This window comes from Rhodonellum psychrophilum GCM71 = DSM 17998 (assembly GCF_000381545.1).
GTDB classification, from domain to species: domain Bacteria; phylum Bacteroidota; class Bacteroidia; order Cytophagales; family Cyclobacteriaceae; genus Rhodonellum; species Rhodonellum psychrophilum.
This window is the reverse complement of record NZ_KB906674.1, coordinates 378171-493513: the sequence shown is the minus strand read 5'-3', so window position 1 is coordinate 493513 and position 115343 is coordinate 378171. Positions and strand designations below refer to the sequence as shown.

Sequence of the window (115343 nt, the reverse complement as noted above, 5' to 3'; positions counted from 1 at the left end):
CACCCAAATCATACCGCTTGTCTGAAAAGAAAAGTCCGTGGATTACCTCTCTTGCAGTTGCTTCATCGGGAGCTTCCGTATTTCTAAGTTGCCTATAGATAACTTCAACCGCTTCTTTTTCAGAGTTGGAATTGTCCTTTTGCAACGTATTGTAAATGATGGAAAAATCTGCAACGTTTACATCTTCTCTATGGAGAATGATGGATTTCGCACCAGATTCCAAGATCATTTCGATATCTTCGTCTGAAAGTATGGAATCTCTTTCCAGCAATACTTCGTTTCTATCGATAGAAACTACTTCACCAGTATCCTCATCTACAAAATCCTCTACCCATGTTCTCAAAACACGCGCGGCGAGTTTTCTTCCGGTGACTTTTTTAAGATTGGCTTTAGTTGAGGAAATTTCCTCTGAAAGACCGAATAAATCAAGGATGTCCTTATCAGAACCATAACCAATTGCCCTCAACAAAGTAGTTACAGGGAATTTTTTCTTACGGTCAATGTAAGCATACATCACATTGTTGATGTCGGTAGCAAATTCTATCCAACTTCCCTTGAACGGGATAATTCTGGCTGAATATAGTTTAGTTCCGTTGGTATGTTTACTTTGGGCAAAGAACACACCTGGAGACCTGTGAAGTTGGGAAACGATGACTCGTTCAGCCCCATTGATCACAAATGATCCTTTTTCGGTCATGTAAGGTAGATTTCCAAGAAATACCTCTTGCTCAATAGTTTCAAAATCCTCGTTGTCTTCGTCAGAACAAAGTAAACGTAGTTTGGCTTTCAGGGGTACAGAATAGGTTAATCCCCTATCGATACATTCCCCGACGCTGTACTTTGGAGGATCCACATTATAATCAATAAATTCAAGTGTGAAATTTTCCCTGGAATCGCTTATTGGGAAATTCTCGGAAAACACCTTGAAAAGACCATCCTGTCTTCTTTTTTCTGCGGGAGTATCCAATTGAAAGAAATCCTTGAAAGATTGTAATTGGATATTTAGGAAATCAGGATAGTCTTTGACTACCTTAATGGATGAGAAACTTTTCCTTTCGGTTTGATTCTGGATAGCCAAGTCAGTATAAGTTTATAGTGATAATGAATAACGTAATAGGGATATTTATGCTTGGAATAATGCTATTTTCAGCATGGTCACAAACAGGAAAAGACCTGACTCTTCAGTCAGGTCATTTCTGATAACCTTTACCTATGAGGTAAGGTTATTCAAATTATTTAACTTCTACTTCAGCACCAGCCTCAATAAGAGCAGCTTTCAAAGCTTCAGCTTCGTCTTTGGTTACACCTTCTTTAACAGCTTTTGGAGCTGAGTCAACAAGCTCTTTTGCTTCTTTCAAACCAAGACCGGTTAATTCTTTTACAAGTTTAACTACAGCTAGTTTAGAACCACCAGCAGCTTTAAGAATAACATCAAAAGAAGTTTTTTCTTCTTCAGCAGCACCTTCTCCTGCTCCACCACCAGCTACAACTGTAGCTGCAGCTGCTGCAGGTTCGATACCATATTCATCCTTAAGGATTGCGGCTAATTCACTTACTTCTTTAACAGTTAGGTTAACTAACTGTTCAGCGAACGCTTTAAGATCTGCCATTGTATTATTTTTTAAATTGTTGATTTTTAACTGATTGATTGTATAATATTATTGTTCTCTTTCGGAAAGGGTTTTAACAAGCCCAGCCAATGTATTCTGACCACTCTTAAGAGCAGAGATAACATTTTTGGCAGGAGATTGAAGAAGACCGATAACGTCTCCGATCAATTCATTCTTAGTTTTAAGGTTGGAAAGCAATTCTAATTGCTCTTCACCAATATATAAACTTGAATCTATCGAAGCACCTTTGAATAAAGGTCTTGTTTCTTTCTTACCTTGTTTCTTTCTAAAATCAAGAAGGACTTTAGCAGGAAGGTTACCCAACTCTTTCGAGAACATAACTCCTGAGAATCCTTTCAAGGTTTTTTCTGCAAATTCAGTATAATCTGTCTCAAGATTTTCTAATGCTTTCTTGATCAGTGTATTTTTGTAAACCTTATATTCTACACCTTTGTCAAAGCAGGACCTTCTGAAAGCGTTTACTTGCGCTACAGAAAAACCCGATGCATTCGTGATATAGAAATATGGATTTTCTTTGAATTTCTCAGTAAGACCTTCGATTATTTTACTTTTTTCCTCTCTAGTCATGATTAAATTCCTTGAATACTTCCTTTATCTACTATTATTCCAGGAGACATTGTGCTTGACAAATGTATACTTCTGAAATATGTACCTTTAGAAGAAGATGGTTTTAACTTAGAGATCGTTTGGATAAGTTCTTTAACATTCTCTTGGATTTTCTCCGGGTCGAATGAAACTTTCCCTACACTTGCGTGAATGATCCCGAATTTATCTACTTTAAAGTCGATTTTACCCGCTTTCACCTCTTTTACTGCTTTTGCAACATCCAAAGTTACTGTTCCAGATTTCGGGTTCGGCATCAAGCCTCTTGGACCCAAAACCCTACCTAGTCTACCGACTTTAGCCATTACGTTAGGCATGGTGATAATCACATCGATATCAGTCCATCCACTTTCGATTTTTGCTATATAGTCGTCTAATCCAACATAGTCCGCACCTGCTTCTTTTGCTTCTTCTACTTTATCGGGCGTGCAGAGTACAAGTACTCTAACATCTTTACCTGTGCCATGCGGCAAGGCAACAACACCTCTTACCATTTGGTCAGCTTTCCTAGGATCAACACCCAATCGGACATCGATATCCACGGAGGCATCAAATTTGGTTAGAGATATTTCTTTCACGATAGAAGAAGCTTCCTCCAAGGAGTACTGTTGGCTTGCGTCGTACTTAGAAAGAGCTTCTTTTTGCTTTTTTGTTAACTTAGCCATAGTTTTTTAATTATCCCTCCCAGGGGGCTTTTCCAGATACTGTGATTCCCATGCTTCTTGCTGTTCCAGCTATCATTTTCATAGCTGACTCAACCTTAAAGGCATTTAGATCAGGCATTTTCACTTCAGCAATTTCTTTAACCTGATCCCATGTGACAGAGCCTACTTTTTTCCTATTCGGTTCAGCAGATCCATTTTTTACCTTTGCAGCCTCAATCAGCATATTTGCAGCTGGTGGAGTTTTTACCACAAAGTCAAAAGACTTGTCTGAATAAATAGTAATCAAAACGGGCACAACCTGTCCCATTTTCTCTTGGGTTCTAGCATTGAATTGCTTACAGAACTCCATGATGTTCAAACCCTTGGAACCAAGGGCAGGACCAACTGGAGGCGATGGATTTGCCTGGCCACCTTTCACCTGTAATTTCACATAACCAGTGATTTCCTTAGCCATTTCCTAGTCTTGTTTTTCTACTTGTATAAAGTTTAATTCTACAGGTGTGTTTCGACCGAAGATCTTGACCATAACATTCAATTTCTTCTTGTCTTCGAACACCTCTTCTATTGTTCCCGCGAAACCACTAAAAGGACCATCCATTACTTTAACGGTTTCTCCTATTATAAATGGCGTATCAAGCTTCTCTGTAAACTCGTCAATCTCCTCAACACGACCTAAAATCCTATTGATTTCCGACTGACGTAATGGTTCAGGGGTTTTGGAAGCCCCCCCTTTGTTTGACCCTAAGAAACCGATAACACCCGGGATACTTGTAATCACATGATTGGCCTCACCATGGCTCAAATCCGCATTGACCAATACATAGCCAGGGAAAAAATTTCTTTCCCTCACTCTTTTCTTGCCATTACGCATTTCGTAAACTTTTTCGGAAGGTATCAGCACCTCAGGAATATAATCCTCAAGCTTTTGACGAAGAATTTCATTGTCTAAATAAGTTTTAGCTTTCTTTTCTTGTCCTGCTACCACCCTAAGTACGTACCACTTATGTTCAGTCATCAGTAATTGTAATTCAATTAAAATAAATCATAAAACCACGTCATCAAATTTTCAAACCCCAAATCGATAAGCCCTATAACCAGGGCAAAGACCAATGAAGCGACGATGACCAAAACAGCACTGTTTTGTAAAAATGAATAAGGAGGCCATGTGACCTTATTTTTCATTTCATCAATTGACTCAACGACAAAGTTTTTGATATTCATGGTTATTCTGTTTTGAAGCACGGGCAGAGAGATTCGAACTCCCATCAACGGTTTTGGAGACCGCTATTCTACCATTGAACTATGCCCGTAAAATTTTCACATCCAAAAGGAATGCAAAATTAGACATAAAAGGATAAAGAAACAAATGCGATCCCAAAATAAATTGAGATCGCATTTTTATTTTATAGAGAAATGTGAAGAATTAATCCAAGATCTCAGTCACCTGACCAGCACCTACAGTTCTACCTCCTTCACGGATTGCAAATCTAAGGCCTTTTTCAAGTGCAATTGGACTCAACAACTTCACTTCAATAGTAACGTTATCACCAGGCATAACCATTTCTACATTTTCAGGTAGCATGATTTCTCCTGTTACATCCGTAGTTCTCAAATAGAACTGTGGACGGTATTTGTTGAAAAATGGAGTATGTCTTCCACCTTCTTCTTTGGAAAGAACGTAAACTTCAGCTTTGAAATGCGCATGTGGCTTTACAGAACCTGGCTTACAGATAATCATTCCTCTTTTGATCTGGGATTTTTCAATACCTCTCAACAATAGACCAACGTTATCTCCAGCTTCTCCTCTGTTAAGGATCTTACGGAACATTTCAACACCTGTTACAGTGGATTTCAAACCTTCAGCACCCATACCAATGATGTCTACAGGCTCTCCAGAGTTGATTACACCTCTTTCGATTCTTCCGGTAGCTACAGTACCACGACCAGTGATAGAGAACACATCTTCAACAGGCATCAAGAAATCTTTATCGATCAACCTTTCTGGGATTGGAATAAAGTTATCTACAGCGTTCATCAATTCCATTACAGTATCTTCCCATTTGGCTTCTCCGTTAAGAGCACCAAGTGCAGAACCTGCAATTACTGGGATATTATCCCCATCAAAATCATAGAATGAAAGAAGCTCTCTGATCTCCATCTCAACAAGTTCGAGAAGTTCAGGATCATCTACCATATCCACTTTGTTCATAAATACCACAAGAGAAGGTACACCTACCTGACGGGCAAGAAGGATATGCTCTCTAGTTTGTGGCATTGGACCGTCAGTCGCGGCCACTACCAAGATAGCGCCATCCATTTGAGCAGCACCAGTTACCATGTTCTTCACATAATCCGCGTGACCAGGACAATCTACGTGAGCGTAGTGTCTGTTTTCAGTCGAATATTCAACGTGAGATGTGTTGATAGTGATACCTCTTTCTTTTTCTTCCGGAGCGTTGTCGATAGAAGAGAAATCTCTTAATTCAGAAAGACCCTTTTTGGCCAATACTGTTGTAATGGCAGCAGTCAAAGTTGTCTTACCATGATCTACGTGACCAATCGTGCCGATATTTACGTGCGGTTTGGAACGGTCAAAGGTTGCTTTTGCCATGCGTGAAAATCCTCTGTTTTAGTTAAAGATATGAATTAGTTAAATTATTCAATGTTTCTGAGCCAACGAGGGGATTTGAACCCCTGACCCCTTCCTTACCAAGGAAGTACTCTACCACTGAGCTACGCCGGCTGGTAACATTACTCAATGCTAGAAAAAGCATTGAGCGGGAGACGAGGCTCGAACCCGCGACCTGCAGCTTGGAAGGCTGCCGCTCTACCAACTGAGCTACTCCCGCTTTTAATACTCTGTGCAAAACTAGTCAAAATTTCCCACATTATGCAATAGTGGGGGAAACAGGATTCGAACCTGTGAAGACATAAGTCAACGGATTTACAGTCCGTCCCAGTTGGCCGCTTTGGTATTCCCCCAACTGATTGTCGTTAATCCCTGTTTAAAAAAGCAACTAAGCCTTTTTAACTGTCTTAACGGATGGCAAAATTATACCCTTTTCTCAAACATTCAAAGAATTGGTATAAAATTTATCAGTATTTTTCATTGAGACCAATTAATCAGATAGAAATCAAGGATTTAATTTTTCATCCAGATAGGGTGTAAGGTAAAATTCCATGTATCTCTTGGCCAATTCATCCTTTTCGTTCTGAAACAATTCCATTGTTTTCGCCAAAACTCCAGGCTCATCAATAAATCCGAACAACGACTGAAAAGCGGCAACCCTCACATAGTTTTCTTTCTCCTTCGATCCAATTGCATAAAGTTTTTCAATCGCATCAGCCGTTCCTTCTGAAGGCATGCTGGAAAAGTAATCCCCAAAATAGCCCAAGAAGTAATAAAGGGACTGCCCCGATAGATTCAAAAGCTTTTCATGGAACCAATCCCCTTTTAGGTCGACGCTGTCTTCTATGTAGTATTCTGCAAGTGCCACGAGCATCCTCACGTTTTTTTCCTGCTCAAATCTTTCTGAAATCTCTCTTCGATTGAGATTGTTTTCATTCTCCAAATAGGCCGACAAGGCCGCTCCTGCCACATAATACGATGGTGCCTGCATCCACCTGAGAAAAGACGGAGAATACTTATCGGGATCCAAAGCAGCCAATACCTCAATTGCGGCAGATTTTACCGTGTTTTTCGGGTCATTTTCCGCCATTTCCAATAATCTCGCCTCCAATCCGATTATTTCCATTTGCCATTCTGGATGCTTGGCAATTTGCATCAATGCCATTTCCCGGATGGACCAAAAAGGATCTTGAAGCGCCGCTCCAAATGTTTTCGCCAAATCCTCAGCTTCTGCATAATTGCTCCCCAAACTATCCAGCGCTTCATATCTGGCAATTCCCAATTCAGAAATACCAAACTGGGTGATGAAATGCGCTTTACCCCTTGCACTTTTCTTCTCCGAGAGCAATTCCTTTGCTTCATCAAAAAACAATGTTTTGACAGGTGTTTGATTTTCAATCGCGAACTGTTGTTTCTTTTTGTCCAGCACAAATTCTTTCTCCTGCCTTTCTCCCTCTTGATACCAGCTTACTTTAAATGGTATTTTGTAGAGTGGCGTTTTTTTGAGGTCCTGCGTTTGGGTGATAGTCAGGAGCAAATTTTCTGGTTGGGAATAATCAACCACATATTCCAAGATGGGATGGCCTGCATTTAGAAACCATTGGTTAAAAAACCAATTCAAATCCTGACCGGTCACTTTTTCAAATGCCAATCTTAGATCATGCACCTCCACGGTGGAAAATGCATGTTGAACCAGATAATGATTCAGCGATTTGAAAAATGCTTCGTCCCCCAAGTGTCTTCTCAGCATATGTAGGATCCTGCCGCCTTTTGCATAAGAGTGGCTGTCAAACATTTCTTCGGAATCTTCGTGGTAAAACCTAATCAAATCCACTTGTTTTTCTGTAGACTCATCCAGGTATACCTCCATCTCGGAGACATGGTGCAAGTCTGCATCATCCCTCCCTTCCTTGTATTCATACCACAGGTACTCTGAATAATTGGCAAAGGCCTCATTTAAGGCCAAATTTGCCCAAGACTCTGTAGTTACATAATTCCCAAACCATTGATGGAAGAGTTCATGAGCGATTATTCCGTCCCATTCGCTATCAATCGCTTCTCTTGCGTCCAAATTCAAGGCTTCCATGAAGACTGATAGCGTGGTGTTCTCCATAGCACCTGAGACAAAATCCCTGACCACCACCTGATCATATTTTTGCCACGGGTATTTCACACCAAGTATTTCAGAAAAAAAAGCGATCATTTCTGGCGTATTTTGAAATACTTTTTTTGCTCCTTCTTCAAATTCCTTTTCAACGTAATAATTCACTTGGGTATCCTCCCATTTGTCGACAATTTCAGCAAATTCGCCAATAACGACGGCTGCCAGATAAGGTGAATGTGGCAAATCCATGACCCAATGATCCGTTCGGGTTCCGTCCCCGTTTTGAATTTTTGATTTCAAAACCCCATTGCTGATCGTTCGGTATTTTTGGTCCACCGTCAATCGGATTTCTTGGGTAGCCTTTTCATTGGGTGTGTCCAGGGTTGGGAACCATTTTGAGTTGTGTTCGGTCTCCCCTTGCGTCCAAATCTGTACGGGTTTGTTTTCATTCCCCGATGCATTGATAAAATACAAACCTTTGGTATCCGTGATGGCTGCGCTTCCTCCACCAGGACTTTCATTCGGTTTGGCCGTGTATTTGATTTTGACAGTCAAAGTATCCGTAGCTTCATAAACCTTGGGCAAAAAAGCAACTATTTTTTGGGTCTCATAACGATAATTCAAAGGTGTTTCCCCTTTATCTTCAAGTAAAGAAAATTCATGGATATCAAAATCCTGGGCATCCAAAACCAATTCGTATTGAGAGAAAAAATGGGGTTTCAAGGTAAGGACTGCCTCCCCTTTTACCCATTCGTTTTTATAATCGAAAGAAAGGTCCAAAGCGGTATGCAAAAGATCAAAATCTCTGGTCCTGGAACCTTTGTAATCTGAAATGCGTGATTCCAAATTCCGTGCGAAAATTTCATAGTCTTCAGCAGCCTTGAATTCCCTTTGGATTGTTTCCAAAGAATCAACTGCGTCGTTATCCACCATTTTTTTACTTCCCTGGCAAGAGAGTACCATGGAAAGTAAAAGTAAAATCCCCAACTTTGGATATTCAATTCTCATAAAAGGCATTTTAAAGATTAATTGTATATTTAGCGCAAAATAAAGGAAATGTATTCAGTTACCATCGACAAAGCAGCATTAACGGTAGAAAAATCCCCAGAAGGGTATATCGTCAATTCAGAGATCCTAAAATGGGATTTTGCGCAAATCAGCGAAAACCATTTTCATGTCCTTCATGAGGGCAAATCATTCAATTTGGAGCTGATCAGCCTGAATGCGGAAACCAAAACCGTCCGAATCAAACTCAACAACAAGGTCACTGAAGTCATATTAAAGGACAAATTTGATCAGTTATTGGAGAAACTTGGAATGAATGGCTCCCAAAACCTGCAAATCAAAGACCTCAAAGCCCCAATGCCTGGTTTGATTTTTGATATTAAGGTCAAAGTCGGAGACGAAGTCAAAAAAAATGATCCTATTTTGATCCTTGAAGCGATGAAAATGGAAAACATCCTGAAATCTCCAAGAGATGGCACCATTAAGGTTTTGAAAATCAAAAAAGGGGACAGTGTGGAAAAAAATCAGGTGTTAATTCAATTTTAACCTTTTAGCTTTAGAATTCTAAGCTGAACAAATTATATTTGTCGGATTTTAAAGTTGGATCAAACTCATTCAAACTGCATCGTTTTTCAAATTTTACATAAATCATGAAGTACAAAAGGATATTGCTAAAGTTAAGTGGCGAAGCTTTGATGGGGGACCAGAATTATGGTATTGACCCAAAAAAGCTCAATCAATATGCCCAGGAAATCAAGAAGGTGAAAGACCTGGGAACTGAAATCGCCATCGTAATCGGAGGAGGCAATATCTACCGAGGGGTACAAGCCGAGACAGGCGGAATTGACCGCGTCCAAGGAGATTATATGGGTATGTTGGCGACATTGATCAATGCAATGGCGCTTCAAAGTGCCTTGGAACAAAATAAGATGTACACCAGACTCATGTCCGGTTTTAAAGTCGAAAATGTTTGCGAGCCTTTTATTCGAAGAAGGGCCATCAGGCACTTGGAAAAGGGTAGAATCGTTATTTTTGGCGCAGGTATTGGCAATCCGTATTTCACCACAGATTCCACGGCAAGCTTGAGGGCAATCGAAATCGAAGCAGAAGTGGTCTTGAAGGGGACGCGTGTGGATGGTGTATACACTGCAGATCCTGAGAAGGACAAAAATGCGACAAGATATACCACACTATCTTTTCAGGAAGCCTACGAAAAAAATCTCAGCATCATGGACATGACTGCTTTTACCCTTTGCCAAGAAAACAACCTTCCAATTATCGTTTTTGACATGAATAAATCCGGAAATTTGGAGAAATTGGTAATGGGAGAGGAAATAGGGACATTAATCACTTCAAAATAAGCCAGAATCAACATGGAAGAAATTCAATTGCAACTGGAGGAAACGAAAGAACTCATGCAAAAGGCCGTGGATCATACCGCTGCCGAACTACTTAAAATCCGAGCAGGCAAGGCAATGCCAAATCTCTTGGACGGAATTATGGTTTCCTATTATGGAACACCGACCCCCTTACAGCAAGTGGCATCTGTCACTACACCTGATGCGCGTACACTTTCCATTAAGCCTTGGGAAAGAACCCTGATCAGTGAGATTGAAAGATCAATCGTGAATTCCGATTTGGGTCTTGCTCCTCAAAACAATGGAGAACTCATCATCTTGACAATCCCTCCCCTGACTGAAGAAAGAAGAAAAAACCTCGCAAAACAAGCAAAGCAAGAATGTGAATCCGGCAAAATCAGCTTACGCACCGTCAGGAAAGACACCAACGATTCTTTGAAAAAACTTCAAAAAGAGGGTGCCTCAGAGGATGAAGTGAAAAAAGCGGAGGATTCCGTTCAAAAATTAACCGAACAATATTCTTCCAAACTCGACGAATTGTTGGTGAAAAAGGAAGTTGAGATCATGAAGGTCTGATGAAATCAAAATAGAAGAATTGTAATCGCCCGGCTTGAATTGGCCGGGCTTTTTTGTGCGCAGAAGTATATGTTTTTTGGAAATTTCATTGGCTGCACTAAAAATTCTCCATGAGCTTCATTTGCTAATGACCGGGTGATTTTCCGCCGGCTTTTGCTTCCTTCGGCAAAAGCCCAAAATGCTTTTTGTAGGCAGCACTAAAATGTGTAGCATGGTTGTATCCTAATTTATCGGCAATATCAGAAATTTTGAGTGTTGGATCCTGCAGTAAATAATTTGCCATTTCCATTTTATAATCCAATAAAAAGCCGAAAACGGTTCTTCCATAAACGAGCTTGAAATTCCTTTTCAGATGGTATTCATTGGTCCCAACCTGATGCGAAAGTTCTTTTAACGTAATACCGTCTTTCAGACTGTTGAGTAGTATTTCTTTTGCAGCTTCCATTTTTTCAACCTGATCTGAATCCAATGTGTCATGGGAATGGCCCTGATCGTGATGGGCCAACTGATTCCAATGATAGATTAGGAATTCCCGAACTTTGGCCTCCACAAAGAAGAATTTCAAAGACCCTGAAAGTTTCTCCTCGAGCAACTGTCGAAGTAAAAATTTGATTTTATTATCCAGATGCAAATGTTTATTGGACAGCACTGCCGATTCGTTTTTATGGACCGATTCCAAAAACAATGTCCAAAGGGGAGAGTCAAAAGGTTGGAAGGTTTCCAAATAGCCTTTTTTTAAATAGAGGACAAGCCCCTCAAAACCTTCGGCAGAAAAGGATTGAACCGATAATTCTTTTTGTGCAAAATGGATGACATTATAAAGCCCTTCCCGAATATCCAGTGCCGTTTTTTCTACCTCTCCACAGCGGTAACAAAAACCTCCCATTAAGCAGAAAATAACTTGGATGTAATCCATCGGTAAATTGATGGTAACGCTGCTTGGGACACCTTTCTCCAACTTTACATGACGAAAATAAATGTCCTCAGAAAAATATTCGTAGCCCGCACCTAGACTAAAATCAAGAATTTTTTCCGAAAAGGAATTTTTATGGGCATGTGCATCGAAAGCAACTATCTCTCGATTAACGGGCTGGTTTTGAAGCTCTTCCTCAATCAAAGACTTAAATACCTCGGAAGACAATATTCCTTTATCCGTCATTTTTTATTCCTTTTATAGTCATTCCCAAAATAGAATGGCTTCTATATTTGCACAAAGTTAATCTTTTTTAGATTAAGTCTAAATAATATTAAGCTTTCGAGTTTCTGATCCAATTGTCTTGATAAAACAAACTAACAAATGAAAATAAAACACCTATTGGCCCTGTTACTGCTGGGCTTGTCAGTCAAACTTTACGCACAAAAAACCCACATTAATGGGTTGATCAAAGAAAACACTACCGGACTGCCCTTGCCTGGAGCGACTGTTCAAGTAAAAGGCACTCCCATCACATCGGTTTCTGACAAGAATGGGCTTTTTAGAATGTATGCTGAGCCAGGCCAGACCTTGGAAATCAAGTTCCTAGGATTTGTTACCCAAGATATTATTGCGCCAGGGGATGAAGCTTTGTTTGAAATTTACATGAAAGAAGACACCAGAATCCTTTCCGAGATAGTCGTAACAGGGGCGCTGGGCATCCAAAGGGCCGCAAAAGAAATAGGTGGCGGAACCCAAGTGGTTTCGAATGAATACTTGAATCAAGGCAAAACCATCAATCCCTTAACTGGATTGGCCAGTAAAGTAGCGGGGCTTAGGATCAACATGTACGACAGCAAGGTGGATCCCCAAATCCAAATTGTGATCAGAGGTACCCGCTCATTGAATCGGTCCGAAAATGCGCCCATTTATGTAGTAGATGGTGTTCCGGTACCTGATATTAGCCGTCTCAATCCCAATGATATTGAAAGCATAACGGTACTCAAAGGCGCCAATGCCGCTGCACTTTATGGTTCCGAGGGAGTGAATGGCGCACTGATGATCACCACGAAGACTGGATCCAGAGGAACCGAACGTATCCAGTTTAGCAACACCACGACTTTTTCAAAAGCTTTTCTTTTGCCGAAGGCACAAAAAGAATTTGGTCAGGGTCAGAATGGCATCTATGATCCTATTCAAAGTGAATCTTGGGGACCTCGGTTCGATGGAAGTTTGAGGGATTTTGGAAGACTACTTCCAGATGGAACCCAACCACAGCTTTTGTACGCTGCTCCAAGCGAGGACAATCGATTGGGAATCTTCCAAACTGGTGTCAATATCCAAAATGACCTTTCCTTTTCAGGAGGAGATGAAAGCTCGACTTATTTCGTCTCCATACAGGATGTCTCCATCAAAGGGATTCTCCCCGGAGACGAAAGTCAGAGAACAGGCGCCCGATTCAATGGATCGAAAAAATTCGGGAAGTTGAAAACCTCCTACAATATCAACTATATCCGATTCAAAAAAGATATGGCACCTGATGGCCCATGGTTGGCCGCCTATACTTCCCCCGCAAATATTGATTATTCAAGTTTAAAAGATTGGCTAGACCCAAACAGCATCGCCAATCCCAACCTGTACTTTACAGACCAGGTCAAAAACCCCTTTTTCCTATTGGACAACAACAGGCAATCCAACAAACAACAAACCCTTAATGGCAAAATAGAGCTGGAATACGAAATTACGCCATGGTTTAGCGCCCTGTATCGACTGGGGATGTACAGCAGCTTTGATGAAAGCCAAAACAGAAGCGGGAAATTTGAGGCGGCAGGCCGACGCAATGTGGTCGGAAGCGTTACGGATATCAATGATAATTTCCAGAGACTCAACGGGGATTTTATCCTGAACTTCAACAAACAAATTGGCCGTTTTTCAACCTCCTTGATTTTGGGGCAAAATTTCAGATCAGACAATCGAAAAACAGTAACCGTCGGTGCTTCAAACTTGTTGCTTCCTGACCTTTTCAATCCCGCAAGTCGAATTGGTGAATTGTCCTCAGGTTCTGGATCTTCCCTCACTGAATACAGATCCCTTGCGGTTTATGGAGAATTCACCACTGGGTACAATGATTACCTTTTCCTGACCTTGACGGGCCGAAAAGACTGGGTTTCTGTTTTGGCCCCTTCCAATAGATCCTATTTTTATCCAGGAGTCAGCACTTCCTTTGTTTTCAACGATGCCATTCCCGCCCTTAAAGACAGCCGCGTGCTGACTTTCGGTAAGATTTTCGCCTCCTGGAACAAAACAGGAAATGTCACCCTCCAACCCTACAGTTTAAACAATGCCTATAGTCAATCAAACGGATTTCCTTTCGGAAATACGGTGGGCTTCTCCCCCGGCAGCGCTTATCCCAATCCTTCCATTCAACCCGAATTCGTGACTTCATTTGAGATTGGGACCCAATTGAGTCTATTTGACAACAGGCTGCATTTTGAAGGGAGTTATGTCTATTCAGATTCTGAAGGACAGATTTTCAATGCCACCACTTCCCGCGCGACGGGGTACAGCACGGCGATTGTGAACGCTGGAAGATTGACCAATAACATCATTGAATTGAGCATCAATGCAGATGTCCTCCACACAAAGGACCAGAAATTAAACCTGGGCTTGAATTATTCCCATATCAAAAACCAAGTCAAGGAACTTTATGAAGGCACATCCTATAATATCTTCAGACAATCCTACGCAAATGTTGGGCAAGCTTATCCGAGCCTAATGGTCAGCGATTACAAAAGAGATCCCGAGGGAAGAATTGTGATCAACCCATCAACCGGCTATCCTGTTCTTGCTGATGCAGAAACCCATTTGGGAAGTATGGTTCCCCCGTTCCAATTGGGTTTTAGCTCCTTCTACCAATACAAATCCGTCAGCATAGGTGCCCAATTTGACAGTCGCTGGGGTGGATGGCTTTATTCAGAAATCATCCCAAGACAATACACTGCCGGTACACATCCAAATACGGTAGCTTATGACCGCCAACCCTTCATTTATCCAAATTCCTCCATAGAATTGGAAGATGGACGTTTCGTGGAAAACAGAGATGTTTTTTCACCTGGTGACAAAGCCTTTTGGGATTTTGAAGGAAAAGTCCAATCCAATACCGCAGTCCAATCCGATTTCTTCAAACTCAGGGAGCTCAACCTTACTTTCAATCTTCCCCCTTCCCTGCTCTCTGGCCAAAAAATCATCAAAACAGCAAGCCTTTCCTTGATCGGGACCAACCTATTTATCATCAGGCATAAGGACAATGATCATGGAGACCCCGAATACCTTTACAATTCCACCGATGGATATGTAAGTTTCAGACAGGTTCCGCCTTATCGAACTTATGGATTCAATATCAATGTCGGCTTTTAAGTGGCCTCCATGCAACTGGTTTCTTCCTCAAATTTCACTACTACTCTTATGAAAAGCTTCAATAAATTATTCTTTTCCCCAATAATCCTGATCGCCTTACTCAGCTTTGGATGCAATGGATTTCTGGATGTAAATGACAACCCCAATGCACCTGTTTCGGAAAATCTAAAATTAAGTGCAACTTTCCCCGCAGCTTTGGTGGCATCGGTAAACCAAGAAACAGGACAACTCAATCAACTCGGCGCACTTTGGGGCGGATACTGGGGCACTACGAGTGAGGGAATCAACCTGTTCTTCAATCAAAAGACCTACAATGGTCCAGGCCTGCGTGATGTCCGGGATGGATTTCCTGTCTGGGAAACAACTTATACCACCTTGCTTTATTACCGATTGATCAGAAATCAAGCAGCCCAAGAAGGCGCTTTGTTTTACGAAGGTGCTGCCAAAATCATGCAAGGCTTTCATTTTTTACGCTTGGTGGATTTTTATGACAACATCCCTTTTGATGAGGCCTTGCAGGGGACAACACATGCCACACCTGCATATGAATCCGGTGAAATGGTGTATAAAAAAGCAGTTGATCTGATCTCGGAAGGAATCGAAGACATGAAAAATGCCCCCGCAGGAACTCTTGCCGGGCAAGATGATGTACTCTTTGCCGGAAATGTAACGTTGTGGGCCAAATTTGGAAACACTGTCAAACTAAGGGCGCTGGTACGGCAAAGTGAAGTCAGTCCTTTGGCCTATATCCAGGAAGAAATCAAAAAGATCAATATTGAAGGAAGCGGCTTTTTGATGCTGGGCCAAAGTGCCATGGTACAACCTGGCTACTTGAATTCTGCCGGAAAACTCAATCCTTTTTGGGAGAATTATTATCGAAATGTCCAAAATGCGGTCACAGGAAATTACCAGGATATTCGTCCAACCCAATTCCTCCTGGAGCAATACCAACTGCGCAATGACCCCAGATTGAATCAATTGTACGTACCTGTAAAAGGCGAATTCCGAGGAGTCCTTTTTGGTGATCCCGAAGTGAACCATTCCCTATATGGAAGAAATGTAACCTCACCAATGAAAGGGCCGGCTGAAAATAACGGCCAGGCTGGAGCACTCCTAAAAAGCTCAACCCAAGCTTCTGTTTTACTCAGTTCCTTTGAAAGCCTTTTTCTTCAAGCAGAGGCTGCCCAAAGGGGATGGATTTCTGACGCCCCAAAATCACTTTATGAAGCAGCCATTCAGGAGTCTTTTTCCTATATGAATGTCGAAAAATTCTTGTTCACCGCTTACAATTCACAAGAAAGTGTCGCCTATGATGGTTCGTTGGCCAAGATAATTACCCAAAAATGGCTTTCCCTGAACAGCATCAGCAGCATCGAGGCATGGAATGATTATCGAAGACTGGGACTTCCCAACTTTCCCAATTCTTTACAATCCCCAAATCCAACAGCCCATCCACTCCGCCTGATGTATCCAGAAACCGAACGGATGACTAATCTGGATGAGGTCCTCAAACAAGGCAATGATAACATCACCGAATCCCGCATTTGGTGGGCAAAATAAACTCAAGACATAAATCAAAACATTAAGCTGTGATAATGAAAAATAGAAAAACGGGAATCTGGCCAAAAATTCGAAGAGTGATCAATGAAATCCATTTATGGCTGGGTATAGCCAGTGGCCTGATTATTTTTGTGGTCTGTTTAAGCGGGACCATTTACACTTTTAGTGATGAAATCCAGCGATTTTTGGAACCGAGCCGATATAAGGTCAATGGGCCCATCGGTGATTCGAAACTGCCAATTGCACAATTGATCCTGCAACTGGAAAAAGATAATGATGGAAAAGTCACCACCATCAACATCCCAGCAAAACCCGATGAAACCTACCAATTCACCCTTCTGAAAAAGGACGAAAAGGGAAGAGGGACCGGATTTTCCCTTGACCCTTACTCGGGACAAGTCACGGCTTCAGGCGAAGCTGTGGGATCGGTTTTTTTCATGAAGATGTTTCGGCTCCATCGCTGGTTGCTGTTGGATACATCCATCGGAAGGCCCATTGTGGGATGGGCAACCGTGATTTTCACGCTTCTGATCCTGACTGGCATGTGCATCTGGATCCCCCAGAAAGTCCGATATTGGAAACAGGGATTAAAAATCAAATTCGATTCCAATTGGAAAAGAATCAACCATGATCTTCACAATACTTTGGGTTTTTATGCCGCATTCCTGATGTTGGTCATGTCACTCACAGGGCTATACTGGTCTTTTGATTGGTACAAAAGTGGCTTATACTCCATATTTCAAGTGGAGCAACCAAAAGGCAGAGGAGGAAGGCCGCCAATGGCTGAGGCAAAAAAAGGAGAAAAGGTTGAAAAAGAGACAAGCCCCATCGATATTGCCCTGCTTCCATGGGAACAGTACTTGGAAAAAGCCAATGAAAGACTTTCCTACCCGGGCAATTTCAGGATTTCAATCCCAGAGGCATCGGATAAATCAATAAATCTTTCCAAAACCAGAACAGGTTTTTTTGCGTCTGCTGCCGGAGACAAAATCATTTTGGACAAAGCTTCTGCCGAAATCCTGGAAGTGGACATCTTTCGGGACAAACCGCTTAACGAAAGAGTAATGGGATCCATCAAAGCATTACATGTTGGAAACGTTTTTGGCACTTTTTCCAAAATTCTCTACTTCATTTCCTGTCTAATCGCCACATCCTTGCCTGTTTCCGGAACAATTATCTGGATCAATAAATTGAGGAAAAAATCCAAACGCAAAGGAGCGGTTTTGGCTTAATTATCAGGACGATATAAATGCTAGACCCGAAATAAGCATAAGGCTTCGACTGGGGGAAATTCCCGGGGAAAATCAAATGTCCAATTTTCTAGAGAATTCCAAATAAAAACTTGCAGTGGGCCAAGGAAAAAGTTGACAAAAAAACTTGGGCTTGGAAATGTGAGCTTACCAATTCAAAAAAGCTTGAAATAAAGATTAAACAGCCATGGGCTGTAAAATCTTTCCAATTGTTAAACCTTACTGGGACCAATATAGAGGGATTTGGTCCAATCTCCAAATTTCCAAAACGCACGCATTTCTTATGTGCGTTTTGGAAATTTACGGAATCCGAAAATACTTAGTTATCAAACCCTATGTTGATAAAACTCGCGACTCCAAACCTAACCCCTCCCCTGGAATAATTCCCGTTTTCAAACCCGGCACCGATCTCCACCCTGAAAATCCTGAAAAGGTTATCCAAGGAATATCCCAGCTCCACATAATGGGGAGAATTTTGGGTTTTGAGGTAATTGAGGAAGAGGTTTTCCCGGACTCCCGAAAAGCGCAACATGGGCAATTGGGTCAATAAGAACTTCCTAAACTGGTAATGGACAATGCTACTGATGTATTGGGATTGGGTGCTGTATTGGTAATAATCCAGAAACCGGTAATTGGATGCCACGCCCATATTCGCGAAAATGGTTCTGTTTCCGCCAAAATGCTTGTAATCCGCAAAATACACCTGATCATTGTTGATAAAAGTTCCAGCATTGATATTGAAATCCAATTTGCCGCTCACTCCAAAATTGAAAACGTACTCAATCCCGGCTTCTACCAGATCGAATTTCGCAGCCGAAGCGCCGGCATCAAAAATGCCATTGATCCCCTTTTTGTAAGAAAGATTGATTAGGGGAGCAGAGCTGAAGATTGGACTTTTCCTTCCATTTCGAATGCTATATTTCAACCCAGGCCTCCATTCCACCGAGGTTTGCCAAACCATTGCTTTATGATCCTGAAATGCAGTCGGACCAGCCTCCACGTTTTCCGGCACGTTAGCGGTGTAGTCTCTTTCTGGTTTTTTATAAAAGCTGAAATTCGAGTTGTTTTCCAGTTCTCTCCTATTGGCCAAGGTAAAATTCGACCTGTAGGTGAAGGCATCACTTATCCTTTGGGCATAATAAAGTTTGAGGAAATCCTGCTCATAAAGTTTCATGTAATTTTGCCTGAACCAAACAGAATAGATCGCATTGACCTGCTCGCTGATGGGATTGTCTCCATTGAATTGATAAATGTAGGATCCTCCCGTAAGCCCAATCGTCTGACTCGATTGGCCTTTGGTGATCGATCTCCTGACGTCCAATGTACCATAGGTTTGTTTGCTTGCAAAACCATAGCGGACTTCTGGCCTGAAATTCCAAGAGCGCACATGGTTAGTGACACTGTCCGCCATCTTGGTGCTTTTTTCTATTCGATAATAGCCAGAAAGCCCAATTTTATACCCCTCCACGGTATTGAAGGACATTTTCGCGATATTGGGATGGAATCCTGCGGATTTCCCTTTCCCGAAATAATAGGTCCCTCCGGTCAATATTTCCAAGAATTTTAAATTGCGTTTGGCTTTTTGCACGGTGCTGTCTTGATCACTCACTTTGGCTGCTTCCACTACCGCTAGACTATCATCGCGCTGATAGCCCTTAATTTCCGCTTCGGTCAGTTTGATCGGACGGATACTGTCCCAATAGCTCAGGTCTCTTTTTTTCGCCAGGGAATCAATTTTATAGCTTCTCTCTGAGACCACCTCTATTTCTTCCCTTTCCTTTAAGGCCTCTTTTTCATATTCGTTGACCAGTTTCCTAAAATCCTTTCTGGTCATTTTATCGGCTTGGCCCATTTGTTCAAGCGCTGAAATGCTTTTGTTAAAAGCATTTGCATCCTTGGGCACCTCATCCACTTTTTCATCGATGATTTTGGTTTCAACCAATAAATCAGGATTTAGGGTGATTTTATAATCCCTAGTGGAAGCCAAGTATTTATACTCCCCCGCAAACCCAAAAAACTTACCTCCGAAGGTATAGGTGTGCGTTGTCGGCATCCAAACATTTTCCGCCACCGGTGCATAAAGTTGCTTTACCCCAATATCAAAACCCAATAAAGAAGTGGTGAAATCAAGGCTATGGATCGCCCATATGTCCTCGATAATGTAAATATGACCGTCAAAAACCCGCTCTCCTTTTGATCGTGGACTGACTCTGATCTTGCTCACCATCACGCCATCCTCAAAGAAAGATCCTTCATATTTGAATTTATAATAGGCAAATGCCGATGGGGATAAAGGAGAGATGGCATCGTTGATTTTATCATTGTAAAAGCTTGTCGCCAAAAAAGGTGCGGGAGAGGTTTGGTTGTTGTCCCCATTGGTCCGAATACTGATTACCTCCTCCTCAACCTTGTTGGGTTGGGAAAACTTTATTTTGGATACCGATTCGGTGGTGTAGGCTTCATTAAGTTTGACCCCTTCCTTTTTCAATTCCTTTTTCACAAAGAAGGGAGCATTCGTCAACTGTCCCGTTCCTTTCAGGTAAACCATCATGCTGTACTCCTGTACTTGTAACCTATGGAATTTGGCTTTCGAAATTGCCTTTCTCATGATGGTCAAGGCTGGATCTTCCTGCCCGCTTTTCACAATCACCTCCTGAAGCGCATAAACCTGTTGTGCCAACACAAAATCCAGCTCGACCCAATTTGTCCCTACCTCCACTGTCTTGAGTACCGATGTATATCCCATATGCTGAACCAAAACATCATAAAATCCTGCCTTGAGACCAAATTCATATTCCCCATTTTGGTTTGTGGGAACACCATCGGCAAGATTCCGAATGTAAACTGAGGCAAAAGCCATGGATTCGCCTGAGTCAGAAGTGACTTTCCCTCTGATTCCCTGGGCATTCCCCTCAAAAAAAAGAAATTGAAGGAATCCAAAAATCAAGACGACAAATAAGGTTTTCTGATATTTCTGCATAAAGTTGATGAGAAGGACTTCGTAAAAATAGTGTCGTTTATTTGAAACGCCCAAGTCTAAAATGAGGTTTGACAATATTTAACGAATATGTTCTCTGGGAACAAAACTCATTTTTAGTCAAACACATTGGGAGTACAAAAACAGTGACCCATTTTACATTGCTCTATTCCTCACCTAAAAAATGTGATTTGATCGTGAAATTTTGCCTTGTAAAATTTTCATCGCCAATAATTCTGATCGTTTTTTGCGAAAAGACAGAATTTCACAAAAACACCAAAAATGAGTTAGGTGATTGAAATTTAACATTTTGGGCTTAAATCATCAGTTTTAAAAAAAAGCCAGAATATTTTGACATTTTTAATAAAATCGGAAAAATTTAACATTTCGCAAATTTCAAACGTTTTCGGTTGCTGTTTATATAACATACCCTCACGTTTGTTAAGCATTAACGAAAAATACCTTTAATCCATTAACAGGACTTTAGTCAAATGGCAAGTGTGTCAAATGTTAAAAATTGTAAAATTAAAATTAAACAATCATTTTTGATTAGGCTTTAAATCTTAAAACCAAATCGTTTTTTACAAAACAACAAACCCTATGAGAAATTATTTACTAAAAATGAAAGCATTTATGCTGATGACATTGCTCGTTGTAGCAACGATTCTATCGGCAAATGCACAAAGCAGGGAGGTAACAGGAACCATCCTGGATGCTACCTTGAAAGATCCTTTACCAGGTGTGACCATTCTCGTCAAAGGAACGACGAAAGGCACCACCACCGACTTGGATGGCAAATTCAGAATCAGTCTTCAACAAGGAGAAGATGTTTTGGTATTTTCCTTTATAGGGTTTACCTCCCAGGAAGTTGTGGTTGGCAATCAAAGTGTGATCAATATAGAATTGGCTGAAGACATCCGAAGCCTACAGGAAGCTGTGGTCATTGGTTATGGTACCCAAGATAAAAAAGAGATTACCAGTTCTGTTGCCAGCGTAGGCGTAGAACAATTCAACAGAGGTAACTTCACCAATCCACAAAGCTTATTACAAGGTAAAGTTGCGGGTTTGAATATCTCCACTCCGGGTGGTTCGCCAAATGCACAACCAACCGTTCGATTGAGAGGTATCTCTTCCTTCGGAGCCAACTCATCTCCTCTAGTCGTATTGGATGGTGTGATCGGTGCTTCAATCGATGCTGTTGATCCCAATGACATCGAATCAATTGATGTGTTGAAAGATGCATCAGCTGCTGCGATCTATGGTACAAGAGGTGCTTCTGGTGTGATTTTGATCACGACCAAGAAGGGCAGCTCCAGAAAAGGTTTTGCAAATGTAACGATCAATACTTTTGGTTCTGCTGAGCAAGCCACTGGTCTTATTCCTGTTTTGAGTCCTGATGAATTCAGAGCAAATAGAGCTCCTACGGCTGATTTTGGCCAAAACACAAATTGGAGAGATGAGATCCTTAGAACTGCGATGAACGGTACTACCAACGCATCCATTTCTGGAGGTCATCAAAACACAAACTACTTTGCATCAGTTAACTACAGAAACAATCAAGGTGTAGTGAAAAATTCAGGTAGGGAGACATTGAATACGAGATTAAACTTATCGCACGGTGCGTTGAATAACAGGTTGAGAATGAACTTCAATTTGTCTTTCACCAATACCGAGGCGACTGATATCCCTGGAGAGGCTTTGCTTTACGCAACTATCCTCAATCCAACCATGCCGATTTATGAAGGAACGGGTGAAAACAGACAGTTTTTCCAACCTTCTGGATTTGACAACAACAATCCTGTTGGATTGATCAACACAAGAACAAATCAGACCAAGGTCAGAAATGGACTTTATTCCTACAGAGTGGAGTATGACATCATCGATAATTTGGTCATTTCTGCTCAGTTTTCCCAAGATGTATTGAATACCTTAAACGGACAATACAACTCAAGAAGCGATAGAGCTCCAGGTGGTGGCGCTGCCAACAATGGCGTTGCACAGCAAAACACCTATGACAGGACCAATACCATCGCCTCAGCAAACTTGAGATACGAAACGGAAATTGGAAGTGGATTAAGCATGACAGTATTGGGTGGTGTCGAAACGCAATTGTTTGAGGACAGAGCTTTCGGCGCACAGGCAAGACAATTCTTGTACGACCAAAGCTGGAATAACTTGGGAGCTGCTGGTATTCGATTTGGTGAAAACACCAATCTTTATAGCAATGCAAGCAAATCTACTTTGAACTCCGTGTTTGGTAGAGCCAATTTCAACTTTAGAAACATGTATTTCTTTTCTGCAACACTTAGAGCAGAAACTTATTCAGGCTTTGGTGCTCAAAATCAAACAGGTTATTTCCCTGCTTTCTCTACAGGTGCTGACCTTACCCAGATTTTTGACATGGGTCCTTTTAGCCAATTTAAGCTTAGAGGATCATTTGGAATAGTAGGTCAATTGCCTCCATCTCCAACTTTGGCAATTGGCGTTTATGGAAACGGCAACAGAATCCAATTGGATCCACTTAACCTTAACTCTGCATGGGTAGCCCCAGTACAGTTGAACAACGCAAACCAATTCTTGAAATGGGAAACCACAAGGGAATTTACAGTCGGTGTAGACTATGCGTTATTTGATGGAAAGATCACGGGTAGTATGGACTATTACCGAAGAAACATCAAAGATTTGTTGTTTGATGTAGGGGTAAATATTGGCCAGCCAAACCCATTCAATCCAAGAGCAGATCAGCCTGGACAATTCTTCCCTTACACGGCAGGTTCCATTTGGGCAAATATCGCAGGATTAAACAGTTCAGGTTTTGAGTTTTTAATGACTGCAAACAACATCAACATCGGTGGTGGTGTGACTTGGACTCCTACTGCTATATTCACGATTTACAAAAGAGCAAGAATTGAGAATATTGGTGCAGGTGGATTGACATTGCCTGAAATCAGAAGAGGTGTACCTGGTTCTCCTGGTGTAAACAATGCTCAAGTGATCAGAAACCTTGAGGGTGAAAGAGTCGGCGACATTTATGGACCAAGACTACTTAACATTTCCGAAAACGGAACTACTGTATTGTCTACAGAAAACCCAGACGATTTCGAAGTTCTTGGCAATGCCTTGCCAACTGGTGATTTTGGTTTGACCAACCAATTCAATTTCAAAAACTGGGATTTGAATTTCTTGTTGAGAGGCTCATGGGGACACCAAATGCTGAACTCTTACAGATTGTTCTACGAAGGTGATGGAAATGCCACTTGGAATTCTGTTATCACAAAAAACACACCTACTAGCCCAAGAATATCCAACGCGCCTAGCCAAATCTCTGATTTCTATATTGAAAGAGGTGATTTTATCAGGATGGACAATCTTCAATTGGGTTACAATATTCCTACTACCTCAGATGCGATTTCAAATTTGAGATTGTACGCAGGTGTTCAGAATCTATTTACACTTTCCAACTTCACAGGAGTAGATCCTGAAGTAAGATGGGGAGATCCAACGGACAATGGTTTAGACCAATTGGCGCCAGGTATCGAAAGAAGAGATACTTATTTCATCCCAAGAATCTGGACTCTTGGATTAACCATAACCTTTAAATAACATAAACTCAAAATAAATATGTTACGATCAATTAAAACAATATGTGTAGGCGCACTCGCGACAATGACCATGATGTCATGCGAGTTGGAGCAGGAAGTATTGACTGGGGTCACACAAGAAAGATTGACCAATGAAGCCCCACCAGAACTTGCTGAGGTTTTAAAGCAATCTGCTTATACCAGGCTTATGGGAAATGGTAGCTGGGGAGGACATGGTGGGTTCTATAGTTATCAAGAAATCACTTCTGATGAAGCAGCCATTCCTGTAAAGGGTGGTGACTGGGCTGATGGTGGTACTTGGGTGAGAGCCCACAGACATACTTGGCAGGTAGGTGATGGAGAGATCAACGGTGTTTGGGACACCCCTTTTAGGGTGATTGCAGAAGCCAACGCATTGCTCCAGCAATATCCGGATTTGGAAGACCTGGGCAGAGAAATGAGAGTTTTAAGAGCCTTCTCTTACTTGATTTTATTGGATAACTTCGGTGGTGGAGTTCCGTTGATCATAGAAACGACCACGGATGCAAACCCTCCAAGTTCTTCAAGACAAGAGTTGTTTGATTTTATTCAATCTGAGGTATTGGAAAATGGACCACTTTTGACAAAGGAAAACACCAAAACCAATTTCAATTTCTGGACAGCTCACATGATCCTTGCAAAATTGTACCTGAATGCTGAAGTCTACATTGGTCAACCCAAATGGGCAGAAGCTGAAACCATGATTGATGTCATCATGACGGGGCCTTACAGTATAGCGTCAAACTACTTTTCAAATTTCGCTTCAGTTAACGCTGGATCTGTTGAAAACATGTTTACCCTTCCCTATGATGCCAACAACGCAGGTGGTTTTAATATCCATCAAATGTCATTGCATTACGAGTCCCAAAAGACTTTTGATCTCGTCGATCAGCCTTGGAATGGCTATGTTGCATTGGAAGAATTCTACAACAGCTATGATGAAGCCGATCTCAGGAAAAATAATTTCAGAGCGGGTTTACAGTATGCAAGTGATGGTGTAACTATTTTGGAAGATGCCGCAGGTTTTGATGGTGATCCAGATGGAGTACAAGTTAATTTCACTCCACGCATCAATCAATTGGAACCAAATGCATTCAGACAAGCAGGTGTAAGAACCAATAAATTTGAAATCGCTACCGGTGCTCAACCAGATTTGAACAATGATTTCCCTGTATTTAGATATGGTGATGTGATTTTAATGAAAGCCGAAGTAAGATTGAGACGGAGTGATCCTTCTGGTGCACTTCCTTTTGTGAATCAAATAAGAGACAGAGCGGGAGCAGACCTTTTCACTTCTATCACTTTGGATCAATTACTTGCAGAAAGAGGACGTGAAATGTATGCTGAGGGATGGAGAAGATCGGACCTTATCAGATTCGGAAGATTTGGAGCCCCTTGGTGGGAAAAACCAACTTCCACTGCCAATAGAAACGTATTCCCGGTACCTTTGAACAAGATACAGTCCAATACGAAATTGACACAAAACCCAGGATATTAATACTGGATTACTGATTGAGATTCATGAAAGAAGTGCACGAAGGTGCACTTCTTTCTTATTTAATGGATATCTTAGAAATAGAAATTGACGTCAACCCCAAATTAATTCTCTATTCATGTCAGCCCCGACACGCATCGTCACACTTCTTTTTTCCGCTACAATCTTGCTGATTTCCTGCTCAAAAAAAGCGGAAAAGGAAACGGTGCTTTTTGAATTGATGGACAAAGATTGGACAGGCATTGAATTTAAAAATGACCTGAAATACACCGAGAATTTCAACCCCTACCTTTTCCGTAACTTTTACAATGGTGCCGGAGTGGCCATTGGAGACATCAACAACGATGGATTGGTGGATATTTTTTTTGCAGGTAACCAAGCCGAAAACAAACTCTATCTGAACAAGGGTGATTTTCAATTTGAAGACATTACCGAAAAGGCCGGTTTGGCTATATCCGGGATTTGGTCCACGGGTGTAAGCATGGCCGATATCAATGGTGACGGGTTATTGGACATTTATATTTGTAAATCCGGGCCCTTAGGAGGTGAACAACGACACAATTCACTTTTTATCAATAACGGAGACTTGACTTTTACCGAAAAAGCAAAGGAATACGGACTTGCCGACGAAGGGCTTTCTCAGCATGCTGTATTCTTTGACTATGACAAAGATGGTGACCTGGACATGTACCTACTCAACAATTCGGCCCGCTCGGTTGGAATCAATGATTTGAGAACAGGACAAAGGGACCTTCGCGATCCATTTGGAGGAAACAAACTTTATCGAAATGACCAAGGAAAATTCACGGACGTAAGTGCCGAGGCAGGCATTTATGGCAGCACCATTGGATATGGATTGGGCGTCACAGTAGCCGACCTGAACAAGGATGGTTGGCCGGACCTCTATGTTTCAAATGATTTTTTTGAAAAAGACTATGTCTACCTCAACAATGGTGACGGCACTTTTACAGAAGCGTTGGAGGAAATGCTCACCGAAATCAGCATGGGTTCCATGGGTGCAGACATTGCGGACTTGGACAACAATGGTTGGCCAGATATTTTCGTGACCGAGATGCTCCCGGCTACCATGGAAAGATTCAAGACCAAAACACCATTTGAGGACTGGGACAAATACCAAAACAACGTGAAATCGGGATACTTCCATCAATTTACCAGGAATACCCTCCAACGCAACCTAGGCCTAAAACCAAATTCCGATCAGGTTCATTTTATCGATGTGGCCCGTCAATCCGGTGTACATGCGACGGATTGGAGCTGGGGAGCCTTGATTTTTGATGTGGACAACGATGGATTGAAGGATATTTTTGTAGCCAATGGTATCGTCAAAGACTTGACAGATTTCGATTTTGTGGATTATTACATGAATAACCAAAGCCTGATCGACCAATTCAAAAAGGACAGCGTTTTGCTTACGAAAATGATCGATGAATTCCCTTCCATTCCCCAACAGAATTTTTTGTTCAAAAACCTGGGGGATTTCAAATTCAACAATATTGCTGCCCACTCCGGAATGGAGCAACTCACCTTTTCCACAGGTGCGGCCTATGCGGATTTGGACAATGATGGAGACCTGGACTTGGTCGTCAACAATCTCAACGGAGAAGCCTCCATTTTCAAAAACAACAGCAGGGAAATCAATGCCAACCATTTCCTCCAGCTGGATCTTCAGGGGCAATTTGGCGCTCAAGTATCTGTCTTTGCCAGTGGTCAATTGTTCTATGCTGAAAACAATCCTGTCAAGGGCTACATGTCTTCAGTGGATCACCGCCTACATTTTGGCTTGGGAAAAATTACAAAAATCGATTCCCTTAAAATCCTTTGGCCAAACGGAAAAACCACGCTAAAAACTCAAGTGGTTATGGATACACTTCTGGTTTTGGGGCCTGAATCCGCATCAATTGAACAAAAACCCAATTTATCTTTCAAGAACACGCTGATCAAACCATTCGCCAAGCAAATTCCCTGGAAACACGAGGAAAGTGATTTCATAGACTTTGACCGGGACAGGCTGCGGTTTCACATGATTTCAAACGAGGGACCCAAAATTGCCGTAGGCGACCTCAACGGGGATTCACTGGACGACCTCTTCCTTCCAGGAGCAAAAGGGCAAGCCTCATCGATTTGGATTCAAAAAGCAGGTGGCTCCTTCTATTCGGCCCAAGAATTTACCGAAGATCAATTGGCGGAGGATGTTGACGCTGTGCTTTTTGATGCCAACGGAAATGGGCATTTGGATCTTTACGTGGCAAGTGGCAGTATTGAATTCGGTAACAACAACCCGAATTATCAGGACCGACTATATCTCAATGATGGCAAGGGGCGATTTACCAAAACCAAAGAAAACCTTCCCTTGCGCTTTGAACCCACCGCGTTTGTGAAGGTGTTTGACCACAATGGAGACGGAAAACCGGATCTTTTGATAGGCACAAGATCCATTCCTTTTGCCTATGGAATCCCCACGGATGTTCTGATCTTGGAGAACCAAGGCAATGGGGCATTCAAAAACATATCCGCAGAGCTTGCCCCTGAATTCAAGGGGATTGGGATGAGCAGAGATGCCAGTATTGTGGATATTGATGGAGATGGACAGGAAGAAATCATTGTCGTAGGCGAATGGATGTCCATCAAGGTCTTCAAAAAAACCGAAGGAAAATATCGCAATGTCTCCCAGGCATTTGGCTTTGACCAAACCAATGGATTTTGGAATACGATTCAGATCTTGGACATCAACCAAGATGGATTACCGGATATCCTTGCCGGAAACATGGGATTGAACACCCGACTGCTCGCCAGCCCGGAAAAACCCCTTCAGTTGCACCTCAATGATTTTGACCAAAACGGCAGTATCGAACAGATTCTTACCCAATATGAAGGTGACTTCTCCTATCCTTTGGTTTTGAAACGCAGTCTAATCAAGCAATTGCCTTATTTGAGGAAGCAATTATTGACCTATGATGCTTATAAGAATAAACGGATGGAGGATTTATTCCCAGTAGATGTTTTGTCCAAAACCATGGTTTTGGACGTCCATACCTTGGAAACAAGCCTATTTATCAATCAAGGAAATGGTACATTTGTAAAGTCAAAACTACCCTCACCCATCCAAAGCAGCCCCGTGTCCGCAATCCATTCCTTTAGAGACGAATCAGGCAAAACACACCTCTTGATTGGGGGGAATCAAAGCCGGATCAAGCCTGAGTTGGGCATCAATATGGGAAGTTTCGGTTGGCACCTAACGGGGACAAATGAAAAAAACCTTATCATTATCCCTGCAAATCAATCCGGGTTCTTCGTCCATGGAGAGATCCGAGATATCAAAAGCATAAAAACCATCAATGGAAATCGTATCCTCGTCAGTAGAAATAATGATTTGCCATTGGTTTTGGAAATGGTAAAGCGCCCGACAATCGGCCCGAATTGAAAACCTCAAAAGGATGGGGTTTAACAGAATGAATTTCAAATTTTGAATTGAACAAAAAATGATCAGAATATTTATTGCCCTTTTTGCATTCAGTTTGGTCTATTCTTGCCAGACCAAGTCAGAATATGATTCAATCAAGGAAAGGGAACTTTCTTCGGGGAAAGTGGTAGAAGAATTATTCCTCGACCTGAAATTCGGCATGAATAAGAAAGATTTTTACACGACTTGCTGGGAGTGGAACAAGAAGGGTGTGTTGGTCAACGGTGCTCATGAACTGCAAGTCCGATATTCCCCTGAAATGCCATCCGGAAAAGAGACGGAGATGTATTTCTATCCCCAATTTGAAAATGGTATGCTCTATTTTATGCCGATTGAATTCCGCTATCTTGGTTGGACCCCCACCTCTCCAGAAACTACAAATGAAAAGTTGCTTGAAGATGTGGTTTCGTTTTTGGAAGGTTGGTATGGAAAAGGTTTTTTTGAAGTCAAGGACAAAAGTGGCAAAGTCAGTGTTTGGGTTAAGATAGATGGAAACCGTTTGATCCGCACCTTTATAAAAGAAAGGACACTGGTCAGGGTCGAAATGCTTGACCTCAGAGTTAAAGGAATTTCAGAAATAAAATAAGATGAAGATGAAAATCAATTCAAGCTTTCTTTCTTATTTGTTTGCAATAGGCCTCATTTCTGGCTGTAAGCAGGTTGATACACACAAAAAAGATACTGTATTTGAAAAAATAGACGCTGCTATCTCAGGTATTGACTTCCGGAATGATCTTCCCTTCGACGAGGAGTTCAATATTTTCACCTATAGAAATTTCTACAATGGGGGTGGCGTGGCCCTTGGCGATGTCAATAACGATGGGCTTTTGGATATTTACCTCACCTCCAATCTTGGCACAAACAAACTCTACCTCAACGAAGGCGAATTCAAATTCCGTGATGTCACCGAGGAAGCCGGAGTCGCAGGGACCCGTGCATGGAGTACCGGCGTTGCCATGGCCGACATCAATGGTGATGGTTTGCTTGATATTTATGTCTGCAATTCGGGAGATATCAGCGGGGACAACAAACAGAATGAACTCTTCATCAACAACGGTGACGGGACTTTTTCGGAGATGGCCGAAGCTTATGGCCTGGCTGACCAAGGATATTCCACCCACGCTGTTTTTTTTGATTTTGACAATGATGGCGACTTGGATGTCTATCTCTTGAACAACAGCTACCAATCTATCGGTAGTTTCAACAAGATGCAGAATGAACGCCCAAAAAGGGATCCCGTCGGAGGTGACAAGCTTTTCCGGAATGACGGAGAAAAGTTTACGGATGTCAGTGAGGAAGCGGGTATCTATGGCAGCCTAATTGGATTTGGACTTGGCATTACCATCGGCGATGTCAACCAAGATGGATGGATGGATATTTTTATTTCCAATGACTTCTTCGAAAGAGATTACCTCTACATCAACAATCAGGACGGGACATTCTCCGAAAAACTTGAATCCCACATGCGGTCCACCAGTGCAGCCTCCATGGGAGCGGATATTGCAGACATCAACAACAACGGATTGCTGGATATTTTTGTAACCGAAATGCTTCCAGAGCCGCAGGAAAGACTAAAACAGATCACCACTTTTGAAAGCTGGGACAAATTCCAATTCAACGTGGAACACGGGTACCATTACCAATATACCCGCAACATGCTTCATGTAAACAATGGAGATGGGACATTCAGCGATATGGGTAGAATGGCTGGCCTTGAAGCAACCGACTGGAGCTGGGGAGCCTTGATCTTTGATATGGACAATGATGGACTCAAGGATCTTTTTGTGGCCAATGGGATTTATCAGGACATCACCGACTTGGATTATCTCAATTTTATCGGTAATGATGAAACCAAAAAGAAAATCATCACACAATCGGGAGTGAACTACAAAGCTTTGGTAGACCCCATCCCCATCAATCCCATTTCCAATTATGCCTATAAGAACCGTGGTGATTTGAATTTCACCAATGTGGTTCATGAATGGGGTTTGGGAGATCCCATCCATTCCAATGGTTCGGCTTATGGCGATTTGAACAATGACGGCACTTTGGATTTGGTGATCAACAATGTGAACAATGAGGTCTTGATTTACAAAAACAAGAGCAAGCAATTCTTCCCGGAAAACCACAGCCTTCAAATCCAACTTATCGGGAAAAACCGAAATACCGCTGCCGTGGGAACCCAAATCCGGCTGAAGGTAGGTGACCAAATATTCTATCAAGAACAAATGCCAAATAGGGGTTTCCAATCCTCAGTAGATCCCAAACTTACCTTTGGTCTGGGCACGGTGGATCAACTTGACGAGGTTCAGGTAAGGTGGCCGGATGGGAAAGTTACCATACTCAAAGAAATATTGGCAGACCAGCTCCTGACATTAAAGTGGGAAGAAGCAGTCGATCCGCCCCTGGGTTATCAATTCTTTCCTGCTTTACCCGAACCGATTTTCACAAAAACCGATGCAAAATCAATTCTGGACTTCACCCATCAGGAAAACCAATTCGTGGATTTTGATCGGGACCGTTTGACCTACCACATGCTTTCCACAGAAGGGCCAAAAGCAGCCTTTGGGGACATCAATGGAGATGGTTTGGAAGACATTTATCTCGGAGCTGCCAAAGGCTTTGCTGGACAGCTCTTTGTGCAAAGAAAGAATGGAACCTTTCAAAAATCCATTCAGGAAGTTTTTGAAACCGATCGGTTTTCTGAGGACACCGATGCAGTTTTCTTTGATGCCAATGGTGATGGTCATCTTGACCTTTTTGTCACCTCCGGTGGAAATGAATCCGGTTTTGGGGCGATTGACCTTGCAGATAGGCTTTATCTGAATGATGGGAAAGGAAAATTCACCAAGGCACAAGACAGCGGGATAGCGGGATTAAAAATCAGCTCTTCCGTGGTCAAGGTGTTTGACATGAATGGAGATGGCCACCTGGATATTTTCGTCGGGGGAAGGTTGATTCCCTTTGTCTATGGTGTTCCCGCCAGCAGTTACCTCCTGATCAATGACGGAAAGGGAAACTTTATAAACGAAACAGCTTCTTTGGCACCAGGCCTACATGAAATTGGCATGGTCACCGATGCCGCTCTCATTGACTATGATGGCGACGGCAAGGAAGACCTTATTTTGGTCGGGGAATGGATGGCCCCTACTCTTTTCAGGAATACCGGGAAATCCTTGGAAAAAATAGAGATGCCCGAATGGGAAAATCACAAAGGCTGGTACCAAAGCATTGCCGTCGGTGACTTCAACAAGGATGGGAAACCTGATTTGGTGCTTGGCAATCACGGGCTGAATACCCGGTTCAAGGCGAGTCTGGAAAATCCCATCCGATTATTCATCAACGATATTGACCAAAATGGAAGTGTAGAACATCTTTTTACACAAAAACACGGTGACAAGCATGTCCTTTTCACGCTCAAGCATGAACTTGAAAGGCAAATTCCTTCGATTAAAAAAAGGTTTTTAAAATACAGTGCTTACAACAACCAGGCTCTTGAGGAAATATTCTCCTCCGATGAGCTCGAGAAGGCAATAGTCCAAGAGGCCAATTTCTTCTCCTCTGCCAGCATGATGAACCTTGGTGCTGGAAAATTTGAGATCAAGCCACTGCCCAGAATGGCCCAAAGGTCATGGATCTACGGCATATTGGTGACAGATATCAATGGTGATGGAATAGAAGATCTTATTTTGGGCGGCAATCTTTCCGCTGCAAAACCAGAGGTTGGAAAATACGACGCCAGTTACGGAGATGTTCTTCTGGGAAAAGGCGATGGTACTTTCGAATTCCAACCCAATGCCCTTCATGGTCTCCAACTCGATGGAGATATCCGTGGCCTCCACTCTTTTGAAATTTCCGGGCAAAGGCTGATGATGGTGGTGAAAAACAATGATGCGTTGGAATTTTGGAAGTATTGAAGAAAGTGAATGCCGAAAGAGAGCAATTGGAAACCAAAACTTGGGTACTATGGAGTAGATTCCCTGCATTGAATACCACCACTTTAATAATTTAAAAGAAAAATTTTAATGTTCAGAATATTTGCCTCTCTCCTTTTTCTCGTCATAGTCGCCTGCGGCAAACCGGAAGAAGAAAAACTGTTCACGCTACTTTCCTCTGATCAAACAGGGATTTCCTTTCGGAATGATTTGGTCTCCACAGCGGAAATGAATATTTTGGAGTACCTCTATTTTTACAATGGAGGAGGAGTTGCCACCGGTGACATCAACAATGACGGATTGGTGGATATTTATTTCACTTCCAATCAAGGTGAAAACAAACTCTATCTCAACAAAGGCAATTTCCAATTTGAAGACATCACCCTACGAGCAGGCGTAACCGGCGATGGCGGATGGTCCACTGGCGTAACCATGGCGGATGTCAATGGAGACGGATGGCTAGACATCTACGTTTGCCAAGTGGGAGATTACAAAGGACTTTCCGGCAAAAACAAACTCTACATCAACAATGGGGATTTGGGTTTTACGGAAATGGCCGCTGCATACGGCGTGGATTTCGTGGGGTTTTCCACACATGCTTTGTTTTTGGATTATGACCACGATGGAGATTTGGATCTCTACCTTTTGAACCATTCCATCAAAAAGCCAGAAGTCTTTTCCCATTCCGATACCAAGTTTGACAATCAGGATGAAAAGGGTGGTGACAAACTCTTCAAAAACCTTTTGTCCGAAGGTGAAAACAGAATGATTGAAGTCACCGAAGAAGCGGGGATTCTTTCCAGCAGCCTCGGCTTTGGATTGGGAGTTGCTGCTGCGGATATAAATGGTGATGGCTGGATTGACCTGTATGTTTCCAATGACTTTACTGAAGACGATTACTTGTACATCAACCAACAAGACGGAACTTTCAGGGAATCCCTTCAGGAATTCATCAGCAACACCAGCCGCTACAGCATGGGAAATGACATCAACGACATCAACAATGATGGAAGGCCTGACATTTTCACCACAGACATGCTGCCCGAAGACCCGAAAATTTGGATGAAATCCGTAGGGGAAGACAAGCAAGAAGTATATGATATCAAAAAGCGTTTGGGCTACAAGGACCAATATGTCCGCAACCATCTCCAGCTCAATCTCGGCAATGGGCGATTCTCTGAAATCGGTCTGTTGACAAATACCTACGCCTCGGACTGGAGCTGGTCACCCCTGATTTTTGACATGGACAATGACGGAAAAAAAGACATCCACATCACCAACGGAATCGTCAAGAGGCCTAACGATCTCGATTTCATCCAATACAGCCAGGACCTAGGTTCTGGACTGACTGCAGCGGAAATCCTTCAAAAACAGATTGAAATGCTCCCAACCGTGATGGTTCCCAACCACGCTTACCACAACCAAGGGGATTTGGTTTTTACCAATACCTCCAAAAATTGGGGATTGGATCAAGCCTCCTATTCCAATGGCTCCTCCTATGCGGATTTGGACAATGATGGGGATTTGGACCTTATTGTCAACAACAGTGACCAAGAAGCTTTTGTCTACCGAAACAACAGTTCTGCAATGCAGGCCAAGCATTTCATTCAATTTGATCTCAAAGCGAACAGCTTCAATACTTTTGGGATAGGGGCGCAAGTGATGGTTTTTCGCGGAGAGGAAATCCTCCACCAAACCCTGACCAGCAGCCGCGGCTTCCAATCGGGAGTTTCCACCACCCTCACTTTCGGCTTGGGTGACAGCCCTGCCTTGGATTCGATCCTGGTCGTCTGGCCCGGAAATGTGCAAGAATCTTTTATTGGATTGGCCGTGGGCCAAAAACATTCGCTCCAACAAGGAGCCGGCAAAAGCACCAAAATCCCATCTGGAAAAACAAAAGCCTTTTTTGAAATCGTGGATGTCGGAATTGACCGGGTTCATCTGGAAAACACCGCTTTTGATGACATGCGAAGGGAATATTTGATCCCCCGAAAATTCTCCACAGAAGGACCTGCACTCGCAGTCGGAGATGTAAATGGGGACGGTCTGGATGACATCTACTTTGGTGGTGCCACCAACCAACCCGGTGCAATCTTTCTGCAACAGCCCAATGGACAATTTTCCAAAACACAAAACCCGTTTTTCGAGCAGCTAAAAATGGCAGAAGATGTGGTGGCTGTATTTGAGGATTTCAATCAAGATGGTATTTTGGATCTCTATGTGGGCAGCGGGGGAAACGAACATGAAACTGGCAAATTCATTAATTTTGATCGGGTTTTTATAAACGATGGAAAGGGAAATATGATTTTCTCTCCCAACTCCCTGCCGCCCATCGGAGAAAACACCTCTACCATTGCCGTCCATGACGTAAATGGGAATGGGTTTTTGGACCTCTTTGTAGGCGCTTCGGTAGTGACAGGTAACTATGGTGCCAATCCAAAAAGTACCTTCCTGCTCAATGATGGCAAAGGAAGGTTTAGAGATGCCACTGAACAGTATTTCGGAAAAAATTTCCTCCCGGGAATGGTCCAGAAGGCAGTTTGGGCAGATTTAGACAATAAAGGTCATAAGGATTTGATTTTGGTGGGAGAATGGATGCAAATCCAGGTGTACCAAAGAAACCAAAATGGAACCTATGAAATCCAGCAAAACTCTCTAGAGGATCAATCCGGTTGGCATTATGGATTGAATGTGGCGGATTTGGACGGAGACGGAAAGCAGGAAATCATTGTTGGCAATCTTGGCCTCAACTCAAAACTGAAAGCCAATGCAGAAAATCCCACCAAACTTTATCACTTCGATTTTGATGGCAATGGACAGGAGGACCCCTTGCTTTTCCATTATATGGGAGGATATCTGATGCCCTTTGCCAGCAGAGATGATTTGATCAAACAAATCCCGGCAATAAAAAGACAGCACGCTTCCTATGCGGAATATGCAGAGACAAAATCTCCGAAGGAGCTATTAGATCCTAAACAAATGGAAGCCGCTGCGATCAAAGTCGCAAATGAATTCAGATCAGGGATCTACTGGAACAAAGGTGCCGGTGATTTCCAATTTGAGCCCTTTCCCATAGAAGGACAATTCAGCCCCATGCAGGATTTCGTTATATTTAAAGGCAAGGATGAAAAACGCTATCTGCTTGGTTTGGGCAATTTCTATGGTTTCAGAAATGATCTTGGCACATCTGCAGCCCAACCTTTGGTCCTATTTGTCCTTGAAGGTGAAAAAATAAACCCCATTCCAATCGGGTTGAATGCACAGGAATATTGGGGTGAATTCCGAAATGCTGAGAAAATCACAATCAATGGGGAATTGCACATCATCGCTGTCCGAAATAACAAAAGCCCGATTTTCCTCAAGCCGATTCCTTGACAAACCTGCCGAAAATCATTTATTTTCAGCAGCAGCAGTCATTTGAAATAAGGGAAATATCGCTAGTTTTAAGGATTGAAAGCCAAGATATTGAAGTGGTTTTTGACTGAAAACCAAGTATTTATTATCTTTGAGTTTATTAAAAAAAATTAAATTGAAACCATGAAGCAAGTTTTTATTAAAACTACCCTGATCTTGTTGCTAGTAGGATCTCTAATGGCTTGCCAGGAAAATGGGGATTATAAAGAGGCCATGAAAGATGGCGCATACCAAATTTCGGCACAGACCAAATTGACGGATGTCATGATCCATGATATTTTTTCACCTCCTGTAGCCAGCAGGATTTATGCCTATTCTTCCATTGCCGCCTATGAGGTCGCTGTATTGGCGGATTCTTCCTACCAATCCATGATGGGCCAATTGAATGGTTTTGAAAAAACAAACTTCGATACCTCCGTAGAAATCCATTATCCTTTAGCTTCTCTGGCAGCCTATTACAAAGTCGCCACTGCTTTGATATTTTCGGAGGAGATGATGAATGCGCATTATAATACAGCACTGAAGGAAATCAAATCCAAAGGCATTCCCAGTAAAGTTTTTGAAAACTCTTTGGCTTTGGGTGAATCGGTAGGCCAACACGTCTTGGACTACACCAAAAAAGACAATTATCACCAAAGCAGATCCTTTGAAAAATACACGATCAGAAATGATCCGGGGTCATGGCAGCCCACGCCACCGGCCTACATGGAAGGAATAGAGCCTCATTGGAGCAAAATAAGAACACTCACACTGGATTCTGCCAATCAGTTCATCTCCGCACCTCCAACAGTTTTCAGTTCAGATTCAAGCAGTCAGTTCTTTTCTGAGGCAAAAGAGGTTTTCAACATTGTCAGTAACCTTACAAAAGAACAAAAAGACATTGCTTTTTTCTGGGATTGCAATCCCTACAAGATGAATGTAAAAGGCCATGTCATGTTTGCCGAAAAGAAAATCACACCGGGTGGACATTGGATGGGTATTGCTGGGATTTCTTCCAAAACAGCCAATCTGGACTGGAAAGGAACTTCGGAAGCCTTAGCAATGACCAGCATCGCCCTTTTTGATGGATTCATTGCCTGCTGGGATGAAAAGTACCGGAGCGTAGTGATCCGCCCGGAAACATACATCAACCGATTCATAGACGAAGATTGGCTACCTGTATTGCAAACACCTCCTTTTCCTGAATATACCAGCGGCCATAGTGTCGTATCCAATGCCGCAGCGGAGACTTTGACACATCTATTTGGGGATTCTTTTCATTTTGTGGATTCCACTGAAGTGGCTTATGGACTTCCGATTAGGGAATTTAACTCTTTTAGGCTCGCCGCAGAAGAAGCCGCCATCAGCAGGCTTTATGGGGGAATCCATTACATGCCAGCGATTGTCAATGGAGCAACCAAAGGAACGCATGTGGGCAACCACCTTCTTGCCAAAGTAAAGACACGCAAGGATGAAAATAACAGCGCAATTGCTGCCAAGTCTGAAGAAATCAAATAATCACATCCAAACGTGATCTTCATAAAACCTATAGCAAAAGGAAAGAGCCGAAACCTCTTTCCTTTTGTTTTAACATTTTTCGGAAAATGGCTGATATTTCTTTCAATCAAGCTATTTTTGTACCTGAATTTACCCAATCTTAAAAAATGGACATCATCCTCAAGTATTTCCCTGATTTGACAGAAAAGCAAAAAGAGCAGTTTGCCAAATTGGGTCCCATCTACCAAGATTGGAATGAGAAAATCAATTTGATCAGCCGAAAGGACATGGATTTTTTTTACGAACGCCATGTTTTACATGCCTTGGGAATCGCCAAAGTCATGCCTTTTCAGCCTGGAACCAAAATATTGGACGTCGGCACAGGAGGTGGTTTTCCGGGGATCCCATTGGCCATCTTGTTTCCTGACACCCATTTCCATTTGGTGGATTCAATCGGTAAAAAAATCACGGTTGTCAAAGATGTGGTCAAACAATTAAAATTGTCCAATGTCGAAGCCGAACAAGTCCGGGCCGAAGAATTGGTGCGGAAATACGATTTCATCATCAGCAGGGCAGTGACCCGATTCGCCAATTTTTATCCATGGATGAAAGGAAAGTTCAAAAAAGAGGATTTTAATGAATTCCCAAATGGAATGTTGTTCCTGAAAGGTGGGGAAGTCGATGAGGAAATGGAAGAATTACAGGTGTCCTATATCAATTACCATCTGGAGGATTATTTTAAGGAAGAATTTTTCGAAACAAAAAAAGTGGTATTTGTGCCTTGGGAAGGCAAAAGGTAAATTGGATCCGGAAGTGCTTCTCAGAATCGCTTCCGGATTTTTTCTCAATTTTTTTATCCCAAAAACGAGCCCCTCACCGATCCAAGTATTACAGATCATAAATAGTACCTCTTCCCAAATCATGCAAGATTAGGACAATTCATTTGAACCTTGGACCTGATTCCTCACCTGTTTGATGGTCCAACTTCAGCCGCGTCCAAGGAAATAGGAAGCCAAAAATAAACACTATAATATTCTCGGTTTTAAGTCAGGTAGACCTTTTGGTTTCCGGGAAATTTTAAAAATAAATCCCGACAATTTCCGCCACAGTATTGGCACATCAGGGAGATAAATCTTAATTTACAATCCCCAAATTCAAGAAGTCTTTATGTACATTATTTTTGATACCGAAACCACCGGCTTACCAAGGGATTACAACGCCCCCATCACAGATCTGGACAATTGGCCGCGGCTAGTTCAGCTTGCGTGGCAGCTGCACGATGAAAGAGGGAAGCTCCTTTCCAACAATAACTTCGTGGTCAAACCGGAAGGCTTTACAATCCCCTACAATGCGGAAAAAGTGCATGGAATCTCCACTGCAAGGGCATTGAGGGAAGGGCACTCGCTTTCCAAGGTATTGGAGATTTTTCACTTGGATGTCGTCAAGGCCAAATATTTGGTCGGTCACAATGTCGGTTTTGACATCAATGTGGTGGGATCGGAATTCTTGAGAAAAGAAATCCCAATGCAGCTGCTCGAAAAGCAGGAACTGGACACCAAAGACATTTCCACGGATTTTTGCGCCTTACCTGGGGGAAGAGGCGGCAAATTCAAGTGGCCCACTTTGACGGAATTGCACCAAAAATTATTCGGGAAAGGATTCGTCGATGCCCACGATGCAGCCTATGACGTCGACGCAACCGCAAGGTGTTTTTTCGGACTAATCACTCAAAAGGTCCTGCTTCCCGAAAAGGGATTGGATGCCAGGGAAGTCATTTATGAGGCCCCAACACTGGAGGCAGCCAACTTTGCCCAAGCCAAAGACCCACAGAAAAGCGCCGCAAAAGATGTGTTGAAAGGAGTGGGTAAGGCGGACATTTCTGACCTGAAGGATGTGCCTTTTACACATCTCCATGTGCATACCCAATATTCCATTCTTCAAGCCACTTCGGAAATCCCGGCCATGATCCAATTGGCCAAGTCACTGAACATGCCTGCCATTGCCATGACTGACCATGGCAACATGATGGGCGCATTCCACTTTGTTCGGGAAGCTTTGGCCAATGACATCAAACCTATTGTAGGCTGTGAATTCAATGTCTGTAGAGACAGGAGAAACAAATCCCAAAAAGACGATGGATACCAAACTGTCCTCTTGGCAAAAAACAAGGCTGGATACCACAACCTGGCCAAGCTATCCTCCTATGCCAATATCCAAGGATTCTATTATCTCCCCAGAATTGACAAAGAGGTACTTCTCGAGTACAAAACCGACCTGATCGCCACAACCGGTGGAATCTGGGGTGAAATCCCCTTTTTGATCCTCAATGTGGGCGAAACCCAAGCCGAAGAGGCATTTGTCTGGTGGAAAGAACAATTTGGGGAGGATTTTTATGTTGAACTCAACCGACATGGCATTCCTGAAGAGGAAAAAGTCAATGAGGTATTATTGGGCTTTGCCAAAAAATACGGCGTCAAATATTTTGCAGCCAACAACACCTATTACAACCAGAAAAAAGATGCGAATGCCCATGACATTCTCCTGTGCGTGAAAGATGGGGAATTGGTGGAAAAACCAAAGAAATATATCGGCAAACGGGGCCGAGAATTCCGATATGGATTCCCAAATGAGGAATTTTACATCAAGACGCCCGAGGAAATGAAGAAGCTCTTCGCAGATCTTCCGGAGGCGATTGAATGTACCAATGAGATTGAGGGAAAAATTGAAGCCTATAAACTTGCGCGAGAGGTTTTGCTTCCGAAATTTGATATTCCGGAAGAATTCAAAGATGCCAAAGATGAGGAAGATGGAGGAAAACGAGGCGAAAATGCCTATCTGAAATTCCTGACATATGAGGGGGCGAAATTGCGCTATCCGGAACTCACCCCGGAAATCGTGGAGAGGCTGGAGTTTGAATTGGCAACGATTGAGCGGACTGGCTATCCGGGTTACTTTTTGATCGTACAGGATTTCACCCGTGCAGCCCGGGACATGGGCGTGTCCGTGGGACCCGGAAGAGGATCAGCCGCTGGATCGGCGGTCGCTTATTGTGTCAAAATCACCAATGTAGATCCCATCAAGTATGACCTCCTCTTCGAGAGATTTCTAAATCCAGACAGGGTTTCCCTTCCAGATATTGATATTGACTTCGATGACGAAGGCAGGCAAAGCGTCATCGATTATGTGATCAATAAATACGGATCCAATCAAGTTGCCCAGATCATTACCTATGGAACCATGGCAGCCAAATCTGCGATCAGGGATACCGCAAGGGTACTTAATCTACCTCTGGCAGATGCTGATAGGCTCTCGAAATTGGTGCCAGACATCAAGCTCAAAGCACTCTTTGCAGTCGGATTGGATAGGGCGAAGTTGGCGGACAAGCTCAAAAACAATTCAGAAAACATAGGACGTGCAGAGGAGCTGATCCGGATTTCCAAATCCAATGACAGCCTTTCCAGAACAGTCAACCAAGCGGCCGTTCTTGAAGGATCTGTTCGGAATACAGGGATCCATGCCTGTGGGGTGATCATTACCCCAAGTGACATCACGGATTTTGTTCCGGTGGCCTTGGCCAAGGATTCAGACATGGTCTGCACCCAGTTTGACAACTCGGTGGTGGAAAATGCCGGCTTGCTAAAAATGGACTTTTTGGGATTGAAAACCCTGACCTTGATCAAGGATGCCGTCAAAATCGTAAAAGAACGGCACGGCATTGAACTCGATCCGGATAATTTTCCGATTGACGATGAGAAAACCTACGAACTTTTTCAGAAAGGGGAAACCGTTGGCATATTCCAGTATGAATCTGCGGGGATGCAGAAATACATGCGGGAACTGAAACCCACCGTTTTTGCGGATTTGATTGCCATGAATGCGCTTTACCGTCCGGGTCCATTGGAATATATCCCGAGTTTTATTGGGCGTAAGCATGGGACCGAGCCCATTGTTTATGATTTGGAGGACATGAAAGAATACCTGGAGGAAACTTACGGGATCACAGTCTATCAAGAACAAGTAATGCTTTTGTCTCAGAAACTTGCTGGATTTACCAAAGGTGAGGCCGATGTGCTGCGAAAGGCAATGGGTAAGAAACAGAAAGATGTTTTGGACAAAATGAAACCCAAATTTGTGCAGCAAGCCTCCGCAAAAGGGCATGATGCCAAAAGATTGGAAAAAATCTGGAAAGACTGGGAAGCCTTCGCTTCGTATGCCTTCAATAAATCCCACTCCACCTGTTACGCTTGGATAGCATATCAAACGGCCTACCTAAAGGCGCGATATCCAGCCGAATACATGGCTTCCGTATTGAGTAACAACATGAACGACATCAGTCAGGTGACCTTCTTTATGGAGGAATGCAAACGGATGGGATTAGCAGTATTGGGTCCAGATGTCAATGAATCCAAAAGCGGATTTACCGTCAACAAAGAAGGAAAAATCAGGTTTGGGTTAGCAGCCATCAAAGGCGCTGGCAGTGCCGCGGTGCATGCGATCATCGCTGACCGGGAAAAAACGGGAAATTACCTCAACATCTTCGATTTTACAAAAAGAGTGAATTCCAAAGCTGTCAATAAAAAAACCCTTGAGGCCTTGGCCATGGGAGGTGGATTTGACTGCTTCCACGCACACCATAGAAGACAATATCTCGAAGCACCGGAAGGAGAAGGAACCTTGCTGGAGAAGGCTGTGAGATACGCCGTCAAAGTCCAACAAGAATCTGAAAGTTCTCAGGTGAGTCTATTTGGCGGAGGATCGGGAATGGAAGTTCCGCTTCCAACAATCCCCCCCATGGAACCCTTCAGCCAGTTGCAGCAATTGAACATCGAAAAGGAAGTCGTGGGATTGTATATCTCTGGGCATCCCTTGGATCAGTTCAAAATTGAAATTGATTCCTTTACGAACACGCCTCTCCCGGATATGGCCAACATTGAAGCACTTCGCTCCAAGGGTGATTTGAGAATAGCTGGGATGGTGACGAGTTTTGCCCATAGAACGACCAAAACCGGAAAACCCTTTGGCACCTTGACCATGGAAGATTACCATGGTGGCCATACGTTTTTCATTTTTGGGGAAGACTATGTCAAGTTCAAGGAGTATTTCATGACAGGCTGGCACCTGTATATCATTGGGTCTGTACATCCAAACCGGTGGAAGGAAAATGAGTTTGAATTCAAAATCAATTCAATCATGCTCCTCGGCGAAGTCCGTGCGAAAATGATCAAGGGACTTCGGGTGAATATCGACTTGGATGATCTTACTTTGGACCTGATGGAAAAACTCGAAGCCATCACCAAAAAGTATAAAGGGGAGGCCAAACTGTACATCAATGTAATTGACAGGAAAGAAAACATCACTTTGGACTTGATGTCCAGCCGGTATTCCATAGACCCTTCCAATGAGATGATCAAGGACTTGGACCAACTCCCGGAGGTGGTTTATCAAATCATTTAAGATGGGGAATTGACGCGCTGCCCAGAAAAATCAACAAATTTGACTGAATTTTCGAAGCTTGTGTCAATTATGAAATTGGGAAATAATCCTGCCTTTCAGGATAAAATTCCTCACATTAGGAACTTATCAACCCCTTTTCTACTTTAGAAGTATATTTGAAAATTAAGAAATATCAATAAATACAATACAATGGCAAAAGCAATAGAAATTACTGACGCAAATTTTGAGGAAATCATGAATTCTGACCAACCAATTTTGGTCGATTTTTGGGCAGAATGGTGTGGCCCGTGTAAAATGATCGGACCCTTGGTGGAAGAATTGGCCGGAGATTATGAGGGCAAAGCCATCATCGGAAAAGTGGATGTAGACGCCAATCCTGGCGTTGCACAGCAATTCGGCATCAGAAGCATCCCCACCCTCTTGTTCTTCAAAGGTGGCGAAATCGTTGACAAACAAGTTGGTGCAGTTCCAAAAGCAGTTTTAGCTAAAAAATTGGACGCTCAATTATAAGAATAAGCTTTGAGCATAGACCCCGAAAACTAGTTTTCGGGGTCTATTTTTTTCAGGTTTACTTTTCTATCCTCACACTTCACGGATTGGTGTTTTCCATTTCAAATTTATAAACATGGAATACCAATTTTCCCTCATCTACATCTTGGTTCAAATAATGTGAAAAAGGGAGGTGCAACCCACTTTTTGTTACAAACATAGATAAAGCATTGTAGGTTTTTGAAGGCAACTCCATTTCCTGGAGGATATTGAAATTCTCATCAAATACAGTCAGGAAGATCGGCTTCTCAAAAACAGAATTGATATCATCTTCATCGATTTGAAATGAAACTCCCCCTGAATGGATACGGTAAAAAAGTTTCCTGAATGGATCGTGTACCACGTTATAGAAGTAAGTATTTTCAATCTGATGAATGATTCTCTTTTGGATATCATGATAGTCATCAGGAGCCATATATTCAATTGAATTTTTCGAATTTAGACTTTCCCCACCAAAAACCTCTTTTTCTTTTGTGGTTAGATTATAAGTATAAATGGAGGGATCTGCAGGAAATGAATATATGATTCGGTTATCAACAAATATGACATTTGGCTCCATGTATTCACCTAGGATTTTATCCGTCTCAAGGTAAATTTTGGGGAATTGGATAGGTATAGTATCCATGTCCGAATTCCTTAAATCAATAAATGAAACAAAGGGTTCTTTGAAGTAGGCGTGATTGTTCGGTAAATGACTAAAGGAATAACTGTTCAGGTACATTTTATTTTTCTCCTGATTTAAGAAAATTTTAAATGTAATTGGATTGGCTTTATATCCGTAATTACCCATCGGGTCCTCCAATTTGAAGACACTGAGTACTTTTCCTGAGGTATCAAGAAGCGTTAGCTTGGAATCTTTTCCCAAATAATAGATTGAATCTAAACTTTGGATAAAAAAATCCCAAGGATCGTCCATCCCATTTGGACCATCCTTTTCCAATATCGTTGAAAACGAATATTTTAAACCCTCTAAACTGAAGAAATCCAATTTATGTAGGCCCGAATTGTAACCGACAAAATAGGTTTCGGAACCATCAAAAAACCTGGAGGAGTACGGATAATCAAAATTTAATTCTTTATTTAATTTGATAGTCAATGTATCAATCCCAAAACTGATCTTTTTATCGGAATACAAGGTTTTTGCGGATTCCGATTCATTTCTTGTTGTACATCCCATCAGGAGAAGAAAAAAAAGAGAGGCTGTCAAAAAAATACACTGATTGTCCATAAGATCTTTAATGCAATAAAAACATTACGCTTGATTTGGGTAGCATGATTCATTTTTTAAAAAAGGAATTTTCTAAGAGCTTTTAAAGCTAATTTATTCCCGAAATACCATCGCCCTAGATTACTAGGTTTTTCTTCCTGACAGGTGTTTAAAGGCTTTTCAAATACTCGAGAAACAACGGATGACAATTATTCATTCACAAATTCCACAATTGGCCTCAAGCTGAAGGTAAAGGAAATTTTTCGACAAATAAACTTCAAAACAAAAATCCTTGCCCAAGGTTCTAAATCTTCTATATGCTTTGACATAATTCTCATCCTCAATTATTCATTTTATTTTTAGTAGCTTTCAAAATATGTCGGAAAAATTAATAACCCTCTCTGAATTCTTGAAATTACGGGAAACACTTCCCATCCTAGATGCCCGTAGCGAGAGTGAATTTATCCAAAGTCATATCCCAGGAGCCCTAAACTTACCGATTTTAAATGATGGGGAGAGAGAAATTGTGGGTACACTTTATAAGCAAGAAGGGAATGAATCTGCAGTCCTCAAGGGCTTTGAACTGGTCGGACCAAGATTTCATCAAATCCAAAAGGAAGTCCTGCTGAATTATCCTGACAAAAAAATTCTCCTCTATTGTTGGCGGGGCGGGATGAGGAGTCAAATATTGTCTTGGCTACTGGGAATGGTCGGCTTTGAGGTGTTCAGATTAAAAGGAGGTTACAAAACCTACCGAACCTTTACCTATGAAAGAGTCCGAAAACCCTATAATTTCATTGTCCTAGGTGGAAAAACCGGGACAGGTAAAACCGTTTTGCTCAAAGCACTGGAGGACAAAGGTGAACAAGTGGTCGATCTGGAAGGTTTAGCCCACCATAGAGGTTCCTCCTTCGGGGGAATTGGCCAAGAAAAGCAACCCAGTGTAGAACAATTTGAAAATCTCCTTGCCGAAAGGTTGATTCAATTGGATCAAATACATCCGATTTGGATTGAAAACGAAAGTAGGAATATCGGGAAGGTGACACTTCCAGATGGGATATTCCAACAAATCCTGACCGCTCCGATCATCAAAATTTCCAAAACCGAAGCGGAGCGGATCACACATATCGAAGAAGAATATGCTTCCCTGCCCAAGGAGGAATTAAAAAGTGCCATCCTCAGGCTGAGCAATAAGCTGGGAGGACTTAGAACCACAGAAGCCCTAGAAGATCTGGAAATGGGGAGACACCGATCCTGGATCGAAAACATGTTGGTCTATTACGACAAAACTTATGGTTTTGACCTGAACAAACCCATTCGTCAACACGAACTTTCTTTGGATCTATCCCAAATCCCATTATCAGAGGCTTGCCAAAATCTACTCAAAATAAAAAATGATATCAATGCAAAAAGTGGAAATCAAACTGACACAGTGGAGTGAAGGATCGGGTTGTGGCTGTAAAATCGCTCCGGCCGTTTTGGACCAAATTCTGGGAAGCAGTCAAACCATACAGAAACCCGATCAAAATCTTTTGGTCGGCAATGACAAAAAAGACGATGCCGCAGTTTACCTGATCTCGGAAAACCAAGCGGTCATCAATACGGTTGATTTTTTCACGCCGATCGTGGATGATCCTTATGATTTTGGAAGGATTGCGGCGGCCAATGCCCTGTCGGACATTTATGCAATGGGAGGCAAGCCTCTCTTCGCAAATGCAATACTGAGCTGGCCTGTGGAGAAGCTCGCGCCAGAGCTAGCCGCTAAGGTCTTGGAGGGCGCCAAAGCCATTTGTGGCCAAGCGGGTGTCATCATCGCTGGAGGGCATAGCATTGCAGCAAAAGACCCGATTTTCGGCTTATCCGTCACTGGCTCCATCGATCCCGTGAACCTGAAGACCAATAACGGGGCAAAAGCAGGAGATCTGATCTATATCACCAAACCCATCGGCATCGGCGTATTGGCCACGGCTTTGAAAAGGGAGAAGATCAACGTAGACGATTACCAAAAACTGATTCAATATACCTGTGTGCTGAACAGCATCGGCGAGAAAATTGGCCCTGTATCCTTTGTCCATGCGATGACAGATGTTACAGGCTTTGGTTTGGTCGGTCATTTGATCGAAATGTGTGAAGGTTCTGGGCTTTCTGCAAAAATTGTATTAAAAGATATCCCTTTGATTGATGGCGTTCAGGCCTATATTGACCAGTTTATTTTCCCAGACAATACCTACAGAAACTGGAATGCCTTCAGCGCCAAAACAGAAGGTGTGAACGGAATGGAGCTTGTCATCCTTTGCGATCCACAAACCAGTGGTGGATTGATGCTGGCAGTTGATCCCAGCGAAAAAGAAGTGTTCGAGAAATGGATGGTAGATGAAGGTTCCCAGTCCTTCTTGATCGGAGCTTTTATGGAAAAGGGGGAATCAGTGGTCAAACTTTCCTAAAAGCCACAAATGGTGGGTTCAAATGGGTTCTAAAAAAAATAGAGTAAATAAAAATTTGAAGCGCATCTTAGTGCGGGACAAGTATCTTACTCTTCAATTCAACCCTAATGAAACTTTCAATTTAAATCGATAGCTATGATTTTGGTCAACGACTTCAACATAACCGGACACAATATTCTGCTTTGGCAAGCCATCAATCTTGGCCTCATTTTAATAGTGCTTTTTGGAATTTGGAAAATTTATAGGGCAATCACTAAAACAAAGAATTGATTTTCCGGTCACTCTAAATTTTGCCTCAAGGATCAATGGCTGATCTTTCATGAGGTAAACTCAGGTAAAAAAATGAAATTTCTTGAAAAATCCCTTAAAAGGCACCTTCAATTGAGTGTCTTTTAAGGGATTTTTAATTGGTGTTTTTAAGATAATCCTGACCTGATCCAAAAAACCAAAAGATTATTAAAACATAAATTCCTTAAGGCAATAATTTTACCTGAATGTTTTTGTAATAAATGACGCTTTTCGGATCATGTGCCTGAAGCGCGATGGTTCCGCTGCTCAGCTTTTGAGTTCCGATTTTGGCAGGATCTCTTTCCTTGTCCTCAGATTCGACATATTCCATCACAACTTTGTCATTGATCTTCACCGTGATTTTGTCGCCCTTGACGATGATGTGCTGGGTGTACCATTCGTTGTCTTTGACGAACACTTCCTTTACATCATTCACGGAATATAGACTTCCTGTTTTCCTCCAGTCGCTATGCGTTTGGTTTACCTGAATTTCATAGCCTACGGACGGCCAACCCTCTTCCTGGAATTGAGTATGAATGAATATACCTGAATTTGCACCAGGTTTTGTCTTCACCTCAGCCTTGAATTCAAAGTTCTTGAAATCATGGTTGCCAATCGGACCATCGTAGAAGAGGTGGGCACGCTTGCCATCCACCTTGAGTACACCCTCTTCAATCGAAAAAGAAGCTGGATTTTCGGAAATTTTCCAGCCATCGAGACTTTTCCCGTCAAAAAGAGAAATCCAATCCCCTTGTGCGGTGGCGTGAAAGGTTAAAAAGCAAAGGGTGAGAATCAAGAGTAATTTGTTCATGGTGTTTATAGGTTTTTTTGGGGTACAAAATTGAGTTGTTTGAATTTCAAGTTCGGGACAAAATAATTGAATTCATAAAATTCGGGATTTTTATACCCGTTTAGCTCAATTTATTAATATGCGAAACCCCGCCTGAAACAATGAACTTCATGATGTCCGCACTTTTTACATTGTTCAGGACCCTCACGTTTTTTTGAGGAACCAGATAGAGATTGCCACTGAAGTTGTAACTGTGGGGAAAATAAATGGCGACCAACTCCTCTTCTTCAAGCACCAGGAGATTGTCTTGGGTAATGAATCCCAACCGGGACATCCCCTCGGAAAGTTTTACGATCACGGGGATGTTGAATTTTTTCTTATCGCCCACAAAAGCCGACATCAGGTCTTTGATACTCGTATAAAGGATATTGATCAGTGGAATTTTAAAAACCCACCGTTCGAAAATATCAAACAATGGCTTGGTGATAAAAAGCCCCGCCAGATAGCCAACAAAGGTAATAAACATGAGCATGATCAGAATCCCCAATCCAGGCACGGGAATGGGTAAAATCCCATCCAAAAAATTAATAATCAATACAATGACATAAATAGTCAAAGCCAAGGGGACCACAAAGAGCAATCCGCGAAAGAAGTAGGTGATAAATCTTTTGGAAGTAAATGACATAACAGGGAAGACTGGATGATTGGAGCCCTTAAATTACAAAAGGATGTTCGAAATAAATGAAAAAAATTAAATTGACTGCCAAGGATACTCTAGAAAAATAAACCAAATTAAAAATTGAATAGTAAATCCATAGGAGAATCATCCAAAAAGATCACAGGTAGTATTGCTTTTCAATTACCTGATTATAAGTCTTGGGATGAAAAAAAAGGAAAAGGCTAAACAAAGGCTAGGAACAAAACCTGGGAGATCATTGAAAATTCAAAGATCCCCCGGGTTACATTCAAACAGGAAAATGTTAATTCAAGGAAAAAATCAATATTGTCGGATTACGATCCTTATCTGGATTATCCACCAAACTCTTCTCTGAATATTCCTCCGGGTTTAAAAAAGCATAAACCCTGTTTTCATCAACATGGAATAGATTTTTCGCACTCAACTCCTCCGATTCAATGCCATAATTTTTGTTTTCCTTTTGGTTAAAGGCAGAGAGCCGACGCTCGCCATTGTCGCCAGACCAAAGAAAAAATACCCATTCCCGATTCTCAAATACTCTTCCCCAATGAAAAAATGGCGAAGTAGTCATTATTTTTTGCCTCGCCTCCATCACGTCTGCATTTCTGATATCATCGGTTATTTTCCTATTCCCAAAATCAAAAACAAACTTGGGTTGATAGCCTTTTTCGGTAACCTGATATACGGTGTCATTCATGGATTTGGCAAATAGCACACCCAAGCTCCCTCTTGTAAATTCTTGGTCTACGGCCATATAATCCGTATTCCCAAAATCAAATACACCCGCGTTTAAAATTTCCTTTTTATGAATGTCTGCAATGATTCCCAAATCATGTTTTCCTTCTCCAAATTCCCTTCCATCCAAATGAAATGCATATTGATCTCCCCCAACATGAGAAAATCGCATGGCCTGAAACTCTCCATAACGGCTCTCATTTATAAATTCACCATTACTCGATTGAAAGAATAAAACCTTACGCTGATTTACATCCAGAATGGCAATCGCATCTTTTTCTATATCCAATTCAAAATCAAATGGCAAAATATATTTCCCCAAACCATCTCCTTGTGATTCTATTCTGAAAATAAATTGACCCTCCTTGCCAAACTTGGTGATCGATTTGGTTATTGTTTTATCTAGCACATAGTAGCCACTATCATCCACTAAAATCTTATCAACCATGCCTACGATACAATCCTCACAAAATTCAAGCGGCACAGTTGATTCAAGACTGAGGGTCCCCTCAGGCAAAATATCATTTTCATTATTGACCTGAATGGTTTTCAAATCAAGGTCAGAATACGGACCTTGATTTGACTGATTACAACTGAGCAGAACCAAGAAACCAAACAAGATCAGATTTAAATGTTTCATTGCAGTGGAAGGTTAAGTTATAGATTTAAAAAAATAATGAAAATTGATACTGACATACATTCTTTCATAAAAAGATATATTAAGTTAAACATACACAATTATATATGTTGTCATCAAAATTTATTCGCTTCATTATTAGACAATCTTTCACCTAAATAGAAAAAGCCCTTGGGAAATCAATCCCAAGGGCTTTTTTAAAACCATTTAAGAGGTAATCTTACAAATCAATTCCCATAAAGGACATGAATGCAATCCCCATCAAGCCTGTCAAGAGCATGGTGATACCAAGTCCCTTTAGTCCATTGGGCACGTTTGAATATTTCAGTTTTTCCCTGATCGCTGCCAATGCTACCATCGCCAACAAGAAGCCTGTTCCAGATCCAAATCCATACACTACGGACTCAGCCAAGGTATAGTCTCTTTGTGCCATGAAAAGTGATCCACCCAAAATCGCACAGTTAACGGCGATCAAAGGAAGGAAAATACCCAATGCTCCGTAAAGAGCAGGAGCAAATTTTTCCACTACCATCTCCACCAACTGTACCATCGCTGCAATGATCGCAATAAACATGATAAACCTTAAAAAGGTAAGGTCAATTGTGGCAAAAGTCTCTCCCAAAAATGACAAAGCACCTTCTTTCAATACAAATTCATTTAACAACCAATTGACAGGTACGGTGACGGTCAGTACAAAGACAACCGCAGCGCCCAATCCTATTGCTGTACTTACTTTTTTGGATACGGCCAAAAAGGAACACATCCCAAGAAAGTAAGCGAAAACCATGTTATCGATAAATATCGATCTTATTCCCAAGCTAATTAATTCCATGTCTCAGTGCTTTATTAATGTTCTACATATCCAGTTTTGGTACGTTGTACCCAAATGATCAATCCCAGAATGATGAAGGCACCTACAGGTGAAACCATCAGGCCATTGGTGGCCAAGCTGAAATCTTCTCCGAAAAGGTTAGAAATCGGCTCATATATCGCCACACCGAATACCGACCCTGATCCCAATAGCTCCCTAAAGAATGCTACTGCAAGGATGATCCAAGAATAACCCAATGCACTACCGAAACCATCCAAGACAGAATCGTATGGTTTGTTCCCCAAAGCAAACGCTTCAAGACGACCCATTACTATACAATTGGTAATGATCAACCCAACGAATACGGACAATTCCTTGTACATGTCATAAGCAAAAGCTTTCAACACTTCGTTTACAAGCGTCACAAGGGTGGCAACTACAGCCAATTGAACAATGATCCTTACCCTTCCAGGAATGGTATTTCTCAAAAGGGATATCGTTAAATTGGACATGACGATTACAAAAATAACCGAAATGGCCATCACCAAGGTTGGCTGCATCTGCGTGGTCACTGCCAAAGCCGAACAAATACCCAATACCTGGATGGTAATTGGATTGCTGTCGATCAAAGGATCGGTGATTAATTTTTTTCTTCTTTTGGACAAAAGCTCCTCAGCAGGCTTTTTCACTGTTGTCACTTGTGCTGTTTCTGTACTCATTATTTTTGGCTTGAAACGTTCAAATTCAATTTAATACCGCTACTTCTGAAGCACTACCGGATTTTTGCTTTTCTAGAAAAGGCTTGTAATGTCCGATGTAGTTTTTCAACATGTTGTTGACGCCATTTGCGGTGATCGTGGCTCCAGACAATCCATCCACTTTATGCTTGTCTCCGGAGTAGTCCTTTCCTTCACCTTTTTGCATGACCACAGATTGTAGATTTCCTTCTTCGTCAAAAATTTCCTTCCCCTGGTATCTTTCCTGAACATTGGAGGCGGTAATTCTTGCTCCCAATCCGGGAGTTTCTCCTTTGTGGGAGAATGTTACCCCTTCAATGGTATTCAGATTGGTCTGAAGTGCAACGTAGCCCCAAATTTCGTCCCAAAGCCCTGCACCATATACTGGCAAGATGTAGTTTTCTATGTCTTCAGGGTTTCCCTCAGCATGATAGATAAAGATCGGATATTGCCTTTTTTCAGGAGCCAATTTGTAATTTTTGCTTACGTTGACCTTTTCAGCGACGATTGGATTTCCATCGGCACCTTTCTCTACTTCATTGCCTTGGATATCGACAACCATGGAGGAAATTCTGTTTTCATAATAGGCGAGAACTTCTTCTGGTTTCAGGACTGATAATTCCTTTGGATCCATAACGGCACCTAAGATTTGCTTCTTATTGTCCAAATCTTCGGCTTTCTTCTGAAGAGGTCCCAAGACCTGAGAAGTTCCCGATAGCAATAATCCCAATACTACTGTGAGTATTATTGAGAATGTGATGATATAAGCGTTAGACTGTTGCACGTTGTAACCTCCTTTTCTTGTTTGCTTTCACTACATAAAAATCAATCAGTGGGGCAAAGACGTTCATCAACAGAACGGCAAGCATGATTCCCTCTGGATACGCTGGATTGGTAACCCTGATGATCACGGTAAGCACACCGATCAGCAATCCATAAATCCATTTTCCTGTCTCGGTTTGAGAGGCGGAAACTGGATCAGTTGCCATAAAGACAACACCGAAAGCCAAGCCACCCATTACCAAATGGTACTCTGGACCCATGGCCATGTATTCGTTTACGGCAAATGCATTCATGATGAGACCCATCAAATATGCACCTGCAAAACCACTTACTATGATTTTCCAACTTGCCACTCCTGTACCTATCAAAATCGCAGCACCGATCAAAGCCATCAATGTTGATGTCTCGCCGATAGATCCTGGGATCCAACCCACAAACAAATTGACAAAACTAAACAACCCGTCTCCAAGAACGCTGTTGTGTGAAGCCAAAGCTGTGCTGACCTGTTCTCCGTCAACTCCTGCATTGTAGGCAACGGCTAGGGCCGTGGCTCCTGAAAAACCGTCTACAGGTGCTTTGTCACCTAGGTAGGTCCAAACTTGATCTCCTGATATTTGGGCAGGATAAGCAAAATAAAGAAAAGCCCTTGCCGTCATCGCGACGTTTAGGATATTCATTCCTGTACCTCCAAAAACTTCCTTTGCAATCACCACCGCAAAAATGGTGGCCAATGCTACCTGCCATAAAGGCAAAGATGCGGGAACCACCAAAGGAATCAGCATTCCCGTTACCAGGAAGCCTTCATTGATGGGGTGTTTTCTGATCACTGCAAAAGCTGCCTCTACCAATCCACCTGCAGCATAAGCCACGATAACGATTGGAAGCACTAATTGAAGACCCAAAAGCATTTTCGGACCGAAGTCTTCCCACAACCCGGCGGTTTCCCCAACGGCTAGAAAGTGCTGGTGACCTGTATTGTACATGCCAAAAAGAAGACAAGGAATCATGGCCACTACTACGGTGATCATCATTCTCTTTAAATCTATCGCATCCTTTACTTGTGCGCCTTTGATACCATTGGTGTGATTTGGTGAAAACATAAAAGTCTCCCCAGCTTCAAACAAATAGTAAAGGTTTTCCAATTTCCCTCCTTTATGAAAAAGGGGTTTCTGTTTGTCTAACAGTTCTCTTAGAAACTTCATATGATTAACTATATTGAATTAAATCTATTCCTTTTCTTAGGATTTCCTGAACCGGGTGTTTGGAAACATCCACGAATTCACATAAGGCCAAATCCTCCTCAACCAACTCATAAATCCCCAATTCTTCCATTTCGTCATAATCCTCAGCCAAAATTGCCTTGAGAAGATAAACTGGAAGGATGTCCATCGGGGTAACGCTTTCAAAAACTCCTGTTTGAACAAAAGCTCTTTCCTCACCTCTGACATTACTGTCCAATACAAATTCTTTGTTTGGAGTCAGGAACGACAAAAGGCCCAAGGCCCTATGGTAGCTGAGTTTGCTGGCAGTTGGTTTCATCCAACCCAAAAACTCATAATAGTCCCCTTCAGGAATAAGTGTGATTTGGTTATGGTAATATCCCAAATAACCATCCTTGTTGATTTTTTCTCCCGTCAAGACATTTCCGGAAATAACTCGGGTATGTTCTTTCACGAGGTTGCCAGCGACAAATTTATCGACACAAGCTCCCAAATACGTTTTTGTATATGCTGTGATTTTGGCTTCAGAACCCGTAATTGCGATTATTTTAGAAGCATCATAGATCCCCTCCAAGAATAATTTACCGACTTGAACAACACCAAAAGGACTGATTGTCCAAGCGATTTCGCCTTTGCTGACAGGATTGAGATGGTGGATTTGAACGCCAACATTCCCCGCTGGGTGCGGTCCCGAGAAACTATTGATCTGGGCACCTTGGATTTTGGAAAAAACAGAAGAACCTTCGCTGTCGGCATTGACATTTAAATGAACAATTCCAGTGGTCAGTTTTTTCAAAACATCGATTCCAGCTTGAAAAAATCTTTCCATCCCTTTCAAGGTAAAGGAAAGATCGGGAGCCAATGGATGGGTATCGAATCCAGAAACAAATATGGCTTTTGGAGAATCACTTGGATTGGCAACAATACCAAAGGGTCTTTGGATAAATTGAGGCCAAACTCCACCTTTTGTCAATTGTGCCAGTGCATCTTGTTTGGAAAGCGATTTGAGCTCCTGCTCTGAATATTTTTGGAAAGATTCAAAGCTGATTTCCTTATCGGCCAAAATCTTGATCTCCAACAATTTTCTTTTTTCACCTCTCTTGATCTCAACGATTTCACCGGATACTGGCGATACATAAAGCACTTGGTCCATCGCCTTGTCGAACAAAAGCGGTGCGCCGGCCTTTACAATATCTCCTTCATTGACAACGACTTTGGGTCTTTGCATCCCAATAAAGTCGGTGGGCTTAATCGCGAAAGTTTGAACAGGCAGGAAATCAACGATCTTCTTTTCTGCTTTTCCTACAAGCTTGATATCAAATCCCTTCTTGAGCTTAACTAGTTTTGACATATTAATTTTTGAACTGAATGGTCCTTTGAAAACGCCTCAAATCTAATAAAATACATTAGTTATTAGAAGATAATTCTGGTAATATTTGTTGCCCTCTTGTTTTATGACCCAATATTTTGGACAGAAGACTGTTTATCCTTTTGTCAAAACCAAATCTTCATGCAGTGAATTGAGGAAGCGCTGCACTTGTTCCATCAACCACATCGGAGTGGATGTTGCCCCGCAAATGCCGACCTTATCCTCAAATTTAAACCAAGTGGCATCTATTTCTGTTTCATTTTCCACAAAATAACTCCTTTCATTTTCGGTTTTGCAAACCTGATAAAGGGCCTTTCCATTTGAACTTTTCTTTCCGGAAACGAAAATGATGACATCGTTCTCTTTGGAAAAATTCAAAAGTTGCGGTTCTCTATTGGATACTTGCCTGCAAATGGAATCATTTGCATTGAAATCCATTTCCTTGAATTCGCCATTTGCTTCCTTTATTTTGGCTTCTATTTTCTCCTTCAATTCATAGAAACCTTTAGTACTCTTGGTGGTCTGACTAAAAAGAGTGACTGGTTTGGTGTAATCGATTTTTTCCAAATCCTTTTCCTCCATCACCACGATGGCCTTTTCCAAGGTCTGGCCTGTCAAGCCTATTACCTCAGCATGTCCTTTTTTGCCATAAATGACAATTTGACCCTGCTCCCTTTCCATTTTATCAAAGGCATATTTTACCCTGTTTTGAAGTTTCAAAACGACAGGACAGGAGGCATCAATCAATTCAATGTCATTCTCCAATGCAGTTCTGTAGGTTTCAGGCGGTTCCCCATGGGCCCTGATCAACACCTTGCAATTTCTGAGTTGCTGAAGTTGTTCCCTATCGATCACCACCAATCCTTTTTCATTGAGCCTTTTGACTTCCATGTCATTGTGGACAATGTCACCCAAACAATAAAGTTTGTCAGACATTTCCATTTCATCCTCAGCCATTTTTATGGCGAATTCCACCCCAAAACAATATCCTGAATTTTTATCAATGGTTACTTCCATACTTCCATCTGATTTAGGCAATCTTTTTTTTAGCCAATTCAACAATTTGATTCACCTGATCCTCGAAATCCATAAAACTGGTATCAATCTCCACTGCATCATTGGCTTTTAGCAATGGGCTTTCTTTTCGTGTAGAATCAATTCGATCTCTTTCTTTTAAGTTATTGGCGATTTTATCCAATTCTACCAATTCCCCTCTTTCAAGAAGTTCTTTTTGCCTTCTTTCTGCGCGGATCAGTAAGTCCGCAGTCATGAAAACCTTCAATTCGGCATCCGGGAAAACGACGGTGCCAATGTCCCTGCCATCCATGACGACTCCTTTTTTCTTACCGAGTTTTTGCTGCTGTGCTACCAACTCAACCCTCACTTCCTTGATTTTGCTTACCTCGCTGACATTTTCGGAAACCCGCATCGATCGGATTTCTTCTTCTACATTCAATCCATTCAAAAAGGTTTCCTGACGGCCATTCTCTTCGCTGGGATGAAAGGCAATGGAAAGCGTATCCAAGGATTTTTCCACCTCCACAGGATTGGTCAAAACCGTCATCCTATTCAAAAAATGAAGTGTTGCCGCGCGATACATGGCACCTGAATCAATATACGTATACCCCAGTTCCTTTGCCACCGTCTTTGCGGTGGAACTTTTTCCACAACCCGAGAAGCCATCAATTGCAACTACAATCTTTCTCATTTACGAAAAGTAACTTTCCTCTTTTTTTTAATTTCAGGCGCAAATATAGTAGTTTTAAATCTAATTCCTTTGGCAAAAGGATGTATTCCCTGTTCCTGTAAGGATAGTGCTTATTATTGTTGAAATTTGGAAATCAAATCTTTAAATCTATCTTAATATGAAAGCTTTTTTAATCTCTGGTCAACTTGTTGACATCCCCAACCGCTGTATTTATCCGGCTGAAATCAAAGTGGATTTGGGGAAAATAGTATCCATACGCAAAATCAAACGCATCGGTGACATGCCCTATATCCTACCGGGATTTATCGATGCGCACGTCCATGTCGAATCCTCCATGTTGGTCCCTTCTGAGTTTGCAAGGCTGGCAGTAGTCCACGGTACGGTAGCCACCTTGTCTGATCCCCATGAAATCGCCAATGTTTGTGGACTGGAGGGCGTGGAATACATGATCGAGAATGGACGTCAAGTACCTTTCAAGTTTTATTTTGGTGCGCCTTCCTGCGTGCCTGCTACCCCGTTTGAAACCGCAGGTGGAGAAATCACCGCCGCTGACATCAACAAGCTCCTGGAAAGGAAGGAAATCGTTTATCTGGCAGAAATGATGAACTGGCCCGGCACGATCAATAAGGACCCTCTGGTGATGGAGAAATTGGACCTGGCCAAAAAATACGGAAAGCCCGTCGATGGCCATGCCCCTGGACTCAAAGGAGAAATGGCCGCAAAATACGCCTCTGCAGGAATCACCACTGATCACGAGTGTTTTACCAAGGAGGAGGCGCTTGACAAAATCAAATTGGGAATGAAGATCGCCATTCGGGAAGGCAGTGCCGCCAAAAATTTTGAGGTTTTAATTGACCTGATTGATGATTATCCCGAAATGATCATGTTTTGTTCCGATGACAAACACCCGGACAGTCTGGCCATCGGACATATCAATGAATTGGCAGCAAGAGCCATTGCCAAAGGAAAAAACCTTTATGACGTGCTTCAAGCTGCCTGTATCAATCCCATTCTACACTACAGCCTCCAAGTGGGTAGGCTTCGACTAGGTGACCCTGCTGATTTCACAATGGTCCAAGACCTGAAGGATTTTAAGGTTCAAAAGACCTACATCGACGGTAAATTGGTAGCAGAAAATGGAAAAACATTGATTCCCAGAGTGGAAAATAAGGTGATCAATAATTTTCAAACTTCTTTAAAGAGCGAACTGGATTTCTCATTGGACCCACAAGGGGACAAGGTGAGGGTGATTGAAGCCTTGGATGGCCAATTGATCACACCAGAAATAGAAGGTGAAGTAAGGGTTTTGGAGGGAAAAGCGGTTTCGAATCCGGAGGCGGATATCTTGAAAATCACGGTGGTGAACAGGTATGCAGACGCCCCTCCTGCGGTGGCTTTCATCAAGAATATCGGCTTGAAGGAAGGAGCCATTGCCTCATCCGTTGGCCATGATTCCCATAATATCATCGCAGTTGGGGTAGATGACTCCTCAATCTGTAGAGCTGTAAACCTTCTGATTGAAGCCAAGGGTGGGATTTCAGCGGTAAGGAATGGAGAAGAAAAAATCCTCCCACTTCCCGTCGGTGGGATCATGTCCACAGAGGATGGCTATCAGATCGCAGCAGCCTATACTGCCATCGATCGTATGGCAAAGGAGATGGGTTCCAAACTGCAATCCCCCTTCATGACCTTGAGTTTTATGGCACTTTTGGTCATCCCCGACCTAAAATTGAGCGACAAAGGCTTGTTTGATGGACAAAAGTTTGAGTTTGTGGATTTGTTTTTGGACCCAAAACCTTCCCGAACCGGATAAGTTAATACCTTTGTACCTAGAAATATAACCCAAAAAATTACTTTAGACATGATGATGAGTTTCGAGCTCAACGAAAATCAAGGGATGATCGCACAGATGATCCGTGATTTTGGAGCAAAAGAGATTACCCCTTTCCGCAAGGAATGGGATGACAATCAACATTTTCCAAACGACCTTTTCAAAAAACTTGGTGAACTTGGATTGATGGGGGTTTTGGTTCCTGCCGAATATGGTGGATCGGGATTCGGCTACTTCGAATATGTAACTGCTATCGTTGAATTGACCAAACTTGATCCTTCCGTCGGCCTCTCCATGGCTGCACACAATTCGCTGTGTACAGGCCATATCATGATGTTTGGCAATGAAGAACAAAAGAAAAAATATATCCCCAAACTTGCTTCGGGCGAGTGGTTGGGCGCTTGGGGTCTTACAGAACCCAACACCGGATCAGATGCTGGAAATATGAGAACTGTTGCGGTTGAGGACGGTGATTATTACGTGCTCAACGGTGCCAAAAACTTTATCACCCACGGTGTTTCCGGAGATGTGGCAGTGGTGATTGCCCGTACGGGAAATGTGGGCGACTCCCATGGAATGACGGCATTCGTCGTAGAAAGAGGAACTCCGGGTTTCAAGGGCGGAAGAAAGGAAGACAAAATGGGCATGCGTGCCTCCGAAACCGCCGAAATGATTTTTGAAGATTGCAGGCTTCACAAGAGCCAAGTATTGGGAGATGTTGGAAATGGTTTTATCCAATCCATGAAGATCCTTGACGGAGGTAGAATTTCCATCGCTGCACTTTCCCTGGGAATTGCAGAAGGTGCTTTGGAAGCTTCCATCCAATATTCCAAAGAAAGAGAGCAATTCAACCAACCCATCAGCAAATTTCAGGGCATTGCCTTCAAACTTGCCGATATGGCTACCCAAGTGGAAGCCGCCAGTTTGCTTACTTTCAAAGCTGCTGATCTTAAGAACAGGGGACAAAAGGTAACATTGGCAGGTGCTCAAGCCAAACTCTATGCTTCTGAGGTGGCCGTTTCGGTTTCCAATGAAGCGGTTCAGATTTTTGGTGGATATGGGTTTATCAAAGACTATCCAGTGGAAAAATACTACAGGGATTCGAAGCTTTGTACGATTGGCGAAGGAACTTCTGAAATCCAAAAACTGGTGATTTCCAGAGAGATCTTGAAATAATCGGTATCAAATACTATTTGAGCCCCTTTAGAAATTCAAAATTCCTAAAGGGGCTTTTTTTGCTTATTTTTTTTTAATTTGGGAAGGAGTTATTGACTCTTAGCTTGATAAGCATGTGGGAATCATCCATTAGCTTTTCTTTGCTTTTATCAAAAAACCCATGCACATTATTGCTGCTCACCTGTACATTTTTTCCAGAAAAGGTGTTTACATAATCATTATAAAAACTGGTTGTACTGATGGAATAAACCAATTCATTTTCGGAAAAAGTCCAGGGATATCCTTCAAATTTCATTTGATCCAAGTCATTTTCCAGATGCTGAAATTGACCAATTTTTTGAAAAGTTTGATCAAGCAATAAGTAATGCATTTTAGCTGCCCCCTGCTTTACAATTGTAATGTAATGGTTTTTGAATGGAAAAAAAGCTGCCAAATCAACCACCAAGTTTCTTTGGGATTGAATCTCCTGTATAGTCGTAGATCTTTCTTTTAAAACCCTTGTTTCAGTATTGTGTTTGCCGAAATCGAATTGAATGATTCTGGAGAGGTTTCCATTTTTTTTATTGAATACCGCAACCTCTGTAGAATAAGGAATATTAAAATAAATAAAAGGATTGTGGGGATCCTCAATAAAACCTGTATGAGAATTGAAATTCACTATATTTTCTTTATCCTTTTCAAATGAAACAAAGCCTTTTAAACCTTCCTCATTTTCTCTCAAAAAATTAAATCTCCCATGATCAATGTTATAGCTATTGAAAAAAAGTTTGTATTCAGACCCTAAATAGAAATTATTATTATCTAAATCATGCCTGATTTCTTGGATAAAACTTCCGGAAAAATCAAATTGAATGATTTTATTCAAAAAGAAATCAAGAATATAAATCGATTCTCCTTTGATCTGGAAGTCATTCATTTGAAAATACTCTCCAGGGCCTTTTCCCATCGCTTTAATAACCCTTTCGAATCTTCCTTTTTCATCAAAAATAAAAAGCTGATTTGTCGCCCAATCCCTTACAAATATCCTTTTATCCGAAAATTTTATATTGTGTGGCTCCACTAATGGGAAATCCTCTGGTGTAACCAATAGGATATATTCAATATCGTCAAACAGGTCTGAAAATTTGCCATTTTTTGATGTATCTAAGTCTATTTGTAAGACAGATATATTTTCAAAATTTGATTTTTCTTGACAAGCCAGAAGAAAAATTAATATTAAATAAATTAGGCTGTGCTTCATTAAGGTAAGAGTAAGGGAGGTGGGAATCCCACCTCCTGATTAACATTTCAATAGGGTTCTTGTATGGATGGATCGCAATAGGATTCATAATCCACCCATTCGCATATTTCCACCATTTTACCACTGTCCTTACAAATTTTTACAATTTGTTTAAATCCAGCTCCGGGCAAAGACTCCTGCGCAAAAGAAGGTGGAGCAATAAAGGTAAATGATGCCACAATTGCTCCCAAAAAGAATTTTTTCTTAACATTAAAATTTAAAGTTCATCAAATAATTAAAAGATTTAAAAAGTAGTCACTAAATAAACCGTTCTAAAGAAAGAAAGAAGCAAACTATTAGTTAAAAATAATCCCATCCATGAAAAAAATCCACAACTCTTCACTTAAAAAAATCTTTATTTCTTAACCCTCAATTTGATCAACATCCAATTATCATCTTTCAGTTTATCCCCGTATTTATTGAAAAAACTGTGGACATCGCTGTTGCCCAGTTGCACCTTTTGGTTGGCAAAGACATTGATATAATCATTGTAAAAATTGGAGGTCCTGCTCAGATAAACTACTTCATTCTCAGTAAAAGACCAAGGAATTTTATAAATGGACAATTGGTCCAGATCATTTTCAGGATCAACAATCTGGCTTTTTACCTTCAGATCCCCTCATCAGCGTATAATTAAATCATACCATCCCTCCAGCACCCAATAACAAATAGATCCCTGCTGCCAAAGCGGCCCCGATAATTGGCCCAACTATCGGCACCCAGCTATATTGCCAATCACTTCCACCTTTTCCCTTGATCGGCAAGAATTGATGCATCAGCCTTGGCCCGAAATCACGGGCGGGATTGATCGCATATCCGGTCGTCCCACCAAGTGATAACCCAATCACCCAAACCAAAAAGGCAACCGGCAATGCGCCCAATGATCCCAATCCAATGGGAGTACCGTTGGTGTCATTCAACATCGGCTCCGTAGAATACAAAATCACGATGATCAAAACAGAAGTTCCCACGATCTCCGAGATCAAGTTGGAAGAATAATTCCGGATGGCCGGGACGGTTCCAAATGGAGCGAATTTCAAACCTGGATCTTCTGTTGCATCAAAATGGTCCTTATACACCAACCATGCAATGGTGGAACCAAACATTGCGCCCAGAATTTGGGCAAATATGTATTTTGGAACCATTTCCCATGGAAAGTCTCCCACGATGGCCAAGCCGATACTGACAGCGGGATTCAAGTGGGCACCACTGTAAGGTCCAGCCACCACCACACCGATAAAAACCCCCAACGCCCAAGCGGTGGTAATCACCATCCAGCCACTGTTTTGTCCTTTGGTTTTGTTCAAAACCACATTGGCCACCACGCCTGAGCCCATGGCAATCAGGAGGGATGTCCCTACAAATTCTGCTACAAACTCATCCATTACTCTACCCAGTTTTTAGACCTGTCAACAGCCTTGTGCCAAAAATGCAAATAATGAGCGACCTGCTTCTGGTCCATTTGTGGCTCGAAACTCTGATCTGCCTCCCATAGGGATTTCAATTCTTCTTCATTTTTCCAAAAACCAACCGCCAGTCCGGCAAAAAACGCTGCTCCAAGAGCCGTGGTCTCAATGATTTTTGGCCTTTTGATCTCACATCCCAAGATGTCTGCCTGAAACTGCATCAGGAAATTGTTGGCAGTTGCGCCGCCATCTACACGAAGTTCCAATGTAGGTTCTCCACTGTCTTTTTCCATGGCTTTGAGGACATCGTTCACCTGATAGGCAATGGCTTCCAAGGCCGCTCGCGTCATGTGGGCGATGGTTGTACCCCTGGTAATCCCAAAAAAAGCACCTCTCGCATTTTGGTCCCAATGTGGAGCGCCCAATCCCGCCAATGCCGGAACAAAATATACGCCATCGTTATCTTTAAGACTTATCGCCAGTTTTTCACTTTCTTTGGCATGGCCAAAAAATTCTATACCATCACGCAACCATTGGATCGCTGCTCCTCCAATGAAAACGCTTCCCTCCAGTGCATAAGTCACTTTTCCGTTCAACTCCCAGGCAATGGTGGTCAACAATCTATTGTTTGATTTTACAGGCTGATCGCCTGTATTCATCACTAGGAAACAACCCGTACCATAAGTGGTTTTCGCCATTCCTGCTTTGGTGCAAAGTTGGCCAAAAAGAGCCGCCTGCTGGTCTCCCGCAATTCCTGCAATAGGGATTTTCACAGAAAGCACATCTCCGGCAGTATGGCAATACACTTCACTACTGGATTTTACGGCTGGCAACATCGAATCCGGAATATCAAAAAGAGCCAACAATTCCTTGTCCCACTTTTTTTCGTGGATATTGAAAAGCATGGTCCTGCTGGCGTTGGTGATGTCCGTAATGTGGGTTTGTCCCGCTGTGAGTTTCCAAACCAACCAGGTATCGATGGTTCCAAAAGCCAATTCACCTTTTTCAGCCTGTTCCCTTGCCCCCTCCACATTGTCCAAAATCCATTTGATTTTGGTGGCCGAAAAATAGGCATCTAAGATCAACCCTGTCTTTTCGGCGATCATTTCAGCTTTCCCAGCGGCTTTCAATTCATCGCAAAAAGCGGCTGTCCTTCTGTCCTGCCATACAATCGCATTGTAAAGAGGTTTGCTTGTTTTTCTGTCCCATACTATAGTAGTCTCCCTTTGGTTGGTGATGCCAATGGCGGCGATCTGATCGGGTTTAATCCCTTCTTTGACCAAGGCTTCGATCATGACGGCGGATTGGGAAGACCATATTTCGGCCGGATCGTGTTCCACCCATCCCGCTTTTGGAAAATGTTGTTTAAAATCTTTTTGGGCCGCCGAGACAATTTGGCCTTGGTGGTCAAAAACAATTGCCCTGGAACTCGTCGTTCCTTGGTCAAGTGCCAAAATGTATTGATTCGCTTGGTTCATGGGTTGGGGTTTATTGCTTGACTTAGGATTTCTATAAAATATACTTCTGCGCTACTTTCTGAAAATCGGCAAGTTCTTGCTGGATCCAAGCTTCTCCACCTCCAAGTTCCTGCTCCATTATCGCAGCGACTTTCGGAGCCATCTGTATCGCTGCTTTGGCATCCAAAAACAAAATACGAATTCTTCTGGATAAAACATCTTCAACTTTGATGGCCATCTCGTTCCGCACCGCCCATACAACTTCCGCCAAGGTGTATGGATAATCGGGATGGAGTTTTTCCTTTAATTCTTTATCGCTTTTCATCAAAGCCTCAATCTGCAAAGCATCGGTCCCATATCCTGCCAAATGGCCATAGGCCTTCCCCTTGGTATATCCATGCAGGTGTTTCTCTGCCGAAAGGCTCTTGGATAATTTTTGACCCGTGATTTTGGCGAAATACTCCACGGTATCTTCCCCCATTTTTCGGAAGGTAGTCCATTTTCCACCTGTCAAAGTCACCAAGTTACTTTCCGAGAGAATGATTTTGTGGCTTCTGGAAATTTCCTTGGTCTTGGTACTTCCTTCCTTTGGTGCTGCCAAAGGCCGCAGTCCTGCATAAACGGAAAGCACATCCGCTCTGGTGGGTTGTCTGGTCAGATAGGCCGAAGCTGTTTCAAGCACAAAATCAATCTCACTTTTCAAGGCTTCTGGCTCTAATTTGGCTTTTTCCCTCAGCGTATCGGTGGTTCCCAATACCAATTTCCCTTGCCACGGAACAGCAAACAGCACTCTACCATCAGAGGTCTTGGGAATCATCAAGGCGTCATTTCCGCCCAAAAAAGATTGGTCCAAAACCAAATGGATTCCCTGACTGGGTTGAATGCTCTTCACTGCATCAGGCTGGTCCATCTTGAGGATTTTGTCTGCAAAAACACCCGTCGCATTTACGACCATTTTGGCTTGGAGGGTATAATCCTTGTTCCCGATCACATCCCTGACGACCAGTCCATTGATTTTCCCGTTTGCATCTTTTTTCAAGGCATCGACTTTGGCGTAATTGACCATGCAGCCACCCATTTCATTGCAGGTCTGTGCGATCGAAAGTGCCAACCGGGCATCATCAAATTGACCGTCATAGTATACTACTCCTCCATGAAGACCCTTTTCTTTCAGTTGGGGAAGTCTGGTTAAGGTTTCCTTTCTAGAGATGAACTTCGATTTGCCCAACCTGAGACGGCCTGCCATCCAATCATAAAGCTTTAAGCCAACACTGTACTGAATCCTGTCAAACCACGAATAGATAGGAATAATGAAGGGCTGATTATGCGTAAGATGTGGCGCATTTTTCAACATTCTCCCACGCTCTTTCAAGGCCTCAAAAACCAACATCACATCCCCTTGGGCCAGATATCGGACCCCACCATGCACCAATTTGGTACTCCTGCTTGAAGTCCCTTTGGCATAATCGGCCTTTTCGAACAAAGCCACGGATAATCCCCTGGACAAAGCGTCCAAAGCCACCCCCAAGCCTGACGCACCCCCACCGATCACCACAATATCCCAAACTTTCTCTTTCGACTCAAGTTGCTTTATGTTTTTATTCCTATCCATTTGTACCCTATTTGAATTCAAAAATAATAAAATAAAATCAAAAGAAACAAAAGGAAATGTATTTATTCGTTTTTCTTTCGCTATTAAGAATAAATATTATCCTTGAGTACTCCAGGCGGGAGAATCCCAAAACGGAATTTCATCTAAGTCCTTCAATTTACTCAGAAACATGCATTGGGTTTCACAATGGGCTTGAATCCGAAATATGCATTCGGTTTCACAATGAGACCGATACTGGAAGGAAATCAGACTATTGGGAGACCAATTCCTGACACCAATAGGGTGAAGTCAAAAATGGTAAGCAACCGTCTAATTATAAGGCAATATTAGGCTGGAATATAAATTGGTATTGCATAAAATGGCTTGAAGGTTCTTCTGGATGTGCTAACCAACCGGAATATGAAAATCAAATGAGATTCATCTGGAGGGTGAAAACCTTATCATCGAGAATTATTGACTTCCAAACTTAAAAAATTCAGGATAAGCCAATTGCCAAAAAAATCCGATATGTATAAATTGGAATTTAAATTAAGGAATTTCAGAAAAACGGGTATCAAAGCCAAAACAAAAGCTTTTTGTGATGATGAAATTTACCGAAGTGAACCAGATCGATTTGATTGTTGAAAAATTTTCTAAATAGGATCACTCCCAAATCCTCAATACCTAGGGGTGGTCCCTTCCACCACAAACGTAACCGCGTTGACCAAAACCCCAATGGGCCCCAAAAGTGCATCTTCGGTTGTGTTGAAGAGGACAAGGTATTGCCCACTTTCAAAGGTTCTGACTTCAGCCTCTTTCCAATTCGTGATTACCGTCGCTTTCTCAGCCTCGGACAATGAATTGTAAGCGACTTCCCGTGCCTTCATCAGATTGTTTTGTTCGGCATCTTCATTGCTGCAAGCTGACATGGCTAAGAAAGAAAACAACAGGGATAGAAGTAAAATCTTTTTCATGGCAATAGAATTTAAACAGCGTTAAAATAAATTTTATTGAATGAATTTTATTACGGGATAGATATCAAATGGTTTTCAAGAGAATAATTTGATTTCAAAAATCCCTGTAAATTTTACGTTCCACACGAGATGTCCCGTTAGGGTTTAAGGACACCACAAAAATAAAATTATATTCAATGTCTGTCAATTCTGGATATGGGTCAGATTTTCCAACAAAATAATTGGCCAAATGATGAACAGTATTGCTATGTCCCACGACAAGCATATTTCCCTTCCTATTTTTCAACTCCTTGACCAAATCATCATGGTTTTTGGGATCATAGAACTCTATTTCCAGTCCACTTTGGTCTATCACCGGTTGTACAGTGGCCTTGGTCCGAATGGTATTCGTGGAGAAAACGTGCGCAATCTCCTTGTCAGACATGATTTGGCCCAATTTCTTTGCCCTAACCGTTCCTGCCACATTCAATGTTGGATCGTCAACATTCAATAATTTTTCGGCATGTCGCACGATATAAATTGTTTTGGGCTCTTGTTTGGCACCACAACCAAGCAACAAAAAAATCAGACAGAAAAAGGAGAGCAAAATTTTCGTGTTCATGGATTTGGTTTTTGGAATATCAATGATATTCAATTTTCGGAAGTTTTCCCAGTCACAACCCAATTCTCTTATTTGGGGGTTCGCAATTGTCAGAGATAAATCCCAGCTCTGGGAAAGGATATTTTACAGCCTTAAAAAAACACCGCATCAAAATGAAGCTATAGGGCATCGGATTCTAAATTCTAAAGCAATGGGGAATCCCTAAGGTTCCCCATTGCTTTAATTTTTTTGATTAACCACTGAAGGTATTGTCGATGTGTTGGTCTTTGGCTTTGATGTTTTCAAATTCCAGGAATTGCTCCCAGAAAGGCTCCTCCGGAAGCGCTGCTCTCAAATACAATTTTTCTTTTCTGATCGGGTGGACAAAAACCAATTGAAAGGCATGCAGGTTAATGCTGGCATCTATATTGGGTTTGGCAAAACCATACTTCAAATCTCCTCGGATCGGACACCTGATGGACGATAGCTGCACCCTGATCTGGTGTGGTCTTCCCGAAACTGGCCTGACTTCCATGAGCCAGTGGTCATTCAGAGTTCCCAACCTTTTATAAGTCAGTTCAGCCTTTTGGGAACCTTCGACTTCCATATCGTAAGCAGTCACCACATTTCTCTGCTCGTCCTTCACCAACCAATGGGTCAGTTTTTCCAATTCCTCTTTGGGCTTCTTTTTGACAATAGCCCAATAAACTTTATGAATATCCCGCTTGCGGAAGAGTTCCATCATCCTTTCCAGTGCTTTGGAGGTTCTGGCGAAGATGACCAATCCGCTGACAGGTCTGTCCAATCGATGAACCGGATGTAAAAAAACAGCTCCTGGCTTGTCGTATTTTTCCGCTATATATTCCCGGCAATAATCCGTCAGGGTTTTGTCCTTGGTCTTGTCTCCCTGAACCAAAACACCTGCTGCTTTATTTACCACAAGCAAGTGATTGTCTTCGTAGACGACCGTAAATGGTTTTTTTCTCATTTCATTGAATTTTAAAGGATGAAGGAATAAATCAGAAATCCATTCTCCATCAATATTTTTGTGAATGTTTGGCCTCGGCCCTTTTGAAAATAAATTTTGATCCCTTACTGCAATCAAAATTTCATTCCCCTGTATTGTTTGGCGCCGATTGGCAACCTAAAACTTGTTTTTCTATTGAAATTCAGAAGTGAAATGGAATTCAATATCTGGATAATTGTCCTGAACCATTTGCAACCATGACTTTGACTCGGCCATAAAAACCAACTTACCGTCTTTGTCACGGGCAATATGCCTGTTTTTGGAACGCACAAATTCATCCAATTGCTTCTTGTCCTTGCTGCTTATCCAGCAGGCTTTGTAGAGGTTCATCGGAGCAAATTCAACAGAGGCGTTGTATTCCTGTTTCAATCTAAACTGAATGACCTCAAACTGGAGTTGCCCCACAGTTCCCACCACTTTTCTGGAACCCATGTCAAAGGTAAACAATTGGGCGACACCTTCTTCCATCAATTGCTTGAGGCCCTTCTCCAATTGCTTGGTTTTCATGGCGTCTTTATTGATCACCTCTTTGAAAATCTCAGGGGAGAAACTGGGGATTCCCTTGAAGGTCATATTTTCTCCTTCGGTCAAGGTATCCCCTATTTTGAGGTTTCCGGTATCGTACAAACCGATAATATCACCAGGATAGGCTTCATCTACGATTTCTCGATCCTGGGCCATAAACTGGGTAACGTTGGAAAAACGAAGCGGTTTTGGGCCTCGGACATGGTTATAAGGCTTGTTCCTCTCGAATTTGCCAGAGCAAATCCTCAAGAAGGCAATACGGTTCCGGTGATTCGGATCCATATTGGCGTGGATTTTAAAAACAAATCCAGAAAACTTAGACTCATCGGGCTTGACTTCCCTTTCTTCCGTAAATCGGCTTTTGGGTGCTGGCGCAATTTTGATAAAAGTATCCAGCATTTCGTTTACCCCAAAATTATTGACCGCTGACCCGAAAAATACAGGTGCTACTTTTCCTTCCAGATATTCTTTGGGGTCAAAATCCGGATAAACACCTTCGATCAGCTCCACATCCTCCCGAAGCTGTTTGGCATTGTTCATCCCGACGAGTTCCTCCAAATTAGAATCCTCCAGATTTTCAATGGTCAACCTGTCATCGCTGAGTTTTCTTTGACTCGGGGTGAATAGGTTTAACTTTTTGTCAAAAAGATTATAGACACCTTTGAAGCCTTTCCCCATACTTATTGGCCAGGAAAGTGGGCGTACCTGAATGTTCAGCTTTTCTTCGACCTCATCCAGCAAATCATAGGGGTCACGACCTTCTCTATCCAGTTTATTGATAAAACAGATTACCGGTGTATTTCGCATCCTACAGACTTCCATTAGTTTTTCCGTCTGGATTTCCACGCCTTTTACACAGTCAATAACCATGATCACCGAATCCACTGCAGTAAGTGTCCGGTAGGTGTCTTCCGCAAAATCTTGGTGACCTGGAGTATCAAGTAAATTGATTTTCATTCCCTTATACTCAAATCCCATTACAGAGGTGGCAACAGAAATTCCCCGTTGCTTTTCGATTTCCATCCAATCGGATTTAGTAGAAGTATCGATTTTGTTGGATTTAACAGCTCCTGCGGTTTGAATAGCACCGCCAAAAAGTAACAGCTTTTCTGTCAAAGTGGTTTTTCCAGCATCCGGGTGGGCAATGATGGCAAAGGTTCTTCTCTTTTCAATCTCTTTTGTCAAACTCATTTTTGGGCAATCTTAAATTCAGTCCACAAAGGTACGTTTTTATTGGAAGATTTGGAAAACAGAAAATGGGAAAGCCGTAAGCCTATCATGTATGGCTAATTTAACTGAATTTTTTATAGAGAAACCCTTCTGGCTTGATTTCGGGAATGCTATCCTTCACCCCGTTGAGCACGATCCGAAAAGTGGTGCCTTTGCCTGTTTCAGAGTGCTTGACGAAAACTTTCCCCTTATGGTATCCTTCGATAATCCTTTTGGCCAAAGTCAGTCCCAAACCCCAACCCCTCCTTCGGGTGGTAAAACCAGGATTGAAAACTTTCTTGTACATATTCTTCTCCATCCCCTTGCCAGTGTCGCTAATATCGACGAAAACAAATTTCTCACTTTCCTTGACGATATCTATCGAAATCACACCTTGGCCCTTCATGGCATCTACTGCGTTTTTGCAAATATTTTCGATTACCCATTCAAACAAGGGCTTGTTGATCATGGCATCGATGTTTTCTGAATAGCCATTGACCTTCATCTCCACTTTTGTGGAAATCCGGGGCCTAAGGTAAGAAATCGCTTCATCGACCACTTGGAATACATTTTCAGGCTGGATGATCGGGGCACTTCCAATTGAGCTAAACCTTTCGGTGACCATTCGGAGCTTGACGACATCCTTGTCCATTTCTTGGATTACCTCCTTATTTTCTTCCCATACAGGGGAGTCCTTCAGGTAATCCATCCAGGCCATCAGGGAGGCAATCGGCGTCCCCAATTGGTGTGCGGTTTCTTTGGTCAATCCAGCCCAAACCCGGTTTTGCTCCGCTACCTTGGATTGGTTGAAAACTGCATAGGCCAAGATTCCAAAAACCAAAATAACGGAAAGCTGGATGTAGGGGTAATACTTGAGGGAAGTCAACAATTCGGAGTTTCGGTAATAAACCAAAGCATCTTCCATCGCGATGGGCTCATATTCAGCTTTCATCTTGACCAACTCTTCTTTAAGGATTTCCAGAACCTCATCCTTTTTGAGATTCTTATTGAGTTTGATATTCCGATATTCAATCGGGTTGTCATAGGCATCGACGACGATGACCGGTATCGAATTGTTCTCTTGGATGATTTCTTGATTGATAAAATTGAGATTCTCTGTATACAGGGAAGCGTATTCCAAGGCCTTTGCCAAAAGTTCTATCTGTCTCTTTTCCCTTTCTTTCAATTCTTCAACAAGCCTATTTGTATAATAAATGGACCCAAAGCCGATCACCATGGAACAAATAAAAATAAGCCATTTTATCCTATTTTTATTTTGGACCAAATCCAAAGTAGCAATGTCCTGAAGTCTGTTCTTCATTTTCTAACAAAAAGATTGGTTGGGAGTTTCATTATAGGAAACTCAATTTGTACATAGATATTATCAATATGACAAAATTACTTTTCAGCTTCGCTGGCCTCATATTTGTTGTATTGGTATTAATTATTTAAATCAAAAATAGAAATAATATGAGCACTAACGACATCGGATTAGAAATAAAAGAAAGTAAGGCCTCCGTAGTAAAACTGAATGGGCTTCTTGCCAATTATGAAGTTTATTACCAAAATCTTAGAAATTTTCATTGGAATGTTAGCGGCGCAAATTTTTTTGAATTGCATGCTAAATTCGAAGAACTTTATAATGCTGCAAACTTGGGCATCGATGAGACTGCTGAGCGGATCTTGACTTTAGGAGAAAGACCCTACTCCTCATTTGAGGAATTCCTTAAAAATTCAAAAATCAAGGAAGCCAAAAACATCACAGACCCGAAGAAAATGGTGGAGATTGTCAGAGACAACCTGAATACCCTTTTGGAATTGGAAAGAGATGTCATCGAGACGGCTTCAGCCCAAAATGACGAAGGAACCGTCACCTTGATCAGTGATTATATCACTGCAAAAGAGAAAATCGTTTGGATGCTTTCTGCTTATTTGAAGTAAGACAGGAGTTTGACCCCACAAAAAAAACCGGCTATCCGCCGGTTTTTTTTGTGGGGCTCATTTTTTAACCCATTTTATGCATTGCAAAATCAATTTAATACTACAATAACCTGATATTCAATTGGTTATTTACTGTTTTTAAATTCTCCTACTGGTGTCGGGATTTATCCTGCCAAAAGTCTGGTTTTTTTTCAATTTCAACCCCATGTGGAAATCTATTGCATCTTTCGGGTTTAATCAACTGGTGGTAATCCATTTCCAAAGTGTTTTATAATTCACTTTGGCACCATGAATCAAAATACCTATCCGATAAATCTTCCCGGCAAACCAAGTCGTGAATAGAAAAGCCAAAACCAAAAACCCCATTGAAAGTATCAAATCGAAAGCGGGAACACCATAACTGGCCCTACCCATCATGGCTATTGGCGAAGTGAAAGGGATCACCGACAACCAAAAAGAAACCCTGCTATTGGGATCATCCAAAACAAAGATGAAAAGCCCCAAATAAGCAATGATCAATGGAATAGTTACCGGAAGCATAAATTGTTGGGCGTCGGAAGGGCTGTCTACAGCCGCCCCTATTGCCGCAAAAAAAGCACCATAGAGCAAATAGCCACCGATAAAGTAAAAAAGGAACATCAAGGTGATTTTGACGAAATCAATTCCTTGCAACACCTGAATGATGTTGTTGCTGTCAAAAGAATCATCCATAAGCAAACCCAATTCCGGGTTGGCCATTTCCATAGCTTGTTGTTGAGGCATTTGGAGTCCGAAATACCCCATTACAATGGAAGTAATGGTCCCTATCAGAAGCATCCAAATCAAAAACTGGGTCAAGCCCACCGCTCCGATCCCAATTATTTTACCAAGCATAAGCTGAAAAGGCTTGATAGAGGAGACCAGTATTTCCACAATCCGACTGGATTTCTCTTCGATAACGCCCTGCATGATTTGATTTCCGTAAACAAAAATAAATACATAAATCATGATTCCCGCAAAAAACCCAATCCCATAATTGACCGTGGCATCGGATATTTTTTCCTCGCCGGCATTGTCCAATGTGACGGATTGGATCGAAACTTTTGTTCTGAAAGCATCAATGACATTTGGGTCAATTCCTGATTGGTAGAGACGCTGTTCTTCGATGGTACGCTTTAGGCTGCTTTCAAGCGTACTGATCAGACTCATACTTGGATTTTTCTCTCCGAAATACACAATTCCAGCAGGTTTGGAAAGCTCAATTTTCGGAATGTATAGGAAACCGAACCGTTCTCCCTCTTGAACCATGAGTTTCCCCTCTTCTCTGCTGATTTTGGAAAATGAAAAGGCATATTGCTCCGAGCTTTCCAAAAAAAACAAATCATTTTCATCTACAACTTCGATGATCCTCAGGGAAAAGCCATCTTTTTCTCCCACAGAAATCCAAAGAAACAAGCCCATAATGGCTGGAAAAATCAAAGGCGTCAATATTGTCGCCAACAAAAAAGATCTCTTTTTGACTCGAGAAAAGTATTCCCTTTGAATGACCAAAAATATTTTACCCATGCGGATGTGATTTAACCTGTTGAATGAATAATTCCTCCATGGTGGGAAGGATCTCCCTAAACTCCAAGATGTCTCCAAAGGACATGAGTTCCAGTAGCAATTGATTTGGCCTTTTGCCGTTCAAGGGAACTTGGATTTCGACTTTGTCGGATGTCCGATGGATTCCCCATTCCGCTGGCATTTGGGTTCCGTTAGGACTTAATGCAACTTGATAAACGTGGGGCCTGAATTTCCTTTTTATGTCGGAAAGCTTTCCCTCAAGTATCTTTTTGGACTTGTGGATCATGGCGATTTCATCGCAAAGCAATTCCACGGATTCCATTCTGTGTGTGGACAAGACAACGGTGATCCCTTTGTCTTTCAATTCCAGAATCTCATTTTTGATGATCTCGGCATTCATTGGGTCAAAGCCTGAAAAAGGTTCGTCGAGGATCAACAATTCGGGTTCGTGAATGACTGTAGAGATGAATTGGACTTTCTGGGCCATTCCCTTGGATAGATCTTCAATACGTTTTTCCCTCCAAGAGGAAATCTCAAGCTTTTCCAACCAATATTTGACTTTCTCTTTTGCCATCGAAGCAGACATGCCCTTGAGTCTGGCAAAATAGATCAGTTGATCCCAGACTTTCATTTTTTTATAAAGGCCGCGCTCTTCAGGCAAGTAGCCAATTTGGGAAATGTGCTTGGAACTCAAAGGCTCCCCCTTGAAAAGAATCAGACCTGAATCGCCATCAATAATTTGGTTGATAATCCTGATCAGGGTTGTTTTCCCTGCTCCATTTGGGCCTAAAAGACCAAAGATAACACCTCTGGGGACCACAAGATCAATATGAGACAGTGCTGGTTGCTGACCAAATGATTTACTTAAATCCTGAATCTTAAGAATTTCCAATTTGACAAAGATTTATTAAACCCGTTTTATGCATTACCAATTCAATTCTAGCCTAAAAATACTATATAATCAGTCGGTTGTTTATTGTTTTTTACTTCACCATATCGAGAATAGACCCTATTCTCCCAATAGTCTGATTTTCCTGAAGATTGAACCCATGCTTGTAAATCCAATGCATATTTCGGTTTATACCACAAATGGATCAGTTTTAAAATAATTATTTGATGGTAACCGATCCAACAGAAACATCGATGGTAAAAGTCATAAGATTTTCTGCGTTTTCCTTATAATTTTTACTTACATAAGTTTTATTCCCAATGTCCTTCAAATGCTTGGGAATATTGGTTCTGCACATCGGTGTCGATTTGACCTTGATGATAAATGGCTGATCATACGCTGGGAGTTCGAGACTCACCTTTCCTGCTCCAACAATTGTATGGATATTGATTCTTTCTGACACGGGCTCTGAAAAAAACAAGTCTACCGTTCCATAATTGATCTCAAAAAACATCTCTTTTGCATTGGAAAAATTAATGTTTTTGGCATCTAGCGACCCCATATTGATGGTCACCATGAGGGTGTCCATTTTAACTGAATTGGCGATTTTCTTACTATAATCCAATTTCACATCTGCGCTTGCGGTCTTGATGATGCAGTTGGAAACCGGGAGATTGGAGAGATCCAAATAGGCTTTCCCAATTCCAAAATTCAAATGAAGGTCATATAGAAAATTGGAATTCATTTCAATGTCCCATTTGTGGTCGAAATCCTCGTTGGTGGTTGAAAAAAGTTTGTAGGAAAGGCTTTTCCCAAGGTTTTCGGACTCCACATTTCTATGGACCAACTGAGTATAAAGGACCTCGCTCACGATTTCTTGGGAAAAAGAAGGGAGAATATTGACTTTGGATAGTTTTGAAAAAATATGGACTGGGCTGGCCCCCATCCCCTTTTTAATATGCGTGACTCCCTTATAAACATTAAAATCTAAGTGAACAAGACCATAGCCCCTGGTATGGTCCACTTTAAATTCCTTGGTAATTTGAGCTTTAAGCTGGAAAACAATCCCCAATAAGAAACAAATTAATAGGCAATTTATTCTCAACATAGGGTTAAGTTACGACTTGGGGGAGAAAAGGTTTTTTAAAAATATAAAAAAAAGCCGGATTTGTATCCGGCTTCAATTTATTTTAAAAAAACTCTTTCATCTTCTCAAAGAAACTTTTCTCCGACTTGCTTGGGTCTGGTTTGAAGTTTTCTGATTCTCTTAGATTTTCAAGGATTTGCTTTTCTTCCTTGCTGAGTTGCTTTGGCGTCCAGACATTGACATGGATCAATTGATCACCTTTTCCATACCCGTTGATATCTTTGATACCCTTCCCTTTCAGGCGAAGCATTTTACCGCTTTGGGTAGCAGGGTCGATTTTTATTTTCACTTTCCCTTCTATGGTAGGCACTTCAATTTGAGCACCCAGTGCAGCATCGACAAAACTTACATAGAGATCATAGACAACGTTGTTGCCATCTCTCTGGAGAATCTCATCTTCTATCTCTTCGATGACGATCAAAAGATCTCCAGGAATCCCACCTGCAGTTTCATTTCCTTTTCCCGACATGCTCAATTGCATTCCATCTGCAACACCACCTGGAATATTGATCGAAATCACCTCTTCTTTCAGAAGTAGTCCCCTGGCATCTGCTTCTGCTGGTTTTTTGTCGACAATCTGTCCGCTTCCACCACAAGACGGGCAGGTACTTGCTGACACCATTTGACCCAACATGGTATTGACTACCTTTTTGATCTGGCCGGTTCCTTGACAGGAAGAGCAGGATTTGAAAGTGACGCCGTCTGCCAATATCTGGCGTTTTACTTTTATTTTCTTCTCAACACCATTGGCTATTTCCTGAAGGTTGAGCTTCAATTTCACTCGTAGATTGGTGCCTTTTTTTGTTCTTCGGCCTCCTCTGCCACCGCCAAAGAATGATTCAAAACCGCCTCCGCCAAAGATATCCCCAAATTGGGAGAATATATCTTCGGTGTTCATTCCTCCACCATAACCTCCGTTTGCACCGAGCCCTTGATGTCCAAATTGATCGTACCGTTGTCGCTTTTCAGCATTGCTCAATATTTCGTAAGCCTCAGCTGCTTCCTTGAATTTGTCCTCCGCAGCTGGATTGTCAGGATTTTTATCTGGATGAAACTGAATTGCTAATTTTCGATACGCTTTTTTTAATTCTTCAGAGGTTGCGCTTTTGGAAACACCCAATACCTCGTAATAATCTCTCTTTGCCATATTTTTACGCTCCTATTACCACTTTGGCATACCTTACTACTTTATCGCCAAGAGTATATCCCTTTTCAATAACATCAATCACCTTTCCTTTCAATTCTTCACTTGGCGCCGGCACATTGGTAATCGCTTCTTGTTTATCCGCATCAAAAGGCTTTCCTATCAAATCTTCCATGACTTTGAGCCCTTTTATTTCCAATACTTTCACAAGCTTGTGGAAAATCAACTGGTTGCCATTCCTTACCACTTCTACATCCTTTTCATCTTCACTGGCCTTGAATGCTCTTTCGAAATCATCCACAACAGGAATAATCTCAGCAATGACATCTTCGGAAGCTGTTTTGATCAAGTCAATCCTCTCCTTGGAGGTCCTTCTCCTGTAATTTTCGAATTCTGAGTAAAGTCTAAGGTATTTATCCTTTAACTCCTGAATTTCCCCAATCAACTTTTCCTCCCCTGACAATACATCGGCATCATTTTCAGTGACAGAAGCATCATTTGTCAAAACATCCTCTTCTTTATTGACTTCTTTCTCCTCAGGTGCAGTATTTTCGCTGTTCATCGCCTTTTATATCTTAATGTACACAAACTCCTCCAAGCGAGGATTTTTAACAATTCATTGATTCGACACAATTTGTTTGCCACAGCAGACAAACTGACAAACTGACATCTATTAGCTATTGATTGCCTGCCATAGCAGATCTTTCAATTTCTCCAGATTATATTGGCTGACAGCGGAGATAAAAATGTAGGGAAGGTCTTTGGGTATTTCCGCTTCCATTTCTTTCATCAATTCCTCGTCCAACATATCTGTTTTTGATATTGCCAGAATACGTTTCTTGTCCAATAATTCCGGATTGTATTTTTCCAGTTCATTCAAAAGAATTTTATACTGTTCGGCTATACTTCCTGCATCTGCGGGAATGAGGAAAAGCAAAATCGAATTCCTCTCGATATGTCTCAGAAATCTGGTACCCAATCCTTTTCCCTCTGCAGCCCCTTCAATGATCCCGGGGATATCTGCCATTACAAAGGATTTGTCATCTTTGTAACCCACCACTCCGAGATTGGGGACTAAAGTGGTAAAGGGGTAATCTCCAATTTCAGGTTTGGCCGCCGAAATAGAGGCCAAAAGTGTGGATTTTCCTGCATTGGGAAATCCAACCAAACCGACGTCTGCCAAAAGCTTCAATTCAAGAATCATCCATTCCTCGATTCCGGATTCTCCCGGCTGGGCATAATGGGGTGCTTGATTGGTTGCTGTTTTGAAATTTTCATTTCCCAAGCCTCCTCTTCCACCCTGCGTAAGGATTATTTCTTGTCCATCTTCGGTTATTTCGGCAACGATCTCATGGGTCTCGGCATTTCTAGCCACAGTTCCCAATGGAACTTCAAGGATGACATCCTCCCCATCCCTGCCTTTTCTTCTACCACCCTCTCCGCCTTTGCCACTTTCGGCGATGACGTGTTTCTTGTATTTCAAGTGGAGCAAAGTCCAGTGCTGGGTATTTCCCCTCAAAATTATGTGTCCTCCACGGCCTCCATCACCACCGTCTGGACCTCCCTTTGGCACATGTTTTTCTCTTCTGAAATGAACAGAACCTGGGCCACCGGCACCTGATCTTGAACAAAACTTCACATAATCAATAAAATTGGAATCGGCCACTGTTGTCGTTTTTAATATTGAGGTTCAACAAAAATGGCTAAGCAATTAAGCTTAGCCAATTTACGTAACCGCAAAGGTACAAATTATTTAAAGATTAATATTGGTCTATCACGGCCGATATCTTTTGGAAGATCTCATCAATCTCTCCAACGCCGTGAATTTTTTTGAGCTTGCCCTGGGTAGAATAATAATCAGAAACTGGTAGCGTTTCCTCTAAATAAACCCTAATCCTGGTCTCTATTTTTGATTCTTCCTGGTCATCAGCCCTGCCTGAAGTTTTACTTCTCTCACGGATTCGTTCCTTCAGAATTTCTTCGGGCACATCCAAGGCTATCATCCCCGAAATGCTCAAGGAGTTTTTTGAAAGCAATGCATCCAAAGCCTCAGCTTGCGCAACTGTCCTTGGAAAACCATCAAATATAAACCCATTCACCTCTGGGGTGCTTTTTATTTTATCTTCAACCATGCCAATCACCACTTCATCCGGGACCAATCTCCCCTCATCCATGTACTTTCTAGCCAATTTTCCCAGATCCGTCCCATCACCTAGGTGCTTTCTGAACAAATCTCCGGTTGCAATATGTGTCAAGTTGTATTTTGCTATTATTTTTTCGCTTTGGGTACCTTTTCCCGCCCCGGGAGGGCCAAATAGAACTATATTGAGCATAATCAGATTGTTAGGGTATAAAATCTATTGTCGGTTTAAAATCAATTTTTCAACTGGTAAATCTCGGGAAGGTTTCTTCCCCATCCATCATAATCCAATCCATATCCCACCACAAACTTATTGGGAATTTCAAACCCGATATAATCGATTTTGAAATCATATTTAAATGCCTCGGGCTTGAGCAAAAGAGTGGCAATCGCTATCTTTTTTGGGGTTTGTTTGAGAATCAGGGAGATCAGAAAATCCATAGTCAAACCTGAATCTACGATGTCCTCCACAATAATGACGCTCCTACCCGTCAGGTCAATATCAAGACCCATGAGGGTTTTGACATCACCAGTCGAAACAGTCCCCGAATAGGAGGCTATTTTAACAAGGGAAATTTCGGCCGGAATGGTCACGCGTTTGGCAAGGTCAGACAGGAACATAAAGGAACCATTCAAAACACCTAGCAATATCGGATCCTCTCCCGCAAAATCATTGGAAATTTGCACACCCAATTGGCTTACCCTTGAGGCAAGGTTATCAGAACTTATAAAAGGGACAAAATCCTTGTCTTTTACTTTAATCATCTCTCTAAACAAAAAAGCCCTCTATCGAAGGGCAATACAAATATAGGTAAAAATGGTTTGGTTAGAAGCCTTAAAAAGATAAATCCCTAAAGATGAGCCATTAAATATTTATACATCCGGAGCATACTCTCCAAATCCATCAAGGAAACCTTTTCAAAAGGGGTATGGACATTGTCCTCTGCGGCACCAATAAAACACCAGTCGATTGGATACGGGGAGAATTGAATCTCTTTTCCGTCACTGCCACCCACCCCTTCTACTTCTATTTGATAAGGAATCCCACTTTGCCGTGCCAAAGAAATAATCCTATCAATAAAGACCCTTCTTGGAATAAATTTATCGCGAATGGATATCGCTACACCATTATGATGATTGACCCCTTCGGTTATCCAAGTGATATCGGAAATCAAAGCTTGGCGTATCGGCGATTTTTTTTGGATAAAATCCAACAAAAAAGGAACACTTCCCCCTCCGTTTTCTTCATAAGTAGAGAAGACAATCCACCCATCTTCTATTTCCTCACACAGTTTCAATGCATTGTATATTCCAAGACGATTGTCCAAGTAGGCTGCCTGGATGAACTCATCATCAATTTTGATCTCCTGAGCAAAGGAGAAGCAAGTCCCGGGTAGAACGGCTCTCGGAAAATCATGGAATAAAAAATCTTCGACTATTTTTACATTACAGGAAATAGGGCCCAAAGCATCATTTCCCACGATTTTAGTGTCATCCAATAATTCAGGACCTCCAATGGTAATCAATTGATTTTCATACCTGGACATGAACCCAATCGTATCCAAATGTGCAAAAACAGCAGTTCTTGGATTACCAAATTTTAAAAGCACACAATCTTGAAATTGCTCCCCACAAAATACCTCAGGCAAAACCTTCCAGTCAAATTTACGTAATCCAATATAGCTTTTAAGGAATTCGTTAATTCTGGACTCGTCCCCGGACACACTTTGGATCTGCAATAATTCTCTTAATAGTTCCATTTTGGCACAATTTATGACATATTATTTGAAATTTCTTTACCTAAAAAAACCCAAAAGAATTTTAATAAAGTTTAAAGTTTTAAATTATTAATCTACATTTGTGATTAGTTAAAGTTTTATAAATTTGCATCTCAATCAATTAAACACTCAAACTTTGAAAAAAAATTTTTTATTATGAAAAAAATAATACTATCAACAATTCTAGCAGGTGCCCTAGCTATAGGAGCAAATGCGCAGACCGATTTTAACAAATGGTCAATTGAAGTAAATGGAGGATTTAACAAACCTATGGCACCGCTTACGCCTGGTTTCTTGTCTCCTTCATTGAACCTTGGACATGCAGACCTTGGTGTAAGGTACATGTTCAATGAAAAATTTGGTGCGAAGCTTGATTATGGCTTCGGTTCTTTCAAAGAGTCGGATGGAAACAGCCCTGGCTTCTCTACTAATTACTATAGATTGAACCTTCAGGGTGTTGCCAATTTGGGCAGGATCATGAATTGGGAATCTTTCACAAGAAGAGTAAATCTATTGGGTCATTTTGGAGCAGGTATCGGTCAAGTAAGCCCGCAAGAGAATACTTTTAATGATTTCAATGATCAGGTTTACAATTTCATTGCTGGCTTCACAGGTCAAGTGAAATTATCTGAAAGAGTTGCTTTGACTGGTGATATCAGCACTATCCTTAACGGTCGTCAGACGGTAGCATTTGACGGAGCTTCTGCAATCGGACCTCAAGACAATGGTTTCTACGGAACCAATGGTACTTGGTGGACAGGAACTTTAGGTTTGAATTTCTATCTTGGAAGCAAGGCAAGTCATGCTGACTGGTACATCGCTCCAGAGAAGTATGCAACCAAAGAAGAATTGGCAACACAGATCGGTGAGATCAAAGATATGTTGAAGGATTCTGACGGTGATGGTATTCCAGATTACTTGGACAAAGAGCCAAATACTCCAGCAAATGCAAGAGTAGATTCTAGCGGAAGAACACTTGATTCTGACGGTGATGGCATCCCTGATCACTTGGACAAATGTCCTTTTGCTCCTGGTCCAGCATCAAATGAAGGTTGTCCAATCGAAGAGGTAAAAGAAATCGATTACTTCAAAAAAGCAATCAACGAAGGTTATGTTAATGTATACTATGCATTTGACAGCTCAAAACCACTTGGTTATTCTGCATCTGCAACTAACTACGTAGCAAACTTCTTGAAGAAAAATCCATCTGTAAGTGTAGAAATTAAAGGATTCGCTGACGAATTGGGTCCTGAAGATTACAACATGAGACTTTCTGAAAGAAGAGCAAAAGCAGTTTATGACATGTTGATTTCCAGTGGAATCGATGCTTCAAGACTTTCTTACAAAGGTTACGGTGAAGACACTAGCGTAGACAAAAAATCTGCTGATGCTCGTCAACTTGCAAGAAGAGCAAGTTTCGAAGTGAAGTAATTCAACCGAAATAAATATTGAAAGCCCAATCCATCAGGATTGGGCTTTTTTTTGACCAAAATCAAAATGAGGAGAAACCCATATATTGGGAAATTTCTCTACTTTTGCATTGAAAAAATTCCTTACATCACCGCCTAAACTCACTTTGAAATGCAGAAAATTATATTTTCCATTTGTCTTTTAACTTTACTCGCTGGTTTTTCAAAAGCTCAAACTGAGTATAACCAATGGTCAATAGAAACCTCTGCCGGATTCAATAAAGCAATGGCCCCTTTTACACCGGGCTATTATAGCCCTACCCTAAACATTGGGCATTTGGATGTTGGTACGAGGTACATGTTCAATGAAAAATTTGGCGTAAAGGGTGATATTGGATTTGGCCAATTCAGGGAAGCGAAAGGAATTAGCCCCGAGTTCCGAACCAACTACCTTCGGTTTTCCGGTCAGGGTGTCGCCAATTTAGGGAAAATCATGAACTGGCATTCCTTCAGCAATAAATTTGGACTTTTATTCCATGCCGGATCTGGATTTTCAAGGATAGACTACAAAACCAGCAGATTAGGAGATATTAGACCAGATTATGTTTACAATATTATCTCGGGATTCACCGGCCAAATCAAATTAACAGAACGATTGGCCCTAACGGGTGATGTGACCATGGTCATAAATGGGAGGCAAACCCTTAATCTGGATGGAAATGAATATAACTCTCCCGTTATCACGATCTTCCCTATAAATCCGTATGTACACGCCACAGGGACCTGGTGGACCGGAACTTTAGGATTAAACTTTTATTTGGGTAAAAAAGAAACCCATGCAGACTGGTATATCGCTCCAGAAAAATACGCTACCAAAGAAGAACTTGCCTCTGAAATCGGACAAATCAAAGACATGTTGAAAGATTCGGATGGGGATGGTATCCCGGATTATTTGGACAAAGAGCCAAATACTCCCGCTGACGCAAGAGTTGATTCAAGTGGAAGAACGGTTGATTCCGATGGGGATGGTATTCCTGACCATTTGGACAAATGTCCTTTCGTCCCTGGTCCAGCTTCCAACGAAGGTTGCCCAATAGATGAAGTGAAGGAAGTCGATTACTTCAAAAAAGCCATCAATGAAGGATATGTGAATGTATATTTTGCTTTTGACAGTGCCAATCCACTTGGATACTCTGCATCAGCAACGAACTACGTCGCAAACTTCCTCAAGAAAAACCCGGAAGTAAAGGTAGAAATAAAAGGATTCGCAGACGAATTGGGACCTGAAAACTATAACATTAAACTTTCAGAGAGAAGGGCAAAAGGCGTTTACCAAATATTGATATCTTCGGGAATCGATCCCTCAAGACTTTCCTACAAAGGTTACGGAGAAGATACCAGCGTGGAGAAATCATCAGCCGATGCCAGACAACTGGCGAGAAGAGTCAGCTTTGAAGTGAAGTAAACTCCAATTTCAAAAATTATCAAAATCAACCTTGTCATTTCCCAATTAAATATGTTTGTCCTAAACCAATCAAAAAGTATTGCAAATCAATTCCTTGCCGAATTGAGGGATATACATATCCAAAAAGACAGCATGCGTTTTCGTAAAAACCTTGAAAGGCTAGGGGAAATCATGGCGTATGAGGTGTCGAAATCACTCGCTTACCAAAACAAAGAAATAACAACACCCCTCCAAACCACGAGTCTTGCGGTTCTGGCAGACCAACCTGTGCTAATTGGGATTTTAAGGGCTGCATTACCTTTTTTTCAGGGCTTTTTAAATTTTTATGATCAGGCAGAAAGTGGTTTTATTGGTGCATATAGACAAGAAAAAAAAACGAATGGGGAGGAGGCAATAGAAATTGATTTCTTATACCAAGCAGCCCCTTCCATTGAAGGAAAAGAGGTCATCCTAATAGACCCGATGCTGGCTACGGGGAAGTCTTATGTCACAAGCATCGAACACCTGCTTAAAAATGGGACGCCGAAAAAAATTCATATTGTGAGCGTCATAGGGGCTCCCGAAGGAATCGCTTACATCGGTCAAAACACCAAAATCCCAATTCAATTCTGGATTTGTGCGATCGATGAAAAATTAAATGACCAAGCATATATCCTTCCCGGTTTGGGTGATGCGGGAGATCTTTCTTTCGGAGAAAAAATTTAAAATTGATGATTTATTTACTCTTAGTTATTGGACTGGTCATTTTATTGGCCGGCGGGAAACTTCTGGTGGACGGAGCTTCCGCTTTGGCTGCAAAATTGGGCTTGAGCGCTGGCTTGATTGGTTTGACCGTGGTGTCCTTTGGCACTTCAGCTCCCGAGCTTTTGGTCAGTGTGAGTGCTGCCTTAAAAGGAAACAGCGATATTTCGTTGGGAAATGTAATTGGATCAAACATCACCAATATCTCTTTGGTTTTGGGAATCAGTGCGATCGTATTTCCAATAGCCATCCATAAGTCGGTCTTAAAATTGGACTACCTTTTCATGCTATTGAGTTCATTGCTTTTTTATATTCTTTCATTCAATGGCCTCATCTCTAGAATTGAAGGGATATTGTTTGTCATTTTATTGGTGGTTTTAAATTGGTATTTCTTTAGAAAACTCAAAGGACCTGCGGCCGAATTGGATGAGGAAGAGACCGAAAATTTGAAAAAATCACCAATATGGAAGGCCATTGCCTTGGTTTTGGGGGGCGTCTTGGGTTTGTATTTCGGTGCGGATTTATTCGTCGACAATGCTGTCGAAATATCCAAAATATTTGGAATCAGTGAACGCGTGATCGGTGTTACAGTTATCGCAATTGGCACAAGTCTGCCAGAATTGACTACATCCATCATTGCAGCGATCAATAAAAAAACGGATATCGCGATCGGTAATATTCTTGGAAGCAATATCATGAACATCCTTGCAATCATTGGCATCACCGCCTTGGTTCAGCCGATATCTGTCTCGGAGGTCTTTCTGAAACAAGATTTTATCTGGATGCTTGCTTTGACTTTACTTCTATTCCCTATCCTCAGGACAAAGCTTAGGATTTCGAGGTGGGAAGGTATGTTGTTGGTGATGGTATATGCCGTTTATATTTTCACCATTCTATGATCACCTACCTATTGAAATTCTTGGGGATTTACGTAATCTGCCTCTTTAAATTTGTAGCCGGGCCGATTCTTGGCTATACCGCGGGTTATGGTCTGTTTGAAATCATCCTTGTTTCTGTAAGCGGAATGATGACCACTGTCATTTTGCTGACCTATCTTGGCGATTGGTTTAAAGCTTACTGGGCAATAAGGGTCACCACCAAGAAAAAACGCTTTACGCCCAAAATTCGACGTATTGTCAAAATTTGGCAAAAATTTGGGGCCGCAGGAATCGCATTCATCACCCCAATATTTCTAACCCCAATTGGTGGAACAATCATCATGAATGCATTTGGGGTCAAAAAAAATAAAATTTTCCTCTACATGTTGATCAGCGGTTTGGTGTGGGCGACCCTTATGGGATTAAGCATCGAAGGGGTGCTCCAAATACCTTTCTTCAACGATCTACTCAGGTAGCGTTTCATCGGGCAAAATCTCAATGTCCCGGATCAAAACCCTTTTGGCTATTGTCTGACCCGTTAGCGTCATCGCTAAGCCTCCCATTGCGGTTTCCTTGTACTTACTCTCCATCGAAGACCCGATCTCTCCCATCGCTTCAATACATTCGTCAACAGGGATAACAGCACTGACGTCAGCCAATGCAATCTGTGCCGAACTGTTGGCAATTGCCGCGGCGCTTGCATTTCTAACCACACAGGGGATCTCAACCAAGCCCGCCACTGGGTCACAGATCAGTCCTAACATACACTGAATGGTAATGGCCACTGCATTGAAAACTTGTTCAATCGTCCCGTCAAGACAATAGACCATTGCCCCGGCAGCCATTGCCGCTGCGGATCCAGTTTCTGCCTGGCATCCACCAACGGCACCCGCCAAACTTGCTTTTTCCTCTATAATCAATGCAATTCCGGCACCGACCAAAAGACCCTCCAAAATTTTCCTGTCTGACAAATGATGAATTTCCTGTAGGGTGTACAAAGTCCCTGGAAGAATTCCGGAAGCCCCTGCTGTAGGTGCTGCCACGACACGCCCCATGCAAGAATTGACCTCTTTGGCAGCGAGAGCCCTTGAAATCAACCTCTGGAACTCTGGCGACAATACCGATACCGGATGGTTATAAACTTTTTTAGCCCCATTGTTGATCATGCCGGATCTAGAGGTCATGTCTTCCCGAAGACCTGTTTCCACAGCATCCTTCATCACCGTGTAGGCTTTCTGAAGTCCTTCCCAAATATCTTTCTCCGACTTCCCTTTTTGGACAATCTCATATTCAATTACTGAATCATAGAGATTGGCACCATTTTCTTCACAATATTTTTTCCATCCCTTAAAACTTTCAAAAAGATAACTCATTCTATACTTGGGTTTGTTTACACCAAAGTTGGGAATTGCATCGGATAAAAAAAATTTTTTGAAATGAAAAGAAAAAGCCCCGTTTGAAGATTCAAACGGGGCTTTTTCTGGTAGTCTATTTCACATCCACGATCGTCGCTTTGAACAGCAAGGGTTCGTAAGGTCTTGCAATCTGGTTGATGATTGATTTTTCAAAAAGATCCTTTCTGATGCCATAGGGAAAAACCTGTGATGTTCCTCCATATCCCAAATGGGATGGAGCAATCACTTCAATTTCCATGGTTTTGTTAACTTTCATGAGCGATAAATCCAAAAATTTCAAATTTGTGGAAAGGCCCAAGGAAATCTGAAAGGGAACATTGTTCGTTGACTCCGCAAGTAGAAGCTGCCCCTCCAGTTGAATGAGTTTGTATGTAAAACCTACCACACTACCGGTTTTTGATTCCACATTTTCGGCTGAACCTGGGTTGACAATTTTCACATAGAGACCATCCGGCGATCTGACAAATCCTTCCAACCCTTTTTCTTCTATGTAAGATTCAATCAATCCTTGCTCAAATACTTTCAGCTCCTCTTTTTCATAGGTTTTGGCATACTTAACCTTCACTACCAAGTTGGAATTGGGAAGCACCAATTGCTGATAGCCATAGTTTTGGTAGCCAAGATAGGAGGGAATATAAAGTGTAAAGGTTTCTCCTTCCCTTGCCAAACCCGAGGCAAAATTCATCGCTCTTGGGATCAAGCCTCCTTCACTGTAGCTATAAAGCCTTGGCGGTTTTGATTCATCAAGATGACTCTCTATCAATTGTCCTTCGATGTTTTTGATTTCATAATAGATGCCCACGATATCATCATTGACAATTTGATTTCCCAGATCATTCGCAATTTCCTTTTTGTAATAATAACCGACTTGGGTTTCCGTTGCCTCAATGTTATTTTTAGTGAGGTATTCCTTAATTATTTTATCGTCCCTGACAACAGCTAGCTCAAAATCCGATTTCTCAGTTTCAATGCATCCAACCGACATGATCGCCAAGCCTAGAACAGAAAATATTGAATGTTTAATATTCATAATCACAATTGCTTTTTTATTTTTTGAGTTGAAAATTCATCCTTAAATTAATCCCGCCAATGGAAAACTGTTGATTGACAAAAGTCTGATTCCCGATAGACATTTTATAGAACGGCTCCAATGAAAGGAATGTACCATTGGAAAGGTTGTATTCATAACCTACCGAAAGATTGAGCAGCCTTCCACTGTCTGTGTTGTTCATATTTCCTTCAGGCTGGGTTGTTTCCGTAAAGGTCTGTACCATGGGTTTTGCGGTCATGAATCCTACGTTGGAAAAATTAGCGGCACTAAAGGTTCCCACGTTCTTCTGATTAAGGTAAACCATATTTGACAATCCGGTAATCAAATAAAACGCTGATGCATTTTTTTCCATCACCCTATATTTAAGGTTGATGGGGATCTCCAGTTGCCCAAAACTTAGCTCATAACTCGCATTCAATAAATTATTGGAAAAATTTGCTTGTCTGTCTTGGATGTCCATGGCGAGATACCCACCTCGATTACTTCCTCCCGTAGGTGTCAGGTTCTGTTTTGCATAAGCCAGTCCCACATCCAGCTTAAGTCTTTTTGAGAATGCAAATTCTGTCATTAGTCCCCCGCCCAAATTGAGGGACTGTGTGGCATTGGAAATGGATTGTGGCGCTAGCAATACGCCCAAACGAAAGGATTTCGCAAAACTCTCCCCACTTTTTTCCTCCTCCAATTTCGGATTGGCATCAGCCAACCATTCGTTGATGGTTTTCTGGGCATTTTCCGGCTCAGACATTGATTCCTTATCTTTTAATATACTGATTAAAGGAGCCGGGTTGATTTCTGATTCCACTTTTCTCCCCAAATCCACCACTTGTCCATTTTCGGATTCAAAATGGGTTATGGTACCCTTTCTTTCTTCCGAATCGGGGAGTCTCGCCAAATTCAAGGAAGGTTTAACCTCAGTTGATTTTCCGGACAGAAATTTGATTGAAGTATTCCTATTAATTGACTCTTGCGTTTTTACCTGATGCGTATCGCTATTGGCAGCACTAGGCTTCAATTCGTCGGGATTTTGATTTGTTTTTTTTGCTCCCAAATCTCCATCGGCCTCGGAAGTCTGGCTTTTCACGGATAAAGTATCCGCTTGTGATAACCGTGATTTCTCCTCTGTTCCCCTCTCCGGGATTAGGAAAAATGAGATCACGAGGGCCGCAGCAATTCCAGCTATCCAAATTCCCCATTTGGATAGATATCCTCTTTTCATGGACCCATAGTAAGTCCTTGAAAATTTCTCCCATTCCTTGGGATCAAATGGCTCTTCATTTTGGAGAAAGGAGTCTTTGATCTTTTCAACAAGTTTCTTATCGAATTGCTCCCTCATTCTTGATCTGATTTATTTCTGTAACTTTTTCTCTTAATTTTTGCTTTGCCCTGGCCAGGTAGGTTCTGGATGTGCTTGCAGGAATGTCCAATTGCTCCCCTATTTCATTATGGGAAAACCCCTCTATTTCATACATATTGAAAACCATCCTCAGCATTTCGGGCAGCGCTCTCAAGAGAGATAGAATGTCATCTTTGGAAAGCTGGCTGATGATCTCCGGCTCAAGACTCTCGGCATCGGCTTTTTCAATATCCATGACGCTGAAATACTTTACATTTTTCCGATAATAATCAATTGAGGTATTGATCAATATCCGCCGAAACCAGCCTTTGAAGGAATTGGAGGTATTGTATTGCGGTAGTTTATCAAAAACCTTCATGAAGCTGTCATTCACGATTTCACAAGCCTCTTCTCTCGAGTTGGAATACCTCAAAGCAATGCTCATGGCATAGCCATAGAAATGTTTATAAAACATCTCCAATGACTTGGAATCGCCTTGTTTGGCTTTTTGTATGAGATGGTGCTCCAAAGAATTGTTGTTTGACATCGGCCGCTTCTGGTATAAGACGAATGAAGAGCGAAAAACGCTACACAGGCAAAAATAATCTTTCTACTTTTTTTCCTCTTTAAGAATCTAAATCCTCTTCCATTTCCCAGGGATTGAATTTCCTGCTTCTGGTAAAATAGCCATACTGGCTTGGAGTTAGAAATTCCGATTTCCCCCATTCCCCACGAGCAGCCACGCAACATTCACAAAGCCTCTACGGGAAAATCTGCTGTATAATAAGGTGCTAGCCTTCTTTGGAAATGAAAGGTCGCTTAATTCATCTTTCTATTCTGAAATGCGGATGGGAAAAGATTTACCAAAAAACCGTTTTAAATAGAAGCCATAAACACTTACTTTTATTATTCGTTTAGTAACTTAGACCCAAAATTAGCGTTAAATTCCTGACTAAGACATGAAAAAAGGGATAAAATATATATTCGCATCGGCATTCTTGATGGTCCACTTTTTATCTTTTGGACAGCGGGAAGATGCCGGCAACTATGAATATGATCGGGAAGTGCTTTTTGGGATCAACAAAAACACGAATGGCGGCTTGATCGGTGGCTTTTCCATGAAGATTGGGACGCGGATCGACGATACGAATTTCCAGTTTTTCGGATTGGAGCTGTCCCATGTCAAAAACACTAAGGAAGCAAGGTATCCTACCCCTTTAGGAAATTCCTTTATTTTCGGAAAATCCAACTATCTCTATTCCATTCGCCCACACTATGGAAGGGAAATTATATTGTTCAGAAAAGCACCTCAGCAGGGCGTACAGATTTCCGCATTGGCAGCAGTGGGCCCAAGCATAGGTATTATCGCCCCCTATTATGTAGAATACCCCATAAGTCGTACCGAGACAGTCAGGGAACAATACAATCCTGAAGTCCACCAAAGCCGATTCAACATCCTTGGACCTGGACGTTTGTTTGAAGGGATAGGGGAATCAGAACTCGCAATCGGAGCCAATGCGAAAGCGGCATTGTCCTTTGAATTCGGGATTTTCAAATCCAGTGTTACCGGTGTGGAACTAGGATACCAATTGGAGGGTTTTACCAAAGAAATCCCCTTGATGCCGACAACTGATAACAGGCAAATATTCCAGTCTGTATATTTCACCTTTTTCTACGGCTTCAGGAAATAGAGATTCCATTGGGTTTCTAAGCCCTTATCCATTAATTTTGTCCATCCATAAAGTAAGACACAATGATCGAATTACCCGTAATTTCCCAAGAAGCGACCAAAAGAAAAAAACCCGACTGGCTGAGGGTGAAGTTACCGATAGGGAAGGAATATGCGAATGTCAGAAAACTCGTTGATGAACATAAACTCCACACCATTTGCGAAAGCGGCAACTGCCCCAATATGGGCGAATGCTGGGGCGCTGGTACTGCAACCTTCATGATATTGGGTAATGTATGTACCCGATCTTGTTCTTTCTGCGCAGTGGCCACTGGAAGACCACCGGAGTACGACACAGATGAGCCGAGGAGGGTTGCCGAGGCGATTAAACTGATGGGGGTAAAACACGCAGTACTTACTTCTGTCAATAGAGACGAACTGAAAGACCGGGGCGCCGAAATATGGTACCAAACGGTGGTTGAAACAAAAAAACTTTCCCCTAAAACAACAATAGAAACGCTTATTCCAGATGTAAAATCCAACTGGGATGCTTTATACCGAATGATCAGCGGCGGCCAAGAAGTGGTTTCCCACAATATGGAAACTGTGGAAAGCCTTTACCGCAGGGTTCGGCCACAGGCAAGGTACAACCGCTCTTTGGAACAAATCAAATTGACCAAGGAATATGGAAAAAGAACCAAGACCGGAATCATGCTGGGCTTAGGAGAAAAACAAGATGAAGTTTTCAAGGCTATGGAAGACCTTGTTACCCATGGGTGTGACATTTTGACCTTGGGACAATATCTACAACCCACCAAAATGCATATCGAAGTCGCGGAGTTTATCCATCCGGATGTATTTGCAATGTATCGCGAAGAAGGACTAAAAAGAGGATTGAAATACGTGGAGTCCGGCCCTTTGGTCAGGTCCTCTTATCATGCCGAAAGACATGTCAATGTGTAAGCAATCCCTAAACTAGCATATATCAAGAAAGCCGCTGAAATCTCAGCGGCTTTTTTAATGTCTATTCTTCTTCGGTATAATTAAAACTATCGGCTTGTTCCATCACCCAGTCTTTGTACTTCTGGAGTCTGAACTCGATCCATCTGTCCTTGTACTTGCCAGAACTGTCGATCAAAAACTTAAATCCCGTGGCTGGCTTTGGTTTACTTAAGGCATTGACCAATTCATCTTGAAAATTTTTTTCTTTTACCACATAATCGGTAAAATGCTCCATCATCTGATGTTCTTGGTTGGGCTCCATTTTGGTAAACTCGGCAAAATTATCAGGATTTTCATCAATTTCATCCAGTATATCCTCTTCTTCCGGGGTTAAATCATAATTGAAATAATCCTCGTCATCTGGCAGGTGATAGATTTTTTTGTTGTCTAATTGATAAAAACAAATCATCCCCTTTAGCAGGAGTGCTGCTATTTTCTCGGCTTCTTTTTCTGACAGGGTCAACATTATTGGTGAAGGCTAAAATTTTATGAAAATTAACACACTAGTGGTTAAGATCAAACAATTATTTAAGGATCAAGCCATCCTTTTTACTTCTATTGAAAGATTTCTTGCAATAAAGGGAGGTAAAGTTCATGCCCCCCTGGATATGTATGCTGCTTGACGGTCACATCAAGATTTTTTATCAGTGCTTCCTGATTTTTCAGGCTCTCCGGCGTCATAAACTCATCTGAGGAACCAATGGCAATATGCATTTGGGTATCCTTGAGCTTTTGCCCAACCTCACTGACGATCAAATCATGTGCAAACCCGCCGCCCCAAAGTACAAGTGTGTCTATCGGAAAGGAAAGTTGACCGACCCAACGGGTGGCAGTGGCTGCTCCCTGGGAAAAACCCAAGACCTTGATCAATGGCCGACTTTGGTATTTTTCCAAGATCGATTCCAAAAGGGTGTTGAGATATTGATGATTGTTGGAAATGGCAATTTCCCGCTCGTGGCTGGTCATCCAGTTGGCACCGACCCTTCCGGAAAATCCTTCCAAATAACCATAATTCGTGGCTTCAGGAGCAATGATCAAGCGATCTTCCCGGAATAAGGGCTCAAATTTTCTCAAAAAGAATGCCGCCAATTGTCCGTAACCGTGAAGGACAATCCATATTTCCTTCTCTTGCCTATTGATCGTATGAGAAGTTTGAAACTGGGCTATATGCTGATATTTTATATTGATCTTCATTAACTGTTTAGGTCGTTAAATCTGAAGGGAAGCAATTGATCTATTCCTGAGGCTTTCAGAATTTCCCCTTGGGGATTGAGCATCAGGATTTCTATGGGATGCCCAAATTTCACTTCATATTCATTGATGGTCTGCCGACAAAGTCCGCATGGGGTTACCGTGGCGACTTCTTGGTCTGCCCTCCTTTTGGCCACGATCGCTATTTTAAGGGGCCGTTGGTCTGGATGATTTCCAAGCGCGTAACTCAATACAATTCTCTCTGCGCAAACGCCCACAGGAAACGAAACATTTTCCTGGTTGTTTGCCACAAATATTTCTCCATTTTCGAGCAAGAGCGCTGCTCCCACCAAAAAATCTGAATACGGTGCATGGGCTTTTTCCAAGATCCCTCTTGCTTTTTCTATCAATAAGGTATCTGTTTCTGTCCATTCCTCCGGCGAAAAAACTTCCAAGGACACTTTAAATTCTATTCTTTTTGTCATGATTTTACTTTAAAAAAGGGTTTGAATTAACAAAAAATAATCGGCATTTGTTCTTTCCCTACAATATTTTGAGATGAATTTTTTCCCCTCAACCTTTTTTCACATCTTCGGATTCTATAATTAATTTTTGGAAAGCCCATGAAAACCATCTTGATTTTAGGTGCCGGAAAATCCTCCACATACCTGATCGATTATCTTTTGGAGAGTGCACATTCCAAAAACAGAAAATTGATCATCGCAGATCTCTCAAAAGAAATCGCTGAGAAAAAAATCAAAAACCATCCAAATGCCAGGGCAGAACCTATTATTTTGGAACAGGAAAATTCCCGGAAAGACCTTATTGGTCAATCCGATGTGGTCATTTCCATGTTGCCTGCATTTCTACACCCGATCATTGCCAAGGATTGCCTTGCAATGGGAAAGCATTTTTTTTCTGCTTCTTATGAATCGGAAGAGTTGCGTCAATTGGAGCCTGAAATCAAAGCAAAAAACCTGCTCTTTCTCAATGAATGCGGACTCGATCCCGGGATTGATCACATGTCTGCGATGAAAATCATTGAATCCGAAAAAGCCAAGGGGCATGAAATCATTGGCTTCAAATCCTATACCGGGGGATTGCTTTCCCCGGAATCAGAGGACAATCCCTGGAAATACAAATTCACCTGGAATCCCCGAAATGTGGTCTTGGCGGGACAAGGTACATCAAGATTTATCAGAAATGGCAGGTACAAATACATCCCCTACCACATGCTTTTCAGACGGTTGGAGAACATCCATTTTGAGGGTTTAGGGGATTTTGAGGGCTACCCCAACAGGGATTCTTTGAGCTATCGCAAAATCTATGGACTGGACAATATCCCAACCCTGCTCAGGGGCACATTGAGAAGGGCTGGTTTTTGCCAAAGTTGGGATGTATTCGTGCAACTGGGCATGACAGATGATTCTTTCCAGATGGATTTGCCTGAGGGATTTACTTACCGGATGTTTATCAATTCCTTTCTGCCCTTTCATGAAGATCAAAAAGCGGAAGCAAAGCTCAAAGATTTGCTCCCTTGGATCAATGATGAAATCATGGATAAAATCAAATGGCTTGGATTCTTCAGCAACTACATTCTCCCAAAAACAAAGGGAAGTCCCGCAGCAATATTACAGGAAATCCTTGAAGAAAGGTGGACGCTCAATCCCGAGGACAAGGACATGATCGTGATGCAACATCAGTTTGAGGTCAAAACACCTTCAGGCATGAAAAAAATCACTTCCAGTCTTGTTTGCAAAGGCCAAAACCAAGAATACACTGCAATGGCCAAAACCGTCGGCTTACCCTTGGCAATAGCCGTCGATTTGTTTCTGGAAGGCAAAATCGATATCCGCGGATTGAAAATCCCCATAATCCCTCAGATTTATTCCCCGATTCTTGAAGCTTTGGAATCGGAAGGGATAATTTTCGAAGATAAAGAAGAACAAATTGGCTAATCCACAGTTTTTAATTGTTCCGTTTTTTTATGGAAAACTAACCCAAAAATCTGAGTTTGTTCCTCAGTCTTCCTTAAACCCATTTTATGTACTATCAATTCTATTCCGACCTGAGATTGCTTAATAATCAGTCGATTGTTTATTATTTTTGACTTCACCCTATTGGACTATAAATAATTATCCAAATAGTCTGATTTTCTTGTAGGTACAGTCCTATTAGGAAGCCTGGTGCATCTTTCGCGTTGAAAAACTAAATATTCCTGCTGTTTGCAATAACTATTGCCCCCAACTCAGGGTGAGTCCTGAATTGGGGGCAAATGCATTTTCGGTGAGTCAGTTTGGGTTCCAATCCGAAGGGATAGCTGTATCCGCTCCAGGAAAGATCCTGCAGTCATCTGGAATGATGCTTGGCGTCTGCAAAAGTTTCTGATCCAAGTTCGTTCTTTTTATATAAATCTGCTTGGTATCGATGTCCGCCGCTATGAAATATCCAAGGACTACTTCGTCTGGATCAGCCAAATTGATCATGTTGCCCCGGATATTTGCAGGGGGTTGATCAAAAACACTTCCGGTGATGCTCAGTTGCTGTTCTATCAATTTCAAAAAGCGATATGCATTGTCAGAAATCGCCATCTGCTGCACCTCCGCCCGATAGGTATCTTTGAATCTCAATCCATCATCCTCAATGAAAGTCACCTGTTTCCGTGTGGAAAGTCCATTGAAATCCACATCTGTACCGATGGCAAAGTTTTGGACCCTACGTTGCTCCTGATAGTAACATATCGCACAACAGTCCTTCGGGGCAGCCCCCCTTGGATTGGTCGGGTGATTGGGCGACAAGGTAAAAAGTTCTGGGTTTGCGACCACCACGAAAGTGGCAGGCCCTGTTCTCCAGTAATAAAAATTGCTTTCGTCACCTGGATCCTTAAAATGCGCGGTAAGCTGCACTCCAGAACGATCCAAAAGCCTGCTGTCGGTAGCGACACTCACAGACCTGTAACTCACGGAATCCATCTTCGGCACGGCTTTCACAAGCTCGGGCAAAGAGGAATAGGATTGACCGTTCGACAAGTCGATTTGAAGCGTATAAGACATGCCCACTTTCGCCCTAAAGTTGGCCGGTGTTTCATAAACTCCTTGGGAAGTTTCCGTCAAAAAGGAAACCAAGCCCTCGCTATCCCTTACGGCTACGGTTGCTTGCACGACTGGTCTTATCAAACCCTCAAACGCGCTACCGTAAGTATCCGTCCTTGTGAGCTTGATACTATGGGGCCCGGGATCTGTGGTGATATAACCTTCCACGGTCAGGTATCTTTCTCCATCGGGTGCATTGACATTATAGGGATCTATACAGGCCAATGGCAGCAACAGCAACAGAAATACAAGTCGTCTCAACATTGGCATCAGAATTTAAGGGAATAACTAAGGGTAGGAAGTGGCACGCCCAAGATGGCCAATCGAAATGCCTGTGGCGGAGATCCTACCTGATCGGCAAAGAACAACGAGAATGGATTCTTGCGCCCGTAGACGTTCATAACAGCAAAAGTCCAGTCTCCATCATAAAATTTTCCCTTTCCCTTGAATTTGAAATTCATGGAAAGATCCAAACGGTGAAAATCGGGAATACGCTGAAGATTTCGATTATTGAAATAGGCCAGTGAATTCCCGGCAAAATCAAACTTGGCCTCCGGAAACGTGACGGGTCTACCGGTACTGTAGCCAAATGTTGCAGAAAGCGAAATCAAGGCACTCAATTTATAATTCCCAATCAGTGTCAAATCATGGGGTTTGTCAAAGTTAGAGGGGAACCAATCTCCTCCATTGATATTTTCTTCCTCAAATGGGGAAATGACCCTCCTCAAGCTCCTGGAATACGTATAACTGATCCAGCCCGTGGTCCTGCCGAGATTTTTCTTGACAAATAGCTCCAGACCATAGGCTTTTCCCTGGCCGGGGATCACTTCTGTTTCAAGGTTGTTTTGAAGGATGAGGTTTGCACCATCTTTGTATTCCACAATATTCTGAATATCCTTGTAATACACCTCAACGGAGGTTTCAAAGATGTTTCCCCTGAAATTCTTGTAGATCCCTAGAGAAATTTGATCTACGATTTGTGGGGCCAGAAACTGATCGCTGAGCTTCCATATATCCGTCGGCGCAATGGTCGCAGTGTTGGAAATCAGATGGATAAATTGGTACATTTTGTTATACCCCAGCTTTATGGAAGTTTTGGGATCAAGGGAATACCTCAAGGATGCCCGCGGGCCGAAACCATCGTAGCTTTGTATTTTTTCTCCCTCCGCATAATTCTTTTCTCCTATAACATTGGCTGGGGAAATGGGGAGATTTTCGGCATACTCCTTTACAGCCCTTTGGCCCAAATACTGGTAATTGTCATACCTCAGACCATAGGAAACTCCTATCTTTTCTCCAAACTCCAAATCATGTTGAAAAAATACTCCCGACTCCTGACCATATTCAGACTGTACTTTTTTTGGCAAAAGGCCTGAATCTGTGGAAGCATTGGGAATCAACTCACCCGGGTTTATGGTCAATTTTTTGGTGTCCGCCCCGATATTGAATTTATTTTTATCGCTGAATTGGTAGGCGAATTTCACTTTGAGACCGGTGTCCTTTATTCCCGAGATCAGGTCAAAATCGTTGGTCCCAGATGCATTGAAGATCGAGTAATCATACACGGTATGGTAGCCAAGAATATCAATCGCGGTTTTTTCCGAAAAGGAACCCTCATATTTCAGTGAATGGCTCTGGTTCTTCCATGAAATTGTCGTGTCAGAAGCCAAAGCAAAATCATCATAACTGTTGTAGAAACTGTAGGTGACATTGTTTTTTTCATTGATTTCCCCGTAAACAATTCCATTTGCATCATAAAAATTTGCCTGACTGGTCCTTAAGTCAGGGTTATTGAGGGATTTAAGGAGCCAGTTGATATAAGAGCCTCTAAGACCCATCTGCGCAGAAATCCGATCCTTTACAATAGGACCGTTTAAGGAGAGTTTTCCGGAAAAATTTCCAGCCATCAGATCTCCTCCCCATTTGGTGAGACTTCCTGACTTTGGCACGATATCCAAGATAGAGGAACCCCTCCCACCAAATTCGGCAGGAATCACTGCCTTGTACAGCGTAACATTGTTGACAATATCAGGGTTGAAGGCGGTAAACAAGCCAAAAAGATGCGTAGGATTATAAATGGGTGCTCCTGCAAAAAGGATCAGGTTTTGATCCGATCCCCCTCCCCTGACATTGAGTCCTGCGGAAGCTTCCCCCACCTGACTCACTCCCGGCAAGGTGGCCATTGACCGGATGATATCGACTTCACCCAAAAACGGGGGCAATTCCCTGATCGTATTCATGTTGAGGGTAATGGCTCCCATCTCAGTGCTCCGGATGTTTTTTTCAGGATCACTCCCAAATATCACCACATCGTCAAGTTCAAAATCTTCTTGAATCATCCTGATGCTGATCCTTCCTTCCCCTACTGCTACGAAAGGATATTTAACGGTTTCGTACCCTACATATCTCACCTCCAAGTTGTACTCGGCACGGTCAAGTTCCAATAAAAAATTACCATTGGTATTGGTGATCTCTGTTTTGTTGAGTTCTTTCACCGTGACAGATGCACCAACCAAAGCTTCTCCGGTAATCTGATCGGTCACTCTTCCTGAAATCTTAATGCCTTTTAATTCTCCGATGTCTCGGCCAATTATATTTTTTTGTTGCGCGAATACAGTTCCGGATAGGATAAAACCGAACAATAATAACAGAAGTATATTTTTCTTCATACAAAATCTTTAAAAGCCATTGGGGTCAAATGACCACAATTCCATTGGTGTGGAAAGTTGTATTTCCGGACTACGAAGGATATAAATCAAACCGTTGTCGGCAAACACGCCAGCATTTCTGGCTATAGGGGATCCCGAAAAATTATTCTTTTTCACCCAATTCAGGTTTGTCATGTTCAATTCCCACAATTCCAAAGATCTGTTTGTCATCCCAACATAAACCCTGTCACCGATGGCTAAACCAAATCCTGCACCAGCACCAAATTCACCTGGATAAGTACCGACAACCCCCCAAAAACCTGATAACGCATCAAATGCCACCAATTCCCTGTTTTCGGGATTGATGAAATACTGTTTGTTTTGAAAATTGAAATTGATGATGGAGGAGTTGATGGAGAATGGTGCATTTTGGATTCTTGCCCATAACCCCGTTGATTTTTGATACCTGTGTGCCTCAAAAGGAAATCCAACATCACCCCCTACCACATACAGATAATCCCCTATCTCAAAAGCAACCGAATTGATTCGATCAAAAGGCAAATCGGGAAGCTTTTTGTAAACCCCATCTGTCACTTGCCAAAAATCCCTTGCCGCCAAATAGGGCGCACGGCCCAAGACATAGGAACCACCACCAAAAAACTGACCGCTGGAAAAAGACATCATCAAAGGTCTTCCGGGAAATCCAGTGTTTTCCCAGGCCGCAGTCATGGGGCTATATTTCCAAATATTCTGATTCAAGTTTAGCCCTCTATCCGATCCAAGGCCGACAAAAAATTGATTGCCTTGTTGGAAATAAATATTGTCCAAAAGCCGGAGGGCTTCGGGGAAATTGGACAGCTTGGTGTATTTACCAACAGTGTATTCAAAGGGTGTAATCATGGGCATTTCTTTTCCTTGACTCACCACCTTCACCGCCACTACCGCCCGACCTGCAATGGGAGGAACCCTCACCGTGATTCTGGATTCGAATGAAATGTCCAGAATTTCGGCCGGAACGTCCCCAAAAAAAACCTTGGAGTCGGCAGTGAAATTTTTCCCAAACACATTGACGATCAACCCACCCGTTCCATTGTTTGGTGAAAATTGAAAGGCCTCGGGACTTAGGGTCTGAAGGGCGATGGTATTTCCAAACTGAAGGCTTCCGTTTAATGCAATGAAAGATTTACCATAATAAGTCTTTTCGATATTCAGCTCCCCTGTTTCCCCAATAAACCGACCGGGCCGCTCTCTTTCCCCCAAGGAGACAATAATGGGATTGGAAAATGCTTCATTGTCGGCGATATAAAAACCATGATCGCTGGCATTGATGTTTTCGGTGGTGATAATCCTTGCCAAAAGACGGACCCTTTCTCCACTGACATATAAGATGTCCTCCGTCACCAAAGATGGAGAGACGTCGATATCTTCTTCACAGGAGGAAAAAATACAAATCACTGACATGAACAGTGCAAAGAAACCAATATTACCTATTTTCATTTACCCAAGCCTTAATGAAGGTCATAAAAATACGCTAATCTTGGATTTAAAAAAATTTTTGAAAGAAACCAGTACTAAAACTCCCTGTTTACGCTAAAAAATCAAAAGAAACTCCCTTAACAAATCCCTATACCTTTTTGAAAATTCCCCGTCCTCGTCCTTGATCAATAGATCCTGAATTGAACGTTCTTTTTTTTGAAAGGAAAATTCTTGGATGATCCTCAGAATTTTTTTCCCCGGCCGATCACTCAGATGATATGCGGCACCGGGAAAGAGCTCAAAAAATGCGGCGATCGATTCCAAGTCCTGCATTTGTCTTTGGGGTAAAATGACCCAAAAAACGCCCTCCGGAGACAATAATTTCACCACCCCTTTGATCAAATCCCCAAAGGAAAGACCCACATCATGAAGTGCCATATTCCGTTTGTCATCCGAAGTTTGGAGATGATTGGGGAAATAAGGCGGATTGGAAACGATAAGGTCAAATTTTCCTACAAATTCCCGGGAAAATTCCTGAAAAGAGACCTCATGAAAATTTACGCTTTCCTTCCATGGACTGGAAACCGCATTTTCACATGCTTGCAAATACGCATCTTTGTCCAGCTCCACACCCAAAAGAGAACATTCGGGGAATCGCTGTACCAGCATCAGAGAAACAACTCCAGTACCCACTCCTATTTCCAAAATGGATTTTGGGTCTTCCTTCCCAGTACCCGCCAATGCCCCCAAAACCACCGCGTCCGTACTCACCTTCATCGCACATCGGTCTTGATGAATGGTGAATTGCTTGAATTTAAAGTAGGTGTTTGACATAGTGTCTTGCTGGGAATTTATAATATTTTGGCTTTGGTTTTTTATTGTCGAGGTGAAGTCAGAAAAATATCAGAAAGTCCGGAAGTATAATTCACTTGAAAGATACTGATCGTCTTTCTTTTCAAAAAATCCCGCCGTTTTTCTCCCTTTCATAAGCCTCATCAGCCGGTAGGTTTCTGCGCAAGGCGGCTTCAACCGCAAGTTCATCACACCTTTCATTGAGCAGATGTCCGGCATGTCCTTTTACCCAAACAAACTTCGGCTTGTATTTCAAATGAAGCGGGATATAGATTTTCCATAGATCCACGTTCTTTTTGTCCTTGAACCCGGTTTTTTGCCACTTCCAGATCCATCCTTTTTCAACGGCATCCACCACGTATTTACTGTCAGAATAAACAGTCACAGGTATCCCCTCCACTTTCAGTTCTTGAAGCCCCTTGATGACAGCCATCAGCTCCATCCTGTTGTTTGTCGTCAGCCGAAAACCTTCGGAAAGTTCTTTTCGATGTTGGTTGTAGAGCAAAATAGTCCCATAACCTCCCGGTCCTGGATTCCCTTTGGCCGCTCCATCTGTATAAATCTTAATCATGGTACAAAGAAAAGAAGATCATGGGAAAACTCTCCAACAAGCGGATATTTTCCCATGATCTTCGATTTATTAAATTTTAAATACCCAAACAGAATTAAATCATCTCCCCGGAAAAAAGCGCTCCCTTAAAGATCTTGATGGCTATGGAAAGGAGAATAATGCCAAAAATCCTGCGCAACACATCCAAACCGGTTTTGCCCAATTTTCTTTCCAGCCAGTTGGTACTTTTCAAAACCCCGTAAACGATCACCAAGTTGATCACAATGCCAACAGCAATATTGGCTTGGGTATATTCTGATTTTAGGGTCAAAATAGTCGTCAAGGTGCCTGCACCTGCGATAAGTGGAAAGGCGATCGGGACGATGGATGCTCCGCTGGATGCTTCTGGATCAGGTTTGAAAAGTTCGATTCCCAAAATCATTTCAGCGCCCAAGGCAAAAATGATCAGCGCACCGGCAATGGCAAAATCTTCCACACCGATCCCAAAGAGATTAAGAATGGATTTTCCCACCAGAAGAAAAAGAATCATCAAGAATCCCGCTGCCAGTGTTGCTTTTTCGGATTGGATATGGCCAACTTTCTTCCTCAAATTGACCACTATGGGGATGGATCCCAAGATATCAATGACGGAAAACAGGATCAAGGTGACAGACAAAATTTGCTTTAAATCGAACATTTCCTAAAATTTTGCACAAAGGTAAATCTAATCTTTGGCAAAATCCATTTTTACAGATTAATATTCTTTTGGGAGACTACCAAAAAAAATCCTTCCCCAAAACCAAAGAATTTGGATTCGGGGAAGGACAGGTCAGCAAATCCTAAGCTACTGATCAATAATTCTTGAGAAAGGAAATCAACTTGTCAAATTCGGCATCGGTAATGGCCGGGAAATTGGCAATCCTGAAGCTGGTCGGCTTCAAAGCTCCATAACCACTCCCCATCTGCATGCCTTCCTTTTCTGCTGCTTTTTTCACTTCTGTAATAAACTCCTGTTTTCCCGAAACCCCCATCACCGTGGAGCTTCTCGTCTCCGCATTTTGGATCAACATTCTCAATTTGGGACTGCGGGCAATGGTGGTTTCCAAAATCCTCATCCGTTCTTTTATCAACTTGTCCACATGCTGGATTTCAGGCATATCCTTCAGTACCCTGTACAGCAGGTAAATCCCAAGAACATTGGGGGTATAATGTGTCTGGAAGTTTTCGGCATTTTCCAACATAAAGCTCAGGCTGTTGTACCGACCGGACTCTCCCTTTTCTTTCACCTTGGCGATCGCCTTCGGAGAAAGAATCAGAATCCCAAGACCCGCGGGTAGCCCGAAACACTTCTGGACCGATGCATACCAGATGTCCGCCAAAGAAAAATCAAGCTCAATTCCAGCCATGGAGGAGGTTGTGTCCACAGCGATCATTTTCTCTGGATATTTGTCGGCTATCGCAGCAATCAACTCATTTTTGACCTGAGTCGCATTGGAAGTTTCGTTTTGGGTAATGGCAATCAAGTCGAAATCTGCGGAGATATCCAAGCCTTCCACGTCTATTTCCTGCTCGGGATCAAGCTTTAAAGCTGCCGATTTGGGTGTGATGTGTTGGGCATAATCAAACCATTTTTTTCCAAATGAGCCTGAAAAAATATGATAACTCGCCGCCTGTACGATCGACTGGTTGATGATTTCCCAGTTCTCGGTGGCACTGGAAGTAAACAGCAATTTATAGTCTGCCGGTACATGAAGTTTTTCCTTGAGCAGGTTCTCTGTTTCCTGGTAGAGATTCATAAATGCCGCACTTCTGTGGTTGGCACTTAAAATGCCTTCAGAATAGGCTTCCTGCATGTACTTGGGAAGGGAATCATAGACCTTGGAAGGTCCCGGAGCAAATGTCAACATAGGTTTAAATTAAACTGGTAGAAAATAAGAAATCCCCAAGGCATAGCCCTTCAAACCAAGACCGGAAATCATCCCGACACATTCTTTGGAAATGATGCTTTTGTGTCGAAACTCTTCCCTTTTATAAATATTGGAGATGTGGACTTCAAGTGTGGGTGTAGGCACACCGGCGATCGCATCCGAAATGGCAACGGAAGTGTGGGTATAGCCTCCCGCATTCAGCAAAATGGCGTCAAAACTGAATCCTACCGCATGGATTTTGTCGATAAGTTCTCCTTCTATGTTACTTTGAAAATAGTGGAGGTCCACATTGGGGAATTGGCCTTTCAAGGATTCAAAATATTCTTCAAATGAAGTGGTGCCATAAATTTCAGGCTCTCTTTTTCCCAGAAGATTGAGATTGGGACCATTGATAATGATGATTTTCAAAACAAAATTTTGTTAGTGGTGGCTTGAATAAATATTCGATATAAAGTTAAGGAATGCATTTGAAATTGCCTTCCCAAAATTGGCTTCTGACTGAAACTTCCCCAGAAATTTACAATGCCAAAACAAGCCTCCAGCGAAAAGGGCTTTTCGAGAAAATTTGATCCTGATATTAAAATCCCTCCTGTTCGGTTCTCCGATTCCATCGCTTATCTTTACCGGATGGCCAGTCAATGGGGAAATTCCATCAAAAAATTCCAGCATTACCTCAGGATCGAGCGTTCCCTGAGCAAAAACTCCATTTTGGCGTACTTGCAGGATATGGAAAAACTCAGCCGTTTTATGGAAAACAGTTTTCCAGAGGTCCGGCCTGAGGAGGTAAAACTCCAACACCTTCGATATTTTGTCAACGGGATAGCTGAATTGGAAATATCAGAATATTCCCAAGCGAGGATCATTTCCGGAATCAAAGCCTTCTATAAATACTTGATGTTTGAGGACCTGATCCATGAAGATCCTGCCCAGCTTCTGGAAGCACCCAAACTTGGCCGTAAACTGCCCGACACGCTCAGCTTTCAGGAAATCTCCCAGATCCTGGACAATGTCCAGACAGGTGTCGGCGAAGGGCAGCGCAACCGTGCCATCCTGGAAGTCCTCTACAGCAGTGGCCTGAGGGTTTCTGAGCTGGTGGATTTAAAAATCGGAAACATCTACGCAGACATCGGATTTATCCGGGTCATCGGCAAAGGCAACAAGGAAAGACTGGTCCCGATCGGATCGGATGCGCTCAAGTACCTAAAAATCTACATCGAAGACTCGAGGCAGCATCCCGATCCCGCAAAAGGCCATGAACAGTTTGTTTTCCTCAACAGAAGGGGAAAAAAACTCAGCCGTGTCATGATATTCCTGATGATCAAAAAACAAGTCGCAGAGGTTGGCATGAACAAAAACGTAAGTCCACATACATTTCGACATAGTTTTGCCACGCATTTGATCGAAGGTGGGGCAGATCTGAGGGCCGTACAGGAAATGTTGGGACATGAAAGCATCACCACAACAGAGATCTACACGCATCTGGACAGGGATTACTTGAGACAAGTGCTGGTCGAGTTTCACCCGAGAAAATAAATTTTAAAGAAACCCAAAACACCAAATCTACAGAAGCTCAAAAAGCAACAAAGAGATATGCTGCTTTTTGAGCTTCTGAATTCATGTGGAAAACCAGTGAAGACGATTTTTCAAACACTAAATAAAATTCACAAGACCTTCCAATTTCATCCCCCTACTGCCCTTAATCAAAATCAGGTAATCCTCGAATTTGGAATCCTCCAGCCAATTCCGAAGAGAAAATGGATCTGGAAAATACAGCGATTTTGGTGCTTTTGACAAAGCGGCCTGGGTAAGATTCCCCGTAAAACACACCTTGTCAAAATCATATTGACAGACCCATTCACCCAATTTTTGGTGTTCGGCTTCGGCACTTTCCCCCAATTCAAACATGTCTCCCAGGATGACCATTTTGTGTTTTCTCCCGGTCATTTCCCCAAAAGCTTTGATCGCCACTTCCATGCTGGATGGGTTGGCATTGTAAGCATCCAAAATAATCAAATTGCTGCGTTTTTCGATCAATTGAGAACGCATGTTGGACGGATGGTAACCTAGGATTCCCTCCACGGCTTTTTCCATCGGCACACCAAAATATTTCCCGACGGTCAAGGCGGTAGCAATGTTTCCAAAATTATAAGCGCCGATCAAGGCGGATTGGTAGACTATCGGATCATTTTCAACCTTGAACTTGACAAAGGGGTCCGCCCCTTCAAAACTTACCTGACAAAAATCGTCCGCTCCCGGGTACAAAACAGGGGAATCAAACCGTTTGGCCATATTTGAAAGCATTGGGTCTTGGGTATTGATAAATACGGTCCCTTTCGTTTCTCTTAAAAATTGAAAAAGCTCTGTTTTCGTCTTCAAAACACCTTCTATGCCCCCCATTCCTTCCAAATGTGCACGACCAATATTTGTGATAAAACCATGTGTAGGCTCGGCAATATCACAGAGTTCCTTGATATCCCCTGGCTTGTTTGCCCCCATTTCAATGATGGCGATTTCCGCATCCCTTCCGATGGAAAGCAAGGTCAAGGGTACGCCAATGTGGTTATTGAGATTTCCAACGGTCGCAACGGTCTTGAATTTTTGCTTCAAAACCGCCTGAATAAGTTCTTTGGAAGTAGTCTTTCCATTGCTTCCCGTCAGGCCTATGATTGGGATATCCAGCTGTTTCCGATGGTGATTTGCCAATTTCTGCAAGGAGGTCAACACATCCTCAACCAAGAAATAACGGGTATCACCTGCAGGAATCACCCTCTCTTCATCCACGACCACCAAGGCTGCACCGGCTTCTAATGCTTGGGGTGCAAAATCGTTTGCATTGAAACTGGGCCCCTTCAAGGCAAAAAACAGGTTTCCTTTTTCGATCTTTCTTGTGTCGGAACTGACTCCTGTGGAAGAAATAAAATGGGAATAGAGTGCGGTGATGTCCATGGAATATTTTTCTTGAAAGGCCAAAATTAAAGGAATACAAAACATCTTATAACAAATTCTAACGTTTAATTTTAAGAATTCATTTGAAACAAACCCATGAAGCATTTCCTTGTCCTGATTTTTTTGATTCTCCCAACATTCGCTTTTTCCCAAACCGCATTCGAACTTGATCAACAAGTCAAGGTGACCGTAGCCGAAAAATCCTTGCTGATGCCTTTTGCAGGGGGAATTAACGCTTCCCAGTTTCAGGAAATGGATGTAGACAATGATGGAGTCGAGGAATTGATTGCTTGGGACATCAACACCAGAAGGGTTTCTGTATTCAAGATTGTCGAAGATGAAATTACCTTTTTGCCGGAGATGAGTTACTATTTCCCCTCGGATGTCAATGGATTTCTGGTTCTGGCAGACTTCGACGGGGATGGCAAAAAGGACCTTTTCACCAGTAGCACCTTGGGGATCAAAGCCTATCGCAACAGTACTCCCACAAACGGGAAATTTCCGGTGTGGGAATTGGCCCAGAATTTTCTTCGATTGGACAATGGCTCCAATTTACAGGCAAACAACTTGGATATCCCCATCATCATGGATTTGGACGGTGACGGAGATCTGGATATTGCCACGTTCAATTTTGCTTCCGGGGATTTTTTGGAATTTTATCTCAACACCAGCGTGGAAAGAAAAGGAGTTGCGGACATTGACGGCTTTGCTTTTCCGGAAACCCGTTGGGGAAAATTTGAATTCTGTGGTTGCGGAAGCTTTAGCTTTGGCATCACTTGCTCAGGTTTGCCAATCTCCAGAGCAATGGATTTTCCAGAGAATCAAAGGATCCAGCATTCTGGGGGACATTCTATTCTGTATTCAGATTTTGACGGGGATGGCATCAGGGACCTCTTGATGGGTCAGGACCAATGCAACACTTTGTATTTTTTGGTCAACAAAGGAACAAATGCCCAACCTTTGTTCGATGAATTTTCGACTGAATTGCCCGGATTGGGACCTTTGCCGGAATTCCCAATATTCCACACCTCCTATTTATTCCAAAACCAATTGTTGATCAGCAGCAATTCCTCAGCAGTCGCTGCACAATATCAAACTGACTTTGCCAACTCGATTTACCAGTTCAGTTTGGGCGAAAACACATCCCTGATCAGCACTGCTTTCTTACAAAAAGAAATGTTGGATATGGGTGAAAATTCCAGACCTTTTTTCAGGGGAAACAGCAGCAATGGCGAAATGATTGTCACCGCCAACAGCCTTAAAAATGGGAAAATTGTGGGAAAAGCTTCCCTTTTCAAGGTGGAAAATGAAAACTGGAGTCTACAGGAAAGCGACTATTTAGGGCTTTCAAACCTTGGATTGACAGATCTCCAATACCAAGAATTTGTCAATTCCAAAAACCAGAATACTTCATGGTTTGCAGGGACTGACACCCTCAATTTTGCCCTGGTCAAAAAACTGTTTGTGATCAACAAGGAGAATCTTGCCGAATCAAAGGAGGTGACCATTCCCGTGACTGGCATCCGACCGATGGATCATTTTGAGTTTTTCTCCTATCAAAAAAAGGATTATCTGCTTTTGGCGAAACAAACCGGCGAACTGGTTCTATTCGATGTGGATTTTGCACCCGACATCACCATCCGACTCAATCAAAGGGATTTTCTTGGTTTTTCTGACAATCCTGCTTCAAGAAACCTGAACGTTCACCTCATCTCAGGGGCATTGCCTTCCCTGTATGTGGTCGACCAAAGAGGTGTTTTGGCCTATCTTGAAAACTTCATGAACAGCAATGTGAGGGAATCCATTTCATTAAGATTGTTGGACAACCAAACAGGACAGAGCAGATTGAGCAGAAATTCATGGATTGCCCATATCCCAAAACCCTTTGGAGAAAATTTTGACCTTGTGATAGGGAATAATGGGGCTGGACTTCAGTATTTAAAAAGTATTTCCAGCGAACAAATCCCTTCTGAGAATGATTTTTTAGTGAAGGTTTTCCCCAATCCCAGTACTGGCCCTTTCAAAATTATTTCTTCCCAGGTGACCAATGCAAGGTTGATTACAAGCATTGGTCAGGTGATTTGGGAAAATGGCGAAATAAAGGCAAACATTGAAATGGAAATCGATGCTTCAATACTTTCCCCGGGACTTTACATTCTTCAGTTGGTGAATGAAAAAGGGCAAAGTGTCAGCAAAAAAATCATCATCAAAGACTAAGCCCTGAAATTCGGGCTCAATAACTTTCCGATTCATTGGGGAAATCCCTTGACTTCACATCCTTGATATAATGTTCGACCGCTCCAAGCATGGTGGTCCTTAGGTCCGCATATTGTCTGAGGAAGCGGGGCTTGAATTCTTGGGTGATGCCCAGCATGTCATGCACCACAAGCACCTGTCCATCCACATCTCCTCCAGCACCGATGCCGATCACGGGGATCGTTACCGTTTCTGCTACTTTTTTGGCCAGCTTGGCCGGGATTTTTTCCAATACGATGGCAAAGCATCCACAGCTTTCCAGCAACTTTGCGTCTTCCAGCAATTTGTTGGCTTCTTCTTCTTCCTTGGCCCTTACGGTGTAGGTTCCAAATTTATATATGGATTGTGGCGTGAGGCCCAAATGTCCCATGACCGGCACTCCTGCACTCAATATTCTGATGACAGATTCTTTGATTTCCGAACCTCCTTCAACCTTCACGGCATGTGCACCAGACTCTTTCATGATCCTGATAGTTGAACGCAAGGCCTCAGAGCTATTGCCTTGATAGGAACCAAAAGGAATATCCACAACCACAAATGCCCTCTTCACGGCTCGAACTACGGCAGATGCATGATAGATCATTTGGTCCAAGGTAATGGGCAAGGTGGTTTCATGACCAGCCATTACGTTGGAAGCTGAATCTCCTACAAGGATGATGTCCACTCCCGCTTCATCCACGATTCCCGCCATGGAATAATCGTAGGCGGTCAGCATGGATATTTTTTCCCCCCTCGATTTCATTTCCTGAAGGATATGGGTAGTGATTCTTTTGATATTGGAGGATTGGTGTACGGACATTTCAAAAATCAGTGTAGGTGAACGGAAAATTGATCAGAAGAGAGATCAACGGTGATGTGCTCGCTTAAAGTGGTGGACAACTCAAGACCAGCATAATCCGGGGTAACCGGGAAGAGCTTGTGGCTTCTGTTGACCAAAACGGCGATTTCAATTTTTTTAATGGGGGATTCCAAAAATGGCTTGAGTGAATACGCCAGGGTTTTGCCGGTATTGAGCACGTCATCAACAAGGATAAGGCATTTGTCGTCAAAAGAAATTTCGTCGGATAGGCTGACTTTGCCTTGGACAACCGCATCTTTTTCCAACAGAATCTCGACAACCTTTACATTTAGCGGGGAAATTTCCCTGAGTTTTTCTGCCAGCAATCCTGCCAAAATATAGCCCATACCTGAAATCCCAGCAAAAATCACCCCTTGTTCGGCAACATTTCGCTCATAGATTTCAAAAGCCATTCTGGTGATTTTCTGCTGAATCTGCCTGTGGTTCAGCACCAAGGTCATTGTTTCGCTCATGCTTCTCTGCTTAAAGGTAATAAGGAACGAAAATTAAAGTAAATAAGGATTGATTCAAAGGTTTGGAGAAGAAAGTTCCAGTTTGACGAAATCCACGCTATACTTTGAATATAAATTGACTCAAATCCATTCCTGAACATGACAACCTCCTTACCGATGAGAATCCTCCTCAGTCAAAATATTGATGTAACTGTCATATCGATAGGGATGGATATACCCTTCCTCTAACTTCTCCAACACGACACAACCGGGTTCATTGAGGTGGCGGCAATCATTGTATTTACATTGGCCTAAATATTTTCTCATTTCCACAAAATAATGGGACAAAACATTATCATCAATATCCAAAATCCCGAATTCCTTGATCCCAGGTGTGTCAATCAAATATCCACCCCCTTCGAGCGCAAACATTTCCGCAAAAGTCGTCGTGTGTACACCTTTTGCACTGAATTTTGATATCTCCTTGGTTTGTTGCTGGGCTTCAGGAATGAGTTTGTTCAGCAAGGTAGATTTCCCGACGCCAGAATGTCCGGAAAGCAGTGTGGTTTTCCCCTTCAGAAGAGAGAGAAATTTTTCCTTTAGGTCACCTTCATTCAATGCGGAAATCTCCAACACCGGATAACCCAATGGTTCATAAATCTCCCGGATATCCTGAAGGTATTCTTTGTCCTTTTCCTTATGGATCAAATCTGTTTTGTTCACCACGATGGTCGCGGGAATCCTAAAACTTTCAGTGCTGACCAAAAACCGATCGATAAATCCCAGGGATGTCCTTGGGTTATTCAAGGTCACCATCAAAAAAGCCTGATCGATGTTCGAGGCAATGATATGCGAAAAATGGTTCTTTCGCGTAGACTTTCTGATAATGTAATTCTCCCTGAGGTGGATTTCATCAATTGTCCAAGTTGGTTGATCTGCTTCCTTTTTGATCTCCACATAATCCCCAACGGCAATGGGATTGGTGAGCTTCAGGTCGTCTTGCTTGAACTTTCCCCTTAACCGGCATTTCAACAATTCGTCTCCTGCCTTCACGATATACCAACTTCCGGTGGATTTGATGACCCTTCCCTTCATGATTTTTTTATTTGATCCATAACTGATTGGATAATTTTTGCAGCGCTTCCGAGATTTCCCGAAACCAGTTTCTCTGCAGAAGAACATGCTTTTTGATACACTTCCGGGTCTTCCAATTCACCCATGATTTCCTCAAATTCCTTTTCGGTGGACACGGAAAAACCACAGCCCTGGTTTTTGCTGATTTCAGCTTCCGGAAATTTAGTCACTTTTTGGAGATTCCCGAAAACCACCGGTATGCCATAGGCTAAAGGCTCCAATATATTGTGCAATCCCTTTCCAAATGCTCCACCAATATAAGCTATGCGGGCATACTGATAAAGCGAGGAAAGCATTCCAATATTGTCAATAAAAAGCACGTCGGCGCTCTGGTTTTTGCCGATTTCCGAATATTTGATGGATTTTCTCACGATTCTCTTCTGCCATTTTTCGATTGCCTGGACATTGATGTCATGGGGAGCGACGATGTAGCAATACTCAGAATGTGTATTGATAAATGGAAGAATCAAATCCATGTCTTCCTCCCAAGCGGAGCCTACCACCAAGACGGGTTTTCCTGCCACAAAGGACTTTATTTCCGGAAAACTCTTTGGGTGTTGGCTGATCTGCTTCACCCGATCATATCGGGTATCCCCAGTCAAGGTCGTGCAGCCAATCCCGACGCCTTCCAACAAATCGATCGTTTCTCTGTTCTGTGTAAAAATATGTGCAAAGGACTCCAATATTTTCCTGAAAAACCCCCCATAAACCTTGAAATAAATCTGATCCGCACGCATGGAGGCAGAAATCAAAAAGAGCGGGATCTTCATTTTTTTCGCTGTTAAAATATGGTTTGCCCAAAGGTCATATTTCACAAAAAAAGCAAGTGCGGGCTGAAGAATCCCCAAAAACATTTTCGCATTGCGCGGCGTGTCTATCGGCAGGTAGGTGATGAAATCCACATCTGATTGGCTTTTATTGGACACGTGATCAAATCCAGAGGGGCTAAAAAAACTGACTACAACTCCATATTCGGGCATTTTTCTTTTCAATTCCGCGATTACCGGCCTTGCTTGCTCATATTCCCCCAAAGAGGCGACATGAAACCAAGCAATCGGGGCAGTAAAGTTTTTCCTGAATTCGGCAAGCTTCCCAAACAGGTTTTCCCTACCGTCCACCAATTTCCCCAACTTGGAATTGGTCCCTGTGGCTATTTTTGCCAAGGTGGAAAAAAGATGGGTGGAAAAATCATAAATTGGCTTCATCGGAGCAAAAATAGGCAATACAGTCCATAAAGATTCCATTTCAACCACCGATCTTCCCAAAAAGCAAAAAACCCTGACCGAGGCCAGGGTTTTGATTCTTAATTTAAAGCTTGTATCAATTTTTGCTCAAATAAGCGGCAACACCTTCTTTGGTTGCACTCATTGCCTCTTTTCCATCTTCCCAGTTGGCTGGACAAACCTCACCAAATTTCTCCACGTGGTGAAGGGCATCTACCAAACGGATCATTTCGTCGATGTTTCTTCCCAATGGAAGATCATTGATGGTTTCTTGTCTTACAACACCATTTTTGTCGATCAAGAAAGTACCTCTATAAGCCACAGGAGCTCCTTCGAAAGTCAATTCTCCATCTTCTGAATAATTCCATTCGCCAGCCAAAACGCCAAAGTTGTGGGCAACTGTCTTCGCGCCATCGGCTACGATTGGGTAAGTAACACCCATGATACCGCCTTGTTCTTTTGGAAGGTTCAACCAAGCCAAATGTGATTCTTCAGAATCCGTAGATGCAGCCACAACAGCTACGCCTCTTTTTTCAAATTCACCCAATTTCTCTTGGAAAGCCAAAATTTCAGTTGGACAAACGAAAGTAAAATCCTTTGGATAGAAGAAGAAAACAACGTCTTTTTTTCCAAGGTATTGATCCAAAGAAAAATTCTCAACGATTTCTTCTCCATTGATTACCGCTGGAACAGAAAATAAGGGTGCTTTTTTTCCTACTAATGACATAATATTATTGTTTTTGTTTATAAAGTTCTAATTGAAGATTTCCGGTTTTTTAAATCCTTTGAAAACCACCGAAATCTCATCCACCTGAAAACCCGCTATGGGATGGGATTGAATGAATTCATTCAGCAATTTTTCCAATTCTACATTTCGGTAATCTCTGATTTCATGGGATTCCATACAATAAAGATGGCTATGGGCCTCCACGATGGCATCAAAACGCATCAAACCATTCTGATCCATGAATTTCTGGATGATCCCGGCTTGTACAAAGCTATCCAGTGTTTTGTAGACCGTGCCCAATGAAACTGTGGGGTTGGCTAACTTTATTTGATCAAAAACCAACTCTGCCGTAGGATGTTCTTCGGCATTGTAAAGCGCATTGTAGATCACCATCCGCTGGTGGGTGAATTTTAATCCACTTTGTGTTACTTTATTTTTGACAAATTCCAGATTCATTGAATAATTTCTAATAGATAACCATTATCATTTGCGAATTGTTACACAAAGGTATCCTTTATTGACATAATCACAAAATTTATCCCAAATAATATTTTGTGTGTTTTGTGTTTTTGGGGTTTTACCCTTATAAATACGGGGGTATTGAAAGGTTATATCCTTATATTGAACAGCATGTCAGATTATTAAGAATAATATTTCGTAAATAATTTTCTTTTTTATTCCGATAAGATTGCCAACTTTGAGTGGGGTTGTTAAAATTTATTTAACTTGGTCTTTACTTCAATTAATAAATAGCAATCAGTCTTTTTTATGATCAAAGTATTATTCGTGTGTTTGGGCAACATCTGCAGGTCTCCCTTGGCTGAAGCTATTTTCAATCACAAGTTAAAAGCACAGAATCTTATCGATAAATTTTCCAGTGACAGTTGCGGAACCTCTGATTACCACATTGGTGAGTTGCCGGACGAGCGAACCCTGAAGTGCGCCAAAAGAAACAATATCCCCATCGACCATCGGGGGAGACAGATCCACAGGGTGGATATTCGTGAATTTCAATATATCATTGCGATGGACGATTCCAACAAATCCAACATTCAAGAACAAATCAAACAATCCGGACTCAAGCACAAAAAGGTGTTCTTGATGCGGGAATTCCAATCGGATCCTGATCACATCGATGTGCCGGACCCCTATTATGGAAATGAGGATGGATTTGACTTGGTTTACAACATACTGGACGATTCCATCAACAGCCTTCTTGAACATTTGAAATCCGAACATAAAATTTTCGTCTGAGCCGGATTCACCTTATATTTTTTAAGATTCCGGAAAGCTCACTTGACCAAGCCAACTGAACCAATCGCTCCGACTGCAATCAGGGCTTATGGACAAATTGAAAGGTGGATCTTGTCACTTGTTCCAACAATGCTTCCTTCCCTTTTAGGAGTGCTTCCACCAAATCTGCATTTTGGTTTTTTACAGTAATCAGTTGAAGGGCATCATTGTATTTCACCGAAAAGTCATTTTGGAGTGTGGAAATGAGTTGATCCAAGGCAAACATTTCCATATCAATGACGATGGAAATACTGATGGCGGATACCTGCAACATGTTCACCTTCAATTTGAGCTTCTTCAGGACTTCATACACCCGATGAATGTGGGATTCTGCTATGAAAGTGAAATCCGTCACTCTAAAACTCACCAGAATCTGATTGTCCTTGACCACGGTGCAAGGGATGTGCATCGGCTCTGAAACCTGACAGATCTTGGTGCCGACAGCTTCTGGTGATAAAAATGACTTCACATATAGAGGAATGGACAGGTTTGCCAGCGGTTTGATTGTTTTGGGATGGATCACGGAGGCTCCGTAAAATGCCAACTCTGCAGCTTCCCGATAATCCAACTCCTCAAACTTGACCGTGTCGGGAAACC

Annotated in this window: 96 protein-coding genes and 4 tRNA genes (2 of these 100 cut by a window edge); 32 read left to right on the top strand and 68 right to left on the bottom strand. The window is 42.1% G+C overall.

What is annotated here, in order from left to right; translation table 11 throughout:
- The 13 genes from rpoB to F824_RS0105420 all read right to left on the bottom strand — a co-directional run.
- Positions 1-1078: the start of a DNA-directed RNA polymerase subunit beta gene (gene rpoB / locus F824_RS0105480; RefSeq protein WP_019596859.1), read on the bottom strand. 2798 nt of this gene lie to the left of the window's left edge; 1078 of the gene's 3876 nt are visible here — the first part of the coding sequence; it begins with the start codon at positions 1076-1078; its stop codon lies beyond the left edge, outside the window.
- A 154-nt stretch (positions 1079-1232) separates the two neighbouring features.
- Positions 1233-1610, bottom strand: a complete 378-nt coding sequence (rplL, locus tag F824_RS0105475; RefSeq protein WP_019596858.1) for a 50S ribosomal protein L7/L12 — start codon at positions 1608-1610, stop codon at positions 1233-1235.
- Positions 1611-1658: 48 nt separating this feature from the next.
- Positions 1659-2198 carry a 50S ribosomal protein L10 gene (gene rplJ / locus F824_RS0105470; protein WP_019596857.1) on the bottom strand — a complete coding sequence of 180 codons (540 nt, stop codon included), beginning with the start codon at positions 2196-2198 and terminating at the stop codon, positions 1659-1661.
- Positions 2199-2200: 2 nt separating this feature from the next.
- Positions 2201-2899: a 50S ribosomal protein L1 gene (rplA, locus tag F824_RS0105465; protein ID WP_019596856.1), complete on the bottom strand. Its 699-nt coding sequence runs from the start codon at positions 2897-2899 to the stop codon at positions 2201-2203.
- A 10-nt stretch (positions 2900-2909) separates the two neighbouring features.
- On the bottom strand, positions 2910-3353 hold the full coding sequence (gene rplK, locus F824_RS0105460) for a 50S ribosomal protein L11 (RefSeq protein WP_019596855.1): 444 nt from the start codon (positions 3351-3353) through the stop codon (positions 2910-2912).
- Positions 3354-3356: 3 nt separating this feature from the next.
- The gene (gene nusG, locus F824_RS0105455) at positions 3357-3914 is read right to left on the bottom strand and encodes a transcription termination/antitermination protein NusG (RefSeq protein WP_019596854.1); all 558 of its coding nucleotides are present in this window, start codon (positions 3912-3914) and stop codon (positions 3357-3359) included.
- 17 nt (positions 3915-3931) lie between these two features.
- Positions 3932-4120 carry a preprotein translocase subunit SecE gene (gene secE / locus F824_RS0105450; protein WP_019596853.1) on the bottom strand — a complete coding sequence of 63 codons (189 nt, stop codon included), beginning with the start codon at positions 4118-4120 and terminating at the stop codon, positions 3932-3934.
- Between the two features lie 18 nt (positions 4121-4138).
- Positions 4139-4209, bottom strand: a tRNA-Trp gene (locus F824_RS0105445).
- A 113-nt stretch (positions 4210-4322) separates the two neighbouring features.
- Positions 4323-5510, bottom strand: coding sequence for an elongation factor Tu (gene tuf, locus F824_RS0105440; RefSeq protein ID WP_019596852.1), 1188 nt, complete (start codon positions 5508-5510; stop codon positions 4323-4325).
- A gap of 60 nt (positions 5511-5570) precedes the next feature.
- Positions 5571-5642, bottom strand: a tRNA-Thr gene (locus tag F824_RS0105435).
- A 33-nt stretch (positions 5643-5675) separates the two neighbouring features.
- Positions 5676-5748: transfer RNA gene (locus F824_RS0105430), tRNA-Gly, on the bottom strand.
- 50 nt (positions 5749-5798) lie between these two features.
- A tRNA-Tyr gene (locus F824_RS0105425) sits at positions 5799-5881 on the bottom strand.
- 152 nt (positions 5882-6033) lie between these two features.
- Positions 6034-8640, bottom strand: coding sequence for a M1 family metallopeptidase (locus F824_RS0105420; RefSeq protein WP_139189622.1), 2607 nt, complete (start codon positions 8638-8640; stop codon positions 6034-6036).
- Positions 8641-8688: 48 nt separating this feature from the next.
- Between F824_RS0105420 and F824_RS0105415 the strand changes: the two genes are divergently transcribed.
- The 3 genes from F824_RS0105415 (at position 8689) to frr (ending at position 10571) form a co-directional block, all read left to right on the top strand.
- Positions 8689-9183 (top strand): acetyl-CoA carboxylase biotin carboxyl carrier protein subunit, encoded by a 495-nt coding sequence (locus F824_RS0105415; RefSeq protein ID WP_019596850.1) that lies wholly within the window; start codon positions 8689-8691, stop codon positions 9181-9183.
- 104 nt (positions 9184-9287) lie between these two features.
- The gene (gene pyrH / locus F824_RS0105410) at positions 9288-9998 is read left to right on the top strand and encodes a UMP kinase (protein WP_019596849.1); all 711 of its coding nucleotides are present in this window, start codon (positions 9288-9290) and stop codon (positions 9996-9998) included.
- 12 nt (positions 9999-10010) lie between these two features.
- On the top strand, positions 10011-10571 hold the full coding sequence (gene frr / locus F824_RS0105405; RefSeq protein ID WP_019596848.1) for a ribosome recycling factor: 561 nt from the start codon (positions 10011-10013) through the stop codon (positions 10569-10571).
- A gap of 124 nt (positions 10572-10695) precedes the next feature.
- Here the strand turns inward: frr and F824_RS26770 are convergent, their stop codons facing one another.
- A complete protein-coding gene (locus F824_RS26770) occupies positions 10696-11730 on the bottom strand; it encodes a helix-turn-helix transcriptional regulator (protein WP_019596847.1) in 1035 nt (344 codons plus the stop codon).
- Between the two features lie 138 nt (positions 11731-11868).
- Between F824_RS26770 and F824_RS0105395 the strand changes: the two genes are divergently transcribed.
- From F824_RS0105395 to F824_RS0105385, 3 genes are read left to right on the top strand one after another with little or no spacing between them, the layout of a single operon-like run.
- Complete coding sequence (locus F824_RS0105395; protein WP_019596846.1) at positions 11869-14901, top strand: SusC/RagA family TonB-linked outer membrane protein; 3033 nt, start codon at positions 11869-11871, stop codon at positions 14899-14901.
- A gap of 48 nt (positions 14902-14949) precedes the next feature.
- Entirely contained in the window at positions 14950-16461 is a 1512-nt protein-coding gene (locus F824_RS0105390; protein WP_019596845.1) for a SusD/RagB family nutrient-binding outer membrane lipoprotein, read from the top strand.
- A 35-nt stretch (positions 16462-16496) separates the two neighbouring features.
- Complete coding sequence (locus tag F824_RS0105385) at positions 16497-17693, top strand: PepSY-associated TM helix domain-containing protein (protein ID WP_019596844.1); 1197 nt, start codon at positions 16497-16499, stop codon at positions 17691-17693.
- A 337-nt stretch (positions 17694-18030) separates the two neighbouring features.
- Here F824_RS0105385 and F824_RS0105375 read toward each other — a convergent pair whose 3' ends face one another.
- The gene (locus tag F824_RS0105375) at positions 18031-20691 is read right to left on the bottom strand and encodes a DUF5686 and carboxypeptidase regulatory-like domain-containing protein (protein WP_019596842.1); all 2661 of its coding nucleotides are present in this window, start codon (positions 20689-20691) and stop codon (positions 18031-18033) included.
- A 597-nt stretch (positions 20692-21288) separates the two neighbouring features.
- On the opposite strand from F824_RS0105375, the gene F824_RS0105360 reads away from it, so the two are divergent.
- The 10 genes from F824_RS0105360 to trxA all read left to right on the top strand — a co-directional run bounded on the left by F824_RS0105360 (position 21289) and on the right by trxA (position 44073).
- Positions 21289-24291, top strand: a complete 3003-nt coding sequence (locus F824_RS0105360; RefSeq protein ID WP_022582110.1) for a SusC/RagA family TonB-linked outer membrane protein — start codon at positions 21289-21291, stop codon at positions 24289-24291.
- 18 nt (positions 24292-24309) lie between these two features.
- Positions 24310-25806, top strand: coding sequence for a RagB/SusD family nutrient uptake outer membrane protein (locus F824_RS0105355; protein ID WP_026333517.1), 1497 nt, complete (start codon positions 24310-24312; stop codon positions 25804-25806).
- 115 nt (positions 25807-25921) lie between these two features.
- Positions 25922-29245: a VCBS repeat-containing protein gene (locus F824_RS0105350; protein WP_019596837.1), complete on the top strand. Its 3324-nt coding sequence runs from the start codon at positions 25922-25924 to the stop codon at positions 29243-29245.
- Positions 29246-29303: 58 nt separating this feature from the next.
- Positions 29304-29870 (top strand): hypothetical protein, encoded by a 567-nt coding sequence (locus F824_RS0105345; RefSeq protein WP_019596836.1) that lies wholly within the window; start codon positions 29304-29306, stop codon positions 29868-29870.
- Between the two features lies 1 nt (position 29871).
- On the top strand, positions 29872-33201 hold the full coding sequence (locus F824_RS0105340) for a VCBS repeat-containing protein (protein WP_019596835.1): 3330 nt from the start codon (positions 29872-29874) through the stop codon (positions 33199-33201).
- Positions 33202-33309: 108 nt separating this feature from the next.
- A complete protein-coding gene (locus F824_RS0105335) occupies positions 33310-36594 on the top strand; it encodes a VCBS repeat-containing protein (RefSeq protein ID WP_019596834.1) in 3285 nt (1094 codons plus the stop codon).
- A 162-nt stretch (positions 36595-36756) separates the two neighbouring features.
- A complete protein-coding gene (locus F824_RS0105325; protein ID WP_019596832.1) occupies positions 36757-38130 on the top strand; it encodes a vanadium-dependent haloperoxidase in 1374 nt (457 codons plus the stop codon).
- Between the two features lie 146 nt (positions 38131-38276).
- Complete coding sequence (gene rsmG / locus F824_RS0105320; protein ID WP_019596831.1) at positions 38277-38909, top strand: 16S rRNA (guanine(527)-N(7))-methyltransferase RsmG; 633 nt, start codon at positions 38277-38279, stop codon at positions 38907-38909.
- A gap of 367 nt (positions 38910-39276) precedes the next feature.
- Positions 39277-43563 (top strand): DNA polymerase III subunit alpha, encoded by a 4287-nt coding sequence (gene dnaE, locus F824_RS0105310; RefSeq protein WP_019596829.1) that lies wholly within the window; start codon positions 39277-39279, stop codon positions 43561-43563.
- A gap of 189 nt (positions 43564-43752) precedes the next feature.
- On the top strand, positions 43753-44073 hold the full coding sequence (trxA, locus tag F824_RS0105305) for a thioredoxin (protein WP_019596828.1): 321 nt from the start codon (positions 43753-43755) through the stop codon (positions 44071-44073).
- Positions 44074-44152: 79 nt separating this feature from the next.
- Here the strand turns inward: trxA and F824_RS0105300 are convergent, their stop codons facing one another.
- Positions 44153-45340 (bottom strand): DUF4221 family protein, encoded by a 1188-nt coding sequence (locus F824_RS0105300; RefSeq protein WP_019596827.1) that lies wholly within the window; start codon positions 45338-45340, stop codon positions 44153-44155.
- A gap of 355 nt (positions 45341-45695) precedes the next feature.
- On the opposite strand from F824_RS0105300, the gene mnmH reads away from it, so the two are divergent.
- Entirely contained in the window at positions 45696-46760 is a 1065-nt protein-coding gene (gene mnmH / locus F824_RS0105290) for a tRNA 2-selenouridine(34) synthase MnmH (protein WP_019596825.1), read from the top strand.
- Positions 46723-47763, top strand: coding sequence for a selenide, water dikinase SelD (gene selD, locus F824_RS0105285; RefSeq protein WP_019596824.1), 1041 nt, complete (start codon positions 46723-46725; stop codon positions 47761-47763). Before mnmH ends, selD begins: the two co-directional genes overlap by 38 nt.
- Before the next feature lie 472 nt (positions 47764-48235).
- Here the strand turns inward: selD and F824_RS0105275 are convergent, their stop codons facing one another.
- The 10 genes from F824_RS0105275 to cmk form a co-directional block, all read right to left on the bottom strand.
- Positions 48236-48862 carry a 3-keto-disaccharide hydrolase gene (locus F824_RS0105275; protein WP_019596822.1) on the bottom strand — a complete coding sequence of 209 codons (627 nt, stop codon included), beginning with the start codon at positions 48860-48862 and terminating at the stop codon, positions 48236-48238.
- Between the two features lie 100 nt (positions 48863-48962).
- Complete coding sequence (locus F824_RS0105270; protein WP_019596821.1) at positions 48963-49526, bottom strand: DUF502 domain-containing protein; 564 nt, start codon at positions 49524-49526, stop codon at positions 48963-48965.
- 295 nt (positions 49527-49821) lie between these two features.
- The gene (locus F824_RS0105265; protein ID WP_019596820.1) at positions 49822-50913 is read right to left on the bottom strand and encodes a 6-bladed beta-propeller; all 1092 of its coding nucleotides are present in this window, start codon (positions 50911-50913) and stop codon (positions 49822-49824) included.
- Positions 50914-51130: 217 nt separating this feature from the next.
- Positions 51131-51742, bottom strand: a complete 612-nt coding sequence (gene nqrE / locus F824_RS0105260) for an NADH:ubiquinone reductase (Na(+)-transporting) subunit E (protein ID WP_026333515.1) — start codon at positions 51740-51742, stop codon at positions 51131-51133.
- A 14-nt stretch (positions 51743-51756) separates the two neighbouring features.
- The gene (locus F824_RS0105255; protein ID WP_019596818.1) at positions 51757-52440 is read right to left on the bottom strand and encodes an NADH:ubiquinone reductase (Na(+)-transporting) subunit D; all 684 of its coding nucleotides are present in this window, start codon (positions 52438-52440) and stop codon (positions 51757-51759) included.
- A gap of 25 nt (positions 52441-52465) precedes the next feature.
- Entirely contained in the window at positions 52466-53242 is a 777-nt protein-coding gene (gene nqrC, locus F824_RS0105250) for an NADH:ubiquinone reductase (Na(+)-transporting) subunit C (RefSeq protein WP_026333514.1), read from the bottom strand.
- Positions 53229-54443, bottom strand: coding sequence for an NADH:ubiquinone reductase (Na(+)-transporting) subunit B (locus F824_RS0105245; RefSeq protein ID WP_019596816.1), 1215 nt, complete (start codon positions 54441-54443; stop codon positions 53229-53231). Before F824_RS0105245 ends, nqrC begins: the two co-directional genes overlap by 14 nt.
- A 4-nt stretch (positions 54444-54447) precedes the next feature.
- Complete coding sequence (locus F824_RS0105240; RefSeq protein WP_019596815.1) at positions 54448-55812, bottom strand: Na(+)-translocating NADH-quinone reductase subunit A; 1365 nt, start codon at positions 55810-55812, stop codon at positions 54448-54450.
- A 132-nt stretch (positions 55813-55944) separates the two neighbouring features.
- Entirely contained in the window at positions 55945-56847 is a 903-nt protein-coding gene (locus F824_RS0105235) for a 4-hydroxy-3-methylbut-2-enyl diphosphate reductase (protein ID WP_031326956.1), read from the bottom strand.
- 13 nt (positions 56848-56860) lie between these two features.
- Positions 56861-57538, bottom strand: coding sequence for a (d)CMP kinase (gene cmk / locus F824_RS0105230; RefSeq protein ID WP_019596813.1), 678 nt, complete (start codon positions 57536-57538; stop codon positions 56861-56863).
- A 157-nt stretch (positions 57539-57695) separates the two neighbouring features.
- Between cmk and ade the strand changes: the two genes are divergently transcribed.
- Complete coding sequence (gene ade / locus F824_RS0105225) at positions 57696-59351, top strand: adenine deaminase (protein WP_019596812.1); 1656 nt, start codon at positions 57696-57698, stop codon at positions 59349-59351.
- A 54-nt stretch (positions 59352-59405) separates the two neighbouring features.
- Positions 59406-60545 carry an acyl-CoA dehydrogenase family protein gene (locus tag F824_RS0105220; protein WP_026333512.1) on the top strand — a complete coding sequence of 380 codons (1140 nt, stop codon included), beginning with the start codon at positions 59406-59408 and terminating at the stop codon, positions 60543-60545.
- Positions 60546-60618: 73 nt separating this feature from the next.
- Here F824_RS0105220 and F824_RS0105215 read toward each other — a convergent pair whose 3' ends face one another.
- The 10 genes from F824_RS0105215 to F824_RS0105155 all read right to left on the bottom strand — a co-directional run bounded on the left by F824_RS0105215 (position 60619) and on the right by F824_RS0105155 (position 71914).
- A complete protein-coding gene (locus F824_RS0105215) occupies positions 60619-61785 on the bottom strand; it encodes a 6-bladed beta-propeller (protein ID WP_019596810.1) in 1167 nt (388 codons plus the stop codon).
- 394 nt (positions 61786-62179) lie between these two features.
- Positions 62180-62389 carry a hypothetical protein gene (locus F824_RS0105205; RefSeq protein WP_019596808.1) on the bottom strand — a complete coding sequence of 70 codons (210 nt, stop codon included), beginning with the start codon at positions 62387-62389 and terminating at the stop codon, positions 62180-62182.
- Between the two features lie 73 nt (positions 62390-62462).
- Positions 62463-63209 carry an MIP/aquaporin family protein gene (locus F824_RS0105200; protein ID WP_019596807.1) on the bottom strand — a complete coding sequence of 249 codons (747 nt, stop codon included), beginning with the start codon at positions 63207-63209 and terminating at the stop codon, positions 62463-62465.
- Positions 63209-64708, bottom strand: a complete 1500-nt coding sequence (glpK, locus tag F824_RS0105195) for a glycerol kinase GlpK (RefSeq protein ID WP_019596806.1) — start codon at positions 64706-64708, stop codon at positions 63209-63211. Before glpK ends, F824_RS0105200 begins: the two co-directional genes overlap by 1 nt.
- Before the next feature lie 31 nt (positions 64709-64739).
- Positions 64740-66299 carry a glycerol-3-phosphate dehydrogenase/oxidase gene (locus F824_RS0105190; RefSeq protein WP_019596805.1) on the bottom strand — a complete coding sequence of 520 codons (1560 nt, stop codon included), beginning with the start codon at positions 66297-66299 and terminating at the stop codon, positions 64740-64742.
- A 656-nt stretch (positions 66300-66955) separates the two neighbouring features.
- A complete protein-coding gene (locus tag F824_RS0105180; protein WP_019596803.1) occupies positions 66956-67252 on the bottom strand; it encodes a hypothetical protein in 297 nt (98 codons plus the stop codon).
- A gap of 94 nt (positions 67253-67346) precedes the next feature.
- Positions 67347-67853: a SixA phosphatase family protein gene (locus tag F824_RS0105175; protein WP_026333511.1), complete on the bottom strand. Its 507-nt coding sequence runs from the start codon at positions 67851-67853 to the stop codon at positions 67347-67349.
- Positions 67854-68085: 232 nt separating this feature from the next.
- Positions 68086-68820, bottom strand: coding sequence for an RluA family pseudouridine synthase (locus F824_RS0105165; RefSeq protein WP_026333510.1), 735 nt, complete (start codon positions 68818-68820; stop codon positions 68086-68088).
- A 171-nt stretch (positions 68821-68991) separates the two neighbouring features.
- A complete protein-coding gene (locus F824_RS0105160) occupies positions 68992-70575 on the bottom strand; it encodes a peptide chain release factor 3 (RefSeq protein ID WP_019596799.1) in 1584 nt (527 codons plus the stop codon).
- Positions 70576-70675: 100 nt separating this feature from the next.
- Entirely contained in the window at positions 70676-71914 is a 1239-nt protein-coding gene (locus F824_RS0105155) for a sensor histidine kinase (protein ID WP_019596798.1), read from the bottom strand.
- Between the two features lie 149 nt (positions 71915-72063).
- Here F824_RS0105155 and F824_RS0105150 point away from each other — a divergent pair, with 149 nt between their 5' ends.
- Positions 72064-72534 (top strand): Dps family protein, encoded by a 471-nt coding sequence (locus F824_RS0105150; RefSeq protein WP_019596797.1) that lies wholly within the window; start codon positions 72064-72066, stop codon positions 72532-72534.
- Between the two features lie 237 nt (positions 72535-72771).
- On the opposite strand, the gene F824_RS0105145 is transcribed toward F824_RS0105150, so the two are convergent.
- The 9 genes from F824_RS0105145 to F824_RS0105105 form a co-directional block, all read right to left on the bottom strand.
- Complete coding sequence (locus tag F824_RS0105145; protein WP_019596796.1) at positions 72772-74079, bottom strand: ABC transporter permease; 1308 nt, start codon at positions 74077-74079, stop codon at positions 72772-72774.
- Positions 74072-74971, bottom strand: coding sequence for an ABC transporter ATP-binding protein (locus F824_RS0105140; protein WP_019596795.1), 900 nt, complete (start codon positions 74969-74971; stop codon positions 74072-74074). Before F824_RS0105140 ends, F824_RS0105145 begins: the two co-directional genes overlap by 8 nt.
- A gap of 217 nt (positions 74972-75188) precedes the next feature.
- A complete protein-coding gene (locus F824_RS0105135) occupies positions 75189-75914 on the bottom strand; it encodes a DUF4097 family beta strand repeat-containing protein (protein WP_236613144.1) in 726 nt (241 codons plus the stop codon).
- Positions 75915-76158: 244 nt separating this feature from the next.
- Positions 76159-77262, bottom strand: coding sequence for a molecular chaperone DnaJ (dnaJ, locus tag F824_RS0105130; RefSeq protein WP_019596793.1), 1104 nt, complete (start codon positions 77260-77262; stop codon positions 76159-76161).
- 4 nt (positions 77263-77266) lie between these two features.
- On the bottom strand, positions 77267-77821 hold the full coding sequence (locus tag F824_RS0105125; RefSeq protein WP_019596792.1) for a nucleotide exchange factor GrpE: 555 nt from the start codon (positions 77819-77821) through the stop codon (positions 77267-77269).
- 111 nt (positions 77822-77932) lie between these two features.
- Entirely contained in the window at positions 77933-78925 is a 993-nt protein-coding gene (obgE, locus tag F824_RS0105120; protein WP_019596791.1) for a GTPase ObgE, read from the bottom strand.
- 94 nt (positions 78926-79019) lie between these two features.
- Positions 79020-79592 carry an adenylate kinase gene (locus F824_RS0105115; protein ID WP_019596790.1) on the bottom strand — a complete coding sequence of 191 codons (573 nt, stop codon included), beginning with the start codon at positions 79590-79592 and terminating at the stop codon, positions 79020-79022.
- Between the two features lie 41 nt (positions 79593-79633).
- Positions 79634-80164, bottom strand: coding sequence for a hypoxanthine phosphoribosyltransferase (hpt, locus tag F824_RS0105110; protein ID WP_019596789.1), 531 nt, complete (start codon positions 80162-80164; stop codon positions 79634-79636).
- A gap of 86 nt (positions 80165-80250) precedes the next feature.
- A complete protein-coding gene (locus F824_RS0105105) occupies positions 80251-81159 on the bottom strand; it encodes a hypothetical protein (protein ID WP_019596788.1) in 909 nt (302 codons plus the stop codon).
- 174 nt (positions 81160-81333) lie between these two features.
- Here F824_RS0105105 and F824_RS0105100 point away from each other — a divergent pair, with 174 nt between their 5' ends.
- The 5 genes from F824_RS0105100 (at position 81334) to F824_RS0105075 (ending at position 86146) form a co-directional block, all read left to right on the top strand.
- Positions 81334-82608, top strand: a complete 1275-nt coding sequence (locus F824_RS0105100; RefSeq protein WP_019596787.1) for an OmpA family protein — start codon at positions 81334-81336, stop codon at positions 82606-82608.
- Positions 82609-82758: 150 nt separating this feature from the next.
- Positions 82759-84051, top strand: a complete 1293-nt coding sequence (locus tag F824_RS0105090; protein WP_019596785.1) for an OmpA family protein — start codon at positions 82759-82761, stop codon at positions 84049-84051.
- 51 nt (positions 84052-84102) lie between these two features.
- Positions 84103-84756 (top strand): uracil phosphoribosyltransferase, encoded by a 654-nt coding sequence (gene upp, locus F824_RS0105085; protein WP_019596784.1) that lies wholly within the window; start codon positions 84103-84105, stop codon positions 84754-84756.
- A 5-nt stretch (positions 84757-84761) separates the two neighbouring features.
- Positions 84762-85691, top strand: coding sequence for a calcium/sodium antiporter (locus tag F824_RS0105080; protein ID WP_019596783.1), 930 nt, complete (start codon positions 84762-84764; stop codon positions 85689-85691).
- Complete coding sequence (locus tag F824_RS0105075) at positions 85688-86146, top strand: hypothetical protein (RefSeq protein WP_019596782.1); 459 nt, start codon at positions 85688-85690, stop codon at positions 86144-86146. The genes F824_RS0105080 and F824_RS0105075 overlap by 4 nt, the downstream gene beginning before the upstream one ends.
- On the opposite strand, the gene sdaAA is transcribed toward F824_RS0105075, so the two are convergent.
- The 4 genes from sdaAA to F824_RS0105055 all read right to left on the bottom strand — a co-directional run bounded on the left by sdaAA (position 86135) and on the right by F824_RS0105055 (position 90016).
- Complete coding sequence (gene sdaAA, locus F824_RS0105070; protein ID WP_019596781.1) at positions 86135-87043, bottom strand: L-serine ammonia-lyase, iron-sulfur-dependent, subunit alpha; 909 nt, start codon at positions 87041-87043, stop codon at positions 86135-86137. The genes F824_RS0105075 and sdaAA overlap by 12 nt on opposite strands.
- 115 nt (positions 87044-87158) lie before the next feature.
- Entirely contained in the window at positions 87159-88115 is a 957-nt protein-coding gene (locus tag F824_RS0105065; protein ID WP_026333508.1) for an FKBP-type peptidyl-prolyl cis-trans isomerase, read from the bottom strand.
- Between the two features lie 16 nt (positions 88116-88131).
- The gene (locus F824_RS0105060; protein WP_019596779.1) at positions 88132-89469 is read right to left on the bottom strand and encodes a porin family protein; all 1338 of its coding nucleotides are present in this window, start codon (positions 89467-89469) and stop codon (positions 88132-88134) included.
- On the bottom strand, positions 89450-90016 hold the full coding sequence (locus tag F824_RS0105055; RefSeq protein ID WP_019596778.1) for an RNA polymerase sigma factor: 567 nt from the start codon (positions 90014-90016) through the stop codon (positions 89450-89452). Before F824_RS0105055 ends, F824_RS0105060 begins: the two co-directional genes overlap by 20 nt.
- A 412-nt stretch (positions 90017-90428) precedes the next feature.
- Between F824_RS0105055 and F824_RS0105050 the strand changes: the two genes are divergently transcribed.
- The gene (locus F824_RS0105050) at positions 90429-91160 is read left to right on the top strand and encodes a hypothetical protein (protein WP_019596776.1); all 732 of its coding nucleotides are present in this window, start codon (positions 90429-90431) and stop codon (positions 91158-91160) included.
- 62 nt (positions 91161-91222) lie between these two features.
- Entirely contained in the window at positions 91223-92101 is an 879-nt protein-coding gene (gene lipA, locus F824_RS0105045) for a lipoyl synthase (RefSeq protein WP_019596775.1), read from the top strand.
- Between the two features lie 61 nt (positions 92102-92162).
- Here lipA and F824_RS0105040 read toward each other — a convergent pair whose 3' ends face one another.
- From F824_RS0105040 to F824_RS0105030, 3 genes are all read right to left on the bottom strand, one after another.
- Positions 92163-92606 carry a UPF0158 family protein gene (locus F824_RS0105040; RefSeq protein WP_019596774.1) on the bottom strand — a complete coding sequence of 148 codons (444 nt, stop codon included), beginning with the start codon at positions 92604-92606 and terminating at the stop codon, positions 92163-92165.
- Between the two features lie 89 nt (positions 92607-92695).
- Positions 92696-93334, bottom strand: coding sequence for an alpha/beta hydrolase (locus F824_RS0105035; RefSeq protein ID WP_019596773.1), 639 nt, complete (start codon positions 93332-93334; stop codon positions 92696-92698).
- Positions 93334-93816 carry a cytidine deaminase gene (locus F824_RS0105030; RefSeq protein WP_019596772.1) on the bottom strand — a complete coding sequence of 161 codons (483 nt, stop codon included), beginning with the start codon at positions 93814-93816 and terminating at the stop codon, positions 93334-93336. The genes F824_RS0105035 and F824_RS0105030 overlap by 1 nt, the downstream gene beginning before the upstream one ends.
- Before the next feature lie 138 nt (positions 93817-93954).
- Here F824_RS0105030 and F824_RS0105020 point away from each other — a divergent pair, with 138 nt between their 5' ends.
- Positions 93955-95289 carry a saccharopine dehydrogenase family protein gene (locus F824_RS0105020; protein WP_019596770.1) on the top strand — a complete coding sequence of 445 codons (1335 nt, stop codon included), beginning with the start codon at positions 93955-93957 and terminating at the stop codon, positions 95287-95289.
- Between the two features lie 333 nt (positions 95290-95622).
- Here the strand turns inward: F824_RS0105020 and F824_RS0105010 are convergent, their stop codons facing one another.
- The 8 genes from F824_RS0105010 to aroQ form a co-directional block, all read right to left on the bottom strand.
- Complete coding sequence (locus F824_RS0105010) at positions 95623-96687, bottom strand: DUF4249 domain-containing protein (RefSeq protein WP_051107542.1); 1065 nt, start codon at positions 96685-96687, stop codon at positions 95623-95625.
- 5 nt (positions 96688-96692) lie between these two features.
- Entirely contained in the window at positions 96693-99092 is a 2400-nt protein-coding gene (locus tag F824_RS0105005; protein WP_019596767.1) for a TonB-dependent receptor, read from the bottom strand.
- 9 nt (positions 99093-99101) lie between these two features.
- Entirely contained in the window at positions 99102-100568 is a 1467-nt protein-coding gene (locus tag F824_RS0105000) for an IPT/TIG domain-containing protein (protein ID WP_019596766.1), read from the bottom strand.
- A gap of 93 nt (positions 100569-100661) precedes the next feature.
- Positions 100662-101381: a tRNA1(Val) (adenine(37)-N6)-methyltransferase gene (locus F824_RS0104995; RefSeq protein ID WP_019596765.1), complete on the bottom strand. Its 720-nt coding sequence runs from the start codon at positions 101379-101381 to the stop codon at positions 100662-100664.
- Positions 101382-101502: 121 nt separating this feature from the next.
- Complete coding sequence (rnhA, locus tag F824_RS0104990; RefSeq protein ID WP_019596764.1) at positions 101503-101970, bottom strand: ribonuclease HI; 468 nt, start codon at positions 101968-101970, stop codon at positions 101503-101505.
- A 94-nt stretch (positions 101971-102064) separates the two neighbouring features.
- A complete protein-coding gene (locus tag F824_RS0104985; RefSeq protein ID WP_019596763.1) occupies positions 102065-102646 on the bottom strand; it encodes a MarC family protein in 582 nt (193 codons plus the stop codon).
- 154 nt (positions 102647-102800) lie between these two features.
- The gene (locus tag F824_RS0104975) at positions 102801-103856 is read right to left on the bottom strand and encodes an aminotransferase class V-fold PLP-dependent enzyme (protein WP_019596761.1); all 1056 of its coding nucleotides are present in this window, start codon (positions 103854-103856) and stop codon (positions 102801-102803) included.
- Between the two features lie 9 nt (positions 103857-103865).
- Positions 103866-104285 carry a type II 3-dehydroquinate dehydratase gene (aroQ, locus tag F824_RS0104970; protein WP_019596760.1) on the bottom strand — a complete coding sequence of 140 codons (420 nt, stop codon included), beginning with the start codon at positions 104283-104285 and terminating at the stop codon, positions 103866-103868.
- A 219-nt stretch (positions 104286-104504) separates the two neighbouring features.
- On the opposite strand from aroQ, the gene xerD reads away from it, so the two are divergent.
- Entirely contained in the window at positions 104505-105410 is a 906-nt protein-coding gene (gene xerD / locus F824_RS0104965; protein ID WP_026333506.1) for a site-specific tyrosine recombinase XerD, read from the top strand.
- Positions 105411-105527: 117 nt separating this feature from the next.
- On the opposite strand, the gene F824_RS0104960 is transcribed toward xerD, so the two are convergent.
- Positions 105528-106823 carry a UDP-N-acetylmuramoyl-tripeptide--D-alanyl-D-alanine ligase gene (locus F824_RS0104960; protein ID WP_026333505.1) on the bottom strand — a complete coding sequence of 432 codons (1296 nt, stop codon included), beginning with the start codon at positions 106821-106823 and terminating at the stop codon, positions 105528-105530.
- Between the two features lie 96 nt (positions 106824-106919).
- Here F824_RS0104960 and F824_RS0104955 point away from each other — a divergent pair, with 96 nt between their 5' ends.
- Positions 106920-109040, top strand: coding sequence for a T9SS type A sorting domain-containing protein (locus F824_RS0104955; RefSeq protein WP_019596757.1), 2121 nt, complete (start codon positions 106920-106922; stop codon positions 109038-109040).
- Positions 109041-109056: 16 nt separating this feature from the next.
- Here F824_RS0104955 and panB read toward each other — a convergent pair whose 3' ends face one another.
- The 6 genes from panB to F824_RS0104925 form a co-directional block, all read right to left on the bottom strand.
- Complete coding sequence (gene panB, locus F824_RS0104950) at positions 109057-109878, bottom strand: 3-methyl-2-oxobutanoate hydroxymethyltransferase (protein ID WP_019596756.1); 822 nt, start codon at positions 109876-109878, stop codon at positions 109057-109059.
- Between the two features lie 8 nt (positions 109879-109886).
- Positions 109887-110390 (bottom strand): phosphoribosyltransferase family protein, encoded by a 504-nt coding sequence (locus tag F824_RS0104945; protein ID WP_019596755.1) that lies wholly within the window; start codon positions 110388-110390, stop codon positions 109887-109889.
- Between the two features lie 150 nt (positions 110391-110540).
- Complete coding sequence (gene rsgA, locus F824_RS0104940; RefSeq protein WP_019596754.1) at positions 110541-111464, bottom strand: ribosome small subunit-dependent GTPase A; 924 nt, start codon at positions 111462-111464, stop codon at positions 110541-110543.
- Positions 111461-112708 carry a 3-deoxy-D-manno-octulosonic acid transferase gene (locus tag F824_RS0104935; protein WP_033405115.1) on the bottom strand — a complete coding sequence of 416 codons (1248 nt, stop codon included), beginning with the start codon at positions 112706-112708 and terminating at the stop codon, positions 111461-111463. Before F824_RS0104935 ends, rsgA begins: the two co-directional genes overlap by 4 nt.
- A 115-nt stretch (positions 112709-112823) precedes the next feature.
- Entirely contained in the window at positions 112824-113453 is a 630-nt protein-coding gene (locus F824_RS0104930; protein WP_019596752.1) for a peroxiredoxin, read from the bottom strand.
- A 27-nt stretch (positions 113454-113480) separates the two neighbouring features.
- On the bottom strand, positions 113481-113909 hold the full coding sequence (locus F824_RS0104925; protein WP_019596751.1) for a Fur family transcriptional regulator: 429 nt from the start codon (positions 113907-113909) through the stop codon (positions 113481-113483).
- Positions 113910-114221: 312 nt separating this feature from the next.
- Here F824_RS0104925 and F824_RS0104920 point away from each other — a divergent pair, with 312 nt between their 5' ends.
- Positions 114222-114707 carry a low molecular weight protein-tyrosine-phosphatase gene (locus F824_RS0104920; RefSeq protein WP_019596750.1) on the top strand — a complete coding sequence of 162 codons (486 nt, stop codon included), beginning with the start codon at positions 114222-114224 and terminating at the stop codon, positions 114705-114707.
- Positions 114708-114786: 79 nt separating this feature from the next.
- Here F824_RS0104920 and F824_RS0104915 read toward each other — a convergent pair whose 3' ends face one another.
- Positions 114787-115343, bottom strand: the 3' portion of a protein-coding gene (locus tag F824_RS0104915; protein WP_019596749.1) for an aspartate kinase. Its footprint extends 709 nt past the window's final position; only the last 557 of its 1266 coding nucleotides appear in the window; its start codon lies beyond the right edge, outside the window; the stop codon is at positions 114787-114789.

Bases quoted from the DNA above. Each gene is read 5' to 3' on its own strand.
- rplL (WP_019596858.1), bottom strand. From the start codon at position 1,610: ATGGCAGATCTTAAAGCGTTCGCTGAACAGTTAGTTAACCTAACTGTT.
- rplJ (WP_019596857.1), bottom strand. From the start codon at position 2,198: ATGACTAGAGAGGAAAAAAGTAAAATAATCGAAGGTCTTACTGAGAAA.
- rplA (WP_019596856.1), bottom strand. From the start codon at position 2,899: ATGGCTAAGTTAACAAAAAAGCAAAAAGAAGCTCTTTCTAAGTACGAC.
- rplK (WP_019596855.1), bottom strand. From the start codon at position 3,353: ATGGCTAAGGAAATCACTGGTTATGTGAAATTACAGGTGAAAGGTGGC.
- nusG (WP_019596854.1), bottom strand. From the start codon at position 3,914: ATGACTGAACATAAGTGGTACGTACTTAGGGTGGTAGCAGGACAAGAA.
- secE (WP_019596853.1), bottom strand. From the start codon at position 4,120: ATGAATATCAAAAACTTTGTCGTTGAGTCAATTGATGAAATGAAAAAT.
- tuf (WP_019596852.1), bottom strand. From the start codon at position 5,510: ATGGCAAAAGCAACCTTTGACCGTTCCAAACCGCACGTAAATATCGGC.
- F824_RS0105420 (WP_139189622.1), bottom strand. From the start codon at position 8,640: ATGAGAATTGAATATCCAAAGTTGGGGATTTTACTTTTACTTTCCATG.
- F824_RS0105415 (WP_019596850.1), top strand. From the start codon at position 8,689: ATGTATTCAGTTACCATCGACAAAGCAGCATTAACGGTAGAAAAATCC.
- pyrH (WP_019596849.1), top strand. From the start codon at position 9,288: ATGAAGTACAAAAGGATATTGCTAAAGTTAAGTGGCGAAGCTTTGATG.
- frr (WP_019596848.1), top strand. From the start codon at position 10,011: ATGGAAGAAATTCAATTGCAACTGGAGGAAACGAAAGAACTCATGCAA.
- F824_RS26770 (WP_019596847.1), bottom strand. From the start codon at position 11,730: ATGACGGATAAAGGAATATTGTCTTCCGAGGTATTTAAGTCTTTGATT.
- F824_RS0105395 (WP_019596846.1), top strand. From the start codon at position 11,869: ATGAAAATAAAACACCTATTGGCCCTGTTACTGCTGGGCTTGTCAGTC.
- F824_RS0105390 (WP_019596845.1), top strand. From the start codon at position 14,950: ATGAAAAGCTTCAATAAATTATTCTTTTCCCCAATAATCCTGATCGCC.
- F824_RS0105385 (WP_019596844.1), top strand. From the start codon at position 16,497: ATGAAAAATAGAAAAACGGGAATCTGGCCAAAAATTCGAAGAGTGATC.
- F824_RS0105375 (WP_019596842.1), bottom strand. From the start codon at position 20,691: ATGCAGAAATATCAGAAAACCTTATTTGTCGTCTTGATTTTTGGATTC.
- F824_RS0105360 (WP_022582110.1), top strand. From the start codon at position 21,289: ATGAGAAATTATTTACTAAAAATGAAAGCATTTATGCTGATGACATTG.
- F824_RS0105355 (WP_026333517.1), top strand. From the start codon at position 24,310: ATGTTACGATCAATTAAAACAATATGTGTAGGCGCACTCGCGACAATG.
- F824_RS0105350 (WP_019596837.1), top strand. From the start codon at position 25,922: ATGTCAGCCCCGACACGCATCGTCACACTTCTTTTTTCCGCTACAATC.
- F824_RS0105345 (WP_019596836.1), top strand. From the start codon at position 29,304: ATGATCAGAATATTTATTGCCCTTTTTGCATTCAGTTTGGTCTATTCT.
- F824_RS0105340 (WP_019596835.1), top strand. From the start codon at position 29,872: ATGAAGATGAAAATCAATTCAAGCTTTCTTTCTTATTTGTTTGCAATA.
- F824_RS0105335 (WP_019596834.1), top strand. From the start codon at position 33,310: ATGTTCAGAATATTTGCCTCTCTCCTTTTTCTCGTCATAGTCGCCTGC.
- F824_RS0105325 (WP_019596832.1), top strand. From the start codon at position 36,757: ATGAAGCAAGTTTTTATTAAAACTACCCTGATCTTGTTGCTAGTAGGA.
- rsmG (WP_019596831.1), top strand. From the start codon at position 38,277: ATGGACATCATCCTCAAGTATTTCCCTGATTTGACAGAAAAGCAAAAA.
- dnaE (WP_019596829.1), top strand. From the start codon at position 39,277: ATGTACATTATTTTTGATACCGAAACCACCGGCTTACCAAGGGATTAC.
- trxA (WP_019596828.1), top strand. From the start codon at position 43,753: ATGGCAAAAGCAATAGAAATTACTGACGCAAATTTTGAGGAAATCATG.
- F824_RS0105300 (WP_019596827.1), bottom strand. From the start codon at position 45,340: ATGGACAATCAGTGTATTTTTTTGACAGCCTCTCTTTTTTTTCTTCTC.
- mnmH (WP_019596825.1), top strand. From the start codon at position 45,696: ATGTCGGAAAAATTAATAACCCTCTCTGAATTCTTGAAATTACGGGAA.
- selD (WP_019596824.1), top strand. From the start codon at position 46,723: ATGCAAAAAGTGGAAATCAAACTGACACAGTGGAGTGAAGGATCGGGT.
- F824_RS0105275 (WP_019596822.1), bottom strand. From the start codon at position 48,862: ATGAACAAATTACTCTTGATTCTCACCCTTTGCTTTTTAACCTTTCAC.
- F824_RS0105270 (WP_019596821.1), bottom strand. From the start codon at position 49,526: ATGTCATTTACTTCCAAAAGATTTATCACCTACTTCTTTCGCGGATTG.
- F824_RS0105265 (WP_019596820.1), bottom strand. From the start codon at position 50,913: ATGAAACATTTAAATCTGATCTTGTTTGGTTTCTTGGTTCTGCTCAGT.
- nqrE (WP_026333515.1), bottom strand. From the start codon at position 51,742: ATGGAATTAATTAGCTTGGGAATAAGATCGATATTTATCGATAACATG.
- F824_RS0105255 (WP_019596818.1), bottom strand. From the start codon at position 52,440: ATGAGTACAGAAACAGCACAAGTGACAACAGTGAAAAAGCCTGCTGAG.
- F824_RS0105245 (WP_019596816.1), bottom strand. From the start codon at position 54,443: ATGAAGTTTCTAAGAGAACTGTTAGACAAACAGAAACCCCTTTTTCAT.
- F824_RS0105240 (WP_019596815.1), bottom strand. From the start codon at position 55,812: ATGTCAAAACTAGTTAAGCTCAAGAAGGGATTTGATATCAAGCTTGTA.
- F824_RS0105235 (WP_031326956.1), bottom strand. From the start codon at position 56,847: ATGGAAGTAACCATTGATAAAAATTCAGGATATTGTTTTGGGGTGGAA.
- cmk (WP_019596813.1), bottom strand. From the start codon at position 57,538: ATGAGAAAGATTGTAGTTGCAATTGATGGCTTCTCGGGTTGTGGAAAA.
- ade (WP_019596812.1), top strand. From the start codon at position 57,696: ATGAAAGCTTTTTTAATCTCTGGTCAACTTGTTGACATCCCCAACCGC.
- F824_RS0105220 (WP_026333512.1), top strand. From the start codon at position 59,406: ATGAGTTTCGAGCTCAACGAAAATCAAGGGATGATCGCACAGATGATC.
- F824_RS0105215 (WP_019596810.1), bottom strand. From the start codon at position 61,785: ATGAAGCACAGCCTAATTTATTTAATATTAATTTTTCTTCTGGCTTGT.
- F824_RS0105200 (WP_019596807.1), bottom strand. From the start codon at position 63,209: ATGGATGAGTTTGTAGCAGAATTTGTAGGGACATCCCTCCTGATTGCC.
- glpK (WP_019596806.1), bottom strand. From the start codon at position 64,708: ATGAACCAAGCGAATCAATACATTTTGGCACTTGACCAAGGAACGACG.
- F824_RS0105190 (WP_019596805.1), bottom strand. From the start codon at position 66,299: ATGGATAGGAATAAAAACATAAAGCAACTTGAGTCGAAAGAGAAAGTT.
- F824_RS0105180 (WP_019596803.1), bottom strand. From the start codon at position 67,252: ATGAAAAAGATTTTACTTCTATCCCTGTTGTTTTCTTTCTTAGCCATG.
- F824_RS0105175 (WP_026333511.1), bottom strand. From the start codon at position 67,853: ATGAACACGAAAATTTTGCTCTCCTTTTTCTGTCTGATTTTTTTGTTG.
- F824_RS0105165 (WP_026333510.1), bottom strand. From the start codon at position 68,820: ATGAGAAAAAAACCATTTACGGTCGTCTACGAAGACAATCACTTGCTT.
- F824_RS0105160 (WP_019596799.1), bottom strand. From the start codon at position 70,575: ATGAGTTTGACAAAAGAGATTGAAAAGAGAAGAACCTTTGCCATCATT.
- F824_RS0105155 (WP_019596798.1), bottom strand. From the start codon at position 71,914: ATGAAGAACAGACTTCAGGACATTGCTACTTTGGATTTGGTCCAAAAT.
- F824_RS0105150 (WP_019596797.1), top strand. From the start codon at position 72,064: ATGAGCACTAACGACATCGGATTAGAAATAAAAGAAAGTAAGGCCTCC.
- F824_RS0105145 (WP_019596796.1), bottom strand. From the start codon at position 74,079: ATGGGTAAAATATTTTTGGTCATTCAAAGGGAATACTTTTCTCGAGTC.
- F824_RS0105135 (WP_236613144.1), bottom strand. From the start codon at position 75,914: ATGGGGGCCAGCCCAGTCCATATTTTTTCAAAACTATCCAAAGTCAAT.
- dnaJ (WP_019596793.1), bottom strand. From the start codon at position 77,262: ATGGCAAAGAGAGATTATTACGAGGTATTGGGTGTTTCCAAAAGCGCA.
- F824_RS0105125 (WP_019596792.1), bottom strand. From the start codon at position 77,821: ATGAACAGCGAAAATACTGCACCTGAGGAGAAAGAAGTCAATAAAGAA.
- F824_RS0105115 (WP_019596790.1), bottom strand. From the start codon at position 79,592: ATGCTCAATATAGTTCTATTTGGCCCTCCCGGGGCGGGAAAAGGTACC.
- hpt (WP_019596789.1), bottom strand. From the start codon at position 80,164: ATGATTAAAGTAAAAGACAAGGATTTTGTCCCTTTTATAAGTTCTGAT.
- F824_RS0105105 (WP_019596788.1), bottom strand. From the start codon at position 81,159: ATGGAACTATTAAGAGAATTATTGCAGATCCAAAGTGTGTCCGGGGAC.
- F824_RS0105100 (WP_019596787.1), top strand. From the start codon at position 81,334: ATGAAAAAAATAATACTATCAACAATTCTAGCAGGTGCCCTAGCTATA.
- F824_RS0105090 (WP_019596785.1), top strand. From the start codon at position 82,759: ATGCAGAAAATTATATTTTCCATTTGTCTTTTAACTTTACTCGCTGGT.
- upp (WP_019596784.1), top strand. From the start codon at position 84,103: ATGTTTGTCCTAAACCAATCAAAAAGTATTGCAAATCAATTCCTTGCC.
- F824_RS0105080 (WP_019596783.1), top strand. From the start codon at position 84,762: ATGATTTATTTACTCTTAGTTATTGGACTGGTCATTTTATTGGCCGGC.
- F824_RS0105075 (WP_019596782.1), top strand. From the start codon at position 85,688: ATGATCACCTACCTATTGAAATTCTTGGGGATTTACGTAATCTGCCTC.
- sdaAA (WP_019596781.1), bottom strand. From the start codon at position 87,043: ATGAGTTATCTTTTTGAAAGTTTTAAGGGATGGAAAAAATATTGTGAA.
- F824_RS0105065 (WP_026333508.1), bottom strand. From the start codon at position 88,115: ATGAATATTAAACATTCAATATTTTCTGTTCTAGGCTTGGCGATCATG.
- F824_RS0105060 (WP_019596779.1), bottom strand. From the start codon at position 89,469: ATGAGGGAGCAATTCGATAAGAAACTTGTTGAAAAGATCAAAGACTCC.
- F824_RS0105055 (WP_019596778.1), bottom strand. From the start codon at position 90,016: ATGTCAAACAACAATTCTTTGGAGCACCATCTCATACAAAAAGCCAAA.
- F824_RS0105050 (WP_019596776.1), top strand. From the start codon at position 90,429: ATGAAAAAAGGGATAAAATATATATTCGCATCGGCATTCTTGATGGTC.
- lipA (WP_019596775.1), top strand. From the start codon at position 91,223: ATGATCGAATTACCCGTAATTTCCCAAGAAGCGACCAAAAGAAAAAAA.
- F824_RS0105040 (WP_019596774.1), bottom strand. From the start codon at position 92,606: ATGTTGACCCTGTCAGAAAAAGAAGCCGAGAAAATAGCAGCACTCCTG.
- F824_RS0105035 (WP_019596773.1), bottom strand. From the start codon at position 93,334: ATGAAGATCAATATAAAATATCAGCATATAGCCCAGTTTCAAACTTCT.
- F824_RS0105030 (WP_019596772.1), bottom strand. From the start codon at position 93,816: ATGACAAAAAGAATAGAATTTAAAGTGTCCTTGGAAGTTTTTTCGCCG.
- F824_RS0105020 (WP_019596770.1), top strand. From the start codon at position 93,955: ATGAAAACCATCTTGATTTTAGGTGCCGGAAAATCCTCCACATACCTG.
- F824_RS0105010 (WP_051107542.1), bottom strand. From the start codon at position 96,687: ATGTTGAGACGACTTGTATTTCTGTTGCTGTTGCTGCCATTGGCCTGT.
- F824_RS0105005 (WP_019596767.1), bottom strand. From the start codon at position 99,092: ATGAAGAAAAATATACTTCTGTTATTATTGTTCGGTTTTATCCTATCC.
- F824_RS0105000 (WP_019596766.1), bottom strand. From the start codon at position 100,568: ATGAAAATAGGTAATATTGGTTTCTTTGCACTGTTCATGTCAGTGATT.
- F824_RS0104995 (WP_019596765.1), bottom strand. From the start codon at position 101,381: ATGTCAAACACCTACTTTAAATTCAAGCAATTCACCATTCATCAAGAC.
- rnhA (WP_019596764.1), bottom strand. From the start codon at position 101,970: ATGATTAAGATTTATACAGATGGAGCGGCCAAAGGGAATCCAGGACCG.
- F824_RS0104985 (WP_019596763.1), bottom strand. From the start codon at position 102,646: ATGTTCGATTTAAAGCAAATTTTGTCTGTCACCTTGATCCTGTTTTCC.
- F824_RS0104975 (WP_019596761.1), bottom strand. From the start codon at position 103,856: ATGTTGACATTTGCTCCGGGACCTTCCAAGGTCTATGATTCCCTTCCC.
- xerD (WP_026333506.1), top strand. From the start codon at position 104,505: ATGGCCAGTCAATGGGGAAATTCCATCAAAAAATTCCAGCATTACCTC.
- F824_RS0104960 (WP_026333505.1), bottom strand. From the start codon at position 106,823: ATGGACATCACCGCACTCTATTCCCATTTTATTTCTTCCACAGGAGTC.
- F824_RS0104955 (WP_019596757.1), top strand. From the start codon at position 106,920: ATGAAGCATTTCCTTGTCCTGATTTTTTTGATTCTCCCAACATTCGCT.
- panB (WP_019596756.1), bottom strand. From the start codon at position 109,878: ATGTCCGTACACCAATCCTCCAATATCAAAAGAATCACTACCCATATC.
- F824_RS0104945 (WP_019596755.1), bottom strand. From the start codon at position 110,390: ATGAGCGAAACAATGACCTTGGTGCTGAACCACAGGCAGATTCAGCAG.
- rsgA (WP_019596754.1), bottom strand. From the start codon at position 111,464: ATGAAGGGAAGGGTCATCAAATCCACCGGAAGTTGGTATATCGTGAAG.
- F824_RS0104935 (WP_033405115.1), bottom strand. From the start codon at position 112,708: ATGAAGCCAATTTATGATTTTTCCACCCATCTTTTTTCCACCTTGGCA.
- F824_RS0104930 (WP_019596752.1), bottom strand. From the start codon at position 113,453: ATGTCATTAGTAGGAAAAAAAGCACCCTTATTTTCTGTTCCAGCGGTA.
- F824_RS0104925 (WP_019596751.1), bottom strand. From the start codon at position 113,909: ATGAATCTGGAATTTGTCAAAAATAAAGTAACACAAAGTGGATTAAAA.
- F824_RS0104920 (WP_019596750.1), top strand. From the start codon at position 114,222: ATGATCAAAGTATTATTCGTGTGTTTGGGCAACATCTGCAGGTCTCCC.